The 114,143-nt window shown below is 66.8% G+C and carries 100 protein-coding genes and 1 tRNA gene (2 of these 101 running past the window's edge); 43 read left to right on the forward strand and 58 right to left on the reverse strand.

What is annotated here, in order from left to right:
- The 12 genes from EV678_RS14335 to EV678_RS14390 all read left to right on the forward strand — a co-directional run.
- Positions 1-175, forward strand: the final stretch of a protein-coding gene (locus tag EV678_RS14335) for an RNA polymerase sigma factor (RefSeq protein ID WP_130460006.1). It extends 332 nt beyond the left edge of the window; 175 of the gene's 507 nt are visible here — the last part of the coding sequence; its start codon lies beyond the left edge, outside the window; the stop codon is at positions 173-175.
- On the forward strand, positions 175-1,107 hold the full coding sequence (locus EV678_RS14340; RefSeq protein ID WP_165397537.1) for a FecR family protein: 933 nt from the start codon (positions 175-177) through the stop codon (positions 1,105-1,107). The genes EV678_RS14335 and EV678_RS14340 overlap by 1 nt, the downstream gene beginning before the upstream one ends.
- A gap of 78 nt (positions 1,108-1,185) precedes the next feature.
- On the forward strand, positions 1,186-4,017 hold the full coding sequence (locus EV678_RS14345; RefSeq protein ID WP_130460008.1) for a TonB-dependent receptor: 2,832 nt from the start codon (positions 1,186-1,188) through the stop codon (positions 4,015-4,017).
- A gap of 8 nt (positions 4,018-4,025) precedes the next feature.
- Positions 4,026-5,135 carry a cytochrome-c peroxidase gene (locus EV678_RS14350; protein WP_130460009.1) on the forward strand — a complete coding sequence of 370 codons (1,110 nt, stop codon included), beginning with the start codon at positions 4,026-4,028 and terminating at the stop codon, positions 5,133-5,135.
- Positions 5,136-5,163: 28 nt separating this feature from the next.
- Positions 5,164-6,582 (forward strand): trypsin-like peptidase domain-containing protein, encoded by a 1,419-nt coding sequence (locus EV678_RS14355; protein ID WP_130460010.1) that lies wholly within the window; start codon positions 5,164-5,166, stop codon positions 6,580-6,582.
- A 102-nt stretch (positions 6,583-6,684) separates the two neighbouring features.
- Complete coding sequence (locus EV678_RS14360) at positions 6,685-7,809, forward strand: alpha-hydroxy acid oxidase (RefSeq protein ID WP_130460011.1); 1,125 nt, start codon at positions 6,685-6,687, stop codon at positions 7,807-7,809.
- 249 nt (positions 7,810-8,058) lie between these two features.
- On the forward strand, positions 8,059-10,362 hold the full coding sequence (locus EV678_RS14365; protein WP_130460012.1) for a TonB-dependent receptor: 2,304 nt from the start codon (positions 8,059-8,061) through the stop codon (positions 10,360-10,362).
- A 79-nt stretch (positions 10,363-10,441) separates the two neighbouring features.
- Complete coding sequence (locus tag EV678_RS14370; protein WP_014236752.1) at positions 10,442-11,122, forward strand: Fe2+-dependent dioxygenase; 681 nt, start codon at positions 10,442-10,444, stop codon at positions 11,120-11,122.
- An 8-nt stretch (positions 11,123-11,130) separates the two neighbouring features.
- Positions 11,131-11,766, forward strand: coding sequence for a PepSY-associated TM helix domain-containing protein (locus EV678_RS14375; protein WP_130460013.1), 636 nt, complete (start codon positions 11,131-11,133; stop codon positions 11,764-11,766).
- A 34-nt stretch (positions 11,767-11,800) separates the two neighbouring features.
- Entirely contained in the window at positions 11,801-12,325 is a 525-nt protein-coding gene (locus EV678_RS14380; RefSeq protein WP_130460014.1) for a DUF2271 domain-containing protein, read from the forward strand.
- 101 nt (positions 12,326-12,426) lie between these two features.
- Entirely contained in the window at positions 12,427-13,230 is an 804-nt protein-coding gene (locus EV678_RS14385; RefSeq protein ID WP_130460015.1) for a DUF4198 domain-containing protein, read from the forward strand.
- Positions 13,231-13,375: 145 nt separating this feature from the next.
- Positions 13,376-14,728 (forward strand): sulfite reductase subunit alpha, encoded by a 1,353-nt coding sequence (locus tag EV678_RS14390; RefSeq protein ID WP_130460016.1) that lies wholly within the window; start codon positions 13,376-13,378, stop codon positions 14,726-14,728.
- 119 nt (positions 14,729-14,847) lie between these two features.
- Here the strand turns inward: EV678_RS14390 and EV678_RS14395 are convergent, their stop codons facing one another.
- The 3 genes from EV678_RS14395 to EV678_RS14405 all read right to left on the reverse strand — a co-directional run bounded on the left by EV678_RS14395 (position 14,848) and on the right by EV678_RS14405 (position 18,882).
- On the reverse strand, positions 14,848-15,324 hold the full coding sequence (locus EV678_RS14395; protein ID WP_130460017.1) for a hypothetical protein: 477 nt from the start codon (positions 15,322-15,324) through the stop codon (positions 14,848-14,850).
- Positions 15,324-17,402, reverse strand: coding sequence for a TonB-dependent receptor (locus EV678_RS14400; protein ID WP_130460018.1), 2,079 nt, complete (start codon positions 17,400-17,402; stop codon positions 15,324-15,326). The genes EV678_RS14395 and EV678_RS14400 overlap by 1 nt, the downstream gene beginning before the upstream one ends.
- Positions 17,403-17,562: 160 nt before the next feature.
- Positions 17,563-18,882 carry a DUF2325 domain-containing protein gene (locus tag EV678_RS14405; protein ID WP_130460019.1) on the reverse strand — a complete coding sequence of 440 codons (1,320 nt, stop codon included), beginning with the start codon at positions 18,880-18,882 and terminating at the stop codon, positions 17,563-17,565.
- A gap of 350 nt (positions 18,883-19,232) precedes the next feature.
- Between EV678_RS14405 and EV678_RS14410 the strand changes: the two genes are divergently transcribed.
- The 7 genes from EV678_RS14410 (at position 19,233) to EV678_RS14440 (ending at position 26,563) form a co-directional block, all read left to right on the forward strand.
- Complete coding sequence (locus EV678_RS14410) at positions 19,233-19,784, forward strand: iron transporter (RefSeq protein WP_130460020.1); 552 nt, start codon at positions 19,233-19,235, stop codon at positions 19,782-19,784.
- A 3-nt stretch (positions 19,785-19,787) separates the two neighbouring features.
- A complete protein-coding gene (locus EV678_RS14415; protein WP_130460021.1) occupies positions 19,788-21,338 on the forward strand; it encodes a carbohydrate porin in 1,551 nt (516 codons plus the stop codon).
- 9 nt (positions 21,339-21,347) lie between these two features.
- Positions 21,348-21,695, forward strand: a complete 348-nt coding sequence (locus tag EV678_RS14420) for a cupredoxin domain-containing protein (RefSeq protein ID WP_130460022.1) — start codon at positions 21,348-21,350, stop codon at positions 21,693-21,695.
- 10 nt (positions 21,696-21,705) lie between these two features.
- Complete coding sequence (locus tag EV678_RS14425; protein ID WP_014236741.1) at positions 21,706-22,563, forward strand: FTR1 family iron permease; 858 nt, start codon at positions 21,706-21,708, stop codon at positions 22,561-22,563.
- On the forward strand, positions 22,539-23,966 hold the full coding sequence (locus EV678_RS14430; protein ID WP_130460023.1) for a 4Fe-4S binding protein: 1,428 nt from the start codon (positions 22,539-22,541) through the stop codon (positions 23,964-23,966). Before EV678_RS14425 ends, EV678_RS14430 begins: the two co-directional genes overlap by 25 nt.
- 348 nt (positions 23,967-24,314) lie before the next feature.
- Entirely contained in the window at positions 24,315-26,315 is a 2,001-nt protein-coding gene (gene feoB / locus EV678_RS14435) for a ferrous iron transport protein B (protein ID WP_014236739.1), read from the forward strand.
- Positions 26,312-26,563, forward strand: coding sequence for a ferrous iron transport protein A (locus EV678_RS14440; RefSeq protein WP_014236738.1), 252 nt, complete (start codon positions 26,312-26,314; stop codon positions 26,561-26,563). The genes feoB and EV678_RS14440 overlap by 4 nt, the downstream gene beginning before the upstream one ends.
- 77 nt (positions 26,564-26,640) lie before the next feature.
- Here EV678_RS14440 and EV678_RS14445 read toward each other — a convergent pair whose 3' ends face one another.
- The 5 genes from EV678_RS14445 to hemN form a co-directional block, all read right to left on the reverse strand.
- Positions 26,641-26,847 carry a heavy-metal-associated domain-containing protein gene (locus EV678_RS14445; RefSeq protein ID WP_130460024.1) on the reverse strand — a complete coding sequence of 69 codons (207 nt, stop codon included), beginning with the start codon at positions 26,845-26,847 and terminating at the stop codon, positions 26,641-26,643.
- A gap of 152 nt (positions 26,848-26,999) precedes the next feature.
- Positions 27,000-29,435 (reverse strand): heavy metal translocating P-type ATPase, encoded by a 2,436-nt coding sequence (locus tag EV678_RS14450; protein ID WP_130460025.1) that lies wholly within the window; start codon positions 29,433-29,435, stop codon positions 27,000-27,002.
- A 183-nt stretch (positions 29,436-29,618) separates the two neighbouring features.
- Positions 29,619-30,047, reverse strand: coding sequence for a universal stress protein (locus EV678_RS14455; protein ID WP_130460026.1), 429 nt, complete (start codon positions 30,045-30,047; stop codon positions 29,619-29,621).
- Between the two features lie 19 nt (positions 30,048-30,066).
- Positions 30,067-30,753 carry a sulfite exporter TauE/SafE family protein gene (locus EV678_RS14460; protein ID WP_014236734.1) on the reverse strand — a complete coding sequence of 229 codons (687 nt, stop codon included), beginning with the start codon at positions 30,751-30,753 and terminating at the stop codon, positions 30,067-30,069.
- Positions 30,754-30,882: 129 nt separating this feature from the next.
- Positions 30,883-32,280 (reverse strand): oxygen-independent coproporphyrinogen III oxidase, encoded by a 1,398-nt coding sequence (gene hemN, locus EV678_RS14465; protein WP_014236733.1) that lies wholly within the window; start codon positions 32,278-32,280, stop codon positions 30,883-30,885.
- Between the two features lie 151 nt (positions 32,281-32,431).
- Here hemN and fnr point away from each other — a divergent pair, with 151 nt between their 5' ends.
- Complete coding sequence (gene fnr, locus EV678_RS14470) at positions 32,432-33,178, forward strand: fumarate/nitrate reduction transcriptional regulator Fnr (RefSeq protein ID WP_014236732.1); 747 nt, start codon at positions 32,432-32,434, stop codon at positions 33,176-33,178.
- A gap of 95 nt (positions 33,179-33,273) precedes the next feature.
- On the opposite strand, the gene EV678_RS14475 is transcribed toward fnr, so the two are convergent.
- The 11 genes from EV678_RS14475 to EV678_RS14525 form a co-directional block, all read right to left on the reverse strand.
- Positions 33,274-33,852, reverse strand: a complete 579-nt coding sequence (locus tag EV678_RS14475; protein WP_130460027.1) for a hemerythrin domain-containing protein — start codon at positions 33,850-33,852, stop codon at positions 33,274-33,276.
- 10 nt (positions 33,853-33,862) lie between these two features.
- Entirely contained in the window at positions 33,863-34,249 is a 387-nt protein-coding gene (locus tag EV678_RS14480; RefSeq protein ID WP_014236730.1) for a SirB2 family protein, read from the reverse strand.
- A 19-nt stretch (positions 34,250-34,268) separates the two neighbouring features.
- Entirely contained in the window at positions 34,269-35,486 is a 1,218-nt protein-coding gene (locus EV678_RS14485) for an NnrS family protein (protein WP_130460028.1), read from the reverse strand.
- 15 nt (positions 35,487-35,501) lie between these two features.
- On the reverse strand, positions 35,502-36,800 hold the full coding sequence (locus EV678_RS14490; protein ID WP_130460029.1) for a hypothetical protein: 1,299 nt from the start codon (positions 36,798-36,800) through the stop codon (positions 35,502-35,504).
- 58 nt (positions 36,801-36,858) lie between these two features.
- The gene (locus EV678_RS14495; RefSeq protein ID WP_130460030.1) at positions 36,859-37,098 is read right to left on the reverse strand and encodes a DUF2249 domain-containing protein; all 240 of its coding nucleotides are present in this window, start codon (positions 37,096-37,098) and stop codon (positions 36,859-36,861) included.
- Positions 37,095-37,547: a hemerythrin domain-containing protein gene (locus tag EV678_RS14500; protein ID WP_130460031.1), complete on the reverse strand. Its 453-nt coding sequence runs from the start codon at positions 37,545-37,547 to the stop codon at positions 37,095-37,097. Before EV678_RS14500 ends, EV678_RS14495 begins: the two co-directional genes overlap by 4 nt.
- A gap of 122 nt (positions 37,548-37,669) precedes the next feature.
- The gene (locus EV678_RS14505) at positions 37,670-38,410 is read right to left on the reverse strand and encodes an oxygen-binding di-iron domain-containing protein (protein ID WP_014236725.1); all 741 of its coding nucleotides are present in this window, start codon (positions 38,408-38,410) and stop codon (positions 37,670-37,672) included.
- On the reverse strand, positions 38,410-39,075 hold the full coding sequence (locus EV678_RS14510) for a chemotaxis protein (RefSeq protein ID WP_130460032.1): 666 nt from the start codon (positions 39,073-39,075) through the stop codon (positions 38,410-38,412). The genes EV678_RS14505 and EV678_RS14510 overlap by 1 nt, the downstream gene beginning before the upstream one ends.
- A complete protein-coding gene (locus EV678_RS14515; protein WP_014236723.1) occupies positions 39,072-40,235 on the reverse strand; it encodes an NAD(P)H-dependent flavin oxidoreductase in 1,164 nt (387 codons plus the stop codon). Before EV678_RS14515 ends, EV678_RS14510 begins: the two co-directional genes overlap by 4 nt.
- A gap of 120 nt (positions 40,236-40,355) precedes the next feature.
- Positions 40,356-42,113, reverse strand: a complete 1,758-nt coding sequence (locus tag EV678_RS14520; RefSeq protein ID WP_014236722.1) for a PHA/PHB synthase family protein — start codon at positions 42,111-42,113, stop codon at positions 40,356-40,358.
- Between the two features lie 45 nt (positions 42,114-42,158).
- Entirely contained in the window at positions 42,159-43,583 is a 1,425-nt protein-coding gene (locus EV678_RS14525; RefSeq protein ID WP_232058813.1) for an MBL fold metallo-hydrolase RNA specificity domain-containing protein, read from the reverse strand.
- Positions 43,584-43,700: 117 nt separating this feature from the next.
- Here EV678_RS14525 and EV678_RS14530 point away from each other — a divergent pair, with 117 nt between their 5' ends.
- A complete protein-coding gene (locus EV678_RS14530; protein WP_130460033.1) occupies positions 43,701-44,144 on the forward strand; it encodes a universal stress protein in 444 nt (147 codons plus the stop codon).
- Positions 44,145-44,213: 69 nt separating this feature from the next.
- Here EV678_RS14530 and EV678_RS14535 read toward each other — a convergent pair whose 3' ends face one another.
- From EV678_RS14535 to EV678_RS14585, 11 genes are all read right to left on the reverse strand, one after another.
- Entirely contained in the window at positions 44,214-44,348 is a 135-nt protein-coding gene (locus EV678_RS14535) for a DUF3149 domain-containing protein (RefSeq protein ID WP_014236719.1), read from the reverse strand.
- A 17-nt stretch (positions 44,349-44,365) separates the two neighbouring features.
- Positions 44,366-44,890, reverse strand: coding sequence for a FixH family protein (locus EV678_RS14540; protein ID WP_130460034.1), 525 nt, complete (start codon positions 44,888-44,890; stop codon positions 44,366-44,368).
- Between the two features lie 18 nt (positions 44,891-44,908).
- A complete protein-coding gene (ccoG, locus tag EV678_RS14545; RefSeq protein WP_014236717.1) occupies positions 44,909-46,321 on the reverse strand; it encodes a cytochrome c oxidase accessory protein CcoG in 1,413 nt (470 codons plus the stop codon).
- Positions 46,322-46,460: 139 nt separating this feature from the next.
- Positions 46,461-47,360: a cytochrome-c oxidase, cbb3-type subunit III gene (ccoP, locus tag EV678_RS14550; protein ID WP_014236716.1), complete on the reverse strand. Its 900-nt coding sequence runs from the start codon at positions 47,358-47,360 to the stop codon at positions 46,461-46,463.
- A complete protein-coding gene (locus tag EV678_RS14555; RefSeq protein WP_014236715.1) occupies positions 47,357-47,545 on the reverse strand; it encodes a CcoQ/FixQ family Cbb3-type cytochrome c oxidase assembly chaperone in 189 nt (62 codons plus the stop codon). The genes ccoP and EV678_RS14555 overlap by 4 nt, the downstream gene beginning before the upstream one ends.
- Before the next feature lie 3 nt (positions 47,546-47,548).
- On the reverse strand, positions 47,549-48,169 hold the full coding sequence (gene ccoO, locus EV678_RS14560) for a cytochrome-c oxidase, cbb3-type subunit II (protein ID WP_014236714.1): 621 nt from the start codon (positions 48,167-48,169) through the stop codon (positions 47,549-47,551).
- A gap of 18 nt (positions 48,170-48,187) precedes the next feature.
- On the reverse strand, positions 48,188-49,615 hold the full coding sequence (gene ccoN / locus EV678_RS14565) for a cytochrome-c oxidase, cbb3-type subunit I (RefSeq protein ID WP_014236713.1): 1,428 nt from the start codon (positions 49,613-49,615) through the stop codon (positions 48,188-48,190).
- Positions 49,616-49,926: 311 nt separating this feature from the next.
- Positions 49,927-50,130: a cbb3-type cytochrome oxidase assembly protein CcoS gene (gene ccoS / locus EV678_RS14570; protein WP_014236712.1), complete on the reverse strand. Its 204-nt coding sequence runs from the start codon at positions 50,128-50,130 to the stop codon at positions 49,927-49,929.
- 13 nt (positions 50,131-50,143) lie between these two features.
- A complete protein-coding gene (locus EV678_RS14575) occupies positions 50,144-52,585 on the reverse strand; it encodes a heavy metal translocating P-type ATPase (RefSeq protein ID WP_130460035.1) in 2,442 nt (813 codons plus the stop codon).
- 70 nt (positions 52,586-52,655) lie between these two features.
- Positions 52,656-53,423 (reverse strand): 3-hydroxyacyl-CoA dehydrogenase, encoded by a 768-nt coding sequence (locus EV678_RS14580; RefSeq protein WP_014236710.1) that lies wholly within the window; start codon positions 53,421-53,423, stop codon positions 52,656-52,658.
- A 151-nt stretch (positions 53,424-53,574) separates the two neighbouring features.
- Positions 53,575-53,650: transfer RNA gene (locus tag EV678_RS14585), tRNA-Thr, on the reverse strand.
- Between the two features lie 220 nt (positions 53,651-53,870).
- On the opposite strand from EV678_RS14585, the gene uvrA reads away from it, so the two are divergent.
- A complete protein-coding gene (gene uvrA, locus EV678_RS14590; RefSeq protein ID WP_130460036.1) occupies positions 53,871-56,690 on the forward strand; it encodes an excinuclease ABC subunit UvrA in 2,820 nt (939 codons plus the stop codon).
- A 64-nt stretch (positions 56,691-56,754) separates the two neighbouring features.
- Complete coding sequence (locus tag EV678_RS14595; protein ID WP_050804357.1) at positions 56,755-57,072, forward strand: diacylglycerol kinase; 318 nt, start codon at positions 56,755-56,757, stop codon at positions 57,070-57,072.
- A gap of 146 nt (positions 57,073-57,218) precedes the next feature.
- Here EV678_RS14595 and EV678_RS14600 read toward each other — a convergent pair whose 3' ends face one another.
- From EV678_RS14600 to EV678_RS14615, 4 genes are all read right to left on the reverse strand, one after another.
- Complete coding sequence (locus EV678_RS14600; protein ID WP_130460037.1) at positions 57,219-57,986, reverse strand: phosphatase PAP2 family protein; 768 nt, start codon at positions 57,984-57,986, stop codon at positions 57,219-57,221.
- A gap of 2 nt (positions 57,987-57,988) precedes the next feature.
- On the reverse strand, positions 57,989-59,740 hold the full coding sequence (locus EV678_RS14605) for a phosphoethanolamine transferase (RefSeq protein ID WP_130460038.1): 1,752 nt from the start codon (positions 59,738-59,740) through the stop codon (positions 57,989-57,991).
- Between the two features lie 158 nt (positions 59,741-59,898).
- A complete protein-coding gene (locus EV678_RS14610) occupies positions 59,899-61,224 on the reverse strand; it encodes a sensor histidine kinase (RefSeq protein ID WP_235832479.1) in 1,326 nt (441 codons plus the stop codon).
- Entirely contained in the window at positions 61,211-61,879 is a 669-nt protein-coding gene (locus EV678_RS14615; RefSeq protein WP_014236704.1) for a response regulator transcription factor, read from the reverse strand. The genes EV678_RS14610 and EV678_RS14615 overlap by 14 nt, the downstream gene beginning before the upstream one ends.
- Positions 61,880-62,080: 201 nt before the next feature.
- Here EV678_RS14615 and EV678_RS14620 point away from each other — a divergent pair, with 201 nt between their 5' ends.
- From EV678_RS14620 to EV678_RS14630, 4 genes are all read left to right on the forward strand, one after another.
- Positions 62,081-62,671, forward strand: a complete 591-nt coding sequence (locus EV678_RS14620) for a malonic semialdehyde reductase (RefSeq protein ID WP_130460039.1) — start codon at positions 62,081-62,083, stop codon at positions 62,669-62,671.
- Positions 62,672-62,729: 58 nt separating this feature from the next.
- Entirely contained in the window at positions 62,730-62,912 is a 183-nt protein-coding gene (locus tag EV678_RS14625; RefSeq protein ID WP_130460040.1) for a hypothetical protein, read from the forward strand.
- Between the two features lie 41 nt (positions 62,913-62,953).
- Positions 62,954-63,118, forward strand: a complete 165-nt coding sequence (locus EV678_RS16105; RefSeq protein WP_014236701.1) for a hypothetical protein — start codon at positions 62,954-62,956, stop codon at positions 63,116-63,118.
- Between the two features lie 112 nt (positions 63,119-63,230).
- A complete protein-coding gene (locus EV678_RS14630; protein WP_014236700.1) occupies positions 63,231-63,917 on the forward strand; it encodes a c-type cytochrome in 687 nt (228 codons plus the stop codon).
- Positions 63,918-64,333: 416 nt separating this feature from the next.
- Here EV678_RS14630 and EV678_RS14635 read toward each other — a convergent pair whose 3' ends face one another.
- From EV678_RS14635 to ppc, 10 genes are all read right to left on the reverse strand, one after another.
- Positions 64,334-64,693, reverse strand: a complete 360-nt coding sequence (locus tag EV678_RS14635; RefSeq protein WP_130460041.1) for a hypothetical protein — start codon at positions 64,691-64,693, stop codon at positions 64,334-64,336.
- Positions 64,694-64,822: 129 nt separating this feature from the next.
- A complete protein-coding gene (locus tag EV678_RS14640) occupies positions 64,823-65,617 on the reverse strand; it encodes a hypothetical protein (protein WP_130460042.1) in 795 nt (264 codons plus the stop codon).
- Between the two features lie 961 nt (positions 65,618-66,578).
- Positions 66,579-66,803, reverse strand: coding sequence for a DUF3079 domain-containing protein (locus EV678_RS14645; RefSeq protein WP_130460043.1), 225 nt, complete (start codon positions 66,801-66,803; stop codon positions 66,579-66,581).
- Between the two features lie 130 nt (positions 66,804-66,933).
- The gene (locus EV678_RS14650; RefSeq protein ID WP_130460044.1) at positions 66,934-67,551 is read right to left on the reverse strand and encodes a methyltransferase domain-containing protein; all 618 of its coding nucleotides are present in this window, start codon (positions 67,549-67,551) and stop codon (positions 66,934-66,936) included.
- A 49-nt stretch (positions 67,552-67,600) separates the two neighbouring features.
- Positions 67,601-67,909: a hypothetical protein gene (locus EV678_RS14655; RefSeq protein WP_014236696.1), complete on the reverse strand. Its 309-nt coding sequence runs from the start codon at positions 67,907-67,909 to the stop codon at positions 67,601-67,603.
- A gap of 63 nt (positions 67,910-67,972) precedes the next feature.
- Positions 67,973-68,950, reverse strand: a complete 978-nt coding sequence (locus tag EV678_RS14660) for a VTT domain-containing protein (RefSeq protein ID WP_130460045.1) — start codon at positions 68,948-68,950, stop codon at positions 67,973-67,975.
- A 102-nt stretch (positions 68,951-69,052) separates the two neighbouring features.
- Positions 69,053-70,546 carry a DegQ family serine endoprotease gene (locus EV678_RS14665; RefSeq protein WP_172974782.1) on the reverse strand — a complete coding sequence of 498 codons (1,494 nt, stop codon included), beginning with the start codon at positions 70,544-70,546 and terminating at the stop codon, positions 69,053-69,055.
- A gap of 254 nt (positions 70,547-70,800) precedes the next feature.
- A complete protein-coding gene (locus EV678_RS14670) occupies positions 70,801-72,390 on the reverse strand; it encodes a class I adenylate-forming enzyme family protein (protein ID WP_130460046.1) in 1,590 nt (529 codons plus the stop codon).
- 188 nt (positions 72,391-72,578) lie between these two features.
- Positions 72,579-73,211 carry an acetate uptake transporter gene (locus tag EV678_RS14675; RefSeq protein ID WP_014236692.1) on the reverse strand — a complete coding sequence of 211 codons (633 nt, stop codon included), beginning with the start codon at positions 73,209-73,211 and terminating at the stop codon, positions 72,579-72,581.
- Positions 73,212-73,486: 275 nt separating this feature from the next.
- Complete coding sequence (gene ppc, locus EV678_RS14680) at positions 73,487-76,294, reverse strand: phosphoenolpyruvate carboxylase (RefSeq protein WP_130460047.1); 2,808 nt, start codon at positions 76,292-76,294, stop codon at positions 73,487-73,489.
- Between the two features lie 198 nt (positions 76,295-76,492).
- Between ppc and hemC the strand changes: the two genes are divergently transcribed.
- The 5 genes from hemC (at position 76,493) to EV678_RS14705 (ending at position 81,024) form a co-directional block, all read left to right on the forward strand.
- Positions 76,493-77,452, forward strand: coding sequence for a hydroxymethylbilane synthase (gene hemC, locus EV678_RS14685; RefSeq protein ID WP_130460048.1), 960 nt, complete (start codon positions 76,493-76,495; stop codon positions 77,450-77,452).
- A 142-nt stretch (positions 77,453-77,594) separates the two neighbouring features.
- Complete coding sequence (locus tag EV678_RS14690; protein ID WP_130460049.1) at positions 77,595-78,362, forward strand: uroporphyrinogen-III synthase; 768 nt, start codon at positions 77,595-77,597, stop codon at positions 78,360-78,362.
- Positions 78,363-78,389: 27 nt separating this feature from the next.
- A complete protein-coding gene (locus EV678_RS14695; protein ID WP_130460050.1) occupies positions 78,390-79,475 on the forward strand; it encodes a uroporphyrinogen-III C-methyltransferase in 1,086 nt (361 codons plus the stop codon).
- Positions 79,472-80,674, forward strand: a complete 1,203-nt coding sequence (locus EV678_RS14700; protein WP_130460051.1) for a heme biosynthesis HemY N-terminal domain-containing protein — start codon at positions 79,472-79,474, stop codon at positions 80,672-80,674. The genes EV678_RS14695 and EV678_RS14700 overlap by 4 nt, the downstream gene beginning before the upstream one ends.
- 110 nt (positions 80,675-80,784) lie before the next feature.
- Positions 80,785-81,024, forward strand: coding sequence for a hypothetical protein (locus EV678_RS14705; RefSeq protein ID WP_014236686.1), 240 nt, complete (start codon positions 80,785-80,787; stop codon positions 81,022-81,024).
- A gap of 174 nt (positions 81,025-81,198) precedes the next feature.
- Here the strand turns inward: EV678_RS14705 and hemF are convergent, their stop codons facing one another.
- The 7 genes from hemF to pepP all read right to left on the reverse strand — a co-directional run bounded on the left by hemF (position 81,199) and on the right by pepP (position 89,320).
- The gene (gene hemF / locus EV678_RS14710; protein WP_130460052.1) at positions 81,199-82,107 is read right to left on the reverse strand and encodes an oxygen-dependent coproporphyrinogen oxidase; all 909 of its coding nucleotides are present in this window, start codon (positions 82,105-82,107) and stop codon (positions 81,199-81,201) included.
- A 77-nt stretch (positions 82,108-82,184) separates the two neighbouring features.
- The gene (gene purD / locus EV678_RS14715) at positions 82,185-83,468 is read right to left on the reverse strand and encodes a phosphoribosylamine--glycine ligase (protein ID WP_130460053.1); all 1,284 of its coding nucleotides are present in this window, start codon (positions 83,466-83,468) and stop codon (positions 82,185-82,187) included.
- Between the two features lie 85 nt (positions 83,469-83,553).
- Positions 83,554-85,119: a bifunctional phosphoribosylaminoimidazolecarboxamide formyltransferase/IMP cyclohydrolase gene (gene purH / locus EV678_RS14720; protein WP_130460054.1), complete on the reverse strand. Its 1,566-nt coding sequence runs from the start codon at positions 85,117-85,119 to the stop codon at positions 83,554-83,556.
- A 59-nt stretch (positions 85,120-85,178) separates the two neighbouring features.
- Positions 85,179-85,418, reverse strand: coding sequence for a helix-turn-helix domain-containing protein (locus EV678_RS14725; RefSeq protein ID WP_014236682.1), 240 nt, complete (start codon positions 85,416-85,418; stop codon positions 85,179-85,181).
- An 84-nt stretch (positions 85,419-85,502) separates the two neighbouring features.
- Positions 85,503-86,534 carry a tRNA dihydrouridine synthase DusB gene (dusB, locus tag EV678_RS14730; RefSeq protein ID WP_014236681.1) on the reverse strand — a complete coding sequence of 344 codons (1,032 nt, stop codon included), beginning with the start codon at positions 86,532-86,534 and terminating at the stop codon, positions 85,503-85,505.
- 333 nt (positions 86,535-86,867) lie between these two features.
- On the reverse strand, positions 86,868-88,022 hold the full coding sequence (locus tag EV678_RS14735; protein WP_130460055.1) for an FAD-dependent monooxygenase: 1,155 nt from the start codon (positions 88,020-88,022) through the stop codon (positions 86,868-86,870).
- Positions 88,019-89,320: a Xaa-Pro aminopeptidase gene (gene pepP / locus EV678_RS14740; RefSeq protein WP_130460056.1), complete on the reverse strand. Its 1,302-nt coding sequence runs from the start codon at positions 89,318-89,320 to the stop codon at positions 88,019-88,021. Before pepP ends, EV678_RS14735 begins: the two co-directional genes overlap by 4 nt.
- A gap of 111 nt (positions 89,321-89,431) precedes the next feature.
- On the opposite strand from pepP, the gene EV678_RS14745 reads away from it, so the two are divergent.
- The gene (locus EV678_RS14745; RefSeq protein ID WP_014236678.1) at positions 89,432-89,704 is read left to right on the forward strand and encodes a hypothetical protein; all 273 of its coding nucleotides are present in this window, start codon (positions 89,432-89,434) and stop codon (positions 89,702-89,704) included.
- 13 nt (positions 89,705-89,717) lie between these two features.
- On the opposite strand, the gene murU is transcribed toward EV678_RS14745, so the two are convergent.
- Both murU and EV678_RS14755 read right to left on the reverse strand, forming a co-directional pair.
- Positions 89,718-90,401: an N-acetylmuramate alpha-1-phosphate uridylyltransferase MurU gene (gene murU, locus EV678_RS14750; RefSeq protein ID WP_130460057.1), complete on the reverse strand. Its 684-nt coding sequence runs from the start codon at positions 90,399-90,401 to the stop codon at positions 89,718-89,720.
- Positions 90,401-91,402: an aminoglycoside phosphotransferase family protein gene (locus EV678_RS14755; RefSeq protein ID WP_130460058.1), complete on the reverse strand. Its 1,002-nt coding sequence runs from the start codon at positions 91,400-91,402 to the stop codon at positions 90,401-90,403. Before EV678_RS14755 ends, murU begins: the two co-directional genes overlap by 1 nt.
- A gap of 208 nt (positions 91,403-91,610) precedes the next feature.
- Here EV678_RS14755 and EV678_RS14760 point away from each other — a divergent pair, with 208 nt between their 5' ends.
- The 3 genes from EV678_RS14760 to pdxA all read left to right on the forward strand — a co-directional run bounded on the left by EV678_RS14760 (position 91,611) and on the right by pdxA (position 97,212).
- Positions 91,611-94,811, forward strand: a complete 3,201-nt coding sequence (locus EV678_RS14760) for an LPS-assembly protein LptD (RefSeq protein ID WP_235832480.1) — start codon at positions 91,611-91,613, stop codon at positions 94,809-94,811.
- Entirely contained in the window at positions 94,811-96,124 is a 1,314-nt protein-coding gene (locus EV678_RS14765) for a peptidylprolyl isomerase (RefSeq protein ID WP_014236674.1), read from the forward strand. The genes EV678_RS14760 and EV678_RS14765 overlap by 1 nt, the downstream gene beginning before the upstream one ends.
- A gap of 65 nt (positions 96,125-96,189) precedes the next feature.
- Entirely contained in the window at positions 96,190-97,212 is a 1,023-nt protein-coding gene (gene pdxA / locus EV678_RS14770) for a 4-hydroxythreonine-4-phosphate dehydrogenase PdxA (protein ID WP_130460059.1), read from the forward strand.
- A gap of 121 nt (positions 97,213-97,333) precedes the next feature.
- On the opposite strand, the gene EV678_RS14775 is transcribed toward pdxA, so the two are convergent.
- From EV678_RS14775 to EV678_RS14795, 5 genes are all read right to left on the reverse strand, one after another.
- Positions 97,334-97,987, reverse strand: coding sequence for a LutC/YkgG family protein (locus EV678_RS14775; RefSeq protein ID WP_014236672.1), 654 nt, complete (start codon positions 97,985-97,987; stop codon positions 97,334-97,336).
- 14 nt (positions 97,988-98,001) lie between these two features.
- On the reverse strand, positions 98,002-99,414 hold the full coding sequence (locus EV678_RS14780) for a LutB/LldF family L-lactate oxidation iron-sulfur protein (protein WP_130460060.1): 1,413 nt from the start codon (positions 99,412-99,414) through the stop codon (positions 98,002-98,004).
- 65 nt (positions 99,415-99,479) lie between these two features.
- Positions 99,480-100,208 (reverse strand): (Fe-S)-binding protein, encoded by a 729-nt coding sequence (locus EV678_RS14785; RefSeq protein ID WP_014236670.1) that lies wholly within the window; start codon positions 100,206-100,208, stop codon positions 99,480-99,482.
- A 186-nt stretch (positions 100,209-100,394) separates the two neighbouring features.
- A complete protein-coding gene (locus tag EV678_RS14790) occupies positions 100,395-101,045 on the reverse strand; it encodes a response regulator transcription factor (protein ID WP_014236669.1) in 651 nt (216 codons plus the stop codon).
- Positions 101,046-101,049: 4 nt separating this feature from the next.
- Positions 101,050-103,755 carry a PAS domain-containing sensor histidine kinase gene (locus tag EV678_RS14795; protein ID WP_130460061.1) on the reverse strand — a complete coding sequence of 902 codons (2,706 nt, stop codon included), beginning with the start codon at positions 103,753-103,755 and terminating at the stop codon, positions 101,050-101,052.
- A gap of 174 nt (positions 103,756-103,929) precedes the next feature.
- On the opposite strand from EV678_RS14795, the gene EV678_RS14800 reads away from it, so the two are divergent.
- The 7 genes from EV678_RS14800 to phoU form a co-directional block, all read left to right on the forward strand.
- The gene (locus EV678_RS14800; protein ID WP_014236667.1) at positions 103,930-105,138 is read left to right on the forward strand and encodes an ABC transporter substrate-binding protein; all 1,209 of its coding nucleotides are present in this window, start codon (positions 103,930-103,932) and stop codon (positions 105,136-105,138) included.
- A 214-nt stretch (positions 105,139-105,352) separates the two neighbouring features.
- Positions 105,353-108,025 carry a pyruvate dehydrogenase (acetyl-transferring), homodimeric type gene (aceE, locus tag EV678_RS14805; protein WP_130460062.1) on the forward strand — a complete coding sequence of 891 codons (2,673 nt, stop codon included), beginning with the start codon at positions 105,353-105,355 and terminating at the stop codon, positions 108,023-108,025.
- A 20-nt stretch (positions 108,026-108,045) separates the two neighbouring features.
- Positions 108,046-109,713, forward strand: coding sequence for a dihydrolipoyllysine-residue acetyltransferase (aceF, locus tag EV678_RS14810; RefSeq protein ID WP_130460063.1), 1,668 nt, complete (start codon positions 108,046-108,048; stop codon positions 109,711-109,713).
- A gap of 12 nt (positions 109,714-109,725) precedes the next feature.
- Positions 109,726-111,471 carry a dihydrolipoyl dehydrogenase gene (gene lpdA / locus EV678_RS14815; RefSeq protein ID WP_130460064.1) on the forward strand — a complete coding sequence of 582 codons (1,746 nt, stop codon included), beginning with the start codon at positions 109,726-109,728 and terminating at the stop codon, positions 111,469-111,471.
- 160 nt (positions 111,472-111,631) lie between these two features.
- Positions 111,632-113,320, forward strand: coding sequence for a hypothetical protein (locus tag EV678_RS14820; protein ID WP_014236663.1), 1,689 nt, complete (start codon positions 111,632-111,634; stop codon positions 113,318-113,320).
- Positions 113,321-113,382: 62 nt separating this feature from the next.
- Positions 113,383-114,054, forward strand: coding sequence for a ribose-5-phosphate isomerase RpiA (rpiA, locus tag EV678_RS14825; RefSeq protein ID WP_130460065.1), 672 nt, complete (start codon positions 113,383-113,385; stop codon positions 114,052-114,054).
- An 82-nt stretch (positions 114,055-114,136) separates the two neighbouring features.
- A protein-coding gene (gene phoU, locus EV678_RS14830) for a phosphate signaling complex protein PhoU (protein ID WP_014236661.1) crosses the window boundary here: on the forward strand, positions 114,137-114,143 show its beginning. Its footprint extends 704 nt past the window's final position; the window shows 7 of its 711 coding nt (coding positions 1-7); its start codon is at positions 114,137-114,139; the stop codon falls past the right edge of the window.

Raw genomic sequence — 114,143 nt, forward strand, 5'->3', positions numbered from 1 at the left:
GGAAGCCATCATCCGGGCCCTGCCGCCGCGCACCGTGGAGGTCTTCGTGCTCAACCGGCTGGAGGGCCTCACCTACACGGAAACGGCAAAGCGTCTGGGTATTTCAGCTTCCGCCGTGGAAAAGCACATCGCCCGGGTGCTGCTGCAATGTCTGCCCATCCTGGAGGAGATGTGATGCCGCGCCTGCCGCCCCCCCGCGCCCTGGAACAGGCCTCCCGCTGGATCGCCCGCCAGGGGGCCGACGACTACGATGCCGCGGCGGAGGCGGATTTCGCCGCCTGGTATGGCGCCGCGGCGGAAAACGCCCGGGCCTACGAGCAGATCCGCCGCCTCTGGGGCACCCTCGGCCAGGTGCAGCGGCAACGCCTGCAGCCGCCCCGGGGGCGCCGCCACGCGGCGGCCGGCGCCGTCAGCCTGGCCCTGCTCCTGGGCAGCCTGCCCTGGCTGCCGGAATGGTGGCTCGCCGCCCGGGCCGACCACCTGGCGGAGCTGGGCGGCAACCGCCACATCGAGCTGGCCGACGGCTCCCGGGTGGTCCTGGAATCGGGCAGCGCCCTGCGCGTGCGCCTGGGCCAGGCAGGGCGGGAGGTGGAGCTGCTGCGGGGCCGGGCCCTCTTCGAAGTGGCGCGCCAGCCCCAGGGCGAAGGCTTCGCCCCCTTCTCCGTCGCCGTCGGCGAAACCCGGGCCACCGCCCTGGGCACCCGCTACCAGGTGGAAAAGCTGGCGGGGGAAACCGTGGTGACGGTGCTCGAAAGCCGGGTCGCCGTGCATTGCGGCGATTGCCAGGAAGGCCCGCGGGAAGCGGTACTGGGGCCGGGGGACATGGCCCGGGTGGGCCCCGGCGGCCTGGAAACGGCCCGGGCTCCGGCCGGCGCCGATGCCTGGAGCGACGGCATGCTGGCCTTCGACCGCCAGCCCTTTGCCGTGGCCGCCGACCAGCTGCAGCGCTACCTGCCCCAGAAGGTGCTGCTGCTGAGCCAGGCGGCGCAGCAGCAGCTGGTCTCGGGCACGGTGGACCCGGCCCGGCCCGAGGCCGCCCTCGGCCTGCTGGCCAGGGGCGCCGGCCTGCAGGTGACCCGCCTGCCGGGGCTGTTGCTGGTGCGATGAAAAAAAATCCGACCCGGGGGTGGGGTGTACCGGGCCGGCAGACGTCCTACGGAAAAGAACCATTTTTCCGGAGTCATCATGCGCCCCCAGAATCCCCTCTCCTCCCCGGTGCCCCTGCCCCGCCTGCGGCCCCTGGCCCTGGCCGTGGCCCTGCTCTCGCCCCTGGCGGCCCTGCCGCTGCAGGCGGCGGAGGCGCCGGCCGCCGGCATTGCCGTGCGCCTCGACATTCCGGCCCAGGCTCTGGGGCCGGCCCTGATCGAGCTGGGCCGCCAGACCCGCCTGCAGATCAGCTTCCCGCCGGCCCTGGTGGAAGGCCGCCGTTCCGCTGCCGTCAGCGGCAGCCTGCCACCCCTGCAGGCCCTGGAACGCCTGCTGGCCGGCACCCGCATCGGCTACCGCAGCACCGGCAGCAACACGGTGCTGCTGGAGGCCCTGCCGACACTGGCGCGGCCGGCGACGCCCATCCTCCCCGCCGCCCCTGCGGACCGTCATTTGCCTGAAGTGAAGGTGGTGGACCAGCGGGACCCCTTTCTCGGCGGCCGCACCATCGACGAGGAACTGATCCGCAGCTTCCCCGCCGGCAACGGCGACGCCACCAGCCTGCTGAAGATGCACCCGGGGGTGCAGTTCAGCGAGACCCGCATGCAGAGCAAGCGCCAGGGGGAAATCGCGCCCCAGGACATCTCCATCAACGGCGCCAAGTACTACCAGAACCTGTTCCAGGTGGACGGGGCCCGCATCAACAACGACATCGACCCCACCTCCAACAACCCCAACCACTACGCCAACCCGCCCAGCGCCGCCCAGGGCATCGCCCTGGACACCAGCCTCATCTGCAAGCTGCAGATCGCCGACAGCAACGTCTCGGCCCGCTACGGCGGCTTCAACGGCGGCGTGGTCAATGTGGATACCTGCGACCCCACGGCCGAGCTGAGCGGGGCCATGAGCGTGCAGTACACCAGCAGCAACTGGACCAAGCTGATCGTGGACGAGCAGGACTACCAGTCCTTCCAGGAATCCAGCGATTACACGGCCCAACCCAAATTCCGCAAGATCTTCTACAAGGGCAACGTCAGCGGCCACCTCACGGAAAACTGGGGCGTCACCGCCGCCTTCAGCCGCCGTACCTCCGACATTCCCCTGCACGCCTACGGCAGCGCCGGCAACACAACGGACGCCTCGGCCAAGACCCAGACCCGGCAGATCGACAACCTGTGGCTGAAGAACGTCATCAACATCTCGCCGGACACCCGGCTGCGGGTGACGGTGGTGGATGCGCCGGGAGAGGACCATTACTTCATCAAGAACCAGAAGGATTCCGGCTTCACCCTGACCTCCGGCGGCCAGCAGTTGCAGGCGGCCCTGGAGCACCGCATGACGACCGGCAAATGGTTCGTCCAGGCTGGCTACACCACGGCCGACAGCTCCCGCCGCAGCGAAACCAATTACCAGAAGTCCTGGCGCCCCTCCACCGACAAGAACTGGAATCCCTCCCCCACCGCCACCACCGAAGTGGAAGGCTCCTGGGGCAATGTGGACCAGACCTCCGAGGCCGCCTCCCTGCAGGCCCGCTTCGAATCCATCGCCCTGGCCCTGGGGCCCACGGCCCACCGCTTCATGGCCGGTGCCGAATTCGAGGCGGAGGAGGCCCGCTATGCCCGCCTCAACGACCACTATGTCTACCTGCCGGCCAATGCCAAGGCCACCACCACCTGCGCCCTGGCCAGCGGCGGCAGCGACAGCGACGCCTGCTCCCTGGGGGCGGTGAACTACACCGGCTTTGCCGGCAAGGGCCAGTACTTCAACAAGCGGGACGTATACCGGACCGGCGAGATCGCCCTGTCCACCAACAAGTTCGGCTACTTCCTGGAGGACGACGTCAGCTGGGCCCGCCTGCGTACCCGCTTCGGCCTGCGCGGCGACTGGGACGACTACATGGACAAGGCCACCCTGGCGCCCCGCTTCTCCCTCAACCTGGACGTGCTGGGGGACAACCGCACCAACGTCGTCCTGGGCCAGAACCGCTACTACGGCCGCTCCTTCTTCGGCTACCGCCTGCGGGAAGGCCGGGAGGCCCTGAAGATCACCGAGTCCCGCACCATCACCGCCGGCAAGATCACCGACTGGGTGTACAGCGCGCCCAGCAGCGCCATCGTCAACCGCTTCAACGAAATCGACATTCCCTTCGACGACGAAAAAATGCTGGGCCTTTCCCAGCGCTTCGACGGCTGGCTGGCGGAGCTGAAGTTCATCAACCGGGAAGGCAAGGACCAGGTCACCCTGCGCACCCTGAAGAACAGCAGCACCAACAAGAACTACTACGCCTACACCAACGACGGCCGCAACGAGACCGACATCACCACCCTGCTGCTGCGCTCCACCACCCCGTGGAAGCTGGCGGGTACCACCCACCAGTGGGAATTCGGCCTCGACATCACGGAGATCAAGAAGTCCCACACCGACATCGACACCTCCATCAGCCTCACCGACATGGACAAGTACATCCTCTACAACGGCCAGCTGGTGCGCTACGTGGACCGTCCCGCCGACAACTACAACCGGCCCAAGACCCTGCGCCTGACCACCCTGTCCAGCCTGCCGGCGTGGAACCTGACCATCACCAACTTCTTCCGCCTCAAGAGCGGCTACAAGGCGGTGGTGAATACGGGCACCACCCAGACCATCAACGGCGAGAGCTATGCGGTGTGGCAGTCCCGCCAGTACCCGGGCACCCTCAGCTGGGACATGAACATCGGCTGGAGCAAGAAGGTCACCGGCACCCAGAGCATCTTCGCCAACCTGCGCATCGACAACGTGCTCAACCGCTCCATGCAGCTGGAGCCGGTCAACAACATCCCCCAGTACGAAACCGGCCGCCAGTTCTGGCTGGAACTCGGCTACCGCTTCTGAGGCCCGCCATGAACATCACACCGCTTTCCAAGCCCCTCCTCCTCACTCTGCTGCTGGCGGCCGGCCCGGCCCTGGCCGCCGCCCCCGACATCGCCTGCCGCAGCAATGGCAGCTGGGACAACGCCTGCCTGCGCCGGCTCTACCAGGGCGCCCCCGGCACCTGGCCCAAGCCCCAGGTGGATGCGGGCGTGGCCTGGCAGGAAATGGCGCCGGTGCCCGCCGTGGCACCCACCGAAAGCCCCCGCCAGGCCGCCCGGGTGGCCCTGGGCCGGGCCCTCTTCTTCGACCCCCGCCTCTCCGCCAAGGGCCAGGTTTCCTGCGCCTCCTGCCACCAGCCGGAAAAATCCTTCACCGACGGCAAGCCCCTGGCCGTGGGCGAGGACCAGCTCATGGGCCGCCGCCGCACCCCGCCCCTCTTCGCCGCTCCCTTTGCCGCCAAGCTGTTCTGGGACGGCCGGGTGGACAGCCTGGAAGCCCAGGTGGTCGGCCCCATCGCCAACCCGGTGGAAATGAACCACCCCATCGCCGCCGCCGTGGCAAGGGTCAACGGCCTGGAGGAGCACCGCAGCCTGATCCGGGCCGCCTTCGCCGCCCCCACCCTGGATGAGGCCCAGCTGGCCTGGGCCCTGGCCGACTTCGTGCGCAGCCTGCGCCCGCCCGCCACGGCCTTCGACCGTTTCCTGGCCGGGCGCCAGGACGCCTTTTCCGACAAGGAGCTGCAGGGCCTGCACCTGTTCCGCACCCAGGCCCGCTGCATGAACTGCCACAACGGCCCCCTGCTCACCGACCACGGCTTCCACCACATCGGCCTCTCCTACTACGGCCGCCGCAACCAGGACCTGGGCCGCTTCGAGGTGACCCGGGAGAAGGCCGACCTGGGCGCCTTCCGCACCCCCAGCCTGCGGGGCGTGGCCCAGGCCGGGCCGTGGATGCACAACGGCGTTTTCCCCGACCTGAAGGGTCTGCTGCGCATGTACGGCAACGCCATGGGCAACCCCACGGCCAAGGCCGTGGCCGCCGGCGACCCCTACGCCCCGCCCCTGTCGCCCCTGATCCGCAAGCTGGAACTGAACGAGGCCGACGTAGAGGCCCTGGCCGCCTTCCTGCAGACCCTTTAAGCTGCCCTACCCCGCCAGGAACACCGTCATGACCCATACCGCCCCCCTCCGCCACGCCCTCTGGCTGGCCTTCTTCGCCATGGCATCCGCCGCCGCCAACGGGGACGCCGTCCTTACGCCGGGCCAGCCCCAGAGCGCCGCCCCGAGCCTATCCCTGGGCACGACCGGCCAGGGCAGCCTGGCCATGCGGGTTGCCGAGCGGCTGCCCTCCGTGGTGCAGATCCGCGTCCGCCGCAGCGAGGGCGTTGCCGCCGTCGCCGCCGCCAACACCGCGCCGGGCCTGCCGGTGCCGGACGGCACCGGCTCCGGTTTCGTCTTCGACGCCCAGGGCCATCTCCTGACCAACGCCCATGTGGTGCGCCGCGCCCGGCAGATACTGGTGATCGCCCCCAACGGCCAGGAGGTGGAAGCCAAGGTGGTGGGCAGCGACGACACCACCGACATCGCCGTGCTCAAGACCGCCGCCCCCCTGGCGCCGCCGGTGCCCCTGGGCAGCAGCAAGGAGCTGCGCCCCGGCGACCCGGTCTTCGCCGTCGGCTCGCCCTTCGGCCTGGCCCACAGCGTCAGCGCCGGCATCGTCAGCGCCAGCGGGCGCTTCCTGCCGAGCAATCCCCACGTGGCCTTCCTGCAGACCGATGCGGCCATCAACCCGGGCAATTCAGGCGGTCCCCTGTTCGACGCCGAGGGCCGGCTGGTGGGCATCAATTCCATGTCCTTCTCCCGCTCGGGCGGCTATACCAACATCGGCTTCGCCATCCCGGTGGAAGAGGCCCGGCGGGTGGCCGCCATCCTCATCCGGGACGGCCAGGTGAAGCGGGGCTGGCTCGGCGCCGAGCTGCAGGCGACGGAAACGGCGGCCCGGGCCCTGGGCCGGCAGCGGGGCGTGCTGGTGACCCGGGTCCATGCCGACACCCCGGCGGAAAAGGCCGGGCTGCAGGCCGGCGACCTGGTGATCGGCATCGCCGGCCGGCCCCTGGCCGACGGCGGCGACCTGCACCGCTTCCTCGCCGCCGCCGCCCCGGGCGACCGGCTGGAGCTGGAACTGTGGCGCCAGCAGCAGTCCCGCAGCGTGCGGGTGGTCCTGGGGGAAAAGCGGGAAGTGCCGCGCCCCGCCACCAACCTGGCCGCCTACGACCCGGCCCGCAGCCTGGGTCTGGTGCTGCAGGAACTGCCGGGCAAGGGCGGCCTGCGCATCCTCGCCGTCCAGGGCATCGCCGAGCAGAACGGGCTGGACCCGGGAGACGAAATCGACAGCCTGGACGGCCAGCCGGTGAAGGATATCCACGATCTCAACCTGGCCCTGGGCCGCATCCCCAACCGGGAGATGGGCCTGCTCGGCATCCGCCGCCAGGGCCGGGCCTTGGTGCTGCCCCTGGGGCCCCGGCCCCAGGTGGGCACCACCAGCACGACCGCCCCCGGCCAGCCCCGCAGCACCACCGACGACTGAGCCGGCGCCACCGCTGCCTCCGCCCCGACCCGGGCGCGGTGGCAGCGGCAGCGCCGATTTGCCGGTAAAGTTTGTCCTATCGCCTCTCGCCCCCATTCCGCCATGGCCTTCAACGCCCCCCTGCTGGAACGCATCCCCCGGGAAATCGCCGCCGTCAGCGATTACGAGCCCTATGCCCGCCGCCGCCTCGACGACAACGCCTGGACCTACCTGCACAGCGGTTCCGCCGACGAGCTGACCTTCCGCTGGAACAAGGAGGCCTTCGACCGCCTGCGCCTCAACGGCCGGGTCCTGGCCGACGTGCGGGGCGGCCACACCCGGCTGGAACTGTTCGGCCAGCGTTACGAGCATCCCCTCTTTCTCGCCCCGGTGGCGCACCAGAAGCTGTTCCATCCCGAGGGGGAACTGGCCACCGTGCTCGGCGCCGGCGCCCTGCAGGCGGGCATGGTGGTGTCCACCCTGGCCAGCACGCCCCTGGAGGACATTGCCGCCCAGGCCGAAGCGCCCCTGTGGTTCCAGCTCTACTTCCAGCCGGACCGGGATTTCACCCGCCAATTGGTGCAGCGGGCCGAGGCCGCCGGCTACCAGGCCCTGGTGGTGACGGTGGACGTGCCCATCTTCGGCCTGCGCAACCGGGAGCAGCGCATCGGCTTCCACCTGCCCGCCGGCATCGACCCGGCTAATCTGCGGGGCATGGCGGCGCCGGCCCAGCCCGCCCTGCATCCGGGCCAGAGCATCGTCTTCGACGGCATCATGGCCGCAGCCCCCACCTGGGAGGACATCGCCTGGGTCCGCTCCCTGACCCGCCTGCCGCTGATCCTCAAAGGCATCACCCACCCGGGAGACGCCCGCCGGGCGGCCGACCTGGGGGTGGATGGCCTGATCGTCTCCAACCACGGGGGCCGCAGCCTGGACACCCTGCCGGCCAGCATCGAGGCTTTGCCGGCGGTGGTGCAGGCCGTCGAAGGCCGCCTGCCGGTGCTCCTGGACGGGGGCATCCGCCGCGGCAGCGACGTGGTCAAGGCCCTGGCCCTGGGCGCCGCGGCCGTGCTCCTGGGCCGGCCCTGGGTCTACGGCCTGGCGGCGGCCGGCCCCCTGGGCGTGGCCCACACCCTGAAGCTGCTGCGGGAGGAGCTGGAGGTGACCATGGCCATGGCCGGCTGCGCCACCCTGGCCGACATCAACGCCGACCTGTTGTTTTCACACCACACCCGGACGCAACCTTGATCCAGGTTGAAATCCATTGAAAATCAAGGCGTCGCCGCCTGCTATCCGTGCGAAACCCCTGATCTGGCAAGCCTTTCCGGCCTGCCTACGGTTTGACCATTACAAATGAAAACAATTATCATTGGCTTCATTACGAGATTTAACGATCCCGGATAGCCAGCCACCTGCAGACGCCGCCCGCCGGCACGTCATCGGTCAGGAAGCCAGCCTCAACGACTTCCCACAAAAATCCCCACGGAGATTTGACCGATGGCCTACATCCAGAGCCACAAGCACGCCCCCGACCAGCAGCCCCGTTTCAAGCGCAGCGCCGCCTTCACCGCCCTGGCCCTCGCCGTTCCCGGCGTCGCCCTGGCCCAGCAGGAACAGACCCTGTCCACAGTCAGCGTCACCGCCGAGACGGAGACCTTCAAGGCGGATACGGCCGCGTCCACCAAGTACACGGCCCCCCTGGTGGATACGCCCAAGACCCTGACGGTCATCACCAAGGAAGTGTTGCAGCAGACCAACGCCACCACCCTGCAGGATGCCCTGCGCACCACCCCCGGCATCACTTTCGGCATGGGCGAAGGCGGCACGCCGGCCGGCGACATCCCCATCATCCGCGGCTTCAAGTCCGAAGCCAATTTCTTCATCGACGGCCTGCGCGACCCCAGCTCCCAGTCCCGGGACATGTTCGCCGTGGAGCAGGTGGACGTCACCAAGGGCCCCGATTCCGCCTACAGCGGCGGCGGCGCCGTCGGCGGCAGCATCAACCTGAGCACCAAGAATGCCCGCCTGGGCAACTTCGGCGATGCCAGCATCGGCGTCGGCACCGCCAACTACAAGCGGGCCACCGCCGACATCAACCGGCAGATCGGCGACCACATGGCCGCCCGCCTCTCCCTGATGAAGGAAGACAGCGACGTGGCCGGCCGCGACGCCGTGTGGAACAAGAAGGATGGCGTCGCCGCCTCCCTCGCCGCCGGCCTGGGCACCCCCACCCGCGCCAGCCTCAGCGTCTACCACTACCAGACCGAGGGCCTGCCGGATTACGGCATCCCCTACAACAATCCCATCGCCAAGTACGCCACCGTGGCCCAGGGCACCGGCGGCTCCACCGCCACCACCCCGCCCACCGTGGCCCCGACCCTGAACCCCACGGCCGTGGCCAAGAACGGCGACGGCGGTCCCCTCGGTGTAAACCGCAACAACTTCTACGGCCTGGTGAATCGGGACTTCAGCCGCACCGAGGTCAACAGCCAGACCCTGAAGCTGGAACATGACATCAACGACAAGTGGACGGTGCGCAACTCCACCCGCTTCACCCAGACCAAGAACGACTACGTGGTGACCAACCCGGGGGATTCCAACGCCTCCATCGTCACCGGCACTACCCTGCCGCGCAGCTCCAAGAACCGCAACTCCACCAGCGACAGCGTCATCAACGCCACCGAGCTGGTGGGCGAGTTCTTCACCGGCGACATCAAGCACAACATCGCCACCGGCATCGAGTTCATGCACAACGAAGTGGACAGCCGCGGCTACACCGTGACCGGCGCATCCAACGCCAACATCCAGAATCCGAACCCCAACGATCCCTGGACCGGCACCGTCACCCGCAATACCGCCGGCACCTACACCCGCACCGCCTCCCGCGGCATCTACGTCTTCGACACCCTGACCCTGAACAAGCAGTGGCTGCTCAACCTGGGCCTGCGCGACGACGAGTTCCGCACCTCCCTCGACGGCTACACCACCAACGGCACCAAATCCACCACCGTGCCGCTGCAGAGCCGCTCCAGCTTCACCAGCTACCAGGCCGGCGTGGTCTTCAAGCCGAAGGACAACGGCAGCATCTACGCCAACTACGCCACCGCCGCCAACCCCTCCGGCATCACCGCCAGCGACGGTTCGGACAACCTGTCCCTGACCAACAAGGACCTGGAGCCGGAAGAGGTGCGCAGCGTCGAGCTGGGCACCAAGTGGAACCTGTTCAACAACAAGCTGGCTCTCACCGGCGCCGTCTTCAACATCGAGAAGAGCAACGCCAAGATCAGCCTGGACGCCAACACCATGGCCACCGTCGGCAAGCAGCGCATCAACGGCTACGAGCTGGGCTTTGCCGGCAACCTCACCGACAAGTGGCAGGTCACCGGCGGCTACACCTACATGGATTCCGAACTGGTGGAACCGGGCCCCTCCTACTGGAGCAAGAGCGGCACCAACTGGCGCTACAACGCCAACGCCGAGAACAAGGGCAACAAGGTGCCCAACACGCCCGAGCACAGCTTCAGCGTGTGGACCAGCTACCGCATCCTGCCCCAGCTGACCATCGGCGGCGGCGCCTACTACGTCTCCAAGGTGTACGGCGATGCCGCCAACACCAAGTGGGTCCCCTCCTACTGGCGTGCCGATGCCATGGCCACCTACCAGGTGGACAAGAACCTGTCCCTGCGCCTCAACGTGCAGAACCTGTTCGACGAGGTGTACTACGACAAGGCCTACGCCAGCCACATGGTCAGCGTCGCCCCGGGTCGCCAGGCCATCCTCACGGCCAACTACAAGTTCTAAGCGTTACCTCCCCGCCCGGTCCGCCGGGCGGGTTTTCCGTTTCACCCGGGCCTAGCCCATCGCCAAGGAGCCCTGCATCATGATGCTGCATATTCCGGAATTGCTGACCCGGGACCAGGTGGCCGAGTGCCGCCACATTCTGGCCAACGCCCAATGGCAGGACGGCCTCGCCACCGCCGGCATCCAGGCGGCCCAGCGCAAGCAGAACCTGCAACTGCCCGAAGGCACGCCGGCCATCGCCCGCCTGCGGGAAATCGTCACCGGCGCCCTGCTCAATAATCCCCTTTTCTTCTCCGCCGCCCTGCCCCAGCGCATCCTGCCGCCCTTCTTCAACCACTACGAAGGCGGCGGCTTCTACGGCAACCACGTGGACAACGCCATCCGCTATCCCCACGGCAGCCAAGCTGGCATCCGCACCGACGTCTCCACCACCATCTTCTTCACCGACCCAGACGAATACGAGGGCGGCGACCTGTTCGTGGACGACACCTACGGCAGCCACCAGGCCAAGCTGCCGGCCGGCGACGCCATCGTCTACCCCTCCACCAGCCTGCACCGGGTCGAGCCCGTGACCAAGGGCGCCCGCATCTGCTCCTTCCTGTGGACCCAGAGCATGATCCGGGACGACTGGAAGCGCACCATGATGTTCGACCTGGACTGCACCATCCAGAAGCTGCGCCAGCAGGTGGGCGACAGCGAGGAGGTGGTGGCCCTCACCGCCCACTATCACAACCTGTTGCGCCAATGGGCGGAGATGTAAGCCGTCCCATGAACACCGCAGCAAGCATCGCCCCCGCCCGCCGCCCCGGCTGGCTGAAGACCCTGCACCAGTGGCACTGGATCAGCTCCGCCATCTGCCTGCTGGGCATGGTCCTCTTTGCCGTCACCGGCATCACCCTCAACCACGCCGCCGACATCGGCAGCAAACCGACGGTGCTGCGCCAGCAGCTGCAACTGCCCGAAGCCCTGCAAGCCCAGCTGGCACCGACTGCCGCCGAGGCCCGGCAGGCGCCCCTGCCGCCGGCCCTGGCGGCCTGGGCCGCCGCGACTCTGGACATCGAGGCGGCCGGCCAGGAGGCCGAATGGTTGCCGGAGGAAATCTACCTGGCCCTGCCCCGGCCCGGCGGCGACGCCTGGCTGCGCATCGACCGGGAAAGCGGCGAGGCGGAATACGAAGTGACCGACCGGGGCTGGATCTCCTACCTCAACGACCTGCACAAGGGCCGCCACACCGGCGGCGCCTGGCGCTGGTTCATCGACATCTTCTCCGCCGCCTGCCTGGTGTTTTCCCTCTCGGGCCTGCTCATCCTCAAGTACCACGCCGGCAACCGGCCCGGCACCTGGCCCCTGGTGGGCCTGGGCGCCCTGGTGCCCCTGCTGCTGGCCCTGCTGCTGATGCACTGATCTTTCCCCCAACTATTACCGAAAGCCTCCGACCATGACGTTCGCCAAGAAACGCCTGCTTTCCCTGCTCCTCGGCTGCGGCCTCGCCCTGCCGACCCTGGCCGCCGACCTGGCGGTGGAAGTGGAAATCCCCCGCCTCAACGTGGCCGAATACCACCGCCCCTATGTGGCCGTGTGGGTGGAACGGGCCGACAACAGCATTGCTGCTCACCTGGCGGTGCTCTACGACGCCAAGATGAAAAACGGCGAAGGCACCAAGTGGCTGAAGGACCTGCGCCAGTGGTGGCGCCGCGGCGGCCGGGACCTGGCCATGCCGGTGGACGGCATCACCGGCGCCACCCCCACCGTGGGCAAGCAGAAGCTGCGCTTCGCCCAGGGCAAGGCCCCCCTCGGCGACCTGCCTCCCGGCGACTACAAGCTGGGCATCGAAGCCGCCCGGGAAGTGGGCGGCCGCGAGCTGCTCTACATCCCCTTCCAGTGGCCCCCCAAGCAGGCCCAGCAGGCCACCGCCCAGGGCCAGAGCGAACTGGGCCACATCACCCTGGACCTGAAGCCCTGAACGGCACGGGCGGTTCATTCCGCCCCGCCCCTCGGTGACCTCTGTGCCCTCTGTGGCCAGCTTTTAAAACTCCTCCCCATCCCCACCGCAAAGGATTCCCCATGAAACTGCTGCGCCCCCTGACCATCGCCGCCCTCCTGGCCGCCGCCCTGGTGCCGGCCGCCCAGGCCCACAACGCCTGGCTGCTGCCCTCTTCCACCGTGCTCTCCAAGGCCCAGTGGATCACCGTGGATGCGGCCGTGGCCAACGACCTCTTCTTCTTCAACCACAACGCCCTCAACCTGGACAACCTGAGCGTCACCGCCCCCGACGGCAGCAAGGTGGCGCCGGAAAACCTGGCCAAGGGCAAGCTGCGCAGCGTCTTCGACCTCAACCTGACCCAGGCCGGTACCTACCGGGTGGCGGTGGTCAACGCCGGCATCATGGCCAGCTTCAAGCTGAAGGGCGAACCCAAGCGCTGGCGCGGCAGCGCCGAGGCCTTCGCCCGGGAGATCCCGGCCGAGGCGGAAGAGCTGAACGTCAATGAAATGGCCGGCCGCAACGAGACCTTCGTCACCGTCGGCAAGCCCTCCGCCCTGGCTCCCATCGGCAAGGGCCTGGAACTGGTGCCGGTGACCCATCCCAACGACCTGGTGAACGGCGAGGCCGCCACCTTCCAGATGCTGCTGGACGGCAAGCCCGCCGCCGGCCTGGAAGTCACCGTCACCAAGGGCGCCACCCGCTATCGCAACCAACTGGGCGAAATGAAGCAGAAGACCGGCGCCGACGGCAAGTTCAGCGTCACCTTCCCCGAAGCCGGCATGTACTGGCTCGACGCCGAACTGAAGGACAGCAAGACCAGCGTCAAGGCCGCCAAGGAACGCCGCGTCACCTATGCCGCCACCCTGGAAGTGCTGCCCCAGTAAGAGCGCGACAAGCGTTTAGCCACAGAGGGCACGGAGATCACCGAGGTTTCTGTGCCCCGGGCTTCCCGGGTCGGGTAGCCGGCCTCCTGTGCGCTTCCGTCACCGTTCCCGCCAGCAACCCTTCTCCCCGTTTCCGTTCCATTTCATGCCCGACACCGTGCGACTCCTCACCGCCTGGGGCGTCACCCTGGCCTACGGCGGCCTTTGCGCTGCCGTCTATCTGCGCCACCGGCGGCGGCAGCGCATCGCCGTGGCACCCCTCGGCGACGGCGGTCGCCCCGTGCTGGTGGCCTATGCCAGCCAGAGCGGCAGCGCCGAGGCTTTGGCGCAACACACCGCCCGCAGTCTGGGGGCTGCCGGCCTCAACACCACCCTGGTACCCCTCAACCGGGTCACCCCGGCCCTGCTGGCCACCCACGAACAGGCCCTGTTCCTCGTCAGCACCTGCGGCGAGGGGGACGCGCCGGACAACGGCGCCCTCTTCGAGCGCCACTGCATGGCCGACGCGGATCCGGACCTTTCCCGCCTGCACGTCGGCGTGCTGGCCCTGGGGGACCGGGAATACGCCCACTTCTGCGCCTTCGGCCGGCGCCTGGCCGCCTGGCTGGAGGCCCGGGGCGCCGTGCCGCTGTTTGCCCCCCTGGAGATGGACAACCAGGATGCCAACGCCCTGGCGGCCTGGCAGCAGCAGGTGGCCCACATCGCCGGCAGCGGCGAGACGCCGGACTGGCGCGCCCCGGCCTTCACCCCCTGGCGCCTGCTGGAGCGGCGCCACCTCAATCCGGGCAGCAGCGGCGCCCCCGTGTTCCACCTGGCCCTGGCGCCGGAACACGGCCCCCTGCCCGAGTGGCAGGCCGGCGACCTGGTGCAGGTGCAGCCACCAGAGGCCGGGGAACATCCCCGGGACTATTCCATCGCCTCCCTGCCCGCCGACGGCGCCCTGCACCTGCTGGTGCGCCTGCAGGCCCGCCCCGACGGCACCCCCGGCCTGGCTTCCGGCCACCTCTGCAAGGACCTGGAAGTGGGCCGCAGCGTGGCCCTGCGCCTCAAGCCCCACGCCAATTTCCGTCTCGGCGACAACGCCGGCCGGCCCCTCATCCTGATCGGCAACGGCACCGGCATCGCCGGCCTGCGGGCCCTGCTCAAGGCCCGGGAAGCCCGGGGAGATAAGCGCAACTGGCTGATCTTCGGCGAACGCCACGCCGGTCCGGACCGACACTACCGGGAAGACCTGGCCCGCTGGCGCAACAATGGCCTGCTGCCCCGGCTGGATCTGGTCTTTTCCCGGGAACAGGCGGCCAAGGATTACGTGCAGCATCGCCTGGCCCAGCGCGGCGACGTGCTGCAGGACTGGCTCGACGAGGGCGCCGCCGTCTACGTCTGCGGCAGCGCCGCCACCATGGGCGCCGCGGTAGATGAGACCCTGGCCCAGCTGCTGGGCCGGGAAGCCCTGGACCGGCTGCTGGCGGAAGGCCGCTACCGGCGGGACGTTTACTAGAGCCCGGGCACTCCCGGCCACGGATTCCCCAGACCACCACGCCAGAAACAACAAGGGACGCTCCTCTCAGCCATGGTACGGCTGAGAGTGGCGTCCCTTCTGCCTTCCAGGGCAGGCGTCTAGTGGGCTTCTTCCACCCGGTAAGCGCTGTGGCAGGCGATGCAGTTGTTGAGGTTGTCGGCCAGGGTGTTGAGCACCACGTCCCGGTCCTTCAGTTCGGTGGCCAGTTCGGCGATGCGGTCGAAGTTGATGTGGGTCTCCCGGCCCAGGGGGAAGAAGGCCTGGGGCGCTTTCTTGCGGATGCCGTGCACCAGGCTGTCCGGGTTGGCGAAGTCCTTCTGGTGCGCCTTGAGACCGCCCACCCGGGCGGCCTCGGCCACCGCCGCCATGTCGTTGGCGGTGGCGGCGCTGATGATCTTCTGGGTGATGGCGACGAAGCCCCGCATTTCCGAGAGCAGGAAATGTTTTTCCGCCGGCGTCAGCCGGATCACCTGGCGCTGGTCGCTGCCGCTGCCAGCGTCGTGGTCGTGGGCCGCGGCCGGGCCGCCGGCCAGGGCGGCCAGCAGCAGGACCAGGGCGGAGGGGCGTAATTGCATCAGAAGTCTCCTTTCCAGGTGAGAACGAGGGAACGGCCGGGGGCCAGGATTTCGTTGCCGCTGACGCCTTCGGCCAGGTGTTCGTGGTAGCGCTTGTCGGCCAGGTTCTTCAGGGCGACGCGGAAGCTCTGCCGGGACCAGCGGTAGGTGGCGCCCAGGTCGGCGGTGGCGAAGCCGGCGGTGGCGTTTTCGCTGCCGCGGCTGAAGAGGGTGGCGATGCGATCCTGGCGGGCCACCAGGCGCAGGGTGGCGTCGGCGCGCCAGCCCTGGGCAACGGCGCCGTCCCAGCCGAGGGAGAGTTCGTCCGCCGGCATCTGGAAGAGGGGCTCGTCCAGGTCCTTGTTCTCGCCCCGCAGGCGGGAATAGCCGGCGTTCAGCCATTGCCCCGGCCGCACCTGCCAGCGGGCAGAGGCCTCGACCCCGGCGATGACGGCCCGGCCCAGGTTCACCGTGGCCTTCACCGGCAGGCCGCTGATGAAGGCGCCGGTGGGCTGGCCGGTGATGTAGTTGTCGATGCTGTTGCGGTAGGCCGCCAGGTGGTAGTTGAAGTCGGCGCTGGCGCCCTTCAGGCCCAGCTCGAACTGGGTGGCCTCTTCCGGCTTGATCTGGGGATTGCCGACGTAATAGTAGCCGTCGCCCCGGGGCGAGGACTCGTAGCGTTCCCGCATCTCGCCGGCGCGGAAGGCGCGGGAGAGGTTGGCATAGGGCCGCAGCAGGGGCGCCGCTTCATAGACCGCGCCGAGGCTGCCGGAGGTGGCGCTGTCGCTGCGGGAAAGACCGTTCTTGACGGCGCCGTTGTTCATGGAGGCGGCGCTGCCCTTGACCGTGTCGTGGCGCAGGCCGGCCAGCACGTTGAGCTTGCCGAAGCGCATGTCGTCCTGCAGGTAGGCCCCCAGGGATTCGATGCGGCCGTCGGCAAAGGGGTTGTTGGCCACCATGTTGCCGGCCTGGTACAGGCGCCGGTTGGGGGAGGCCTCCATCTCCCAGGCGTTGAGGCCGAAGGAAAGCAGGTGCTGGGGATGGACCAGCCAGTCGGCCTTGGCATCCCAGCCCTCGGTGACGAAGGAGACCTTGGTCTCGGCGTTGTTGCGCTTGATGCCGCTGGCCCAGGAATAGATCTGCCGCTCCATCTCCTGGCGGTAGACGCGGAAGTCCAGGTTCAGCGGCGCCTCGCCTGAGCCCTGGCGGGAATAGCCCGCTTCCATGAGGCGGCGGCTCTGCTTGGGCGAATAGATGGTGGTGGATTTGATGGGGTTGGCGGCCGCCTTGGTGGAGCCGGGGTACCACACGTCCTCGTCCGTATGCTCCTGGAAGGAGAGGCGCAGCTGCTGGGCGCCGTCGATGCGGAAGCGGTACTGGCCGATGAGGCTGTCGGAATCGTAGCCGGTCTTGGCCACCTTGCCGTCGGGGGAGCGGTAGTCGCCGATGCGGGCGCTGGAGGTGCCGAGCATCAGGGCATGGTCGCCGGCGGAGAAATTGACCACACCGGTGGCCCTCAGGCCGTTGCTGGCGCTGTCCCAGGAAGCCATGGCCGAACCGCTGGTGCCGGCCTTGAACTGGGCCTGGGGCAGGCGCACATTGACCACGCCGCCCAGGGCGCCGCTGCCGTAGAGCACGGAGGACGGGCCCTTCACCACCTCCACCCGTTCCGCCAGGCCAAGGGACATGAAGGAGGCGATGGCCCCCTGGGGCTGTGCCGAGTTGAGGCGGATGCCGTCCACCAGCAGCACCACGCTTTCCTTCTTCAGGCCGCGCAGCACCGGGTTCTGGCCCTGGGCGCCGTCGCTGGCGACAGCGATGCCGGGTTCGCCGCGCAGCAGTTCCCCCGGATTGTTGGCGCCGCGGCGGACGATTTCCTCCCGATCGAGAGAGACGGTGCTGAGGGGCGTTTCCAGCTCGTCGGCGGCATAGCCCTTGGCGGTGACGCTGACGGTGGACAGGGCGGATTCGGATGAAGCGGGGTTATCGGCGCCCCAGGCAAAGCCAGAAGCCAGGCTCAGGGCCAGCAGATGCAGGGCGAAAGGTGGGCGCTGACGCGACGGGGAAGAAACAGCGACAAGGGATGACAGCGTTGACATGGACGGGCTCCGGAAGGAATCCCCGCGCCTGGCTGGCATTGCTGTCGCTGGCTGGATCGCGGCGGGTTGATCGAAGTCCGCACTGTACTTTATTGAGAATTGATCTCAATATGATGCAGGTCAAAAAACGTAAATCCCTGCCGCTCAGGCAGCAGGGGAACTACTCCACTGCTCCTTCCGCCACCTCGGAAATACCGCGCACGAAGCTGGAAACGCCGGCCCCCTTGAGATAGACGCAGGGCTTGCCGGTGCGCTTGCAGTGGTCCTTCAGCTTCCAGTAGGCGCCATGGCTGATGCAGCCGGCCTGGCAGATGACCGCATCGGCGGCGGACAGCACCCCGTCGAGGAAGCGGGGATTGTCCTCCAGGCCGCCGTCGTGGTGGGCGAAGCGGCCGCCCAGCCGCTCCACCAGCCGACGGTAGGTTTCCACCAGGCCGGGCCGGCCGCCGACGCAAAGCACGCTGCGCCCTTCCAGGCGCGGCATGGCAGCCTCGGCACCATCCTTGCCGCTGGCGCATTCCCGGCCGCAGGCAGCGGAGAGGGCGCAGGCATCGCCTTCCGGCGCGCCGTCCAGCAGCAGCCAGGATTCCATGGCCTGCTCGGCCGCCACCAGATCGCGGCGGGATTCCTCCAGCTGGCGGGTCAGGTCCCGCACCCGGGCCTCGGCGGCATTGGTGCGATCCTCCGCCGACACCAGGCGCAGGGCCAGGGCGTCCGCCCGGGCCTTCTGGCCGCCGTCGGCCCCTTCCAGTTCGCGGCAGCGGGCCTCCAGTTCCACCACCCGCACCGCCAGGGCCTCCCGCTCGCAGGCAAAGACTTCCATCTCCGCCAGCTGGCGCTTCAGTAGCTCTGCCTCCTGGATCTTCTCCGCCAGACGCTGGCCGCCCTTCTCCCGCTGGGCTTGCAGTTCGGCCTTGAGGGCGGCATTTTCCGCCTCCAGCTGCTTCAGCCGGTTCACATCCGCCTGGTGGGCGGCGCCGGCCTGGTGGGACAGCATGTGGATGTCGCCGTAGATGCGCTGGGCCGTCTCCGTATCGCAACGGGGATGGGTCCAAGCAGCCCACAGGGCATCCGCCACCTGGCCCGAGGCCACCGCCTCCCGCCACAAGCGGTAGATGGCATCGCCATCCCGGGCCGGGCGGAAGCGCTGGATGGTGAGGTTGTAGCGCCGCTCCAGTTCCTGCTGCATCAGCTCGGCAAAGGGGTTGCGCTGCTCGGCAAAGCCCACGGCCTGGGTATGCAGGGAGAAGTCGGACATGTTGGGACCGAGAATCTTGGCCCGGGCTGCCAGGCGCCGCAGCAGGTCCAGGGGCAGGCAGGTGCCGATCACCGGGCAGTGGTGCTGGTGCTTCAGTTCCCACAGGCGCTTGCGACGGGAGCCGGCGCTGGGGACGGGAGCCGCCGCAGCCGGTTCCGGCAGGGCGGCCTCGCCCAGCTCCGGCAAATTGACGGGTTCATGCTTCTGCTTGAAGGGAATCATGGTGGCACCTCCTCGCCCCTCGGAAGAATGGAGCGGAATGACGGGATTCGGGACAGGCCGGAGTCGTTTTCGCCCTCACGGCCTGAACGGCATATCGCAAATAATAACAACTCTCATTTGCATTGCAATAGCACCAAAGAACTAGTTGCCTCCCCGGGGCATCTCCCGGCATGGCCTGATCCGACGCCGGAGCCCGCCAGTTCTTGCATTGCAGCATCCGTCAGAAACCTGTCGCAAAACTGACGTACGCGAACAATTGACACGAGAATCATTCTTACTTAGATTGTTATTAAGCCGCGCCAAAGCGGTATCCCAAAAACATCCGCCTATTACCGCTCAGGAGCCTAGTCATGCCTTCCATCCGCCTTCCCTTCGCCCGTACCCTGGTAGCCCTCGCTGCTGCCTGGTCCTTCTCCGCCAACGCCGTGGAATACCCCATCGGCACGCCCCAGCAGCGCTACGGCATGGAGATTTCCGCCGTCTATCTGCAGGCGGTGAACATGGAGCCGGACGGCATGATGCGCAAGGCCGAGGAATCCGACATCCACATCGAGGCCGACATCCGGGCCCTGGCCAACAACCCCAACGGCTTCGAGGAAGGCCACTGGATTCCCTACCTGGTGGTGAAGTACGAAGTCTCCAAGATCGGCTCCGACCAGAAGACCTCCGGCGAATTCATGGCCATGGTGGCCAACGACGGCCCCCACTACGGCGACAACATCAAGCTCTTCGGCCCGGGCAAGTACAAGGTGAAGTACACCATCCTGCCGCCCACCGAAAACAAGCACGCCCATTTCGGCCGCCATACCGACCGTCTCACCGGTGTGCGCCCCTGGTTCAAGCCCTTCGAAGTGGAAAACGAATTCACCTTCGTCGGCATCGGCAAAAAAGGCGGGTACTAAGCCATGGCTGCCACCACCAACCTCCTTCGGCCGCGCCCCCTGGCGCTGCTGACGGCGGCCCTGATTGCCGGCAGCGCGCCGGCCTTCGCCGCCCCCCAGGCCGCCGGCAACCAGGCTGAACTGCTGAAGCTGCTGGAAAGGATGAACGAGCGCCTGGAGAAGCTGGAAAAGCGCAACGCGGAACTGGAAAAGCAGGCCCAGGCCGCCCCGGCGACGAAAGCCTCCCCGGCCCTGGAACAGCGCATCAAGACCCTGGAAGAGCAGAACGCCCGCATCACCAAGGGTCTGGACAGCGACGACATCAGCCAGTACGAGCCGGAAATCACCGCCCGCCTGAAGGCCGTGGAATTCCAGTCCCTCGACATGCTAAAGGCGGCCCGCACGGTGGAATCCCTGGACGGCATCACCGCCGGCATCAGCCTCACCACCATGGCCCAGCGCCCCTCGGGCCTGCCCAGCGGCGACAGCAACGGCAACAGCCAACTCAACTACCGGGGCGACGTCTTCGTCACCCTGCCCCTAGCCAATATCGGCGATACCGAGAGTCACATCTTTGCCCAGTTCCGCCTCGGCCAGGGCCAGGGCCTCAACGGCATGAGTTCCTACGCCAAGCCCAACGCCAGCGCCTTCCGCGTGCAAAGCGGCAATCCGGACGACTCCGTGGCCGTGTTGGGCCAGGCCTGGTACCAGGCCACCATTCCCCTGCCTTTCGGCGGCTACAAGCCCCGCTCCCGGGAAAAGCTGGAGATCAACTTCGGCAAGATGGACCCCTTCGTCTTCTTCGACCAGAACGCGGCCGCCAACGACGAAACCCGTCAGTTCCTCAACACCGTCTTCGTGCATAACCCGCTGCTGGATGCGGGCGGCGACATCGGGGTGGACGCCAACGGCTTCTCCCCCGGCTTCCGCGTCTCCTACTACAACGAGACCCAGAAGCCCGAAACCTGGCGCTTCTCCCTCGGCGTCTTCGGTGCCGGCGCCAACGGCTCCACCTACACCCGCTCCTTCAGCTCGCCCATGGTCATCGCCCAGATGGAGACCCAGCGCAAGTTCTTCGGCGGCCTCACCGGCAACTACCGGGCCTACTACTGGCGCAACGGACAGGCAGTGTCCTTCGCCGGCATCCAGGAATCCCATTCCGGCCTGGGCGTTTCCGCCGACCAGCGCGTCGGCGATGCGGTCACCGTGTTCGGCCGCTACGGCCAGCAGATCTCCGGCAACGTGCGTTTCGACAAGGCCCTCACCCTGGGCGCCGAACTGGGCGGTTCCTACTGGGATCGGGGCGGCGACTCCCTCGGCCTGGCCTTCGGCCTGCTGCGCACCAGCAAGGAGTTCTCCGGCGAATCGTCCTTCGTGGACGCGGACGGCGACGGCATTCCGGACTACAACTTCAACGCCAACGGCGCCGAACGCGTAGCCGAAGTCTATTACCGCTACCGCATCAACAAGCAGTTCGAGCTTTCCCCCGACCTGCAGTACCTGGGACGGCCCGGCGGCGACGCCACGGCCAAGGCCATCAAGGTGCTCGGCATGCGTGCCCAGCTGACCTTCTAAGGAGCCGCCATGCGCCTGTCTTCCCTCGTGGTACCCGCCCTGCTGCTGTGCGCCGCCCTGTTCGTCGGGCCGGCGCCGGCCGCGGCGGCGGAGCTGCCCGCCTTCCAGATCGTGGCCAAGGACGGAAAGCTCATCCCGAACCGCCTGGAAGTGCCGGCCGGGACCAAGTTCAAGATCATCTTCCGCAACGAGGGCCCCGGCCCGGAGGAGTTCGAGAGCACCCAGCCCCGCATGGAGAAGGTGCTGGCCCCCGGGGCCAGTTCCTTCGTCGTGGTGCAGCCGCTGCAACCGGGCACCTACCGCATCTTCGGCGAGTTCCATCCGGACACCGCCGAATGCCTGCTGATCGCCAAGTAAGAGGACAACCATGCTCAATGCCCTGATTGTCGTCTGGCGCGAAAGCCTGGAAGCAATGCTGGTGGTCGGCGTGCTGCTGGCCTGGATCGCCCGCCAGGAGGACGCCTCCCGCCTGCGCCGCACCCTGTGGAGCGGCGTCGGCGGCGGCACCCTGCTGGCCCTGGCCTTGGCCTTTCTCGCCTACGGCGCCCAGACCTGGCTCGACGGCGAGTCCCTGGAACTGTTCCAGATCGGCATGCTGCTGCTGGCCTGTGTGCTGATGACCCAGATGGTGATGTGGATGCGCCGCCACGGCGCCTCCATGAAACGGGAGCTGGAAGCCGGCGCCAGCCGCGCCGCGGAAACCGGCGGCCGCCTCGGCGTGGCCCTGGTGGCGGCCCTGGCCATCGGCCGGGAGGGCATGGAGACCGTGGTCTTCCTCTACGGCATGGCGGCGGAGCGCCAGGGCAGCGAGCTGCTCGGCCTCTACGGCATGGCCGCCCTGGGCTTTGTCATCGCCGGCCTCACCGCCTGGGCCGTGGCCCGGGGCGCCCGCTTCTTCTCCTATCGCACCGTCTTCCGCGTCAGCGAGGTGGTGCTGCTGGTGACGGCCGGCTCCCTCCTCGGCGCCGCCGTGGATCGCCTGATCGGCATGGACTGGCTGCCCACCCTGATGGACCTGGTGTGGGACACCTCCGCCGTCCTCGACGACGGCAGCGGTCTCGGCCAGGTGCTGTCCACCTTCGCCGGCTATCGGGCCCAGCCCACCGCCATGCTGCTGCTGGCCTATGCCCTGTACTGGGGCTACGTCGCCCTGCGGCTGCGCTCCTTCACTCCCAACCCATCATCCGTGCGAGCCGATTCATGCCAGCCCACAGCAGCACCTTGAAGCGTCCCCTGCCCGCCGCTGCCGCAACGCAGCGGCGGGGTCCCATCGCCGGCCTGCTGCAGGCCTGCGGCCGGGGCATGCAGAAACATGGAGCCACCATCCGCGCCATCCAGTGGGCGGTGGTGGTTTTCTATTTCGGACTGGTCATCACCCCCGCCTTCCTGCCCCTGCCGCCGGAAGGCTCCAGCATCCTGGACAACCTCACCCTCTTCGCCCAGTTCCTCTTCTGGGGCATCTGGTGGCCCTTCGTCATGGTTTCTATGCTGTTCATGGGCCGCCTCTGGTGCGGCGTCTTCTGCCCCGAGGGCACCCTCACCGAATGGGTCAGCTGGCGCGGCCTCAACCTGCCCATCCCGCGCTGGCTCAAGTGGGGCGGCTGGCCCTTCGTCGCCTTCGTGTGCACCACCGTCTTCGGCCAGCTGGTCAGCGTCTATGAATACCCCAAGGCCGCCCTGCTGGTGCTGGGCGGCTCTTCCGTCGCCGCCGTGGCGGTGGGCCTGCTCTACGGCAAGGGCAAGCGGGTGTGGTGCCGCCACCTGTGCCCCGCCTCCGGCGTCTTTTCCCTCCTGGCCAAGGTCGCCCCGGTGCACTTCCGGGTGGACCGGGCCGCCTGGGATACGGCCGCAGCGCCGGCCCAGCCAGTCAATTGCGCCCCCCTGGTGGACATCCGGCGCATGACCGGAGCCTCCGACTGCCATGCCTGCGGCCGCTGCGCCGGCCACCGGGAGGCGGTGCAGCTGTCGCCCCGCCGCCCCGACGCGGAAATCCTCGCCAGCAAGGCGGAACAGATCCACACCGGCGAGGCCATGACCCTGCTCTTCGGCGTCCTCGGCATCGCCACCGCGGCCTTCCAGTGGACCGTCAGCCCCTGGTTCGTGGCCCTGAAGACCGCCGCCGCCAACTGGCTCATCGACCACGACTCCTTCCTCCTGCTGCAGGACAATGCCCCCTGGTGGCTGCTCACCCACTACCCGGAGGTAGGCGACGTCTTCACCTGGCTCGACGGTCTGTGCATCCTGGCCTACATCCTGGGCGGCGGCTGCGCCATTGCCCTGGCCCTGCTCGGCGTCGTCGCCCTGGCCAGCCGCATCGTCGCCAGCCCCCAGCTGCCCTGGCGGCGCCTGGCCCTGGGCCTGGTGCCCCTTGCCGGGGCCAACGTCTTCCTCGGTCTTTCCATGCTCACCCTGAGCCAGCTCAAGGGCGAACGGGTGATCCTGCCCTGGGTGCCGGATGCCCGCATCGCCATCCTCGCCCTGGGCATCGGCTTCGCCCTGTGGCTGGGGCTGCGCCTGGTGCTGCAGACCACCCCGGCCTGGGGTCGGCGCGTGGCGGCCTTCTCCATCTATACCCTGGCCCCGGCCTTGATCGGCGCGATCTGGTACGTGGTCTTCTTCGTCTGGTAGGCGCCCCGGACCCGACCGCCCTGACCGCCTGAAAAGGCGCGCCCCGACTGGCTCCCAGCCCTCCTCCCGGACGGCTGGGATTTCGTGCTGGTGGCCTCGCCTGCAATCTCAACTGTCAAACTCAAATGAGATAAGTTATCATTAGCGCCATTGCCGCTCCGCTTCCTCACATTCCGGCGGCCACCTTTCGGGGTCTTCCATGCTGCGTTCCGTCCTTGCCGCCTCCCTGGTACTCCTTCTCGGGCTGACCCTGGGGCCCCTGGAGCGCAGCCCTGCCCAGACCGCCGCAGCGCACCCCGCTCCCCGGCACTGAAGCCCCGCCTCCCAGCCACCCACCCCAGGCAGCCGATGGAAACCTCCGCAGAAAGCACCCGTCCTTCCCCCCTGGCCGACAACGAAGCAGCGGCCGCCGCTCCCGCCGGCCTGGTGGTGGCCCTGGTAGGCCACCCCAACGTCGGCAAGTCCGTCCTCTTCCACCGCCTCACCGGCACCTACGTCAATGTGTCCAACTATCCGGGCACTACCGTGGAAGTCTCCCGGGCCACCCTGAAAATCCACAAGGAACAGCAGGTGCTGGACACCCCGGGGGTGCTCTCCCTGCCCTCCCGCAGCGACGACGAGCGGGCCACCCTCCGGGCCCTGCTGCAGGAAAACCTGAACTGCCTGGTGCAGGTGGGCGACGCCAAGAATCTGCGCCGCACCCTGACCCTCACCGCCCTGCTGGCGGACCTGGGGGTGCCCATGGTGCTGATGCTGAACATGGCCGACGAGGCCGAACAGCGGGGCATCGGCGTCGATGACAAGCTGCTGGCCGAAGCCCTGGGCATTCCCGTCATCAGCGGCGTCGCCACCCGCAACGAAGGCGTCGGCGCCCTGGAGGCCGCCCTCGCCAAGGCGGCCCGGCCCGAGCCCCTGCTCTGCTACGACGACGCCGTGGAAAGCGCCATCGGCCGCCTCGCCGCCCAGTTCGCCAGCGACGTGCCCCATGCCCACCTCTCGGCCCGGGGCCTGGCCATCCTCTACCTGGGCCACGACCCGGAACTGGAAGCCTGGCTCGACCAGCACTTCCCCAAGACCGCCGCCCTCCTCGCCGCCCTGCGCCTGAACCTGGAAGGGGAATTCACCGGCCAGCCCCTGGCCGCCCTCCTCTCCGGCGAACGGGGCCGGGCCGCCGAGGCCCTCACCCGCACCGTGGCCCGGGAAGGAAAGAAGCCGGCCAGCGGCAAACCCCTCACCGCCGGCCAGCTGGCGGTGCATCCGGTGTGGGGCTGGCCCATCCTGCTGGGCGTGCTGTTCCTGCTCTATGAGTTCGTCGGCGTCTTCGGCGCCAGCACCCTGGTGGGCCTGTTCGAGGAGGACTTCTTCGGCGGCGTCCTCAATCCGGCCTTCACCGAGCTGGTGCAGAACCACGTCTCCATCCCCTGGATCGTCGAGCTGCTGGTGGGCGAGTACGGCCTGTGGACCATGGGCATGACCTACGCCCTGGCCCTCATCCTGCCCATCGTCACCACCTTCTTCTTCGCCTTCGGCATCCTCGAGGATTCGGGCTACCTGCCGCGCCTGACGGTCATCGCCAACCGCACCTTCGCCGCCATCGGCCTCAACGGCAAGGCCGTGCTGCCCATGGTGCTGGGCCTGGGCTGCGTTACCATGGCCACCCTCACCACCCGCATCCTGGCCACGCCGCGGGAGCGTCTCATCACCACCTTCCTGCTGGCCCTGGCCATCCCCTGTTCAGCCCAGCTGGGCGTGGTGCTGGGCCTCCTCGGCGGCGTTTCCTTCGGCGCCCTGCTGACCTGGGCCGTGTGCATCCTGGTGGTGCTGCTCAGTTCCGGCTGGCTCGCCTCCCGCCTCATCCCGGGCAAGCGCATTCCCCTTATGACCGAGCTACCGCCCCTGCGCTGGCCGGTGCTGGGCAATGTGCTGAAGAAGACCGGCGGCCGCCTGAAGTGGTATCTGGTGGAGGTGATTCCCCTCTTCCTCATCGGCACCTTCCTCATGTTCGCCCTGGACAAGATCGGCGCCCTGCCGGCCATCATCGAGGCCGGCGAGCCCCTGGTCTCCGGCTGGCTGGGCCTGCCCAAGGAGGCCAGCGCCGCCTTCGTCATGGGCTTCCTGCGGCGGGACTTCGGCGCCACCGGCCTGTTCGCCATGACCGAGCACCTCTCGGCCATCCAGGCCGTGGTCGGCATGGTCACCATCACCCTGTTCGTGCCCTGCATCGCCAGCGTCATGATGATCGTCAAGGAACAGGGCCTGAAGGTGGCCGTGGTGCTGCTGGCCCTGATCATTCCCACCGCCTTCCTCATCGGCGGCATCCTCAACCACCTGCTGAGACTGTTCGCATGAGCCCCGCCACCCACGAAGCCCTGCGCCTCACCGGCATCCCCGAAGGCACCCGGGCCAACCTGGCCCACTTCGATGCGGACATCCCCGCAGTGTTGGCCGAACAGCTCCACGCCTACGGCCTGGTGCCGCCCCACGCCATCCAGGTACTGCGCCAGCAGCCCCTCACCGTGGTCCTCTGCGAACAGGTGGAACTGGCCCTGGAACACGAGATCGCCCATCGCATCTGGGTGGAGGCGACGCCGGCCTGAGCGCTCGGCCGCCCCACAAAACAAAAGCCGCCGCCCGGCAATGGGCAGGCGGCTTTTTCATGCCGGGACCGGGAGAGTTACAGGGCGTCGAAGCCCGCATCCTCCACCGCTTCCCGCAAGCGGGCCTCGTCCACCTGGGCCGGATCGTAAGTGACGGTGGCCTGGCCCGGCTCCAGCACCACTTCGGTCTTTTCCACGCCGGGCAGCTTGGACAGCACGCCGGTAAGGGAGGCCACACATTTCTGGCAGCTCATGCCGCCGACGGGGATGGTTGTTGTTGCCATTGAATCCTCACTTAAAAACTTGGCCACAGAGGGCACAGAGAACACAGAGTTTAAAACCGTCGGATGCTTCAAGGCCGACTATCGACGAAGAACAGACATTAGCCACGACAAAGAACCCTCTGTGAACTCTGTGTCCTCTGTGGCTAACGCCCCTATTTCGGCAACCAGCGCCGCAGCAGCAGGGAATTGCTCACCACCGACACCGAACTCAAGGCCATGGCGGCGCCGGCCACCACCGGGTTGAGCAGGCCGAAGGCGGCCAGGGGAATGCCCAGCACGTTGTAGATGAAGGCGAAGAAAAGGTTCTGCCGGATCTTCGACAGGGTGGCCCGGGAAAGCGCAATGGCGTGGGCCACGCCCATGAGGTCGCTCTTCACCAGAGTCAGGTCGGCGGCCTCCACCGCGGCGTCGGAACCGGCGCCCATGGCGAAGCTGACATCCGCCGCGGCCAGGGCCGGGGCGTCGTTGATGCCGTCGCCGGCCATGGCCACCAGACGGCCGCCCTGTTTCAGTTTCTGCACCGCTGCTGCCTTGTCGCCGGGCAGCACTTCCGCCTCGAAGTGGGTAATGCCGGCCTGGGCGGCAATGGCCGCCGCCGTGGCCCGGTTGTCACCGGTGAGCATCACCACTTCCACACCCAGGGCCTGCAAGCGCGCCACCGCGGCCTTGGAACTCTCCCGCAGGGGATCGGCGATGGCGATCAGGCCCAGGGCCACGCTGCCACCGGCCTGCTGTTCAGCCAGCACCACCACCGTCTTGCCCTGCCCCTGCAAGGCCGCAAGGACGCCATTCTCCACCGTGGCACCCCGCTCCGCCGCCCAGAACGGGCTGCCCAGCAGCAGGGCCCGGGAGGACACCGTCCCTTCGACCCCGTGGCCGGCCACGGCGGCAAAGCCGCTCACCGCCTGCATCGCCAGGCCCCGGGCCTTCTGCTCAGCCAGCACGGCCCGTGCCAGGGGATGTTCCGAGCCCTGCTCCAGAGCGGCCGCCAGGGCCAGCACCTCGTCTTCGCCGGTGCCCAGGGCGACGATGTCGGTCACCGCCGGTTCGCCCCGGGTCAGGGTGCCGGTCTTGTCCACCGCCAGCACCTTCAGCTTTTCTGCCCGCTCCAGGGCTTCCGCATTCTTCACCAGGATGCCGGCGGCGGCGCCCCGGCCGGTGCCCACCATGATGGCGGTGGGCGTAGCCAGTCCCAGGGCGCAGGGGCAGGCGATGACCAGCACCGCCACCGCATTGACCAGGGCGGTGGTGAAATCGCCCCCCAGCCACCACCACAGGCCGAAGGTGACCAGGGCGATGGCGCAGACCACCGGCACGAAAATGGCAGAGATTTTGTCGGCCAGCCGCTGTACCGGCGCCTTGGAGCCCTGGGCCTCGGCCACCAGGCGGATGATACCGGCCAGCAAAGTGTGTTCGCCGACGCCGGTGGCGCGGCAGCGCAGCATGCCCTGACCGTTGCTGGTGGCGGCGAAGACGGCGTCGCCCGCCTGCTTGCCGGCAGGCATGGACTCGCCGGTGAGCATGGCTTCATTGACGCTGGAAGCGCCCTCGATCACCTCCCCATCCACCGGCACCGCTTCGCCGGGGCGGACGATGAAGACGTCGCCGGGAATGAGCAGGGCCACGTCCAGCTCCACCAGTTCACCATTGCGTTCGACCCGGGCGGTCTTGGGCTGCAGGCGCACCAGCGCTTCCAGGGCGGCAGTGGTCTTGGCCTTGGCCCGGGCCTCCAGCAGCTTGCCCAGCAGCACCAGGGTGATGACGGCGGCGGAGGCTTCGAAATAGACGTGCTGGTGCTCCAGCCCGAAGAGGGTCACCACCAGGGAAAAGACGTAGGCCATGGTAGTGCCCAGGGCCACCAGCACGTCCATGTTGGCACCGCCACCACGCAGGGCCTTGTAGGCGCCGTCGTAGAAGCGCCAGCCGATCCAGAACTGCACCGGAGTGGCCAGCAGCAGTTGCAGCCAACGGGGCAGCAGGTCGCTGTGGCCATTTTCCGGCGCCGGACCGAACATGGTGACCATCTGTGCCACCAGGGGCAGGGTGAGCAGGGCGGCGATGAAGAAGCGCCGCTTCTCGGCGGCGTAGAGGGCGGCCTTGCGGGCCTTTTCCTCTTCCCGGGTGGTATCGCTGGCCACCCGGGCGCCGAAGCCGGCCTTTTCCACGGCGCTGATCAGCCGGGCCGTATCCGCCAGACCCGGCACGTAGCGGATGCGGGCCCGCTCGGCGGCCAGGTTCACCGCCCCTTCGACGCCGGGCAGGCGGTTCAGCACCTTCTCGATGCGGGCCGCGCAGGCGGCGCAGGTCATGCCCGTGAGTTCCAGTTCCACCGTGGCCGGCGGCACGGAAAAGCCGGCCTTCTCGATGGCTTCCACCACCCGCTGGGGCGTGGTTTCCCCGCCGCTCAAGGCGACGCTGGCCCGCTCCGCCGCCAGATTGACGCTGGCCTCCACGCCAGGCAGGCGGTTGAGCACTTTCTCGATGCGGGCCGAACAGGCGGCGCAGGTCATGCCGGCGATGGGCAGGTCGAGGCGGGAGGAAGAAGGAGCGGCAGGGGACTGGGACACGGGCAACTCGGCAAGAAACATTAGCAATGGCTAATTATGGGCGCAGGCGCCCTTAGCCGCCAGTAACAGAGGGGCTCAAACCCCATGGTTACAGACCGCCGGCACGGCCAGGGGTTTCTTCGTTGCGCGGGGATGAACGCAGCCCTCCTCCCCGCCCGCTCATGCCGGGGATCAGGCCGGCTGCGCTGGCAGACGGCCTGCCGCCTATTTCACCAGCAGAACGGGAACGCTCGTTTCATGCACCACCCGGGTGGCCACCGAGCCCATGACGGCCCCGGCGATGGCGCTCCAGCCGTGGCTGCCGAGCAGCACCAGGTCGGCCCCCAGTTCGGCGGCCTGATGGGCGATGACGGCCCCCGGCTGGCCCACGTGGATGTGCCGCTGGTAGGCCACCCCGGCGGCCTTGAGCTTGGCCTCGGCCGCCTCCAGGCGTTCCACGCTGTCCTCCCGGTAGTAGCGCTCCAGGGTTTCGTGGCCCAGGTGGCGCTGCACCCGGCCGTCGGGAATGGGCGGATGCACGTAGAGCAGGTGCACCGTCGGCACTTCCCGGTACCAGGAGAGGCGGGAGATCAGGTGATCCACGGCCCGCAGGGAACAAGCGGAACCATCGACCGCCAGCAGGAAATTCAGCATCGTCTGCTCCTCAGTATTTCTAGATGTTATGGGCCAGGCGCCAGGCGCCCAGCAGGCCCCACAGGCCGAAGCCGAGCACGCTCAGCCCGGCGATGCCGCGCACCCAGGGGCGCCGCACGAAATCCTTCAGCCGCGCCGCCAGAAGGCCGGCCAGCAGCAGATTGGGCAGGGTGCCCAGGCCGAAGGCCAGCATCACCGCGCCGCCCCGGGCGGCGCTGCCGCTCACCAGGGCGGTGGTCAGCACACTGTATACCAGACCGCAGGGCAGCCAGCCCCACAGCAAGCCCAGGGGAAAGGCCTGAGCCGGGCTACGGGCGGGCAGAAAACGTTTGGAAAAGGGCTGCAGACGGCGCCACAGGCCCTGGCCTGCCCGCTCGGTCCACGCCAGGGCCTGGGTGGCACCGAGCAGATAGAGGCCCAGGGCCACCAGCATCAGGTTGGCCAGCACGTAGAGCACCAGACGCAGGGACCATTGCTCTCCCAGGTGGGCGCCGGCCGCGCCGACGGCCCCCGCCAGGAGGCCGGCCAGGCCGTAGCTGGCGATGCGCCCCAGGTTGTAGGCCAGATGCAGGGACCAGCGGCTGCCTCCGGCCTGCCCCAGGGACAGGGCACCGACGATGCCGCCGCACATGCCGATGCAGTGGGTGCCGCCGAGAAAGCCGACGAGGAGGACGGAAAGCAGGGTGGGCAGGAAAGAGTCAGCCACGTGGGAGCGCCGTGCGGAAAGTGAAAAAGGCCATGGCCAAAATTATACCGGGCACTGGGGTTTCCCCCAGCGCCCGGCTTTTCCCCCCTGAGGCTTGCCTCAAGTTAAACGCGGTATCCCGTAGCCCGGTCAGATGACCTTGCTGTAACGGGTGCGCTGCCGATCGGCGCGCAGATATTTGTCGAACACCATGGAGATGGCCCGCACCAGGAGACGTCCCGGGGGCAGCACGGTGATCCATTTGTCGTCCACCTTCACCAGACCGCCCCGCTCCAGTTCCTTCAGGTCCTCCAGCTCGGCGGCGAAGTACTTCTTGAAGTCGATCAGGTGGGCGATTTCGATGGACTCGGTGGAAATTTCAAAATGGCACATCAGGGCCTGGATGATGGAACGACGCAGCAGGTCGTCGGCGGTCAGCTCGATGCCCCGCAGCACCGGCAGCACGCCGGCGTCCAGGCGGTCGTAGTACTCGTCCAGGGTGCGGTAGTTCTGGCTGTAGGTGGGCCCCACCTTGGCGATGGAGGAAATGCCGAAGGACAGCATGTCGCAGTCCGCATGGGTGGAGTAGCCCTGGAAATTGCGGTGCAGCCGGCCCTGGCGCTGGGCCACGGCCAGCTCGTCGTCCGGCTTGGCGAAGTGGTCCATGCCGATGAAGACGTAGCCAGCATCGGTCAGCTTCTTGATGGCCAGGGAGAGCAGCTGCAGGCGCGTGTCGGCGTTGGGCAGGTCGCTCTCGTTGATGCGCCGCTGGGGCTTGAAGAGGCCCGGCAGGTGGGCATAGTTGTAGATGGAGAGACGCTCCGGGTCCATGGCCAGGACCCGCTCCAGGGTGCGGTTGAAGCCCATCACCGTCTGGTGGGGCAGGCCGTAGATGAGGTCCACGCTGATGGACTTGAAGCCGCTCTTGCGCGCCTGGTCCATCACCGTGAAGGTTTCTTCCTCGGTCTGGATGCGATTGATGGCCTGCTGCACCCGCTCGTCGAAATCCTGGACGCCCAGGCTCATGCGGTTGAAGCCCAGCTCGCCGAGCAGGGCCACGGTGGGCCGGTCCACCTTGCGCGGATCCACTTCGATGGAAATCTCGGCCCCATCCACCAGCTTGAAATGGCGGTGGGTGAGGTCCATCAGCTGGTGCATTTCCTCATGGGAGAGGAAGGTGGGCGTGCCGCCGCCCCAGTGCAGCTGGGAGACTTCCCGATCCCCGTCCAGCAGGTACTCGGCCTGCAGGGCCATCTCCTTGCCCAGGTACTTGATGTACTTGGCGCTACGGCCGTGATCCTTGGTGATGATCTTGTTACAGGCGCAGTAGTAGCAGATGGTGTTACAGAAGGGGATGTGGAAGTATAATGACAGCGGTCGGCTGATACCGCCGATGTTGCGTTTGCCCAACCACAGCTTCAGGGCCTCGGCATCGAAGGCTTCGACAAAACGGTCAGCCGTCGGATAGGACGTGTAGCGCGGTCCATTGACGTCGAAGCGGCGGATGATCTGGGGATCGAAAACCAGGTTGTTGGCGGTAAATGTCATTGAAAAACAGTCGTTGCAGAACCACACATTAGGTGCGGCTTATTATCGTGGTGCAGGAACTGGGGCACGTTGACCTGGATCAAAGGCTTCCAAAGGGCCTTCCGGCGCAGGTTACCACCATCCGAACGCCCTTGGCCCAGCGAGGAACAGCATGCCGTTGAAGAAGACCAGCGCCCAAGAAATTACCCTGTCGGTCATCAAGACCGCCTGCTCGAACTGTAACCTGCAAGAACTGTGTCTTCCCTACGGTCTCAACGAGACCGAGATGTCCAAGCTGGACGAACTGGTCAGTACCCGCCGCAAGATCAAGCGCGGCGACCACCTGTACCGGGCCGGGGAGGCCTTCGAATCCATCTACGCCATCCGCGCCGGTTTCTTCAAGACCGACGTGCTGCTGGAAGACGGCCGCGACCAGGTCACCGGCTTCCAGATGGCCGGCGAGCTGCTGGGCCTGGACGGCATCAGCACCGAACACCATTCCTGTAACGCGGTGGCCCTGGAAGACAGCGAAGTCTGCATCATCCCCTTCCCCCGCCTGGAAGGTCTGTCCCGGGAGATCGTGGCCCTGCAGCACCACTTCCACAAGGTGATGAGCCGGGAGATCGTGCGCGACCACGGGGTCATGATGCTGCTCGGCACCATGCGGGCGGAAGAGCGGCTGGCTGCCTTCCTCCTCAATCTCTCCCAGCGCTTCACCGCCCGCGGCTATTCCCACGCCGAGTTCTACCTGCGCATGACCCGGGAAGAAATCGGCAGCTACCTGGGCCTCAAGCTGGAAACCGTTTCCCGCGCCTTCTCCCGCTTCCAGGAAGAAGGTCTGATCGCCGTGCAGCAGAAGCACATCCGCATCCTGGACATCCCGGGCCTGAAAAAGCTGATGACCCACCAGTCAGCCTGATCCCGGGCAAGCATCGAACAAAAAGCGGCTCCACGGAGCCGCTTTTTTTATTGCCCGGATTATTGCCCGGGCTTAGTCCAGGAGTGCCGGCAGTCCTACTGCTCCCCTTCCGGAAACACCGCCCCCCGCCGTGCCGCCATGCTGCGGCCGACGGCGGCCGCCTGCACGGGGGACAGCAGGCGCCGCCCCAGGGGTAGCAGCTCCCGGGTTTCCAGATCGATGTGTCCCAGATAAAGCTCGGCCAGCCCTTCCACCATGGCCGCCGGCAGGGCCTCGCTGCATTCCCCCGGCTGGGCCGCGACGATGGCCTGCAGGCGGGCCAGCACCTCGTCCCGGGCCCGGTCCATGCGCCGGTGGTCGGCCAGGATGCGCTCGATGAGGGCCTCCACCTGGGCCGCCACCGCCGCTTCCCGGGCCACCGCCTGGCTCGCCCGCAGGGCGGGAAAGAGGTCATCCTCCTCGTCCGCATGGTGATGGGGAGCGGCCACGGAGAAATAGCGCAGCACGCCCTGGGCCGCCTCCCGGGCAGCCTGGTCGGCACCGTGCCGGGGCAGGTGCTGCACCAGGCGGCGCAGGGTCTCGATCTGGGCCTGGATGCGACCGTGACAGGCATCCAGCATTTCCAGGGGTTCGTCGAAACTGGGGGCGGCGGCGCCCAACAGGCTGTGGCTCATGCAATTCCTTTCACAGACCGGCGAAGAAGCCGGCGGGATGACGCGTCAGGGCAACGGAAACGATATAGGCGAAACACGACAGGGCCATGACGAAAAAGATGCCCCGTACCGCCTTGCTGCGCCCCCGCTTGAGGGCCACGCTGCCGCAGCCGATGTAGGCCAGCAGGGCCAGCACCTTGGCCGTCAGCCAGCCCTGGACGAAGGGATACTGGCCGGAGAGAAAGGCCAGGGCCAGGGCGCTGCCGAGCAGCAGGGTGTCCACCACATGGGGCGCCACCCGCGGCAGGCGCCCCTGCAGGCGGGGCGACTCCTGCAGCATCCAAAATCCGCGCAGGAGGAATCCGAGGCCGGAGAGGACGACGCAGGTGATGTGCAGATGCTTGAGGGCCAGGTACATGGGATGGCTCCGCGATCCGTCAGCCGGGCTGGCCGTCGGGCCGGGGCCGCAGGTACATGGCGCCGTGGCGCCGCACCCACAGGGCGAACACCAGCAGCCAGGCCAGGCTGGCCAGCCACTGCAGGTTGAAGGGGCCGGACAGGGGCAGGAACTCGCCGGCGATGCGCAGCAGGGGCACGCTCTGGAACAGCCAGAACAGGGGCCAGGTGGTCTGATCCCCGGCGTTGATGGGCCGGCCCGAATGCCCCAGGGTGACCCGGGTGACCATGCCCAGCAGCATGGAAACGAAATAGCCGATGCTGATGGCGTGCAGGGGCGCCAGGCCGCCGAAGCTGCCGCCCAGCGCCAGGGCCAGCCCCTGGCAGGCATAGAGCACCAGCCCCAGGCCCAGCCAGACGGTGGCGCCATGGATCATGGCCAGCATGGGCACCGCCAGGCTGCGCCGAAGCTGCCACTTCCAGGAGAAATGAATGACCACAGCGGCGGCAACGGCGTCCGGCAGCCACAGGGCTCCGTGCCAGCCGACCAGGGCCAGCAGGGCGTGGCCGAGGAAGCAGGTCAGCACCAGCCACAGCAGGGGCATGGGGCGGTAGATGGTGTAGTTCTTCAGCACCGCTGCAGTGAAGAAGGGCAGCATGCGATGGCTGACGATGAAGAACACCGGCAGCAGGCAGCCCCACAGCCCCAGCTCGATGCCGGCCCGCACCCCATCGCCGGCCATGGCCGCCAGGCCCCAGGCATAGGCCCAGAGGGCGACCAGGCCCAGACCCAGGGCGGCCAGCAGCGCGTAGGCGTGGGAACGGTCCGGGGCGAAGCCCCGGGGTTGGGGCCAGGTCACGGCCCGGGCCAGGGCGACCAAGCCCCACAGCCAGCCGAGGGACGCCACCACCAGGCCGGACACGGCCAGGGGCGCCGCCAGCAGGCCGCCCCAGAAGAGCAGCCAGCCGCCGGCCAGCAGAGCGAAGGCCGGCAGGTACTGGCCCCGCGTCAGGGCCGGGGCGCTCACCCACTTGGGCAGGGCCGTCATGAGAAAGCCGAAGATGAAGGGCGGGAACAGGCCGAATAGCATCAGGGCCCCATGCAGCCAGATGCCGGGCAGGGCCCAGGCCGGAGCCCCATAGAGGCCGGCATAGCGGCCGCCCAGGTCCGCCGCCCAGAACAGCACCGCCAGCAGGCTCTGCAGGGCGCCGAGGGCGAACATGACCCGGTGGGGGGCGCTGAAAAAGGCCTTGAACATGGAATCTCCGAAAAATCAGGCAGCCGCGGCGAGCTGCTCGCCGATATGCCGCAGGTGCCGCCGATAGACCTGCAGGCAGCGCCAGAGGTTCACCAGCAGCCACAGGTTGGACAGCAGCAGGGCCAGTCCGGCCGGCCAGGCGAACCAGGCGGGGCGGACCACGGCGGCCAGCAGCAGGGCCAGGGAAGCGGCATGGGCCGCCATCTGCCGCGCCATGGCGCTCTCGGCCAGGATGCGCTTCATGTTCGGCGCCAGCACCCGCCCCTGACCTGCGTTCTGCAGATGCAGCCAGATGAGGAAGGGCACGATCTTGTACAGCATGCCGGTGATCACCGACATGAACCCGCCCACCAGCAGGAGCATGCCCAGCAGCAGGGGCAGCCCGGGCCACAGGCCCAGGGCCGGCCACAGCTGCCCCACCGCCCACAGGGCCGCCCCGCCGACGGCGCAGGCCAGCCCCAGCCGCCAGTAGCGCTGGGTGGCATCGAGCCGGGCCCGCTTGCTGCGCACCAGCAACCACAGGGTCGCCAGGGCAAAGGTGCCGCAACCGGCCGCCACCAGGGCCGCCAGGAGGGGGGCACCGCCCCAGCCGGCCGCCTCGGCGCCGCTCCACAGGGCCAGCAGCAGGAACAGCAGGGGCGCCAGGAGCCGGGTCAGCCAGCCGGGAAAAGCCGGCGTCAGGAGGAACATGGGCACCACCACGTAGGCGACGCCGGACAGCAGCAGCACGCCCCAGCCCACCAGGCCCCAGGCCAGGTGGATGCCGGTGATTTCCAGCAGGGGCCAGGACAGCCCCCAGGCCAGGTTGACCAGCATGGACAGGCCCAGCAGCACCGTCACGCCGAGGCCGGCCACGGCCAGCTTGAGGGCCCACTGGATGGTGCTGCCCATGGGAATCTGGGCCAGGGCCCGGCCGACGGCAACGAGGAAGATGAGGACGCCGCCGCCGAGACACAACAGGGCGCCCTGGAACAGTTCGCTGCGGTAGGTGAGGAAGCCCCCCACCAGGAACAGCAGCCCCAGGGTAAGCAGGCCGTGCACCGCCCGGGCCACGCCCAGGGGCCGGGCCACGCCGGCGCCGGTGGCCACCGGCAGGATCTGCAGCAGGGCGCCGACCATGGTCTGCAACATGAAGCCGGCCGTCAGCAGATGGGTGAAGGCCAGGGCCCCGGCGGTCCAGCGGGAGGCCAGCAGCTCCGGCCCGAGGATCAGCAGGAGCAGGCCGGCGGCCGCCGCGAACAGGGGGGCGGTGAGAAAGAAGCGCAGGGGCGCCGCCAGGGGCGGGGCCTGGTCGAAGGACAGCATGGCTTGCATGGGAAGCGTCCTGGGCGGCGGCGTGACGATCAGCGGCGACGGGCCGGCGCCAGGGACCTCAGGCCGCCACCTTCCAGATGAGAATCTCCACCGTGCCGTCTTCTGCGGTCTGGGAACGGTAGGTATAGCCGTTGTTCACCAGGGTGCGGTACAGGGGATGGGGCTCCCGGTAGAGCAGGAGCAGCATCTTTTCCCCGTCCTTCAGCTCATCCAGGCCCTCCATGGTGCGCACGAAGGGTTCGGGCGGCTCCATCATGCGGGCATCCACCACCAGGGAGGCTTCGTCGCGGGCACTCATGACTGGGCACTCCCGGTGGTCTTCTGCAGCAGGGGCAGCAGCTCGCCGGCATGCCCGGCCAGGTGTTCGTCGCACATGGGATACAAGACGTTTTCTTCCTTCAGGTTGTGCTGCTGCATGAGGATCAGCAGGGTCTCGGCCGCCCCAAGGTAGTCGTCCTGGTCGCCGGCGGCCAGGGCCTGGCGCGCTTCGTCCATGAGACTGCGCATCTGCACATGTTCCAGCCGCATCATCTGGGTGGGCCCCATGCGGATGCCGGTGGCCTGCTCGAAGGCGGGAAAGAGGGCTTCCTCTTCCGCCTGGAAATGGGCCAGGGTGGCTTGGCAGAAATCGGCGAAGAGCTGGGCCGGCAAGGCCGGGTCGGGTTGGGAGAGGGACTGCTCCACGGCCGCGAACAGGTCGTCGCAGCGGCGGTGGTCGCCACTCATGTAGTCTCGGATGGGGGTCATGCCTGCTTCCTCTCTGGGGTTCAGGCGGATTCTGCCCAGCCCGGCAGGAGGACTCCTTGACTGGAATCAAAAGCGCCGGACAGGTGTCCGGCGCCGGGCGAAACAGGAGGGCGGGAGGCCGTTCAGCCGCGCAGGATGCCGACCTGCAGCTCGTCGAACCAGTTGATGAAGCGCTGCACGTCGGCTCCCTGGTAGATGGCGCCGTGCTGGGGGCAGAGCATGTCGATTTCCATCTGGGCCACCCGTTCGCACCAGCGGCGCTTGGCTTCGTTGGAGCCCATCCAGCGGCGGTGGAAGCCTTCGGCGTGCTTGATGTGGCGATCGAAATCCTCGACGAACAGACCTGCCTCCTCGGGCGGCAACAGGGCTGCGCCGACGTCGCCGGAGAAGTACATGCGGGCCTGGCGGTCGTAGAGGTGGAAATTGCCGGAGGAATGCAGGTAGTGGGCCGGCACCGCAGTCAGGGTGAGGCCGTTGAGGCCGATCTCCATACCCTCGTCGGGAATGGGCACGAAGGTGTCGCTGGTGCCGCCGAAATGGGGAATGAAGCTCTCCCAGAGCCAGCTGGTGTAGCAGTGCATCTTGGGATTGAATTCCAGCCACATGGCCAGGGAGGAAATGATGTCCGGGTCCTGGTGGGAAGCGAACAGGCCGACCACTGCGGACGGATCGAACTCGGCCGCCAGGGCGGAGAACACCGCCGGGAAAATCTCGGCGCCGCCCGGGTCCAGGATCAGCCCCTGGACGCCGTTGGCCACCAGGTACTCATTGGTGTCGATGAGGGAGTCGGGACGTTCCGGATCGCGCACGATGGCCACCCATTTGTGGGTGCCGTCCTGAAAGATGGTCTGGGTCTTTTTCATTATCTCCCCCCGAAGAAGCTGGATTTTTTCAGGGTCTCCAGGGAACCGCGGATCTCTTCGACAATCCCGTCGAACTCGCCGGAAACCTGGGCCAGGGCCCCGGCGAAGCTTTGCCCGTAGGCGGCTTCGATCTTAGCCGACTTGGCCAGCACGCCGCCCAGCTCCACCAGCTGGAACGCATCTTCCAGGGCCAGCTTCAGCTCACGCCGCAGGCGGGAAAGGGTCTCGCGCCGCGCCTGGGCCTCCCGGTCGCGCCGGCGCAGCACCTCTTCCAGGCGGGCGTTGCCGCCGGAAAGCTGGACACCGGCCGCCAGCAGGCGGGAATAGCGGGAATGCTGCAGCAGGCGGGACACTTCCACCACGGAGGCGTGGATCAGCTGGCGCAGGGACTCCATCTGGGTCCGCAGGTCCCGGGAAAAGACGCGCAATTCGTTGGAGAGAACGCCGAAGCCGAGGGCGGCACTGCCGGCCCGCTTGGCCAGGAAGATGGCGTTCAGGGCCATGATGTTGATCTTGAAGGCGACGGCCACCACCGCCTTGATCTGTTCGTTGATGCGCACGATGCGCAGCAGGTCCAGGGACGCCCCGGCAGTTCCTTCCGCGGCACGAATGCCGGAAGGGGATGCCGGGTAGGTGTCGGAAACCTGCAGCGCCGTGGAGGTCATGTGAAGACGGGTTTTTCGCCAGTCAGCAGATAATGCATCAATTCTCGCACGGGGCGAATGGCGGAACCAAACGGCAGGCTGGAGGCGCCGCGGAAGAACAGGCCCTTCTGCACGTCGCCGGTGACGGCGGCAGCCAGCTGGTTGTCGATGCAGAACTGGCCGTGCTTGGGGTTGCTGTCCCGCAGGCCGCACTGCAGCAGGCAGTCCCAGGCCAGGGTGCATTTGTGCTCCTTGCCTGCGGCGGCAGCCATGAGTTTTTCTTCCCGGTTCAGGTACTTTTCCAGCCAGGGGGTCTTCACTGCCCGGGCCGGCAGGCCGGCACAGCTCATGAAGTCCACCACGTCCTTGTCCTTGGCGCCGGCCAGGACCTTCTTGAATTCGATGTCGGCGTCGCCCTCTTCGGCCACGGCGAAGGCACTGCCCAGCTGCACGGCGGCAGCGCCCATGTCGATCAGCTCCCGCACCCGTTCGTGGCTGTTGATGCCGCCAGCCGGAATCAGGGGAATCTTCTCGGAAGCAATGCCCATTTCCTCGAAGGCTTCCAGCACGCCGGGGATGACCACCTCGAAGTTGAAGCGGGGATCGTTCACATCCTCCTTCTTGGCGGCACCCAGGTGGCCGCCGGCGTAGCGGGGATGTTCGATGACGATGGCGTCGGGGAGGCGGTTCTTGCGCATCCATTTCTTCAGCAGCAGCACGATGCCGCGCACGTCGGAAAGAATGGGCACCAGGGCCACGTCCGGGTAGCCCTCGGTCAATTCGGGCAGATCCAGGGGCAGACCGGCACCCATGACGATGGCCTCGGCGCCGGACTGACAGGACTGACGCACGTAATCCTGGTACTGGGTCACCGCCCGCATGACGTTCACGGCGATGACGCCGCGGCCCTGGGCGATGTCCTGGGCCATCTTGATTTCCCGGTCGAGGGCGATCAGGTTGGCCTTTTCGATGGCTTCCCGGTTGCGGGAACGGCCGGTCTCGGCCATCAGGTCCGGGTGGTGGCGGCGCAGATCGACGCTGGCGATGGTCCCCACCCCGTTGAGGGAGGCGACGGTACCGGCCAGGCGGTGGGCGGAAATACCGACCCCCATTCCCCCCTGGACGATGGGCACCAGGGTCTTACCTTTGATTTTGAGAGGGGGGAAAGCGGTGGAGCTCATCGAGTCTGCGGCCTAAAAACAAAGCCGCTCACGATATCACAATCCGGGATGCTTGGCTTGATCTGGATTAAGCCTTTTGTCGTAGCTCCCCCGCCGGGCTTTCCCCTTCCCATGCCTGCCTCAGGGTTCCAGCACGTAGGTGCCCGGCGCCGGCGCCAGGGCCGGAAAGTCCTTGTGGGGCTTGGGCGGGGCCACCAGGGCGCCACTCTTGGGCACCAGCCACTGCACCCAGTCCTCCCACCAGCTGCCAGGACGCTTCTCGGCCGCCGCTTCCCAACGCTCGATATTCTCGCCCCGCTCCGGCTCTCCCACCCAGTAGCTGCGCTTGGGCGGATTCACCGGCGGATTGACGATGCCGAGGATGTGGCCGGAAGTGGACAGCACGAACCGGGTCGGCGCGCTGACGTACTTGCGGATGCGATAGCACTGGCGCCAGGGGGCGATGTGGTCGTCCTCCGCCGTCACTGCATAGAGAGGCTGGGTGATGCGTTCCAGGTCGATGGCCTCACCGCCGATGGTAAGGGCATCCTTCTTCACCAGATTGTTGTTGAGGTACATCTCCCGCAGGTAGTAGGAATGCATGGCGTAAGGCATGCGGGTGCTGTCCACGTTCCAGAACAGCACGTCGAAAGGCGCCAGGGGCTCGCCGTAGAGGTAGCTGTGCACGTAGTAGTGCCAGATCAGGCTGTTGGAACGCAGCATGCGGAAGGAGGACATCATTTCCTTGCCGTCGAGGTAGCCCTTCTTGGCCATGGAATCCTCGATCCACTTGACGCTGGCCGGATCCACGAAGACCTCGATGTCGCCGGGACGGGAGAAATCCGTCAGGGTGGTGAACAGGGTCCAGGAGGACACCGGCACCTTGTCGGCACTGCCGAACTTGCGGTTGGCCCAGGCCATGTAAGCCGTCAGGGTGGTGCCGCCGATGCAGTAGCCCACCGCATTGACCTGAGGCACCTTGCAGATGGTGCGGGCGGCTTCCATGACCTCATGCACGCCCTCAGTCACATAGTCTTCGTAGGTGACCTGGGACATGTCCTCGGTCGGATTCTTCCAGCTGGTGATGAAAACCGTGAAGCCCTTCTCCACCAGATAGCGCACCAGGCTCTTCTTGGCGGTCAGGTCCAGAATGTAGAACTTGTTGATCCAGGGCGTGACGATGACGATGGGCTGCTTGTAGACCTGGGCCGTGGTCGGGGTGTACTGAATCAGTTCCACCAGACGGTTGCGGAACACCACCTGGCCGGGCGTGGTCGCCAGATCGACGCCGACCTTGAAGGCATCCTCATCCACCATGCGCACGGTGCCGGACTGGCTGTCCTTGAGATAGTTCTCCATGCCCCGGGCCAGGGACTCTCCCTTGCTCTCGACGAACTTGCGCAGGGCCACCGGGTTGGTCCAGAAGAAATTGGTGGGCGCCACGGCATTGAGCCACTTGCGCAGCCAGAAGGCGGCGCGGCGGCGCTCCTTGTCCGACAGGCCGGGGGTCTCGAAGTACATGTCCTCCAGCCGGTGGGTCATGGCCAGATACCACTCCTTCATGATGTCCCAGGTCGGGGACTGCTCCCATACCGGATCGGAAAAGCGGCTGTCATCCTCATGCGGGCGCACCACATCCTCGGAAGGCAGGCCCAGGGCCCGGCGCATAACGTGGGCCTGGAGGGCCAGCAGGTCGCCGGAAAGCCCCGTCATGACGCGGCTCAGCTCCTGGGGATGCATCAGCCAGGCGGCCTGGGCATTGAGCATGGAAGTGGTGATGCCAAAAGGATCGACCTGCTTCTCCAGTTTCTCCCCCATGTCTTCCAGGGGACTGGCTCCCGAGAGGTTGATGCTCTTGTGGTGCTTGGAGGAGGAAGCTGAATTGGGGTTGGCCGCCATGGTTTTCTGCCTTTTTAGGACTGACGCTGGAAGAGGAATTTTATATCAAACTATGACAGGGTCGTTGCAACGGGCTACGGCCACGTTGGCCCAGCCGTAGCGCTGTTCGATGGCATCGCGCAGGGCCTGGGCGGCCTCCGGCTCGCCATGGACGACCCGCACCTGGCCCGGTGCCCGGGAAAAGTGCCCGACCCAGTCCAGCAGCGCCTGCTGGTCCGCATGGGCGGAGAGGCCGCCGATGGTATGCACGTCCGCCCGCACCGGCACGATCTGGCCGAACAGGCGCACGGTCCGGGCCCCATCCACCAACCGACGCCCCAGAGTGCCCGCCGCCTGGAAGCCGGTGATCAGCACCGTGCTCTCGGGACGGGGCAGGTTGTAGGCCAGGTGGTGCTTGATGCGTCCCGCATCGCACATGCCGCTGGCGGAGATGATCACGGCGCCTTCCCGGATGTCGTTGAGGGCCATGGACTCTTCCACGTCGGCGGTGAAATGCACCCGCACCGCCTGGGGATTGGCTTCCTGCCAGGCCATCAGGTCCCGGGTTTCGTCGTCCCACAGATGGCGGTACTTGAGGGTGATGCGGGTGGCCGCATCGGCCATGGGGGAATCCACGTAAATCTTCAGGTGGGGCAGCCGCCCCTGCCGCACCAGGCCGCCCAGGACATAGAGGATTTCCTGGGTCCGCCCCACGGCGAAGGCGGGAATGATGATGTTGCCGCGCTTCTCGCCGAACGTGTGCTCAAAGGCCCGGATCAACTCCGCCTCGGTATCCTCCAGGGGCCGGTGCACCCGGTTGCCGTAGGTCGATTCGATGCACAGCAGGTCGGCCTCGGCGATGAACTCGGGGTCCCGCAGCACGGGGCGCCCCGGCTGCCCCAGGTCGCCCGAGAACACCAGCTTGCGCGGACCGTCGGCCGTGTCGATCTGCACTTCCAGAATGGCCGAACCCAAAATGTGGCCCGCATCCCGGAAACGTACGCTGACACCGGATGCCGGATGCAGGGGCGTGTCGTAATCGACGGCACGCAGCAGCTTCAGGCACTCCTGGGCCTGGGTCACCGTATAGAGCGGCGGCTGCAGACCCCGCCCGCCGCGGCCGGAGCGGTGGCTGCGACGCAACTGCCACTCCGACTCCTTCTCCTGGATATGGGCCGAATCGAGCAGCAGCACCTGCAGCAGGTCGGTCGTGGCGGCGGTGGCGTAGATGGGGCCGCGATAGCCCAGCATGGCCAGGCGCGGCAGCAGTCCGGAATGGTCGATATGGGCGTGGGTCAGCAGGACGAAGTCCAGATGGCGCACGTCAAAAGCCAGCGCGCGCTGGTTCTTGCCGTAGGCATCGCCGCCCCCCTGGAACATGCCGCAATCCACCAGGAAGCGCAGCCCTTCCATTTCCACCAGGGTGCACGACCCGGTGACCTCACCGGCCGCACCATGCATGCTGACCTGAATCTTGCCCTGCAGCGACATCGATACACTCCTTGCGTTTATGCCATTCTCGCCCCAAGAGTGGCTAGGGTTTTGACTTCCGTCAAAACTGACTTAGGATGGGGCCTAGAGATTTTTTCCCATAGAGGAGCCCCTCACATGTTCAAGCACATCCTACTCCCTACCGACGGTTCCGAACTCTCCCGCGAGACGGCCAAGAAGGCGGTCTCCTTCGCCAAGGAATGCGGCGCCCGCATTACCGCCTTCTACGCCAAGCCCGAGTACCCCGTCACCTACTACGGTGAAGGTGCTCTGATCGATCCGACCACGCCGGAGAAATTTGCCGAACTGGCCGACAACCAGGCCAACGAATTCCTGGGTCAGGTGGAGCAACTCTGCCAGGCCAATGCCGTGCCCTGCACCAAGGTCGCCGTCACCAGCGACATTCCCTATGAGGCCATCATCGAGACGGCCGAAAAGTCCGCCTGCGACCTCATCTTCATGGCTTCCCATGGCCGCAAGGGCATCACCGGCCTGTTACTGGGCAGCGAGACCAACAAGGTCCTGACCCACTCCAAGGTGCCGGTGCTGGTGTACCGCTGATCCCGGATCAGTTGCCGCAAATGAAAAAGGCCTGGAAATTCCAGGCCTTTTGCTTTGACGGAGACCGGATTACTTCTGACCGGGCTTCTCGTTCATTTTCTTGCTGAAATAGACGCCGAAGTAGGCGCCCATCACCACCACAAAGCCGATGGTGAAGAGACTCAGCAGACCGATATCAGTGGAAAACAATTCCTTCCAAGCCATGGTGTTACCTCCCGTTATTAACGATTAGAAGAAGAAACCGGTGCGGTCACTTTCATAGACAGCGACTCTTGCTTTTCCATTGCCCACTCGGCGGACAGACGCCAGTTGCCGGATTCGTCCTCAAGACGCACCAGCCAGCGATTGCCTACGATGGGATTATTCAATTTGCCACTATAGGCGCCCTGACCATCGGATGCCAGGGTAATTTCCTGATCGAATCCGGCCTTGGCCGGGTGGGCCAGTTTCAGGCGCACTTTCTCCGGCAGGGCCGCACCCTGGGTGCTCGTGAGCAGGACGCGGAAGCTGCCGTTGTTACCGGCGAAGACTTCCGCCTGGAGCCCCAATTCCTCGGCCCTGCGATCCCGCTGAATGACCTGGTTCACCTCCAGGCCCTGCTTGTAGTAATCGTCAGCCACCAGGCCGTCGTTGCTCTTGATGGCAAGCCAGACGGTGACGATGCCTGCCAGGATGACAGCGACAGGGCCGGCAGCCAGAATCCAGGGCCAGGGCTCGCGGTACCAGGGTTGTGCAGCAGTTCTCATAGGGGCTCGCTTGAAAAATCAGGGAAGCATGAAACTGGCCTTTTCACTGACGCGCACCTTGTCGTGATTCTGGGCCTGGATTTCAAAGAAAATATGGTTGGCACCTTTGGTACCGGACTCGGGCGGCACACGCACGGACACCAGGACCGACTCGGTGGTGGCGGCAGGCACCTCGACGATGCGCTCGCCGATGATCTCGGCCCCCGGCAGCCCGCTGACGCTGAGGGCATAGCGCCGCGGCGCTTCTTCGGTGTTCATGATGCGCAGGGTGTAGATGTTCTCGATGCGCCCGTCGTCGGCTTCCCGGGCCAGGGTCGCGCGGTCGCGGATGACGTCCACCTTGAGCGGAATGCGGGTACCGAGCCCCCAGGCTGTCGCCAGGATGATCATGCCGAGAATGGCGGAATAGAGCAGCACCCGGGGCCGCATCACATGGGCCACCATTTCCTTGGGCGTGTAGTGCTTGGCCAGGGCATTCTCCGTGGAGTAGCGGATCAGGCCCCGCGGATAGGACATCTTGTCCATCACCTCGTCGCAGGCGTCAATACAGGCGGAACAGCCGATGCACTCGTACTGCAGTCCGTTACGGATATCGATACCGGTCGGACAGACCTGAACGCAGATGCCACAATCGACGCAGTCGCCCTTGCCCTCGCTACGGGGGTCAATCCCTTTCTTGCGCGCGCCCCGCGGCTCACCCCGCTCCGGGTCATAGGTGATGATCAGGGTATCCGGATCGAACATGACCCCCTGGAAACGGGCATAGGGGCACATGTACTTGCACACCTGCTCCCGCAGGAAGCCGGCCTGCATGTAGGTGAAACCGGCGTAGAACAGGATCCAGAAGATTTCCCAGGGGCCGAAGCCGAAGGAAGGAATGGAGGCCACCAGTTCCTTGACGGGGGTGAAATAGCCCACCAGGGTAAAACCGGTCCACAGCGAAAGGATCAGCCACAGGGCATGCTTGGTGGTTTTCAGGCGCAGTTTGCGCCCATCCAGCGGCCCCTTGTCCAGCTTCATGCGGGCGGGCCGGTCACCTTCGACCTTGGCTTCTATCCAGAGAAACAGTTCGGTGTAGACGGTCTGGGGGCAGGCATAGCCGCAAAAGAGCCGCCCGGCCACCGCAGTAAACAGGAACAGGGCATAGGCGGAAATGATCAGCAGCAGCGCCAGGTAAAAGACATCCTGGGGCCAGAACACCATGCCGAAAATGTAGAACTTGCGCTCGACCAGATGGAACAGGACCGCCTGGCGGCCATTCCAGTCGACCCAGCAGAGCCCGTAGAACAGGGCCTGGGTGAGGAACACCATCCCCCAACGCCAATTGTTGAAGAGGCCGGAGGCGGCCCGCACGTAGATCTTCTTGTGCTTTTCGTAGAGAGACCCGTTCGCTTCCGGTACAGCTGAATTGCCGTTCTCGATCTGGCTCATTGCTTGCTCTTAACGTTTATCAGAATCGCAGTACCGGGTCATGCCCGCACTGCGATTTTGATACAGGTCACAGCTCATGCACGGTGAAAAAAAAGCGCGGCACAGAATCTCTGCACCGCGCTTCCTTTTAACTACAGCATTACTTCTTCTCGGCGCCGGACAGGCTCAGCACGTAGGCGGCCAGGATGTGCACCTTGCCTTCACCCAGGAAGTCCTTCCAAGCCGGCATGCGGTTGTTGCGGCCGTTCTTGATGGTCTCGGTGATGGTGGCCTCGGAGGAGCCGTACAGCCAGACCTTGTCGGTCAGGTTGGGGGCGCCCAGAGCCGGGGTGCCGGTAGCTTCCGGACCATGGCAGCCGGTGCAACCGACGGTACCGAAGGCTTCCTTGCCCTTGGCGGCCAGCACGGCATCGTGCGGCAGACCGGACAGGGAGCGGACGAAGTTGGCCAGGTTCTTGATGGTCTCGTCGCCCAGTTGAGCGTGAGGAGGCATCACACCGTTACGACCTTCCAGGATGGTGGTCTTGACGGTATCGGCCTCACCGCCCCACTGCCAGTCGGCATCGGCCAGGTTCGGGAAGCCCTTGGAACCGCGGGCATCAGAACCGTGACACTGGGAGCAGTAGGTCAGGAACAGGCGCTTGCCCATTTCGTTGGCTTCCTTGTCGGCAGCAACAGCCTTCAGATCCATCTTCAGGTACTTGTCGTAGATGGGACCGTAGGTGTCGTCGGCCTTCTTCACTTCAGCCTTGTACTGGCCAACGGAAGACCAACCCAGCACGCCCTGGAACTTGCCCAGGCCGGGATACAGGGCCAGATACACCAGAGCGAAGACGATGGTGATGTAGAACATCCACTTCCACCAGGCAGGCAGAGGGTTGTTGTACTCAGCCAGAGTCTCGTCCCACACGTGCCCGGTGGTATCCGTGGAGCCCTTGTGGACGCTCTGAAATTTCAAGAAAATGCCGCAGCCGATGATAGACACCAGCGAGATTACGACGACGTACAAGTTCCAAAACTCGCTAACGAAATCGCTCATGATGTTTTCCTCTCTTCTTTGCGGGAGAGATCGGTGATCACTTCCGCATCGTCATCTGCGAAGGGCAAGTTGGCCGCTTCGTCAAAGCCCTTGCGGGCCCCCTTGCCATAAGCCCACCAGACGATGCCGACGAACGACATAAATGCCAGCACCGTCACGATGGAACGCAGATCGTTGATGTCCATACCTTACTTGGTGTTCTTCAGGGCAGTGCCCATGCCTTGGAGGTAGGCGATCAGAACGTCGAGCTCGGTCTTGTCGCCAATCTCGGCCTTGGCACCGGCAATCTCCGCGTCGGTGTAAGGAACACCGACCTTGCGCAGAGCCCGCATCTTGGCCTCGATGTCGGCACCCACGCTGTCCTTGGCCTTGCTCTTGGCCAGGAAGGGGTAAGCCGGCATGTTGGACTCAGGAACGACATCGCGAGGATTGTTCAGGTGAGCAACGTGCCACTCGTTGGAGTAACGCTCGCCAACACGGGCCAGATCGGGACCGGTACGCTTGGAACCCCACTGGAACGGGTGGTCATAAACGAACTCACCAGCAACAGAGTAGTGACCATAGCGCTCGGTCTCGGCCCGGAACGGACGGACCATCTGGGAGTGGCAGTTGTAGCAGCCTTCCCGGATATACACATCGCGGCCAGCCAGGCGGACGGGATCGTAAGGCTTGACGCCTTCAACCGCCTGGGTCGTGGACTTCTGGAAGAAGAGCGGAACGATTTCCAGAGCGCCACCGAAACTGATCACGATGACGGTCAGAACGATCAGCCAACCAGCGTTCTTTTCGATTTGTTCATGCGTAAGCATTTGTAGCGTTCTCCCTGATTAAGCGTGATGAGCGGCAGGGGCCATGATGCGCTCGTCGGCGCCTTGGCTCTGACCGATGGTCTTCAGCACGTTGTAGAACATGATCAGCATACCGCCCAGGAACAGAACACCACCAACCAGACGGATGGTCCAGAACGGGTAGGAGCCCTTCACCGCTTCGACGAAGCTGTAGGTCAGGGTGCCATCAGGGTTGAAGGCGCGCCACATCAGGCCTTGCATCACACCGGCGATCCACATGGAGGCGATGTACAGCACGACGCCGATGGTAGCGATCCAGAAGTGCACGGTGACCAGCTTGACGCTGTACATCTGCTTGGCGCCGAACAGGCGGGGGATCAGGTAGTACAGGGAGCCAACGGAAACCATCGCCACCCAGCCCAGAGCACCAGCATGCACGTGACCAACGGTCCAGTCAGTGTAGTGGGACAGGGCATTCACGGACTTCACGGACATCATCGGACCTTCGAAGGTCGACATACCGTAGAAAGACAGGGAAGTGATCAGGAACTTCAGGATGGGATCGTCACGCAGCTTATGCCAGGCGCCGGACAGGGTCATGATGCCGTTGATCATACCGCCCCAGGAGGGAGCCAGCAGGATCAGGGAGAACAGCATGCCGATGGACTGGGTCCAGTCGGGCAGGGCGGTGTAGTGCAGATGGTGAGGACCTGCCCACATGTAGGTGAAGATCAGGGCCCAGAAGTGCACCACGGACAGGCGATAGGAGTAAACCGGACGCTCAGCCTGCTTCGGCACGAAGTAGTACATCATGCCCAGGAAGCCGGCGGTCAGGAAGAAGCCCACCGCATTGTGGCCGTACCACCACTGCACCATGGCATCCTGCACGCCGGCGTAGGCGGAGTAGGACTTCAGCATGGAGACCGGGATTTCGGCGCTGTTCACCAGGTGCAGCAGAGCCACAGCCAGGATCATGCCGCCGTAGAACCAGTTGGCAACGTAGATGTGGCTAACCTTGCGCTTGATCAGGGTACCGAAGAACACCAGGGCGTAGGCAACCCACACCAGGGTGATCAGGATATCGATCGGCCATTCCAGTTCGGCGTATTCCTTGCCGGTGGTGATACCCAGGGGCAGGCTAACAGCAGCCAGCAGGATGACGATCTGCCAGCCCCAGAACGTAAAGGCGGCCAGTCCGTCGGAGAACAGACGAGTGTGGCAGGTACGCTGCGCCACCCAGTAGGAGGTTGCAAACAGCGCACAACCGCCAAAAGCGAAAATCACTGCATTGGTATGCAGCGGACGAAGACGACCATAGGTCAACCAGGGCCCGAAATTGAGCTCCGGCCAGACCAGCTGGGCGGCAATGATGACACCGACAAGCATGCCAACAATGCCCCAGACTACGGTCATGATGGCAAATTGCCGTACTACCTTATAGTTGTATGTGGATTGCGTTTCCGACATGGACCCACCTCTCGACTAGGAAAAGATAATCTTCATGCCACCTCCCTATGAACCCTTGGGCAGCATCGCAGGGATGCTATTGTAGCGGAGCCCCGCGCCTTTTGACATAGATCAAGCCGTCTCGCACAAAGTCAAAAAGGCGGCGGACCACATCAAAAAAATGGACAAAAAAAAGGGTGCGTTACAAACGCACCCCAACCCCAACAGAGAAACAAACTTGGCGAAGCCCCCAACAAAATGAGGGACTTCCAAAACGAGAAGGATTCTCTCTGATGCCCCGTTTGGGATTGTTGACCCAGATCAAACCAGGGTTATTTCTCCCCTGCCCCCTCCTCCGCTCCCTTGGCAGTCGCAGCCCCATCCCGCTTCCCGGGCAGTTCGTCGTCCATCAGGATGCGGTAGGCAGGGCCCTCCAGATCGTCGAACTGGCCGTTGCGCACCGACCACCAGAAGGCGACGCCAATGGCGAAGACCAGGACGACCGAGAGGGGAATCAGCAGATACAGGCTTTCCATGGACGAAACTCCGCTAAAGGGGGCGTTGCAGCCGCAGGGAATTGAGCACCACCAGCAGGGAACTGCCGGACATGCCGATGCCGGCCATCCAGGGCGTGATGAAACCGAACATGGCCAGGGGCAGGGCGATGAAATTATAGGCGAAGGACCATACCAGGTTCTGCCGGATGATGCGTAGCGCCTTGCCGGAAAGGGCAATGCCGCGCCGCAGATGATCCAGGTTCTCCGACAGCAGGATCAGGTCGGCCTGGGTCCGCGCCAGCTGGGCGCCGCCGCCCATGGCCACGGACACCTGGGCCTGGGCCAGGACCGGGGCGTCGTTAACCCCATCCCCCACCATGGCCACCACGGCGCCGGCCTCCTGCAGGCGGGAGACAAAATCGTGCTTGCCTTGGGGCGAGACACCGCCATGGACGTCCTGGATGCCGAGCAGGGCGGCCACCCGGGCCGCCGCCTCCGGGGCATCGCCGGAAAGCAGCACCACCTGGCGCCCCGAGGCCAGCAGATCGGCCACCAGGGCCGGCGCCTCGGCCCGGATCTCGTCCCCCAGGGCGAACAGGGCAATCCAGCCGCTCGCCGCCCCCAGGGCAATCACCGTATCGCCTCGGGCGGCAAAGCCCCGGGCAGAGTCAGGCAGGGCAGCCCCCACCAGCTCGGCGACGAAGTCGGGACGGCCGATACGGTATTCGACGCCGCCCAGCACCCCGGAAATGCCGCTCCCCGGAATACTGGTGACGACTTCGGTGCCATGGGGCCAGGCGGCCAGCTGCACCGCCTCGCTGCGGAATACCTGGGCGATGGGATGCTCGGAAGCCCCTTCCAGCGCTCCCGCCAGCCGCAAACCGTCTTCGGCGCCGACAGCCCCGAGCGGCAGGACCTCCAGCAGGCGCATGCGGCCCGAGGTCAGGGTACCGGTCTTGTCGAAGACGACATGGGTGGAGCGGGCCAGGGTCTCGATGGCATGACCCCGGGTCACCAGCAGCCCTTCCCGGGCCAGCACACCGCTGGCCACCGTAAGGGCGATCGGGGTGGCCAGGGACAGGGCGCAGGGGCAGGTCACCACCAGCACGGAAACGGTAATCCACAGGGCCCGGGCCGGATCGATGAACCACCAGGCCAGGGCGACGGCCGCCGCCACCAGCAGCAGGGCGGCGACAAAACGGCTGGCGATGCGATCAGCCATCTCGACGATCCGCGGCTTTTCCATGGCCGCCCGTTCCATGAGGCGCACGATGGCGGAGAGCCGGGTGCCCTCCCCCACCTGTTCGACCCGCACCACCAGGGGGCTTTCCACATTGATGGCGCCGCCGGTGACCGCATCTCCGACCCGCTTGGACACCGGCAGGCTCTCGCCGGTGAGGAGCGATTCATTGACCGAACTCGTCCCTTCCAGCACCCGCCCGTCGGAGGGAATGGTGCCGCCGGGACGCACCAGGACGACATCCCCCGCCTGCAGGTCGGCCACCACCACCTTGCCCGGCGTGCGGTCCTGGGGATAGGCGACGAGGCGCTCGGCAAAGGCCGGCAGCAGCTTGGCCAGGGTTTCGGTGACGCCGACGGCACGCTGGCGCGCATTCATTTCCAGGAATCGCCCGCCCAGCAGGAAAAACACGAACATGGTCACAGAGTCGAAATAGACCTCGCCGTCGGCGACGAAAGTGGCCCAGATGCTGGCGGCGAAGGCCGAACCGACACCCAGGGCCACCGGCACATCCATGCCAACCCGGCGGAACTTGAGGTCGCGCCAGGCATTGCGGAAGAAGGGGGCCGCCGAGTAGAAGACCACCGGCAGGGTCAGCAGCAGACTGGCCCAGCGCATCAGGGATTCGATGTCCGCCGTCATGTCCCCTTCCGCCATATAGACGGGGATGGCGTACATCATCACCTGCATCATGCCGAAACCGGCCACCCAGACGCGCCACAGGGCGTCCCGACGTTCCTTGCGGGCCAGCTCCTCGGTCCGGGCCGGATCATAGGGGTAGGCCCGGTAGCCAATGGCCGAGATGGCCGCCAGGATGTCGGAAAGCTTGATCTTGCTCTCGTCCCAGCGCACCCGGGCGCGGCGCGTGGTGTAGTTGATATCCACCCCGGCGACCCCGGGCAGATGGGAGATATGCTGTTCGTTGAGCCAGATGCAGGCGGCGCAGGTGATGCCTTCCAGGATCAGGGAGGCTTCCCGCTCGTTCTCGCCCAGGGCGCGCACGAAACTTTTCTGGAAATCGGCGTGGTCAAAGAGGCGCAGGTTGTCCAGCACCTCGGGCAGGGCTTCCCGCTTCGATTCGGGCAGGGCATCCCGGTTGCGGTAGTAGTCGTCCAGGCCGTTGTCCACGATGGCCTGGGCCACCGCCTGGCAACCGATACAGCACATGGCACGGGGAGATTCGGAGACCCGGACCGTCAGATCGACGTCATCCGGAACGGGCTGACCACAGTGGTAACAGGCGCCTTTGCTCATGGCTCGCAAATAAGAAAGGCGCGAGCATTGCCCGCGCCTTTGGGTGGGACTGACAGGCCCGCAGTATAAGTTATTTCGCCGCCATGCGAATGGCGCCGTCCAGACGGATCACTTCGCCATTGAGGTAGGAGTTCTCCACGATGTGGCGCACCAGGGCAGCGTATTCGGCCGGCTTGCCCATGCGGGAGGGGAACGGCACCATCTTGCCCAGGGAGTCCTGCACTTCCTGGGGCATGCCCATGAGCATGGGGGTTTCCATGATGCCGGGGGCGATGGTCATGACGCGGATGCCGCTGCGGGCCAGTTCCCGGGCGATGGGCAGGGTCATGGCCACGACGCCGCCCTTGGAGGCGGCATAGGCAGCCTGGCCCAGCTGCCCGTCGAAGGCAGCCACGGAGGCGGTGCTGACGATGACGCCGCGCTCGCCCTGGGCATTGGGTTCGCCCTTGGCCATGACTTCGGTGGCCAGGCGGATCATGTTGAAGGAGCCCACCAGGTTGATGTTGATGACCTTGGCAAAGCTCTCCAGGCGATGGGGACCTTCCTTGCCCAGCACCTTCTCCGCCGGCGCCACGCCGGCGCAGTTCACCAGGCCATTGAGCTTGCCGAAGGTGGAGACGGCCAGTTCGACGGCCGCCTTGGCGCTGGCTTCATTGGTCACGTCGGTTTCGGCGAAGCGGGCATTGGCGCCCAGTTCCGCCGCCAGGGCCTCGCCGGCTGCCTTGTTCACGTCGGCCAGGACCACCTTGCCGCCGCCGGCCACGATCATGCGGGCCGTCGCGGCTCCCAGGCCGGAACCACCGCCGGTAACAACGAATACGCTCTCTTTGAGTTCCATATTGTGCTCTCCTCGTCCTCAAAATAATGACCGACGGATTCTATAGCATTTCCAGACGGTAGCGTATGGAAATGCCGACCCGCCCCGAGTCGCCAGGGCAGCCGGAAACAAAAAAAGGGCAGCTCCGGAGAGCTGCCCTTTTTCCTGGAATTGGTGCCGGAGATAGGAGTCGAACCTACGACCTTCGCATTACGAATGCGCTGCTCTACCAACTGAGCTACACCGGCAAAAAACCATCCGGATTGCACATCCGGGGCCGCGAAGTTTATCCGAGACCGCAGGGCAATACAACACCGCCAGCCGGCCCGCCGGACAAACCGTCGCCCCGCCTCCGTTCTCCGCCGCCGCAGCCGCCGCGGCAACAATTCCTGCTGCAACTCCCTTTCCCCTGGCCGCCTGACACCGGGTATAGTTACCGGTTGGCCCCAACCGAGCTCAGAACACCCCATGGACGAAATAAAAATCCGCGGCGCACGGACCCATAACCTGAAAAACATCAGTCTGGACCTGCCCCGCGACAAGCTGATCGTGATCACCGGACTTTCCGGCTCAGGCAAGTCCTCCCTCGCCTTCGACACCCTCTACGCCGAGGGCCAGCGCCGCTATGTGGAATCCCTCTCGGCCTACGCCCGCCAGTTCCTGCAGCTGATGGAAAAGCCGGATGTGGACCTGATCGAGGGCCTGTCCCCGGCCATTTCCATTGAGCAGAAGGCCACCAGCCACAACCCCCGTTCCACCGTGGGCACGGTCACCGAAATCCACGACTACCTGCGCCTGCTCTACGCCCGCGCCGGCACTCCCTATTGCCCGGAACACGGTGAGCCCCTGGAGGCCCAGACCGTGTCCCAGATGGTGGACCACGTGCTGGCCCTGCCGGAAGAGACCAAGCTGATGATCCTGGCGCCGGTGGTGGCCAACCGCAAGGGCGAGCAGCTGGATCTGTTCACCGAGCTGCGGGCCCAGGGCTTCGTCCGCCTGCGGGTGGACGGCACCATCTACGAGATCGACAACCTGCCCAAGCTGGCCAAGAGCCAGAAGCACAACATCGACGTGGTGGTGGACCGCCTCAAGGTGCGGGAAGACATGCGCCAGCGCCTGGCCGAGTCCTTCGAGACCGCCCTGCGCCACGCCGACGGCCGGGCCATCGCCCTGGAGATGGAGAGCAACCAGGAGCACCTCTTCTCCGCCAAGTTCGCCTGCCCCATCTGCTCCTATGCCCTGCAGGAGCTGGAGCCGCGCCTGTTCTCCTTCAACAACCCCATGGGTGCCTGTCCCAAGTGCGACGGCCTGGGGGTGATCCAGTTCTTCGACCCGAAGCGGGTGGTGGCCCATCCCGACCTGTCCCTGGCGGCCGGCGCCATCCGGGGCTGGGACAAGCGCAACCAGTTCTACTTCCAGATGATCGGCTCCCTCGCCGAGTACTACGGCTTCAGCGTGGACACGCCCTTCAGCGAGCTGACCGACGAAGTGAAACAGGTGCTGCTCTACGGCAGCGACAAGGACCTGGTACCCTTCCAGTACATGAACGAGCGGGGCAAGCTGGTGCTCAAGGAACATGCCTTCGAGGGCATCATTCCCAACCTGGAGCGGCGCTACAAGGAGACCGACTCCCTGGCGGTGCGCGAGGAACTGGCCAAGTACATCAGCAACACCACCTGCCCCACCTGCGAAGGCACCCGCCTGCGCCAGGAGGCGCGCCACGTCAAGGTCGGCAGCAAGACCCTGCACGAGATCAGCCATCTGCCCCTGGCCGAGGCCCGGGACTATTTCGAGAGCATCCAGCTCACCGGCCACAAGGCCCAGGTGGCGGAGAAGATCCTCAAGGAAATCACCTCCCGCCTGCAGTTCCTCATCAACGTGGGCCTGGACTACCTTTCCCTGGACCGCTCCGCCGAGACCCTTTCCGGCGGCGAAGCCCAGCGCATCCGCCTGGCCAGCCAGATCGGCTCCGGCCTCACCGGCGTCATGTACGTGCTGGACGAGCCTTCCATCGGCCTGCACCAGCGCGACAACGACCGTCTGCTGCAGACCCTGCGCCAGCTGCGGGACATCGGCAACACGGTGATCGTGGTGGAGCACGACGAGGACGCCATCCGCACCGCCGACTATGTGGTGGACATCGGCCCCGGCGCCGGGGTACACGGCGGCGCCATCGTCGCCGAGGGCACGCCCCAGCAGGTCACCGCCAATCCGGCCTCCATGACCGGCGACTACCTCTCCGGGCGCAAGAAAATCGAGGTGCCGAAAAAGCGCCGCCAGGCCGACCCGGAGAAGAAGCTCCAGGTCATCGGCGCCAAGGGCAACAACCTGAAGGATGTTTCCCTGGAACTGCCGGTGGGCCTGATGACCTGCATCACCGGCGTTTCCGGCTCGGGCAAGTCCACCCTCATCAACGACACCCTGTACACCGCCGCCGCCAAGCACCTCTACGGCTCCACGGCGGAACCGGCGGAGCACGAGGAAATCATCGGCCTGGATCACTTCGACAAGGTGATCAACGTAGACCAGAGCCCCATCGGTCGCACCCCCCGTTCCAACCCGGCCACCTACACGGGCCTCCTCACCCCCATCCGGGAGCTGTTCGCCGGGGTGCCGGAAGCCCGCTCCCGGGGCTACGGCCCGGGCCGCTTCTCCTTCAACGTCAAGGGCGGCCGCTGCGAGGCCTGTCAGGGCGACGGCGTGATCAAGGTGGAAATGCACTTCCTGCCGGACATCTACGTGCCCTGCGATGTCTGCCACGGCAAGCGCTACAACCGGGAAACCCTGGAAGTGCACTACAAGGGCAAGTCCATCTACGACGTGCTGCAGATGACCGTGGAGCAGGCCCGGGAATTCTTCGACCCGGTGCCGGTGGTGGCCCGCAAGCTGCAGACCCTGGTGGATGTGGGCCTCTCCTACATCACCCTGGGCCAGAGCGCCACCACCCTCTCCGGCGGCGAGGCCCAGCGCGTCAAGCTGGCCCTGGAACTGTCCAAGCGGGACACCGGCCGCACCCTCTACATCCTGGACGAACCCACCACGGGCCTGCACTTCGCCGACATCGAGATGCTGCTCAAGGTGCTGCATCGCCTGGCCGACCACGGCAACACCGTGGTGGTCATCGAGCATAACCTGGACGTGATCAAGACCGCCGACTGGCTGGTGGACCTGGGTCCCGAGGGCGGCGGCGGCGGCGGTCGCATCATCGCCGCCGGGGCGCCGGAAGCCGTGGTCAAGGTGGGCGAGAGCCACACCGGCCGTTTCCTCAAGCCCCTCCTGAGCCGCTGAGGAGAAGGCCGTGAGCACCTCTCCTTTCAAGGGCAAGACCGGCCTGGAACGGCTGTGGAACGCCATGGGCTATTCCCGGGACGGCTTCAAGGCGGCCTGGCAGCATGAGGCGGCCTTCCGCGAGGAAGTGCTGCTGGCCCTGGTGGCCATTCCCCTGGGCCTGTGGCTGGGCAAGAGCGGCCTGGAAAAGGCGGCCCTGGTGGCCAGCATCCTCATGGTGCTGCTGGTGGAACTGATCAACTCCGCCGTGGAAGCGGTGGTGGACCGGGTCTCGCCGGAACGCCACGACCTTTCCAAACGGGCCAAGGACCTGGGCAGCGCCGCCGTCCTTATCGCCCTGGCTACCGCCGCCGCCGTCTGGGCCCTGGTACTGTGGCCGTGAGGCTCTGACCAGCGCCGGCGGCTGCCGCCACAACGACAAAGGGCCGTTTCCGGCCCTTTGTGCTTTTCGGGGAACCATGGCCGGGAAGGCGCATGGACATTGCCGCCTGGCGATGCCAGGCCCGAAACCGGCGTCCTTTCTGCCCCTCAGGCCACCCGCTCCTGGCCACCCCGGCCCGGACGCAGCCCCAGATCGGCTCCCAGCACGGCAGCCAGGGCCAGGCTGAGGGCCCAGGCGAACCAGGCCGACCACAGCACGTGGGAAAGGAAGTGGGCGCCCTGGAACAGGCGCACCACGCCGAGGCCGGCGCCAAAGACCAGCCCCAGGGCCAGAGCCAGGCGGGACCAGGTGCGGCCTGCCGGACGCAGGGCCACGCCCCACACCAGCCAGAGAAAGCCGGCCGCCGCATGGCCGGCCGGGAAACAGGCACCGGCCTTGATGTCCGTCGGCCCCGGCACCAGCAGGCCCAGGTAGGGCGCGTAACCGCCGAATTCCAGCACGTCCCAGGGACAGTGGCGGTTGGTCAGGCTCTTCAGCAGGGAAACGCCGATGGGGATCAACACCATGCCCAGGGCCGCCAGCAGCGCATTGCGCCGGGGCAGCCAGTCCAGCTCGCCCTTCCAGCCCAGCCAGCAGGGCACCAGGGCGATGCACACCAGGGCGTAGGAGGCGTACTTCATGCCGTGGTGCAGCACCCGCTCGAACAGCCAGTGGTGGTGCATGGGGAAATCCCCCAGGGCCGGGTCGAACAGGGCCTGGCTCAGGGCCAGGTCCAGGCCCGTGTTCTCGAATACCGCCAGCAGCAGCACCGCCAGCAGGGCCAGCAGCAGGGCCTGGGCCAATAGCCAGCGGCGTCCGGCGTGGCGTTCCAGGACGCCGGCCAGGGGCAGGGGCAAGGAGGTGGCGTTGTCCATGGTCAGCTCCGGCAGCCGGCGGCCAGGTCCAGCTTGGCGTCGTAAATGCTGGTGCTGACGTCGAGCAGGCCGAGCACGGAATGGAAGATGTTGTCGTGGCTGGCCGGCTGGGCCGCCCGGGCCTTGAGGCAGGAGACATTGACCTTGAAGTCCTGGGCGAAGTTACGGGACAGCCACATCACCATGGGCACCCGGGTCTGTTCCTGGGGCGCGATGCTGTAAGGCATACCGTGCAGGAACAGATTGTTCTCGCCCAGGGACTCGCCGTGGTCGGAGAAGTACATCAGGCCCGTGTCGTAATCCTTGTCCTGGGACTTGAGGAAGTCGATGGTCTTGGCCAGCACGTGGTCCGTATACAGCAGGGCGTTGTCGTAGGAATTGACGATCTGTTCCCGGCTGCACTGGCGCAGGTCGCTGGAATCGCAGGTCGGCGCGTAGCGGCGGTAGGCCTCCGGATAGCGCTTGTGGTAGGCCGGGCCGTGGTTGCCCAGCTGGTGCAGCACCAGCACCCGGTTGCCCTTGTCGTCGGCCAGCACCTTATCCAGGTTGTGCAGCAGCACTTCATCGAGGCAGCGCTCGCCGTCGCACAGGCCGGGGATGGCGGCATTGGTCAGGCTGTCGTTGGGCAGGCCCTCGCAGACGCCCTTGCAGCCGGACTGGTTGTCCCGCCACAGCACCTTGAAGCCGGCCCGGTCCAGCACATGCAGCAGGGATTCGCTGCCGCGGATCTTCTCCTCGTCGTAATCCCGGCGCCCCACGGGGGCGAAGATGCAGGGCACGGAGACTTCGGTGTTGGTGCCGCAGCTGCTGACCTGGGGGAAATTGATGACGTCGAGCCGGGCCAGTTCCGGCGTGGTCTGCCGCTCGTAGCCGTTGAGCCCCCAGTTGGCGGCGCGGGCCGTCTCGCCGACGACGATGACGAACAGGGCCGGCTTGCTGCGGCCCTTCCAGGCTGCCGCCAGGGCGGCATCGGTGCCGATGGGCTGGCGCGGCCCCTGGGCCGCCTCGGCCTTGGCCACCCGGGACAGGGAATAGACTAGGTTGGCCGGGGTGATGAGGTAGCGGATTTCCTTGTGGTTGCGCATCAGGGAGGCGAAGTCCTGGAACACCAGGAACACCGCCCCGCCGCCCAGTACCAGGGCCAGCAGCAGGGAACCGGCGCGGATGGCCAGGGTACGGCCGAGACCGGCCTCCGGCAGACGCACCCGGGACAGCAGCAGCAGGGGCAGACCCACCACCAGGGCCAGGTGGGGCAGGAGGGACCAGGTAAACAATTCCCCCGCTTCCTTGACGTCGGTCTTGAGCACGTTGCGCAGCATGGAGGGATCGAGGTAGATGCCGTACTTCTCCATGTAGAAGCTGGCGCAGCCCACCACCAGCAACAGCAGGGCCAGCACCGGCTTGGCGGTGCGGCGGCCCATCAGGGGCGCCAGCAGGACGAAATGGATGGCACTGAGGAAGACGAACAGGGCGGCGGCAAAGCCCCAGGTGGACCACTGGCCGCCGTCCCGGCCGGCCATGGCCGCCTGCCAGAAGAGACGGTTGCCCGCCAGGCTTAAATAGACGCTGCCGAGCAGGGCCAGGGTGGTGCCGCCCACCGCCGGCTGCCAGTGCCGCCAGCGGCTCAGGCCCTGGCGCGAGCCCTGGTAGAGCCAGAAGGCGAAGGCCAGGAGCAGGTTGACCAGGGTCAGTCCGGCCAGGATCAGTCCGGAAGGATTGGCCACCAGAGCGGGGGCGGGAGCGAATACGGCCATGGAGCGGCAACCTGATGAGGGAAATTGGCCGCAACTTTAGGCGCCGCCCCGTGAGGGACTGGTGAGGGAAGTGTGAGGAAAGTGTGAGGAAAGGTCCGGCACGGCCCCTGGCCGGAGGCGCCGGGAGCGGCAGCGCGGCCCCCGGGCGGCAGAAAGACTCAGGCGGCGGCAGCCGGTGACGGCCCCTGCAGGGACGCCCCCAGATCCACGCTGAGGACGGCGCCGCCGTCGGGGCCGTTGGCGGCGGCCGGCACCCAGCCGCAGGCGCGGCAGACGTGGGCCACCAGGGCCAGGCCGAGGCCGTGGCCGGCACCGGGGCCGCGGCGGTAGAAACGGTCGAAGACCCGGGGCAGATCGTCCGGGGCAAAGCCCGGGCCCTGGTCCGCCACTTCCAGCACGCTGCCCCGCAGGCGGCAGGTGATGGTGCCCGACTCGGTGTGGCGCAGGGCATTTTCCAGCAGATTGCGCAGCACCAGCTGCAGCAGGGCCGGGTCGGCCCGCACCAGGGCCGGTTCCGGCACTTCCAGGGCCAGCTGCACCGGCTTGGCGTACTGGTTGCCCAGGGACTCCCACAGGGACTGGATTTCCAGGGACAGGCGCAGGTCGTCCTGCAGCTGGGGCCGGGTCTCCCGGGCCAGCATGAGCAGGCTCTCGGCCAGACGGGTGATGCGGTCCGCGCTGTCCACGATGCGCCGGGAGCGGCGGTAGGCCGCCTCCGGCAGGCCGCCGGCGGCGCTGAGCATTTCCGCATCGGTGCGGATGGCGGTGAGGGGAGTGCGCAGCTCGTGGGAAAGGTTGGCGGTGAATTCCCGCTCCCGCTGCAGCAGTTCCGCCTGGCGGGCCTCCAGGGCGTCCAGGGCCTGGGCTACGGCCAGCACTTCCCGCTCCATGCCGGCCTGGGCGTAGCTGCCCGCCTCCGGCACCTCGCCCCGGACCCGCCGGGCCAGCCACTCCAGGCGCCGGGTGAAGCGGCCGGAGAGGGCATAGACCATGGCCAGCACCACGCCGCCGATGATCAGGGCGCCGGTGACGATCACCGCCGTCACCGCATCGAGCCGCTCCTCGTGTTCCTCCACGTCGTAGCTGAGGATGAAGCGGGCGCCGCCGTCCTCCCGCACCGCCACGTGGAACTCCTTGTCGCCCTCGAACATCTCGTGGTTGCCGATGGGCAGCCGGGCCAGGTTGTCCGGCACGCTGCCCGGCGGCGAGTGGGGCTCGAGCCGGTACAGGGTCATGGACGGGGTGTTGGGGAAGGCCGTCTCGGGCGAGGTGTGCCACAACTCGATGCTGTGTTCCACCTGGGTGGTGAGGAGGTTGTCGATGAACTCCTCCTCCATCTCGTCGAACATCAGGAGCAGGGCCACCGACTGGGCCAGGATGATGACCAGGGCCAGGGCCGCCACCCACAGGGCGATGCGCAGGCGCATGCTGGGCGCCTGGCGGTCGGCGGCCAGCTCCTCGGCGGAATGATTAGCGAGCGACAAGTTTGTACCCCAGTCCGTGAATGTTCACCACTTCGACCCCGGCCCCCTCTCCCAGGGCCCGGCGCAGGGTGTGCAGGACGCTGCGCAGGTTGTCGCTGGCCTCCTGCTCGTGGCCCCAGATGGCGATCTCCAGCTCCCGCCGGGAAAAGACCCGGTTCGGCTGCTGCAGCAGCAGGGCCGCCAGGCGCAGGGCCTTGGGCGGCAGGCGCAGGGCTTGGCCGGCCAGGCGCAGCTCCTGGGAGGTAGCGTCGTATTCCAGGGGCCCCTGGCGCCACACGCCCGCATCCTTGCGCGGCGCCGCCCGGCGCACCAGGGCCGTCAGGCGCACTTCCACCTCCTGCAGGGCAAAGGGCTTGACCAGGTAGTCGTCGGCCCCGGCGTCGAAGCCGGCCAGCTTGTCCTCCAGGGTGTCCCGGGCCGTCAGCATCAGCACCGGCAGGCTGCTGCCCTCGGCGCGCAGGCGCCGGGCCAGGCTGAGGGCGTCGCCGTCGGGCAGGCTGCGGTCGAAGACGGCGCAGTCGAAGCTGCCGCCGGCCAGGAGGCGCCCAGCCGCCGCCAGGGAATCGGCGTAGTCGCACTGGTGCCCCCGGGATTCCAGGAACTCGTAGAGGTTCTCGGCGATGGACCGGTCGTCTTCGACGATGAGGATGTGCATGGCGCTGTCCGTGGCGGAAGGGCCCCATTATAGGGCGCCCGGACCGCCGTACGGCTGACGTGGCGATCGTTCAATTAAATTGAACGGTTCCGCCAATTCTTATCGCTTTTCAGCCCTGGCCCGGGGCCCTAGGATGGTCGGCATTCAGGCTGGGCCCTGGCCGGCCCTCCTGCCACGATAAAACATGAAAGGAAATCAACGATGAAATCTCCCGCCGCCCCCGAAATCCTGGCCCAGGCCTTTCTCGACGCCCGCAGCTTCAACCGCTTTGCCGACCGTCCGGTGAGCGCGGAAACCCTGCAACAGCTTTACGACCTGGCCAAGTGGGGGCCCACCGCCATGAACTCCCAGCCGGCCCGCTTCGTCTTCATCACCAGCCCCGAGGCCAAGGCCCGCCTGGCCCGGTCCCTCTCCCCGGGCAATGTGGAAAAGACCCTGGCGGCGCCGGTGACCGTCATCGTTGCCCAGGACACGGCCTTCTACGAGCACCTGCCGACCCAGTTCCCGGCCTACGACGCCAAGCCCATGTTCGAGGCCAACCCGGCCATGGCGGCCAGCACCGCCTTCCGCAATTCCAGCCTGCAGGGCGCCTACCTCATCGTCGCCGCCCGCCTGCTGGGCCTGGACGCGGGCCCCATGTCCGGCTTCGACGCCGCCAAGCTGGACGCCGAGTTCTTCCCCGACGGCCGCTGGCAGAGCAATTTCATCATCAACCTGGGCTACGGCGACGCCGCCGGCAACCACCCCCGGGGACCGCGCCTGCCTTTTGCCGAAGCAGCCCGTATTCTTTAGTCATTTTTTCGATCTAGATCAAACCCGGACGCCGCCGGCACGCGTAGGGTAGCTCCCCATGGAGACCAAGCCCCACACGTCCGGCCACGCCCACTCATGCGGCACCTGTGGCCAGGCCATTCCCCTCAAGGACTGGCCCGGCACCATCGTCTGTGCGGCCTGTCTCGACCTGCGTCCCGCCGACAGCCCGGCCCACTGCCAGCACTTTTGCGGCGGCGAGGAACGGGAAGCGGGCGTCTGATCCCCGGTTTTCAGGCAACCTTCCACCAAGAGGTCCGCACCATGGAATACCAAGTTCAACTCCGCCATTCCGCCGCCCCCGCCCTGGACAAGGCCAACCAGCTCCTGCTGCAGGCCCGGGAATACCTCTGTGCCGGCTGCAAGCGCGACTGCGAGCGCCGCCTGACCCAGTTCGGCCAGGTGCCCCAGTCCTGTCGCCGCTCCTGAGCCGGACCTCCCCCGCCCGCGCCGGCCCTGCTGCGGCCGGCTTTTGACCCGCATCATTTTCAGCCCCGGAGACGGCGCCTAGAATGGCCCTGCTCATTTCTCCGGGTGCCCCATGATCGCCAAGCTTCTCCCTTCCCTGCGCACTTCCCTCCTCCTCGCCGCCGGCCTTGGCGCACTGCTCTCGCCCCTGGCCGGCCACGCCGACGAACGGGGCAAGGAAATCTACGGCCCCTGCGCCGCCTGCCACGGCGAATTCGGCCAGGGCGGCAAGAAAGGCGAATACCCCCGCATCGCCGGCCAGCAGGCCAAGTACATGGAATCCCAGCTGAAGGCCTTCCAGAAGCGCATCCGGGTGAACATCCCCATGGTGCCCTACACCGAAGAGCGGGAACTGTCCCACGAGGACATGAAGATCGTCTCCGAATACGTTGCCGGCATCGAACTGCCCACCGCCATCCCCACCTTCAAGGACACGGACGACGCCCTGACCCGCCTGCAGGCCATGGAAAAGGTCATGATCGTGCCCCGGGAACCGGGCGACGTGGAGGCCGGCAAGGCTATCTACCAGAAGCAGTGCGCCGCCTGCCACGGCAAGACCGCCAAGGGCCGGGGCATGTTCCCCCGCCTGGTGGGCCAGTATTCCCAATACCTGAAGCGCCAGGTGGACCTCTACCTGAAGGGCGACCGCCCCCACGACGAGGAAACCACCCAGGGCGTGCTAAACACCCTCAAGCCCGAGGAAATCCAGAACATCATGGCCTATGTGACGGCGCTGCAGGAAGAGGTGAACAAGCAGTAGGAACGACCCATTGCCTCCGGCACCATGCCGGAGAGGCAGCAAGGACGGCTCTTTCGGCCATGGGGTGGCTGGGAGGGCCGTTTTTGTTGGGGTGTGGCCGAGGTGGGTTTGAGGCCTTGTCGGCGCCTCAAGCGTGGCGGGGTGTTTGGCCGCTGTGTTCCGCGCCTGACGCGCGGGTTACTTTCTTTTGCTTCGCCAAAAGAAGAGTAACCAAAGAAAAGGCGAGCCCGGTTTGGCGCCCCTGCGGGGTCCCCTGCGCTACTCGCTTCCGGCGGGGGCTGCGCAACTCGGCCTACGGCCTCAGACAGTGCTCGCCCTTTCCCCGCCAGAAGCTCCGTTGCTCGGCGCCGCACAGGGCCAATGGTGGCCACCTCGAACGTTCAGGACAAGCCAGCCGCCTTACTGTTGCGGAAGGTTCAGGGGCGATCCGATTCGTCGTTGGCGGGCAAGAACTTTCGATACCGGAAAGGCACGGCCCAGCCGCCCAACAACACTTCGAGCACGCCTCGCAAGCGGTCCCGCACACCCAGCTTTGCGCAGACAAAACTCTCCTGGTGGCCCTCACGGAATACGCCGAAGAGTTCTATGGACGCCTCCGCATATGCCGCCGGCACCATGACCCGCTGGACGTTGTAGAGCGACACCTGCATTCCCGGATACAAACCGCCAAAGCCGCGGTTGTGCACATAGAAGGGAATCCGGTGTGCGATCAGCATGCTTTCCATGACAGCAAGCTCTGATGCCGATCGGGGGGCGGCCAGGAGGAAGAATTCCATAGCTCAGTTTTTGTGCGGGCTAAATCGAGAGCTAGATGGGCCTAACGTTGGAGGTAAGGGGCGGCCCGCTTGCGTGACGCCCCAGCGGCCGAAGCCCGCGCCTTGACCTAGATGTTAGGCTTCTGGCCGTTACTTTTTTGCCTTTTTAGGGGTAAGTGGGCCCACGCTTCCCATCCCAAGTTCAATGTCTTTTCCATCGCCCAGCCTTGCGATTTTGATATAACCAGTAAGCACTTTCGACTCGGGGTCAAACGATTGGGTAACAAATACGCTGTCGTATTGGCAGAGCAGAACTGTGTTTGGCTCTCCTTTGACTAAAAGGAAGTCTGTCTTTGCCTTTGCGGTCTGCCCACCTAGAACGCTAGCAAACGATGACACCACTAGCAGAAGAAACAGAAACAGCACAGGGGCTCTACCAAAGCGACCAACGGCTGTACCAATGAGAGAAAATGAACTTGCGTTCCGTTCGATCTTGTCTTGTTCTACAAGCTTCTGCTCAAAGGTTGGAATCTTTCGCTGAGCAATTAACGGGAAGACCAGCTCAAAAAAGGCAGTAAAAGCGATAACTCCTCCAAAAAGGTACCAGCCTTCGCCGTGAAGCAATAACGGACTAAACAAAAAAACAAGAAATAGAGTCTGTTTGACGAGCAAGCGTACTGCCTTAGCTAGGGCGGTTTCAGATCGAGGTAATAGTGGCCAAATCGCATTTGCTATCGCGTACATCGGTATGGCTGCGGCCAGCAGTGAGCCACCCGCATTAAGAAGTAATGTGGGGGAAATCGTTATCAGGCTAACCGGAATATTGAAGTACTTCGCAAATCCTGATTCGTAAGAAAAGGCAACGGCGTAACTAGCTGCTGTTAAAGCAATAACCCATATTGCATCTGAAATTGCCGGTGAACCAGTTCTTGGGGAATCAGACATATAGGAAGCCTAACGTGTAATTGAGGCGCCTGCGCGGCTTTTCGCGCAGGTCGCCTCGAACACAGGGTTAGGGCTTATCGCGCCATCCATGCGTGAGGCCCGGAAGGTTGCGGAGAAAGAAGTGGTTCTTTGTAGTCCGGGTCTCTGTAGAACTTGCCGCATTCTTTAAATGGACAACGCCTGCCTGTCTTTTCATACCTCAGTGGCGATAGTGGTTTTTTGTCACGGCACGTCGGACAGTAGTAAAGACCATTAACTCGATGCTGGTAGAACTGATACTTCGGCAGATATTTGAAAGATGGAAGGAGATAAAAGACCCATGCAAGGAGCGCAAGAATTACTGCTACTGATAACGCTAAAAGTATCGCTATTGTTTGTGGTGTTAGGTCTCTTGCTACTTGGATTGCAGTCTCCCTTCCCCAAATGGCTGCGGCTAATGCCATTGGTGATAGCCCCGCTAATACTTTGGATATGGTTGGAGCTACCAAATGTTCTCTTAGGAACTTCAGCATATAAAAGCCCTAACTAGTAGTAGACGACAAAAGTCGTCCAATAAAATGTGACTGTTCAATATCCTGGAACACCGGACAGCCTTTAACTTACCGTCAGGACGCCCGCATCGCAACAACAAGTTGCAAATCGCATATCCAAATCAACTAATTCACCAACTCCCAACCGGTGCGACCGCACTCGCCACACCACCGGTTTCCCATCCCCTTCCACCCCCGCCGAGCAGCGCAAGGCGGGCGGGGGGCTTTCGGCGAGGACTGTCTGAGGCCCGCAGGGCCGAGTTCCGCAGCCGCCCCGCGCGACTGAGCAGCGCAGGGAAGCCCGCAGGGCCGGGGGTGAGGGTCCGCCTTCTTTTGGCTACTTTTCTTAGCGGTTAAGAAAAGTACGCCCGCCGGGCAACGGCGGAACCCAGCCGCAAATCAACAAACCACGCCCAACCAATCCCCAAACCTCAAACCGCAGAACCAGAACCCGAAGCGGAAGGATCATCCTCCCCCTTGTCCACCTCAATCCCCCAATCCCCATGCTCATACCAATCTTCCCCCAGCAACTCCATCGGATGCTGGGTGCGGCTGGAGCCGTTGCCGCATTGCAGGTTGTCCGTGGAGCAATACTTGTCGCAGCCCCAGCAGATGCGCTCGGGGTGCTTGGGATGGAGGGGGAATTTCTTGGCCATGGGGATTCACCGGAAACGACGGGACCGGCCCGTTCATAACCAAGTAGATTACTCGGGTATACAGCAGCCACCCTGATCCTGGTCAAAAAAGGGGCGCCGGCGATCCGGCGGCAAAGAGTGGTAGCGAAGACTAGCGGCGGCGCCACACCTGCCAGCGCTCGCCGCCGGCGAAGACCGGGATGGGGGCCTGGGCGGGCGCGTCGACCATGCGCTCGAACCAGGGGGAAAGCAGTGCTTCCTGCTCCGCCGCACCGATGCCGAAGGGCGGGCCCTTGGGCTCGTCGCTGAAAAAGAAGAAGCCGGCCAGATAGCCGCCGGGGCGCACCAGTTCGGCCGCCCGGGGGCCGTAGCCGGGCCACAGCTTGCGCGGCAGGGCGCAGAGGAAGGCCCGTTCGTACACCACGTCGTAGGGCGCGGCCACGGGGAAATCGAAGAAGTCGGCGCAGCGCAGTTCGCCGCCCCACTCGCCGAGGACTTCCCGGGCGGCGGCGATGGCGGCGGGGGCAAAGTCCAGGGCCGTCACCGCCCAGCCGCGCTGGTCGAGCCAGGCGGCCTCCCGGGCGTGGCCGCAGCCGGGCACCAGAATGCGCGGCGGCGTGGCGCTGGCGGGGGGCGGCAGCAGGGCCTCCAGTTCCGCCGGGGCGCTGCCGTGGTCCCAGGGCGTGGCGCCGGCGGCAAAGCGCTTGTCCCAGAAATCGGGCAGTTCCGGGCGCTGGTGGTCGGGCTTGGCGGACGGGGCTTGGGTCATGGGCGTCTCCTGATTCTTGTGTGCGCCATTCTACCGGCCCCGCCCCCTCTCAATGGCAGTGGCCGCCCACCTGGAAGGGATCGAGCAGGTTGCTGCAGATCCAGCGGGCCAGACGGCCGCGCCAGCTTTGGTCGGGCTTGTAGCGTTCCAGGCGCTGGGTGAAGGTCCATTCCCGGGGCAGGTCGAGAAAGAGGATGGTGGCGATGAAGATGTTGAAGAAGACGTCGAGGAACAGGGCCACCAGGGCGGCGGGGGCGATCAGCACCCGGGGCACCGTGGTCAGTTTGGGCCAGGCGGCCTTGCCGGCCATGGTGACGATGAAGAGCAACCAGAAAACGTAGATGTAGACGAGCAGCATGATGTTCTCCCTGAATCGTTATGGACGACCGCGACAGCAACCCGCCGTCATGGCCTGCGACGATTATGGGCGGGAGAGGCCGCCGCTGGAAGCCTCATCGGCGACGGCCGCCATGGCGCCACCTCCGGCCTGCTGGGCCAGCCAGGCCTCGTAGCCGCCCCGCACCGGGCGCACGTTGCGGTAGCCCAGGGCCATCAGGCGACGGGCGGCCTGCACGGCGCTGGCATCGGCAGGGCAGTTGCACAGGGTCGCCACCAGGGCCTCCCGGGGCCAGTGGGCGGCCCGCTCCGCCAGGTCGTCCAGGGTGGCGGCGGTGGCGCCGGGGAGAAGGCCCGTCTCCCGGATCATGGCCTCGCCGCGCAGGTCGAGGAACAGGGGCGGCGCGGCGGACTGCAGGGCATCGGCCAACTCCGCCGGGGTGAGGTGGGGAATGGCGGACAGCTTCTCGAAACGGTATTTCTGCCAGAACTTCCAGCCCAGCCACAGGCCCAGCAGGGCCAGCAGCAGCGTCAGGGCCAGGTCGCCGTTGCCCTGCAGGCGGGCCAGCACCTGCTGCAGTTCGCCCCGCAGCCACCAGCCGGCCAGGATGGCGCCGCCGGCCCACAGGGCCGCCCCCAGGGCGACGGCGGCGAGGAAGGACGGCAGGGCCAGGCGCAGGGAGCCGGCGATGGGCGGGGCCACGGTGGAAAAGCCGGGGATGAACTTGGCCAGCACCAGGGACCAGGCGCCCCAGCGGGTGAAGCGGGCTTCCGTGGCGCTGACGCAGGAGCCCGGGTTGATGGAGAGGCGGCAGAGGCCGGCCAGGACCCGGTAGCCGAAGCTGCGTCCGGCCAGATACCACACCCAGTCCGCCAGGACCGAGGCCAGCACGGCGGCGGCCAGCAGTTGCAAACCGTGCAGGGGCGAGGCGGCCAGGCTGCCGGCCAGCAGCAGGGTCGGCACCGCCGGCACCGGCAGCCCCAGTTGCTGCAGCAGCACGTTGAGGAAGACCACCCAGGCGGCGTCCCGTTGCAGGGCATCGGTCAGCTGGGCAAGGTCCATGGGCGGCTCCGGAGGCGGCAGGGAATAAGGGTTGGGGCCAAGAAAAAGGGCCCGGGCTTGTCACTATAGCCCGGGCCCCGCGGGGAGTAGAAGCCGGCGGCCTCAGTCGGTGCGCACCGGCACGTAGAGGCGGGCGTCCTCCCGCTGGATGAGCAGGGCGAAGCGCTTGCCGGCCTGGTCCAGCAGTTCCTTGAGCTGGGCCGGGGAGGAGACCCGGGCGTTGTTCACCGCCAGCACCACGTCCCCTTCCTGCAGGCCGGCCCGGGCGGCGGGACCGTTCACTCCCACCACCACCACGCCGCTGCTGCCCAGGGCCGCCGCCTCTTCCCGGGAGAGGGAACGCACGGCGAGTCCGACGCGGCCGCCGCCGGCGCTCTCGCCCCGGGCCTGGGGCGCCGTCTCGCTGGGCATGGCGGCCAGCACGGCCTGCTTCTCCAGGCGCTTGCCGTCCCGCAGCACGGTGAGGCCGAGCTTGGTGCCGGGAGCGCTGTCGCCCACCTTGCGCGGCAGGTCGGTGGCCTCCTCGATGGGCACGCCGTCCAGGGCGATGATGACGTCGCCCGGCTGCAGGCCGGCCTTGTCCGCCGGGCTGCTGCGGTCCACCCCGGTCACCAGGGCGCCCACGGGCTTGGCCAGGCCGAAGGACTCGGCCAGCTCCTTGGTCACCGGCTGCATGGTGACGCCGAGGCGGCCGCGCTGCACCTTGCCGGTCTTCTGCAGCTGCTCCTTGACCTTCATGGCGACGTCGATGGGGATGGCGAAGGAGATGCCCTGGTAGCCGCCGGAACGGCTGTAGATCTGGGAGTTGATGCCCACCACCTCGCCCTTGAGATTGAACAGGGGGCCACCGGAATTGCCCGGGTTGATGGCCACGTCGGTCTGGATAAAGGGCACGTAGGTCTCGTCAGGCAGGGCCCGGGACTTGGCGCTGACGATGCCCGCGGTGACGGAATTCTCGAAGCCGAAGGGGGCGCCGATGGCGGCCACCCACTCACCCACCTTGAGGCGGTCCGGGCTGCCGATGCGCACCGTGGGCAGGTTGCTGGCGGCGATCTTGATCAGGGCCACGTCGCTGCGGCGGTCGATGCCCACCACCTTGGCTTTGAATTCCCGCTTGTCGGTGAGCTTCACCGCCACCTCGTCGGCATCGGCCACCACGTGGGCGTTGGTCAGCACGTAGCCGTCGGCGCTGACGATGAAGCCGGAGCCGATGCCGCGGCTTTCCTGGGGCTGCTGGGAGCCCATGCCGGGGGCGATGCCGAAGCGGCGCAGGAAGTCGTAGAAGGGGTCGTTGGGATTGATGCCGCTGACGTTGCTGTTCTTGGCCAGGGTCACGGTGGAGATGTTCACCACCGCCGACCCCACCTGCTCCACCAGGGCGGAAAAGTCCGGCAGGGCGGCCAGGGGCGCGCCGGCGGCGGGCCCTGGGACGGCCGCGGCGGAGGCGGCGGCAACCGTGGCGGGGGCGGCGTTGGAGCGGGAGATCAGGGACAGGTCGGCCTGGGCGGCGACGAAGGCCAGCAGGCCGCCGGCGGCAAAGGCGGCGACGCTGCGGGAAAAACGGAACGGCAGGGGGCGGAAGGGGATTTTGGTCATGGTCTTATATCCTCCAAAAGTTGGGGCACGGCAGAAGACTACCGAAAATCCGCCGCCATGCGCCTGACCTTACAAGGTGTTACAACGACGACACAGAACGTCATCAAGCAATGCGGGAGGAAATGGGGGCACCGGCCGCCGAACACAAGCCCTGCCACGAGGCAGAAGGGACGGCCATCTCCGCCATGCCATGCCGGAGGTGGCCGTCCCTTCTAGGTTTGCAGCCACCAACCCTGGTGGATCCGCGCCTGTCCCTAGATCTGCCGCTCCCGCCCGGCCCACCAGGGGTCCCGCAGGGTGCGCTTCAAGGTCTTGCCGGCGGCGTTGCGCGGAAAGTCGGGGACGATCTCCACCGAATGCAGGCGCTGGTACTTGGCCGCCACCCGCTCGTTCACCCAGTCCCGCAGTTCCGTCGGGCTCGCCGCCGCCGGCTGCCGCAGGACGATGGCGGCGTGGGGCGTCTCGCCCCATTTGTCGTGGGGAATGCCGAACACCGCCACCTCCCGCACCGCCGGGTGGCGGGCGGCCACCTCCTCGATGTCCTTGGGGTACACCTTGACCCCGCCGGAATCGATCATGTCCTTCTTGCGGTCCACCAGGTGCAGGTAGCCCTCCTCGTCCCGGTAGCCCAGGTCGCCGGTATGCAGCCAGCCGTCCTTCAGGGTCTGGGCCGTCAGCTCGGGCCGGTTGTAGTAGCCGCTCATGAGGATGGGCCCCTTGCCCACCACCTCCCCCACTGCGCCGGGGGGCAGGTCGCGGCCGTCCTCGCCGACGATGCGCAGCTCGTAGAACTGGGGTGGGGTACCCACCGAGAGGGGCTTGCGCAGGGACTGGCTGCGGTCGAGCACGGTGATGAAGCCTTCGGTGAGGCCGTACAGCTCGTAGAAGCGGTTGGGCAGGAGCCGGTTCAAAGCCTGCTTGCGCTCCTGCAGCAGGGGGGCGCCGACGGAGAGGAAGGTCTCGATGCTGGCCAGCTTCTCCGCGGCGAAATCCGGGTGGTCCAGGATGGCGACGATCTGGGAGGGCACCACCACCGTGTGAGTCACCTTTTCCTGCGCAATCAGGTCGATGGCCAGGGCCGCATCGAAGGCCCCGGCCAGGACATAGGTGGCCCCCAGGTAGAAGGCGGGGAACATGGTCAGCAGGGCGCCGTTGAAGACGATGCCGCCGCTGTGCAGCACCACCGACTCCGGCGTCATGCGCCAGGTGGAGGCCAGCAGGGTGCAATAGGCGGCGCGGCAGGCGTGGGACTGCAGGATGCCCTTGGGCTGGCCCGTGGTGCCGCTGGAATACATGATGGCGAAGATGTCGTCGCCGGCGGGGTGGGGCACGGCCGGCTCGTCCTCGCAAGCCGCTGCGGTGAGGGCTGCATAGGCGGGATGGTCGCCCGGGAAAGTCCCGGAATCCTGGGGCGCGGCAGATGAGGGATCGCCCTCCCCCACCACCACGATACGTTCCCGGGCCAGGGCGGGCAGGGCCTGGCCCAGGCCGTCCACTTCCGCCACCGCAGCGGGGTGGATGAAGAGCGCCGCCGCTCCCGCATCCGCCAGCAGGCTGCCGAGGCCGGCGGCGTTGAGCAGGGGCGAGAGGGGCACCAGCACGGCGCCGATGCGCGGCACCGCCCAGTAGATTTCCAGCAGCTCCAGGCTGTTGGGCAGCACCGTCGCCACCCGGTCCCCTTGCTTGATGCCCAGGGCCAGCAGGGCATTGGCCAGGCGATTGACCCGGCGGTGGAACAGGCGCCAGGTGAGGCGCCGGGTCTGCCGGCCGTCGGCGAAGACCACGGCCGGGTGTTCGGGCCGGTAGCGGGCGTGGTGGGCGATGAGGGTGGTGGGTTGCTGCATGGGGCCTCCGGAGACGGGAGGCGGCAAAGGGCCGCCGGACAGCAGCCAGTCTAGGAAGGCGCCGGCTCCGGACCCAACGATTGTTTTGGAATATTTTTATGGCAAAAGAACGGGGCCGGGGAGGTTGCCCTCGCCGGCCCCGCTGGCAGGCGCTCCCGCCGCCCGGGCGGAAGCTGCCATGGTGGCGCCTACTTGGCCGGGCCCTTGCGGATCAGGCCCAGGGGCTTGCCCAGGGGCAGCAGGGTGCGGCCGAAGTAGCTGTTGATGAAGATGGAACCGGCGGCATAGAACCCCAGCAGGGCGATGGCCAGTTCGGACCAGGCGGCGGCACCGCTGAAGAAGGCGGGGGCCACGCCCAGCATGGAGAGGGCCAGGGAAGGCAGCAGCACGTTGATCAGCACCAGGATGGCGGCGAACACCTTGTTGGCCTCGAAAGCCGCCACCATGATGAAGATGGAGAAGATGAAGTAGGCGATACAGGCAAAGGCGAACTGGCGCGGGTCGGCCTTGGCCGCATCGATCTCGCCGAACCAGCCCAGGCTGATGGCCCAGTGCATGGCCACGGCGATCCAGAACAGGCCGTAGGCGCCGAGAACGATGGCGCCGAAGTAGTTGTTCTTCTTGAAGTCGATGGTGGAGGCCCAGATCTGGGCGATGGAACCCAGGAACAGGGCCCAGGGGATCAGGTAGGTGACGCCGCTGGTCCAGCCCAGTTTGGCGGAGGCGGCGACGAAAGTGACGGTGGCCAGGCCGAACACCCCCAGGGCGGTGGGGTCGGACATGACAATCTTGGTCTCCATGACCTGTGCTTGCTGCTGCATAAAAACTCCCTCGCGTTGTGTTTGATTGGATCGAGGTCGGTTTTTGCTGCCCTGGCCATGGCACAGAAAAGGGGGAAAGGCCTGGCGGCCCGCCCCCCTATTTCCAGCGACTGTCACCTGGCACCACCGCCAGGCGCAACAAATTACGAATTATGAAATCGTATTTACCGTATCTCGCCCGACACTATAGAGAGCCTTTATTTGCAGTCAATCCGCAGTGCACAATAGGTTACGATTAGTAAAAACAATTACTTATAAAACACCCTGACGGGATATCAGCCGCTGTTGCGCAGACCGGCGGCCACCCCGTTGATGGTGAGGTGGATGCCGCGGCGGATGCGCTCGTCCGTCTCCCCGGCCCGGTGGCGGTGCAGCAGTTCCACCTGCAGGTGATTCAGCGGGTCCATGTAGGGGAAGCGGTTGCGGATGGAGCGCTTCAGGAGCGGGTTGTCCGCCAGCAGTTCGGCCTGTTCCTCGATGGCCAGCAGCAGTTCCCGGGTGCGCTCCCACTCGGCCTTGATGCGGCCGAAGATGGCGGCGCGCAGCTCGGCATCGGTCACCAGTTCGGCGTAGCGGGAAGCGATGGCGATGTCGCTCTTGGCCAGCACCATGTCCATGTTGGAGAGCAGGGTGCGGAAGAAGGGCCAGTTGCGGTACATCTTGCGCAGGGTGGCCAGACCCGCCTCCCGCCCTTCCGGGTGCTCGCCCAGCCAGGCCTCAACGGCGCTGCCGAAGCCGTACCAGCCGGGCAGCATGAGGCGGCACTGGGCCCAACTGAAGACCCAGGGAATGGCCCGCAGGTCCTCGATGGCCTCCGACTTCTTGCGCGAGGCCGGGCGGCTGCCGATGTTGAGGTTGGCGATCTCGGAAACCGGCGTCGATTCGCGGAAATAGGTGGTGAAGCCCGGGGTCTCGTACACCAGGCCCCGGTAGGCGGAAAAGGCCAGCTGCGAAAGGCGGTCGAGCACGGCGTGGTAGGGCCTGGCCGGCTCCACCCGGTTTTCGTGGTCGGTGAGGGTGGCTTCCAGGGTGGCGGCGGCGAGAATCTCCAGGTTGCGCCGGCCCACTTCCGGGTTGGCGTACTTGGAGGCGATGACCTCGCCCTGCTCGGTGATGCGGATCTGGCCGGAGACAGCGCCGGCGGGCTGGGCCAGGATGGCCTGATAGCTGGGGCCGCCGCCCCGGCCGACGGAACCGCCGCGGCCGTGGAAGAGGCGCAGGCGCACGCCTGCTGCGGCAAAAACCCGGGTCAGGTCGATCTCGGCCTTGTACAGCTCCCAGCCGGAAGTGAGGAAGCCGCCGTCCTTGTTGCTGTCCGAATAGCCCAGCATCACCTCCTGCTCCTCGCCCCGGGCGGCCACCAGGGCCCGGTAGGCCGGCAGGGCAAAGAGGCTGGCCATGACCGGGGCGGAGCGGCGCAGGTCGTCGATGGTCTCGAACAGGGGAATGATGTTTACCGCCAGCTTCGGTTGGGCACCCGGAATCAGCAGCCCGGCCTCCTTGGCCAGCAGGGCCACTTCCAGCAGGTCGGAAGCGCCGTCGGTCTTGGAGATGATGCAGTTGGGCAGGGCGGCGTCGCCGTAGCGGGCCTTCAGTTCCCGGGCGGCGAAGAAGATGGCCAGTTCGCCGGCCGTTTCTTCCGAGTACGCCAGGTAGGGCGAGTAGAGGGGCCGGGGGCTGGCGATTTCCTCCGCCAGCAGGGCGATGCGTGCGGCTTCGTCGAGGGCGGAATAGGCTGCGACGGAAGGCAGGCGGCCGGCCAAGGCCAGCAGTTCGGCGACGCTGCGTTCGTGCACGTCCGAGTTCTGGCGCAGGTCGATGGGGGCCAGGTGGAAGCCGAACACCTGCACCGCCCGGATCAGGCGGCGCAGGCGGCCCCGGGCCAGCAGGCCGGCGCCGTGGGCGGCGAGGGAGGCGGCCAGCACCTGGAGATCGGCCACCAGGGCGGCGGACGAGTCATAGGGCGCGCTCTCGGCCACGGCGTGGCGCAGCGGCGGGTGCCGGTCCAGGGATTCGGAGGTGGCGGCCAGGCGGGCGTAGATGCCGGTGAGGGCGCGCCGGTAGGCTTCGTCCGCCCGGTGGGGGGAACGGTCCGGGGAGCGGTCGGCCAGGGCCGCCAGTTCCGCCGACACGGGCAGCAGCATCTGGGACAGGGGCAGGTCGGCGCCGAGGGCGTGGATTTCGTCGAGATAGAAATCCAGGGCGGCGGACGACTGCAGGCGCAGGGCCTCCTTGAGGATGTCGGCGGTGACGAAGGGGTTGCCGTCCCGGTCGCCGCCGATCCAGCTGCCGATGCGGAAGAAATTGGGCAGGTCCCAGGACTGCTCCGGGAAGCGGGATTTCAGCTGATCCTCGAACTGGCAGTAGAGCCGGGGCAGTTCGGCGAAGAAGGTGTCGTCGTAGTAGCTGATGCCGTTCTTCACCTCGTCCACCACCGCCAGCCGGTTGGGCCGCAGCATGCGGGTGCGCCACAGGGTGAGCACGGCGGCGCGCAGGGCGGCGTCGTTGTCGGCTGCCTCTTCCGGGGTCATGGCCACCCGGTCCCGGGTATCCAGCAGGCGGGCCACCTCCCGCTGGCAGTGCAGGATGCTCTTGCGGCTGACTTCGGTGGGATGGGCCGTCAGCACCGGGGAGACCAGGGCATGACCCAGAGCCTCGGCCAGGGCCTCGCCGCCGACGCCGGCTTCGGCCAGGCGCTCCAGGGCGTAGGCCAGACTGCCTTCCCGCGCCTCGGAGCCGGCGATTTCATGGGTGCGGCGGCGGCGGATGTGGTGCTGGTCCTCGGCGATGTTGGCGAAGTGCAGGAAATAGGTGAAGGCCCGCACCACGGAGAGCATGGTGTCCCGGGGCAGGCCGTTGAGGATGGCGGCCAGCTCGTCCCGGGCCGCCGGCTCCTGGTCCCGGGCGAAACGCACGGCGATCTGGCGGATGGTCTCGACGGCGGTGAAGGCCTCGCCGCCCTCCTGTTCGCGCACGGTGTCGCCGAGGAGACGGCCCAGGAGGCGGATGTCCTCCCGCAGGGGCTGGTCCTTGTCGGCGGCGGCAGAGAGGTCGGCAGAAGGGGCGGGAGCGTGCAGGGACACGGTTTTTCCTTGGATGCGAGTCATGACCCGGCCAGATTACTGCGCTGCAACAGAGGCGCCTATGGGGGTTTTCACCGATGCCGCGCCGGGGACGGCGCTTTTGTGCCGCATCAAAGTGGCGCCCCGCCCCCATGCTAGAATGGGCGCCACTTTTTTCCACCCGCCGCACGGCATTTTCACGCTTTTCCGGGGACCGCTTTGACCACTACGCCCGCTACTGTCACCACTCCTTCCCGCATCGTCATCGCCTCCCGGGAATCCCGCCTGGCCATGTGGCAGGCCGAGCATGTGCGCGACCGCCTGGCCGAGATTCACGCCGGCGCCGAAGTCTCCATCCTGGGCATGACCACCCAGGGCGACCAGATCCTCGACCGGCCCCTGTCCACCATCGGCGGCAAGGGCCTCTTCATCAAGGAGCTGGAAGTGGCCATGGAAGAAGGCCGGGCCGACCTGGCGGTGCACTCCCTGAAGGACGTGCCCATGGACATGCCCGAAGGCTTCGCCCTGGTGGCCATCTCCGCCCGGGAGAATCCCCGGGACGCCTTCGTCTCTAACAAATTCCGCGGCCTGGAAGACCTGCCGGAAGGCGCCGTGGTGGGCACCTCCAGCCTGCGCCGGGAAGCCATCCTGCGGGCCAAGTACCCCAAGCTGCAGATCCGCAGCCTGCGCGGCAACCTGGACACCCGCCTGCGCAAGCTCGACGAGGGCCAGTACGACGCCATCATCCTGGCCGCCGCCGGCCTCATTCGCCTGGGCCTCTCAGACCGCATCCGCTCCGTGCTCACCCCCGAGCAGTCCCTGCCGGCCCCCGGCCAGGGCGCCCTGGGCATCGAGGTGCGGGCCGACCGCCTGGATGCCGCCGCCTGGGTGGCGCCCCTCAACGACGCCACCACCGCCGCCTGCGTCATCGCCGAGCGGGCCTTCTCCCGGGCCCTGGGCGGCAGTTGCCAGATTCCCCTGGGCGGTTACGCCGAAATGAAAAACGGCCAGGTCTGGCTGCGGGGCTTCGTCGCCAGCGTGGACGGCCAGCAGATGGTGGAAGGCGAAGCCTGGGGCACCCCGGTGGAAGCCGCCGCCCTGGGCCGCCAGCTGGCCGAGGACCTGAAGGCCAAGGGCGCCGGCGAAATCCTCGCCGCCCTGGCTTGTGCCAAGCACTGATTGAAAACCCTTAGCCACAGAGGGCACAGAGAACGCAGAGAAAAACGAGGGCAAAGCAAAGGCACAGAGTTGCCGCTGACGTGGATTCCCTCCTCTCGGTTTTCCCCTCTGTGTTCTCTGTGCCCTCTGTGGCAAAAATGACATGCCCCTGACCGGCCGCACCATCGTCGTCACCCGGCCCCGGGCCCAGGCGGACAGCCTGGCCCAAGCCATTGCCGCTGCCGGCGGCACTCCCCTGCTCTACCCCCTGCTGGAAATCGAGGCCGCCGACCCGGCAGCGCTGCAGGCCGTGGCCCCCCGGCTGGCGGACTACGCCATCGTCTTCTGCGTCAGTCCCAATGCGGTGGAACACGCCCTGCCCACTCTCCTGGCGGCCGGCCCCTGGCCGGCCGGCACCCGCCCGGCCGGCGTCGGCACCGGCACGGAAAAGGCCTGGGCCCGCTTCGGCCTGGACCGGGTCATCGCCCCCAGGGAACGTTTCGACTCCGAGGCATTGCTGGAACTGCCGGAATTCCAGGCTGAGGCCGTGGCCGGCAAGAAGGTGCTGATCCTGCGCGGCGATGGCGGCCGGGAGCTGCTGCGGGAAACCCTGGAAGCCCGGGGCGCCACGGTGGACGTGCTCACCTGCTACCACCGCCGCCCGCCGAGCCAGGGCACGGCAGCCCTGGAGCAGGCCTGGACCGCCGGCCGCCTTGATGCCATCATCATCTCCTCCAGCGAAGCCCTGCGCTACCTGTGGCAGTTGCTGGACGAAGACGGCCGCCGCCGCCTGGCCCAAACGCCCCTGTTCGTCCCCCACGAGCGCATCGCCCAGGGGGCAAAGGACCTGGGACTGCAACGGGTCATCCTCACGCCCCCTGCCGACCAGGGCCTATTGGCCGGCTTATGCGCCTATAATTGGGCTCAATAATTCGCTTCAGACAACACGGCCCCAGCCATGAACGACTCCCTGCCCCCCAACGAGAGCCCTGCCCCTGCCGAGACGACGCCTGCGGCGTCCCCCACCCCGCCCCTGGCCAAGCCGCGTCAGGAAGCCTGGCGCAATCCCTGGATCGGCGTCGCCGTGGTGGCCCTGGGCCTGGCAGGCTGGCAGTGGGTGGAAACCCGCATCAAGCTCTCCGACACCCAGCAGGAACTGGCCAAGCGCTTGGCCGACGCAGACAGCCTGTCCAAGGAAACCCGAGGCGTGGCCAAGCAGTCCCAGGAGGAAGTGGGCCGTCTGCAGGCCAAGCTGGGGGCCCTGGAAGCCAAGCTGGCCGAATCCCAGAACCAGCAGGCGGCCCTGGAAAACCTCTACCAGGACCTGGCCCGCAACCGGGACGAAGCGGCCCTGGCCGAAATCGAGCAGAGCGTCACCCTGGCCGCCCAGCAGCTGCAGCTGGCCGGCAACGTGCAGGGCGCCATCCTGGCCCTGCAGGCCGCCGACGCCCGCCTCTCCCGCAGCGAACGGCCCCAGTTCACCGCCCTGCGCAAGACCATCAACCGGGATCTGGAAAAGCTGCGTGCCGCGCCCTATGTGGATGTTTCCGGCATGAACCTGCGCCTGGAAAACATCATCGTCGCCACCGACACCCTGGCCCTGGCCTTCGACGAGCGTCCCAAGCCCGAGAAGGAGGCCAAGGAAGCCGCCGCTGACGGTACGCCCGCTAGCGGCTTCTGGCAGCGCCTGGGCCTGGACCTGTGGAGCGAGGTGAAGGGTCTGGTGCGCATCCAGCGCTTCGACCGCCCCGAACCGGCCCTGCTCTCCCCCTCCCAGAGCTTCTTCCTGCGGGAGAACCTCAAGCTGCGCCTGCTCAATGCCCGCCTGGCCCTGCTTTCCCGGGACCAGTGGACCTTCCGCAGCGAGCTGAAGATGTCCCAGGCCTGGCTGGAGCGCTACTTCAACACCAACGACAAGTCGGTGCAGACCGCCATCGCCAGCGTCAAGCAGCTGGCCGGCACCGAAATCGTCATCGAGCTGCCCCTGCTCAACGACAGCCTCAACGCCCTGAAGACCCTGAAGCTGGCCAAGGAGCGCAAATGAGAGGCCTGTTCTGGATTCTCGCCCTGTTCGCCGCCGCCGTCGGCCTGGCCCTGGCGGCCCGGGTCAATGACGGCTACGTGCTGGTGGTGTTCCCGCCCTGGCGTCTGGAAGTCTCCCTCAACCTGCTGATCATCGGCCTCATCGCCGCCTTCGCCGTGCTGCACGGCCTGCTGCGCCTGGTCTCCCTGACCCTGGGCCTGCCCGCCCGGGTCAGCGAGTTCCGCGAACGGCGCAGCAAGGACAAGGCCGCCGCCGCCCTGCAGGACGCCCTGCGCCACTTCTTCGAGGGCCGCTACGGCCAGTCCATGAAGCGGGCCGAGGAATCCTTCAGCGCCGGTTACGTGCCCGGTCTCTCCGCCCTGGTGGCGGCCCGGGCCGCCCACGCCCTGCGCGAAAACGCCAAGGAAGGCCAGTGGCTGAAGGATGCTGAAGGGGACAACAACCTGAAGGTGGCCCGCCTCATGCTGACCGCCGAGATGCGCCTGGACTCCCGGGACTTCAGCGGCGCCCTCGATGCCCTGCGCCAGCTGCAGGAAACCGCCGGCCGCCACATCGCTGCCATGCGCCTGGAGCTGAAGGCCCAGCAGGGCCGCAAGGACTGGGAACAGGTGCTGCGCCTGGCCCGCCAGCTGCAGAAACGGGAGGCCATGGCGCCGGAACAGGCCCGGGAAATCATCCTCAAGGCCCACCGGGAAAACATCCGCCAGCGCCAGGAAGACGCCCCTTCCCTGCTCGCCTACCTGCGCACCATCCCCAGCCGGGAAGGCTCGCCCCGCCTGGCCGCCACCGTGGCCCGGGCCCTGCTCAGCCTGGATGCCAAGGCCGAGGCCCTGAAGGTGGTGGAAAGCACCCTGGAAAAGTGCAACGAGGACGACTGGAATTCGGACCTGGTGGAAATCTACGGCCAGGTGGCCGTGGCCGACGCCGACGGCGGCGAACTCACCGCCCGCATCGCCCGGGCCGAGGGCTGGCTCAAGCAGCGCCCCCGGGATGCCGGCCTGCTCCTGGCCCTGGGCCGGCTGTGCCTGCAGCAGAAGCTGTGGGGCAAGGCCCAGAACTACCTGGAAGCCTCCCTCTCGGTGGAGGAAAGCCGCGATGCCCACCTGGAACTGGCCCGGCTGCTGGACCAGCTGGAGCGCCCCGGCGAGGCCGACCGCCACTACCGCCAGGGCTCGCGCCCGGACCTCTACCGCAACTGACGGCCCGACGGCCCCTTACGGGGGCCTGTTGCGGCAGCCGGGAAGCGCGCTAGAATGGTCATCCCAACGAGGGAAACACAGACAACACAGAGGGTATACGGGGACTAGTCATGCTCAACATCGATCTGCGCAAAATCTACAACTTCTACCCGGTGGAGCCGGCCCCCGATGCGGCCAACCTGCCCACCGGCGGCGACATCTACTACGAGTGCCTGGACTGCACCACCGTCATCAACTCGGTGCCCCACATCAAGAGCGCCTGCCCCTGCGGCAACCTGACCGGCGGCGGCGGCAACCTGACGGTGAAGCACCCGGACCGGGTGAAGGTGGTCAAGGGCAAGCTGAAGTAAGCCAAGCCGCAACGAAAAAAAGGGAGCCCATGGCTCCCTTTTTTAATGGCCGCTGCCGGCGCCGGCGGACGGCTGCGGACGATTCACAACCTGCGCCAGCAGCCAGTATCCACGCCGTTCTCCGCAGACATGCCCGGGAGAATGGCTTCCCTCCTGCCTCCCGGGCCGGGTGCCCTAGACCCAGTCCCGCGGCGGCAGGAAGTCGGTATACAGGGCGGCCTCGGCGCTGCCCGCTTCCGGCTGCCAGTCGTAGCGCCACTTGACCACCGGCGGCATGGACATGAGGATGGATTCGCTGCGGCCGCCGGACTGCAGGCCGAACAGGGTACCCCGGTCCCACACCAGGTTGAATTCCACGTAGCGGCCCCGGCGGTAGGCCTGGAAGTCCCGCTCCCGCTCGCCGTAGGCCAGGTGGCGGCGCTGTTCCAGGATGGGCAGGTAGGCCGGCACGAAGGCGTCGCCGACGCTGCGAGTGAGATCGAAGCAGCGTTCGAAGCCGCCCTCGTTGACGTCGTCGTAGAAGATGCCGCCGACACCCCGGGGCTCGTTGCGGTGCTTGAGGAAGAAGTATTCGTCGCACCACTTCTTGTAGCGCGGGTGCACCGTCTCGCCGAAGGGCGCCAGGGCGTCCTTGCAGGTCTGGTGGAAGTGGCGGGCGTCCTCGGCGAAGCCGTAGTAGGGGGTCAGGTCCATGCCGCCGCCGAACCACCACACCGGCTCCTGGCCCTCTGCCGTGGCGATGAAGAAGCGCACGTTCATGTGGGCCGTGGGGCAGTAGGGATTGCGCGGATGCAGCACCAGGGAGACGCCCATGGCCTCGAAGCTGCGGCCGGCCAGTTCGGGCCGGTTGGCGGTGGCCGACGGCGGCAGGTTGCCGCCGGTGACATGGGAGAAATTGACGCCACCCCGTTCGAACAGGTGGCTCTCCTCGATCACCCGGGATTCGCCGCTGCCACCCTGGGGCCGCTGCCAGGCATCGCGGCGGAAGGTGCCGCCGTCCAGGGCCTCGAGGGCGGCGATGATGCGGTTCTGCAGGTCGGTGAGGTAGGCGCGGACGGGGGCGCTGCTGGGAAGCTGGCTCATGGGGAATTCTCGCAGGGGAAAAGAAACGGGGCGGTCATGGCCGCCCCGCTGTTTAGTGTGGTGTTGCGCGCAAAGGTTCAGCGGCTGACGGCCCGGTAGCCGATGTCCTTGCGGTACTGGACGCCGTCGAAGCGCACCTGGGCGGCCACCTCGTAGGCCCGCTTCTGGGCCAGCTTGACGTTGTCGCCCAAGGCGGTGACGCACAGCACACGGCCGCCGGAGGTCAGCACTTCGCCGTTGGGCCCGCTGCTGGTACCGGCGTGGAAGACCTGGGCATCGTCGCCGAAGGCGTTGCCGTGGGCCGGCAGGCCGGTGATGACGTCGCCCTTCTTCGGCGTGTCGGGATAGTTGGCGGCGGCCAGCACCACGCCGAGGGCGACGCGACGGTCCCACTCGGCTTCCACCTGGTCCAGGGTGCCGGCGATGGCGTGCTCCAGGACCTTGGTCAGGTCGGACTTGAGCCGCATCATGATGGGCTGGGTTTCCGGGTCGCCCATGCGGCAGTTGAATTCCAGGGTCTTCACGGAGCCGTCCTTGCCGATCATCAGACCGGCGTAGAGGAAGCCGGTGAAGGGGATGCCGTCGGCTTCCATGCCGCGCACCGTGGGCATGATGATTTCGCGCATGACCTTGGCGTGCACTTCCGGAGTCACCACGGGCGCCGGGGAATAGGCCCCCATGCCGCCGGTGTTGGGGCCGGTGTCGCCGTCGCCGATGCGCTTGTGGTCCTGGCTGGAGGCCAGGGGCAGCACGTTCTTGCCGTCCACCATGACGATGAAGCTGGCTTCCTCGCCGTCGAGGAAGTCCTCGATCACCACCCGGGCGCCGGCGTCGCCCAGGGCGTTGCCGGAGAGCATGTGGTCGATGGCGGCGTGGGCTTCCGCCAGATCCATGGCCACCACCACGCCCTTGCCGGCAGCCAGGCCGTCGGCCTTGATGACGATGGGGGCGCCCTGGCGATCCACGTAGGCGTGGGCCGCGGCGGCGTCGGAGAAGGTCTCGAAGCCGGCGGTGGGAATCTTGTGGCGGGCCATGAAGCGCTTGGCGAAATCCTTGGAGGATTCCAGCTGGGCCGCTTCCTTGGTGGGGCCGAAAATCTTCAGGCCCCGGGCGCGGAAGATGTTGACCACGCCGGCCGCCAGGGGCGCCTCGGGACCCACTAGGGTGAGGTGGATCTTTTCCTTCTCGGCGAAGTCGGCCAGGGCCACCGGATCGGTGATGTTGAGGTTTTCCAGTTCCGCTTCCCGGGCGGTGCCGGCGTTGCCGGGCGCCACGTAGACCTTCTGCAGGCTGGGGGACTGGGACAGCTTCCAGGCCAGGGCGTGCTCGCGGCCGCCGGAACCGATGACGAGGAGTTTCATTGTTTGTCCTTTGCGCTTCTCAGATATTGCACTGGGTACTGTACCAATGCGCTCGGCGGGGCAGCCCGGCTGCCCCGTCACGCAATCAATGGCGGAAGTGGCGGGCGCCGGTGACCACCATGGCCAGGCCGTGCTCGTCGGCGGCGGCGATCACTTCGGCGTCACGCATGGAGCCGCCGGGCTGGATCACGGCCTTGGCGCCGGCCTGGGCCAGCACGTCCACGCCGTCGCGGAAGGGGAAGAAGGCGTCGGATGCCACACAGGAGCCGTCCAGGGAGAGGCCGGCGGCCTGGGCCTTGATGGCGGCGATCTTGGTGGAATCGACGCGGCTCATCTGGCCGGCACCCACGCCCAGGGTCATGCCGCCGCCGCAGAAGACGATGGCGTTGGACTTGACGAACTTGGCGACGCGGTAGGCGAAGAGCAGGTCTTCCAGCTGGGCATCGGTGGGGGCCTTCTTGGTCACCACTTTCAGGTCGGAGGGCTGGACGTTGAACATGTCCGGGCTCTGGATCAGCAGGCCGCCGCCGACGCGCTTGTATTCGAAGGCGTGGTAGGCGCGCTGCAGGGGCACTTCCAGCACCCGCAGGTTGGTCTTGCCGGCCAGCAGTTCCTTGGCAGCGGCAGTGAAGGCCGGGGCGATCAGCACTTCGACGAAGTGCTTGCGCTCGTTCATGGCGTTCACCACATCCACGTCCACGGTGCCGTTGAAGGCGATGATGCCGCCGAAGGCGGAGGTGGAGTCGGTCTTGAAGGCCTTTTCATAGGCTTCCAGCAGCTTGCCGCCGATGGCCACGCCACAGGGGTTGGCGTGCTTGATGATGACGCAGGCCGGGGTGTCGAAGACCTTGACGCATTCCCAGGCGGCATCGGCGTCGGCGATGTTGTTGTAGGACAGTTCCTTGCCCTGCAGCTGGGTGTAGTTGGCGATGGCGCCGGGGGTGTGCACCGGGTCCTTGTAGAAGGCAGCCTGCTGGTGGGGGTTCTCGCCGTAGCGCAGCACTTCGACGCGGTCGAAGGCGGCGTGGTAGGCGGCGGGGAATTGCTGGGGCTGGTTCTGCTCGTCCAGGCTGGTGAGCCAGTTGGCGATGGCGGAATCGTAGCGGGCGGTGTGGGTGAAGGCCTTCTTGGCCAGACCGAAGCGGGTGTTGAGGGACAGCTCGCCGCCGTGGCCCTGCATTTCGTCCAGCAGGGGCTGATAGTCGGCCGGATCGGTGACGATGGCGACACCGGCGTAGTTCTTGGCGGAGGAGCGGACCATGGCGGGGCCGCCGATGTCGATGTTCTCGATGGCATCTTCCAGGGTGACGTTGGGCTTGGCCACGGTCTCGCGGAAGGGGTAGAGGTTCACGCACACCAGGTCGATGGTGGGGATGCCGTGCTGTTCGATGGTGGCCAGGTGCTCGGGCAGGTCGCGGCGGGCCAGGATACCGCCGTGCACCTTGGGATGCAGGGTCTTGACGCGGCCGTCGAGCATTTCCGGGAAGCCGGTGTAGTCGCCGATTTCGGTGACCGCCAGGCCGGCGTCGCGCAGCATCTTGGCGGTGCCGCCGGTGGACAGGAGCTTGACGCCTTGGGCGGCCAGGCCTTGGGCGAATTCGAGAACGCCGCGCTTATCGGAAACGGAAATGAGGGCTTGACGGATTTTCATGGTGGATGCGGTGAAAGATTGAAAACGGTGAATGGCGATGAAACGGGAACGGGTGGGGCTCAGATGAGCTTGTAGTCCACCAGTTTCTTGCGCAGGGTATTGCGGTTGATGCCCAGCATCTCGGCGGCCAGGGTCTGGTTGCCGCCGGCCTGCTGCAGGACGATCTGCAGCATGGGTTTTTCCACATTACGCATGACCATGTCGTAGATGGCTGCCGGACGCTCCCCGTCCAGGTCCCGGAAGTACTGCTCCAGTGCCCCGAACACGCAGGCGGAAATATCATTGTTATTGCGGCTCATGGCCGAGGTACCTCTCCAAAAGTGTGTTGCTGACGCCCTCTGTGAGGCGGCGTCCGGCCTGCCCGGGAAGCGCGCGGCTCCCGCTCAGGCGGCCAGATCGTGATCCTGCTCTTGTTGTGGTGCTTCGTACTTCAGGTGTTCGCCGGCCTGGGCCAGGCTGGCAAAGAATTCGTTGACGGCGGCCTGCTGGGCATCCAGTTCCATGAGCTGGTTCATGGTCTTGCGGAAGGCGGCGGAACCCACCAGGCCCTTGGTGTACCAGGAGATGTGCTTGCGGGCGATCTTCACCCCGGTCTCGATGCCGTAGAAGGCATAGAGGTCCTGCAGGTGCTCCTGCAGGATGCGGTGGATTTCCTCCACCCGAGGCGGGGGCAGGTGCTCGCCGGTCTTCAGGAAGTGTTCGATCTCGCGGAAAATCCAGGGCCGGCCCTGGGCGGCGCGACCGATCATGACGCCGTCGGCGCCGGTCACTTCCAGCACATGCCTGGCCTTTTCCGGGGTGGTGATGTCGCCGTTGGCGATCACCGGAATGCCGATCTGGCTTTTCACCAGGGCGATGGTCTCGTACTCGGCCTCGCCGGTGTACTGGTCGGCCCGGGTGCGGCCGTGGATGGCCACGGCGCGGATGCCGGATGCCTCGGCGATGCGGGCAATGGTGGGGGCGTTCTTGTTGAGGCGGTTCCAGCCGGTGCGGAACTTGAGGGTCACCGGGGTATCGGGCACGGCGCCGACCACCGCCTCCAGGATGCGACCCACCAGCACCTCGTCCTGCATCAGGGCCGAGCCGGCCATGACGTTGCACACCTTCTTGGCCGGGCAGCCCATGTTGATGTCGATGATCTGGGCGCCGTTGTCCACGTTGTACTTGGCCGCCTCGGCCATCATGGCCGGATCGGCGCCGGCGATCTGCACGGAAATGGGCGCCACTTCCCCTTCGTGGTTGGCCCGGCGCTGGGTTTTCTTGCTGCCGTAGAGCAGGGAATTGGAGGTGACCATCTCGGACACCGCCAGGCCCGCGCCCAGGGTCTTGCACAATTGCCGGAACGGCCGGTCCGTGACCCCCGCCATGGGAGCGACGAACAGATTGTTGCGCAAGGTAAAACCGCAAAATTCCATAGGTATTGCCGGGCAAGAAAGGGGTGAGGAAGGGGGCGGATTCTACCCCAAGCGCTGCCTAAAAAATAGTCACCAGACGGGGCGCGGCTTTGCGGGGCACAGGCGGAACCCGAAAAACCAATTTGTGAAATAAGTCACAGATAGCAAAGACTACCCCAACCCGGGTAAGCAACTGGCTTTTTCGCTGCCGGAAGTCGCCCGGGCCAGACAGAAACACGCCTCCATTCCACGGAAAGGGGCAGTGGCGCCGTCAGGGCAAGGCGCGCCGGCCCGCCGTTGGCTCACTGCCAACAAGGGCCGGCGCAACGCCGCCCTGGCGGTGTCAATGCCCCTTTACGGCCAGGCGCGGGCGCCCCAGATCATGCGCTTGGCAACGAAGTGGCGGGCCGGCGGGAACAGGTCCAGGGCCAGCAGGCCCAGGCCCCGGGCCAGGCGCAGGGGGGCGATGTCGTTGGAGAAGAGACGCACGATGCCATCGGTGAACAGGGCGCTGCCCTGCCGGTCCGTCCGCCGCCCCCGGGCGTAGGCCTGGAGCGTTGCCGCAACCCCGGGGTCCGGGCTGGAAGCCAGGAGGGACGCCAGTTCCCAGGCATCGCGCAGGCCCAGGTTGAAGCCCTGGCCGGAGACCGGATGCAGGGTCTGGGCGGTGTTGCCGACCCACACTTCCCGCTGGGCCACGGTCTCCTGGCGCAGGCGCAGGGCCAGGGGGAAGCGGGCCCGGGGGCCGGCGCCGGTGAAGGTGAGGCGGTTGCCGAACTGGGCCTGCAGGGCGGCGACGAAGGCCTCGTCGTCCAGCCCCATGAGCCAGTCGGCCTTGGCCGGCGGCACGGTGAAGACGATGGCGTAGCCGTCCTCCAGGGGCAGCAGGGCCAGGGGACCGTCGGCGGTGAAACGCTCCCAGGCCTGGCGGCCGTGGGGTTCCCGGGTGCGCACTTCGGCCAGCACCGCATGCTGGCGGTAATCCCGCACCGACACGGCCGGGTCGTCGTAGGGCGTGCCTTCGGCATGGACCAGCAGACGGGCGCCCAGGCGCAACACCTCGCCCTGCTGCTGCAGGGTGACGCCGACGCCGGCCCCATCGGCACGCCAATCCACGGCCCTACTCTGGCGCAGGACGCTGATGGCCGGCATCCGGGCCACCCGTTCGGCCAAGGCCGCGGCCAGGTCGCCGTAGCGCATGACGTAGCCGAGGGAGGGCAGCTGGTAGTCGGCCGCGGTCATGACGGCGCGGCCGAAGCCGTCCCGCTGGGAGATATGGATGTGGTCGATGGCGGTGGCGGCCCGGGCGTTCCAGGCCTCCAGGGTTTCCAGCAGCTGGCGGGCGCCGTGGGACAGGGCCAGGGCCCGGGGATCGCCGGCTGCGGCGTCGGCCGGGGCGGCATCCACCAGGGTCACCCGGTGCCGGCTGGCGGCCAGGGCCAGCGCCAGGGTCATGCCCACCGGGCCGGCGCCCAGGACCAGAATGTCGGTATCGGGGGCGGCGCTCACGACAGATGCTCCATGACCGCCTCGATCTCCGCCACGGTGCGGGGCGCCGTGGTGTAGACGCGGCAGCCGTCGGCAGTGACCACCACGTCGTCCTCGATGCGGATGCCGATGCCGTGCAGGTGGGCCGGCACGTCGTCGCCGGGGCGGATGTAGAGGCCGGGTTCGACGGTGAGGGTCATGCCCGGCTGCAGGGTCACCCAGTTGTCCCCTTCCTTGTATTCGCCGGCATCGTGCACGTCCAGCCCCAGCCAGTGGCCGGTGCGGTGCATGTAGAAACGGGTGTAGGCCTTGCCTTCGACGAGGGTGTCCACGTCGCCCTTGAGCAGGCCCAGATCCACCATGCCACGGGTCAGGACCCGCACCGCCGCATCGTGGGGGGCCATGAAGGCGACGCCGGGACGGGTGGCGTCGATGGCTGCCGCCTGGGCCGCCAGGACGATTTCGTAGACATCCCGCTGGGCCGCGGAAAAGCGGCCATTGACGGGGAAGGTGCGGGTGATGTCGGAGGCGTAGCCCTCCACCTCGCAGCCGGCGTCGATCAGCACCAGGGCTCCGTCGGCCAGCAGCTTGTCGTTTTCCACATAGTGCAGGACGCAGGCATTGGCACCGCCGGCGACGATGGGCGGATAGGCGTGGGAGGAGGCGCCGCGGCGGCGGAATTCATAGGTCAGCTCGGCCTCCAGCTCGTACTCGGCGAGGCCGGGACGGCAGCGGGCCATGGCCCGGGCATGGCCGGCGGCGGCGATGTCGGCGGCGCGCTGCATGCAGTCCAGCTCGTGGGAATCCTTCACCAGGCGCTGCCGGTCCAGGGCGGCGCGCAGGTCGCGGATTTCCGCCGGGACCCGCTTGCCGGCCCGGCTCTGGGCCCGCACCGCATTGAGGGCGCCGGCGATGCGGGCATCCCAGTCGCTGTCATGGCCGAGGGAATGCCAAAGGGAGTCCCGGTCCGCCAGCAGTTCGGCCAGGCGGCCGTCCAGTTCGCCGATGGGATAGGCGGCGTCGACACCGAAGGCTTCCCGGGCGGCCTCGGGACCATAGCGGAAGCCGTCCCAGATTTCCCGCTCCTCGTTTTTCTCGCGGCAGAAGAGCAGGGACTGGGGCTCGGCCCCGCCCACCAGCACCAGCACCGCATCGGGCTCGGGAAAACCGGTGAGATACCAGAAGTAGGAATCGAAGCGGTAGGGATGGTGGGTATCCCGGTTGCGCACCCGCTCGGGCGCGGTGGGGACGACGGCGACGCCGTTGCCGAGGGCCTGCAGCAGGCGTTGGCGACGGGCGCGGAAAGGATCTTGGGTCATGGCGGAGAGCCTCGTATTACCTTGTTTCTAGGACGTTCGACGTAATGCTTTTGCGGACGGGTTTGGCTATAGTGCGCACGTCTTTGTCATGCCCCGCCGTCGGATATCAACATGATCAACACCTTGAAGCAGCTCGAAAGCCATCGGGAGCAGATCATCGCTCGCCTGCCCAGTTATTGCCAGAGCCGCATCAACGACCGCTTCGGCCGTTACCAGAACGAGTGCCAGGAATGCCGCCGTCTGCTGCGCAATTTCGCCAGCGACCACAACGAACACCCGGACCAGGCGGCGGGCCGCCTGCGTCAGCACATCATCAACTGCGACTGCCTCGGCGGCGCCCATCTGCGGCGCAGCGCCGACCGGCAGCCGGCCACGGCGCGCTGAGGCCGCCGCCGGGCTAGACCCGGGCGGCACCGCCCAGTTCCGCATCCAGGGCCTGCAGGCGGGCCGGCGTGCCCACATCCTCCCAGCGACCCCGGTACAACTCGCCCCCCACCTGGCCCCGGGCCATGGCCTGGCGCAGCAGGGGCGCCAGCTTGGCCGGCTGGCCGGCCACGAGTCCGGCAAAGAGGGCGGGGCGATAGAGGCCGATGCCGGCGAAGGTGTGGCGCGGTGTGCCGGCATCCGTCACCCGCCCATCCGCCAGCGCAAAATCCCCTTCCGGGTGCTGGGGCGGATTGGGCACCAGCACCAGATGGGCCTGGTCCTCGCCCAGGGCCAATGCCGGCGCCCGGCCCACATCCCAGTCGCAATAAACGTCACCGTTGATCACCAGGAAAGGCTCCTCTCCCAGCAGGGACAGGGCCTGGACGATGCCGCCGGCGGTTTCCAGGGCCCCCGGCGGCTCGGGCGAATAGGCGAGATGCAGGCCCCAGGCGGAACCATTGCCGAGGGCGGCCTCGATCTGCGCCCCCAGGTGGGCATGGTTGATCACCACCTCGCGGAAGCCCGCGGCGGCCAGGCGCTCCAGGTGCCAGACGATGAGGGGCTTGCCGCCCACCGGCAGCAGGGGCTTGGGGCAGGTGTCGGTGAGGGGGCGCATGCGTTCGCCGCGCCCCGCCGCCAGGATCATGGCCCGCATCAGAAGGTGTAGCCCACCTGGACTTCGCCCTGGGGCTCCAGCTCGTCGAGGAGCCGGGCCAGGGCCCGCAGGTCGCCGTAGCGCTCGCAGGTGCGGCGCAGGTAGGACATGACCCGGGGCATGTCCTTCAGGTAGCCGTCCTTGCCGTCCCGATGGCAGAGGCGGGCAAAGATGCCCAGGACCTTGAGCTGGCGCTGGGCCCCCATCCACTCGTAGTCCTTGTAGAAATCGTCGAAATTGGCATGGACCGGCAGGCCGGCCTTGCGCGCCTTTTCCCAGTAGCGGATGACCCAGTCCAGTTCCTGGTCCTCTTCCCACTGGATGTAGGCATCGCGGAAGAGGGACACCAGGTCGTAGGTGATGGGGCCGTACACCGCGTCCTGGAAATCGATGATGCCCGGATTGGGAATGGTCACCATGAGGTTGCGGGAGTGGTAATCCCGGTGCACATACACCGAGGGCTGGGCCAGGTTGTTGGCCAGCAGCTTGGCAAAGACGTCGTCCAGCACATGCTGCTGCTTGTCGCTGAGGCTCTTGCCCAGGTGCTTGCCCACATACCATTCGGGGAACAGGTCCAGCTCCCGCTGCAGCAGGGCCGCATCGTAGGGAGGCAGTTCCCCGGGCCGGCTGGCCTGCTGGATGCGGACCAGGGCATCCACCGCCTCGCCGTAGAGGGCCCCGGCATTTTCCCCGTCCAGCACCGACAGGTAGGTAGTGCTGCCCAGGTCGGAAAGGAGCAGGAACCCCTGGGCCAGGTCGGCAGCGAAAACCTCCGGCACATGCACCCCGGCGCCCCGCAGCAGCTGCTCCACATGCAGCCAGGGGGCGCAGTCTTCGTGGCTCGGCGGCGCATCCATGACGATGCGGGAAGGGCTGCCGTCGGCAAAGCTGACGCGGAAATAGCGCCGGAAGCTGGCATCGGCGGAAGCCGGGGTCAGGCTGAAGGTTGCACCGGAAAACTGACTCTCTAGCCAGGCCTGAAGCTGGGCGGTACGCGGCATGCCGCTTCTCCTCGTTCGAAGATGCTAAAATGCGGCGATTTTAGCATCCACGCTGCACGCCTCACGGGGCTTCGCCGCGGCATGCCCACCGATTTCCCTGAATTCCCTGTCCATGCCATTTGCCCGTCGCCCTCTGGCGCTCCTTCTCTGCTGCGGCTTTGCCGGTGCCGTTCTCGGCTCCCTACCCGAGGAAGCGCTCGCCCAGGGAATGACGCCGCTGAGTGTGGATCCGACCCTGCTCGGCCTGCCGCCGGCCCAACCCAAACCCAAGCCTGCCCCCCGTCCCGCCGACGCGGAAAGCGCCCCCCGGGCCACGGCCACCCCGGTGACCGCTCCGGAGCCGATCCCGAGCAAGGAACTGAACAACGACGGCCCCGCGCCGGCAGCTGCCAAGCCGGCACCGGCCACCAAAGCCGTGGCGGCTCCCGCTCCCCAGCCCGCGCCGGCACCGGCCGCCCCCGCCCGCAAGGCAGCAGCACCTGCCGCACCGATCGTCGCCGCCCCACCCGTGACCCAGCCGGCCCCGGTGGTGCCCGTGACGACTCCGGCGGCGGAATCCTCCCGCCCGGCCGCCGTCGCCCCGGCGGCCGTGACCTATCCCACCCCTGCCCGTCCGGCCCCCCAGGCCGCCCAGGCCAGCGGCGGTCTGGCACCGCTGCGGGTGGACCCGGCCCTGCTCGGCCTGCCACCGGCTCCGGCGACCACCCAGGTGGCCCGTCCCGCGGCGCCTGCAGCCACGCCCATCACCAGCACCGGCGCGGCTCCGGTGGCAACCCAGGCAACAACGACTGCCGCGACCGCCACCAGCCCGGCTGGCGCCACGACAACCAGTGCCATCGCTCCGGGCCGGCGCGCTGTCCGGGCACCCCTGGTGGCCCCGGCGGAAGTCCTGGCCCGGGAACCGGCAGCAACGCCAGCTCCGGCCCGCACCGTGGCAGCGGCGGCAGCGCCCGCTCCCATCGCCCACAAGGGTGAGGCGGCGGGTGGCACGGCCCTCGGTCCCCTCAAAGTGGATCCGGCCCTGCTGGGTCTGCCCCCCCTGCCGGCGCCGGCGGCACCGCCCCAGATTGTGAACGCAGTCTCCGATCCCCAGGCCGAAGCCGAAGCCATGGCCCCGGCCCTACCGCCCCGCCGCCGTCGCGGCGAGGAGACCGAGAACGCCGTCCCCCTGCCCTACGCCGAGCGGGATCCGGGACCGGCCCTGGCACTGCGTCGTTCCCGCAACATGACGCCGCTGCCGAAGAACGACGACGCCCGCCCCACCTTCCTCACCGCCCGCCGCCTGTACGGCGTCGCCGACCGGGAAGCCGTGCTGGAAGGCGATGCCGAAATGCGCCGCTCCGACACCGTTCTCACCTCGGACCGGCTGGTCTACTGGCAGAACGAAGACGAAGTGGAGGCTACCGGCAACGTGGTCTATGAACAGGAAGGCACCAAGGTATCCGGTCCCAGCCTGTTGATGCGTCTTTCCGACAGCACCGGCGTCTTCGACCAGGCCGCCTACTCCATCCGCCAGGAGCGCAAGGTGCCGGTGTGGGGCGTGCGGGAAAACAGCCAGGCCATGGGCACCACCCTGACCACCGGCCGCGGCCAGTCGGAAAAGATGGAATTCCTCGGTGAAAACCATATTCGCCTAGCCAATGCCACCTACACCACCTGCGCCCCGGGCAACAACGACTGGTACGCCAAGGCCGACTCCCTCGACCTCAATTACGACAGCGAGGAAGGCGAAGGCAAGAACGGCACCCTGTACTTCAAGGATGTGCCCATCTTCTACATGCCGAGCATGAGCTTCGCCCTCAACAACCGGCGCAAGTCAGGCTTCCTCGCTCCCACCTTCGGCACCAACAGCCTCAGCGGCGCCACGCTGACCACGCCCTACTACTGGAACATCGCGCCCAACATGGACGCCACCATCGCCCCCCGGGTGATGACCAAGCGGGGCCTGCAGCTGGGCGGCGAGTTGCGCTACCTGAATTACGACTACAGCGGCTACGCCCGGGGCGAGTATGTGCCGACCGACAACGTGCGTAACCTGGACAACCGCTACGCCGTCAATATCTGGCACAACCACAATTTCGGCAACGGCTTCACCGGCCTGCTGAACCTGAACAAGGTTTCGGACGACTACTTCTACACCGACCTTTCCAGCCGCATCGGTGTCAGTGCCCAGACCCTGCTGCCCCGCCAGGGCAAGCTCTCCTACAGTTCCACCTGGTGGGGAGCCACGGTCAACGTAAACCGCTACCAGACCCTGCAGCCGGACGCCGCCAACCCCATCATTGCACCGTACGACACGGTGCCCCAGGTGACCGTCAGCGCCCGCCGTCCGGACTACTTCGGCACCGATGTCTCGGTGCTGGGCCAGTTCACCTCCTTCAGCCACCAAACCAAGGTCGAAGGCGACCGTACCGTGGTCTATCCCCAGGTGTCCCTGCCCCTGATCTTCCCGGCGTTCTATGTGACGCCGAAGGTCGGCATGCACGTCACCAGCTACAGCCTGTCCCGCCAGGCAGCGACGGTACCGGATCGCATCAGCCGCAGCCTGCCCATCTTCAGCGTGGACAGCGGCCTCACCTTCGAGCGCGACACCACCCTGCTGGGCACGGCCTTCACCCAGACCCTGGAGCCCCGGCTGTACTACGTCTATGTGCCGAACAAGGACCAGAGCAACATTCCGATTTTCGACACGGGCATCGCCGACTTCAATTTCGGCCAGATCTTCTCGGAAAACCGCTACGTCGGCCAGGACCGCATCGGCGACGCCAACCAGCTCACCGCTGCCGTCACCACCCGCTTCATCGGCCCCAATACCGGTCGGGAATACTTCCGCGCCCTGGTGGGCCAGCGTTACTACTTCGACGACCAGATGGTCACCGTGCCCGGCGAGAAGCCCCGCCAGCACAAGAACACCAACTGGCTGGCCGCCGTCTCCGGCCAGATCATGCCCAAGACCTATCTCGACGGCGCCGTCGAATACAACCCCTTCGATGCCCGTACCGACCGTCTGACGGTGGCCGGCCGCTACCAGCCGGAACTGGGCAAGGTGCTCAACGCCGGCTACCGTTACACCCGGGACGTGCTGGGCAACCTGGACGTTTCCGGCCAATGGCCCCTGGGCCGCGGCTGGTACGGCGTGGGCCGCTACAACTACTCCCTGAAGGAAAAGCGGGTGGTGGAAAACATTGCCGGCCTGGAATACAACGGCGGCTGCTGGGTCGTGCGCGGGGTCATCCAGCGCTACGCCCTGACGGCCAATACGTCGTCCACCGCCTTCTTCGTGCAGCTCGAACTCAACGACTTCTCCCGCATCGGTTCCAATCCGCTGGACCTGCTGCGCCGGACCATCCCCGGTTACGGCCGCATCAACCAGCCCATGGCCGACCCGGTGTTCGGAGGTGAGGAATAATGCAGACCATGATGAAATACTGGCTCTCCCTGCTGCTCTGCCTGGCGGCCTGCCAGGCCAACGCCCAGACCTACCGCGGCCAGCGTACCGACCCGGTGGAGGCGGACCGCATCATCGCCGTAGTCAACAGCGAGGTCATCACCCTCAACGAACTGCGCCAGCGCCTCGACTCCGTGGTCAGCCAGCTGCGCCGCCAGGGCACGCCCCTGCCCCCGGCCGACGTGCTGGAGAAGCAGATGCTGGAGCGCATGGTGGTGGACAAGGTGCAGGTCCAGTTCGCCAAGGAGAACGGTATCCGCATCGAGGACGCCCAGCTGGACATGGCCCTCAACCGTATCGCCGCCAACAACAAGATGACCCTGGCCCAGTTCCGCCAGGCCCTGGAAAAGGACGGCATCGCCTTCGCCAAGTTCCGCGAGGAAATCCGCCAGGAAATCACCGTGTCCCGCCTGCGGGAGCGGGAAGTGGATGCCAAGCTGCTCGTCTCCGAAGGCGAAATCGACAACTACCTGGCCGGCGCCAGTGCCGGCGGCAGTGCCGAGGAATACCAGGTGGCCCACATCCTGGTGCGCTCCCCCGAGTCTGCCAGCCCCGAGCAGTTGCAGAAGCTCAAGGCCAAGGCCGAGCAGATTCTCGACCGCCTCAAGCGGGGCGAGGATTTCGCCCAGGTGGCCGCCGCCTACTCCGACGCCCCCGACGCCCTGCAGGGCGGCAACCTGGGTTTCCGCCCCCTGGACCGCATGCCCAACATCTTCGCTGAGACCGTGCAGAAGATGCAGCCCAGCCAGCTGTCCCCCGTGATCCGCAGCCCCAACGGCTTCCACATCGTCAAGCTGGTGGCCAAGAAGGGCGGCGCCTCCATTCCCGCCGTGCAGCAGACCCACGCCCGCCACATCCTGATCAAGGTGAACGAGGTGGTGTCCGAGGCCGAAGCCAAGCGCAAGCTGCAGGCCGTGAAGGAACGCCTGGACCACGGCGGCGACTTTGCCGAGCTGGCCCGCCTCTACTCCCAGGACGGCTCCGCCCCCAAGGGCGGCGACCTGGACTGGCTCTATCCCGGCGACACCGTGCCCGAATTCGAGCGGGCCATGGATGCCCTGAAGGTGGGCGAAGTCAGTCAGCCGGTGCAGTCCATGTTCGGCTGGCACCTGATCCAGGTGCTGGAGCGCCGCGTCCAGGACGTTTCCCAGGACCGGCAGCGGGCCATCGCCCGCAACGCCCTGCGCGAACGCAAGTCCGACGAGGCCTACCAGGACTGGCTGCGCCAGTTGCGCGACCGGGCCTACGTGGAGTATCGCTGGGAAGAGCAGTAAGCACCCGGCAATCACCAGGGGGCCTGCGGGCCCCTTTTGCATTTCAGTCCAGCGGAGTCTGCCCCATGCGCCCCACCCTAGCCGTCACTTCCGGCGAACCGGCCGGCATCGGTCCCGAACTGTGCCTGGCCCTATCCCGCTACCCGGCACAAGCCCGTCTGGTGGTGCTGGCGGACAAGGAACTGCTGCGCCAGCGCGCCGCCCAGCTGGGAATGGACGTTCCCCTGCACGACTACGCCCCGGCCCGCCCGGCCCCGGCCGGCAGCCTGGAAGTGCTGCACCTGCCCCTGGCCGCTCCCTCCGCCCCGGGCCGCCTGGATGCCGCCAACGGCCCCTACGTCCTCCAACTGCTGGACCGGGCCCTGGCCGGCTGCCTCCAGGGTGAGTTCGCCGCCATGGTCACCGCCCCCCTGCACAAGGGCGTCATCAACGACGCCGGCATCCGCGGCTTCACCGGCCACACCGAGTACCTGGCGGAAAAGACCGGCACCCCCCTGGTGGTGATGATGCTGGCCGGCACCTCGCCCATTGGCGGCCACGGCCCCCTGGGCCAGCCCGGCCCCTTGAGGGTGGCCCTGGCCACCACCCACCTGCCCCTGAAGGAAGTGCCGACAGCCATCACCCCGGCGGTGCTGGAGGACGTGCTGCGCATCCTGCACGCCGACATGGCGCGCAAATACGGCATCTCCCGGCCCCGCATCCTGGTGGCCGGCCTCAACCCCCATGCCGGCGAAGGAGGCTACCTGGGCCGGGAAGAGATCGAGATCATCACCCCGGTGCTGGAAAAATTGCGGAGCGAAGGCATGGAACTGCTCGGCCCCCTGCCCGCCGACACCCTGTTCACCCCGCCCCAGCTGGCCCGGGGCGACTGCGTCCTGGCCATGTACCACGACCAGGGCCTGGCGCCCCTGAAGTTCGCCACCTTCGGCCAGGGCATCAACGTCACCCTGGGCCTGCCCATCATCCGCACCTCGGTGGATCACGGCACCGCCCTGGATCTGGCCGGCACCGGCCAGGCCGATCCGGGCAGCCTGTTCACCGCCGTGGAGCAGGCCGTCGAGATGGCCCGGCGCTCCCGGCCGGCTTGAGCGGCGACCGATCGGAGGCCCGTATCTGCCAACATGGGCCAACATCGGCCGACGCAAAAAAGCCCGGCGCCGAAAAGGCGGCCGGGCTTTTTTTATCCCCAGGATGACGGGAGCGGCGGACTCAGCCCACCAGGATCAGATGCACCCGGTAAGGCCCGTGGGCGCCGAGGGTCACGGTCTGCTCGATGTCGGCGGTGCGGGAGGGGCCGGAGACGAAATTGACGGCCCGGGGCGCCTCGCCCTTTTCCGCCCGCAGCAGGGCGAAACCGTCTTCCATGAGGGGCACCACCCGTTCCACCGGCACCACGGCGATGTGGGTTTCCGGCAGCAGACTGGTGGCCGCATGGGTGTCGGCACCGGAGAGCAGCATCAGGGTGCCGGTGTCGGCCACGGCGCAGAAGGTGGAAGTGATGCCCACCAGATCGTCGCCCCGGGAGGGACGGGCCTCCACCTGCAGGCCGGCGCCGGCCCAGGCCTGGTCGGCCAGGGAGGGCCAGCACACGGCCCGGGTCGGCAGTTCCCGGGCAATAAGATAGGCAGCGGCCGCCGCCGGCACTTCGGCCCAGGACGGCACCCGTTCCACCGTGGAGGCTAGGGCCGTGGCCCGTTCGGTGAAGCGCTGCAGCAGGCCTTCCCGGCTGTCGCGCCAGGCGCCGCCGGGGGCGGGGCCCCGGGTGCGGGCCGCCAGATGGGGCGCCAGCACGGCACCGTCGGCCGGGGCACCGCGGCCGATGGAGGCGCGGATGCGGGAGAGGATCAGGTCGCGGGAACTCATCGGTGCGGCTCCTATCAGTGCAGGTTTTTGCGGGCGCGGTAGAGCTCGCGGAAGGTCTTGCCCGCCGGCGCCGGGAAGTCCCGGCCGTCGGTCCAGCCACCGCCCAAGGGCAGGCGGTGGATCAGCTTGTCGGCGCCGCCCAGGCGCTTGAGGAAGCGGGCGGCGATGGCCGTGCCGATGCCGTAGAGCCAGGACTGGCTGGCGCTCCAGCCCCACAGCTTGAGGGAGAGGCGCTCCTGCCAGGGCCGCAGGCCGGCCTCCACCTGCATTTCCCGCTCCTTGCGCATCAGCTCGGGCAGGGGAATGCGCACCGGGCAGACGGCGCTGCACTGGCCGCAGCCGGTGGCGGTGTGGGGCAGCTCGTGGGCGTGCTCCATGCCGGCGTAGGAGGGGGTCAGCACCGAGCCCATGGGGCCGGGATAGACCCAGCCGTAGGCGTGGCCGCCGACGGCCTGGTACACCGGGCAGTGGTTCATGCAGGCGCCGCAGCGGATGCAGCGCAGCATCTCCTTCAGCTCGGAGCCCAGGACCCGGGAGCGGCCGTTGTCGAGCAGGACGATGTGGAACTGCTCCGGGCCGTCGCTATCGCCGCTGCCGGCGACGCCGGTGTTCATGGAAACGTAGTTGGTGATGGGCTGGCCGGTGGCGGAACGGGGCAGCAGGCGCAGCAGTACCGACAGGTCCTCCAGGGTCGGCACCACTTTTTCGATGCCGGTGAGGGCCACGTGGATGCGGGGTACGGTGGTGCACAGGCGGCCGTTGCCCTCGTTGGTAACGATCACCGTGGAGCCGGTTTCGGCCACCAGGAAGTTGGCGCCGGAAATGCCCATGTCGGCGGAAAGGAAGTGGGGCCGCAGGATTTCCCGGGCCTCCCGGCACAGGGCGCCGATGTCCTCGGTACGGGGCTTGCCGTGCTTGGCGTGGAACAGGTCGGAGACCTCGTCCCGGGTCTTGTGGATCACCGGGGCGACGATGTGGGAGGGCGGCTCGTGGTCGTTGATCTGCAGGATGTACTCGCCCAGGTCGGTTTCGACGGGCGTCACGCCGGCCGCCTCCAGGGCGTCGTTGAGGCCGCACTCCTCGCTCACCATGGACTTGGACTTGACCACCTTCTTCACGCCGTTGGCCTGGGCGATGCCGACGATGATGGCATTGGCCTCGGCCGCGTCCCTGGCCCAGTGCACCCGGGCGCCGCGGCGGATGGCCTCCTGCTCGAAGCGTTCCAGCCACAGGTCCAGGTTTTCCAAGGCCCGGTTACGGATGTCGCGGCCGGCATCGCGCAGGGCCTCGAAGTCGCCGAACTCGGCGGCAGCGGCGGCCCGGCCGGGGACGAACTTCACCTGCACCAGCTTGAGGGCCTTCTGCAGGTTGGGATTGGCCAGGGCCTCCCGGGCCCGGGCCTTGAAGTCGTTGGAATGGATTTCCATGGCGGATCCTGATGAAGGCGGAAGAAGGGCGCCCGGCGGCAGCCGGGGCCAGGGTGAAACGGAATCTAGTCGAGCTTGCCGGCCAGCACTTCGGCCACGTGCAGCACCTGGGTCTTGCGGTCGCCCTTGCGGCGCAGGCGGCCTTCGATATTGAGCAGGCAGCCCAGGTCGCCGCCGACGATGGCGTCGGCTCCGGTGGCGCAGGCGTTCTCGCACTTGTTGTCGGCCAGCTTGGTGGAGATGTCGCCGAACTTGAGGGAGAAGGTGCCACCGAAACCGCAGCAGGTCTCGGCCTCGCTCATTTCCTTGATTTCCACCTGGCCCATCTTGCCCAGGAGCTGGCGGGGCTGCTGCTTGATGCCCAGTTCCCGCAGGCCGGAACAGGAGTCGTGGTAGGTGATGCTGCCGGCGAAATCGCCGGGCACGCTTTCCAGCTTGGCCACGTTCACCAGGAAGTCGGTCAGTTCATAGGTGCAGGCCGCCAGCTTCTTGGCCCGGGCCAGCAGGGCTGGATCGTCCTTGCACAGTTCTTCGTAGTGGGCGCGGATCATGCCGGCGCAGGAGCCGGAGGGCAGCACCACGTATTCGTAGCCTTCGAACTCGTCGATGACCTTGCGCGCCAGGGTCAGGGCGGTGGCCCGGTCGCCGGAGTTGTAGGCGGGCTGGCCGCAGCAGGTCTGGGTCTCGGGGACTTCGACGGTGCAGCCGGCGAGCTTGAGCAGTTTCAGGGCGGCAAAAGCCACATTGGGCCGCATCAGGTCGGCCAGACAGGTGACGAAGAGGGCAACGCGCATGACGGTTCTTTCCCGGGCAGTGTTGGCGCCACGATAGCGCGCCGGCCCGCAAGATGAAATTGGGGAAATCCCCGTTTCCGGGGCAGGGGGCGATTGGACTCCCAAGCCAGGGCCCAGTCAACACGGCCCTGTCGGGGCAGGCACCGCCGGCAGGGCCGTCCCGCCTGCCTCCCCGGCCATGCCCCGTCAGCGTTCGGCCTGGCTCGACTCCAGGGCGCACTGCACCAGTTCGGCCAGGGAGCGCACTCCCATCTTTTCCATGACCCGGGCCCGGTGGGCCTCCACGGTCTTCATGCTGATGCTGAGCTCGTCGGCGATCTGCTTGTTGAGCTTGCCTTCCACCACCCGGTCCATCACCTCCCGCTCCCGGGCGGTGAGCTGGGCCAGGCGGCTGGCCACGGAATTTTCCCGGGCCCGGCGGGCGCGGCGTTCCGTATCCAGGTCCATGCACTGGCGGATCAGGCGCAGCATGTCCGTATCGTTGAAGGGCTTCTCGATGAAGTCGGCGGCCCCCTTCTTCAGGGCCGCCACGGCCATGGGCACGTCGCCGTGGCCGGTGATGAAAATCACCGGCAGGGTGGAACGCTGGGCCGCCAGCCGCTCGTACAGCTCCAGGCCGCTCATGCCGGGCATGCGCACGTCCAGCACCAGGCAGCCGGCCAGGCCGTCGGTGTAGGCGGCAAGGAAGTCCTCGGCACTGGGAAAGGCGCGTACCGGATAGCCTTCGGACTCGATCAGCCAGACCATGGAGTCGCGCATGGCCTCGTCGTCGTCCACCACGTAGACACACTGGGTTGAGGCGACGGCAGCGCTCTCCTGGCTGTTGTGTTGCGTCATGGCCTCATTCCTCCAAAGGCAGGGTGAATCGGAAAACGGTGCCGCCGCCCGGATTGGCGTCGGCCCACAGGCGGCCCTTGTGGTACTCGATGATGGAACGGCAGATGGGCAGGCCCATGCCCATGCCCTCGGGCTTGGTGGTGTAGAAGGGGGCGAACAGTTCCTCGGCGGTGGTGCTGCCGAGGCCGTGACCCCGGTCGGCCACCGCCACCTCCAGGCTGTGATTGTCCGGGAGGGTCGCGGACACCGTCAATCGGCGTTCCGCCGGCAGGGTGTCGCGCATGGCCTCGATGCCGTTCTTCACTAGGTTGAGCAGCACCTGCTCGATCATGATGCGGTCGGCAAACAGGGGCGGCAGTTCCGGCGGCAGGTCCACGCAGATGTTCACCCCCTGCTTGCGCGCCTCGATCTCGGCGAAGCCCAGGGCTTCCTCGACGATGTCGCCGAGCAGCACCTGGCCCCGGTTGGGCTCGCTCTTTTTCACGAACTCCCGCATGCGGCGGATGATCTTGCCGGCCCGCTCCGCCTGGAAGCTGGCCTTTTCCATGGCCCCCAGCAGCTCCTCCGGCTTGGCGGCGCCGCCCTTCATGCGCTTGACGCAGCCCATGCAGTAGTTGGCGATGGCGGCCAGGGGCTGGTTCAGCTCGTGAGCCAGGGAGGAGGCCATTTCGCCCATGGTGATGAGGCGGGAGGTCTGCTCCAGGCGCTTCTGCTGCTGCAGGTTCACTTCCTCGATCTGCTTGCGCTCGGTGATGTCGGTGCCGATCTGCACCCGCACCACCCGGCCGTCCACCCAGCGGATGGCCCGGTCGTGCAGGTGGTACCAGCGGCCGGAGAGGCTGTTCTGCACCTCGCCGTCGAACAGCTGGCGCGGCAGCACTTCCGGCGAGAGCAGGCGCAGGTCGCAGTCGAAGGCGCCCACCGGCGGCCGGCAGGCTTCGGTCACTTCCCAGCAGTTGCGGCCGACGGCGTCGAAACCGAAGATACTCTTGAAGGCCCGGTTGCCGAAGAGGATTTCGTCGCTCTTGGCGTCGGCCACGTACACCGCCGAATCCAGGCCGTCCAGCACCGCCATGAAGCGCTCCTGGGAGCGTTCCAGTTCGCCCCGCACCCGCTTCGGCTCGGTGATGTCGGTCATGGCCCCCATCCAGCCCGTCTGCTTGCCGTTGGCGTCGATCAGGGGGGAAATGTAGAAGCGCACGTCCATGCGCTCGCCGTTCTTGCGCATCACCCGCTGCTCGAAGCCCTTGGCGGGAGCCTGGCCGGCCAGGGTCAGCTCGATGTTGGTGGCCAGCTGGCGGGCGTGTTCCGGCGGCCAGTAGGGGAAGGGGGGCTTGAGACCCAGCAGTTCCGCCTCGCTCCAGCCCAGCATGCGGCAGAAGGCCGGGTTCACGTAGATGATGCGGCCTTCCATGTCGATGGCCCGCAGACCGGTGGACACGGATTCCTCCATGGCTTTGCGGAAGGCGTATTCGTCGGTGAGGGCCTGCTCGGCGGTCTTGCGGTCGGTGATGTCGTGGGCCACGGCGTAGAGCAGCTTTTCCTCCGGCACCGGGTTGATGCTCCACAGCAGCCACTTGTCCTGGCCATTGGCGCTGTGGAAGCGGCATTCGAATTCCTGGGCCGCCCCTTCCGCCAGATGGCGCAGCATGTCCACCACCAGGGCCATGTCGTCCGGGTGCACGAAGTCCAGCAGGGACTTGTCCTGCAGTTCCCCCAGGGGATAGCCCAGCACCCGCTCGAAGGCCGGATTGACCCGGCGCAGCTTGCCTTCCAGGGTGGCGATGCACTGCAGGCCGAGGGACAGGGAAAACAGCCGGTCCCGCTCCTTCTCCGCCTGCAGGCGGCGCTGCACGTCGCGCCGCAGCAGGGCCAGGCTCCAGATCAGGGCCAGGGTCAGGGCGCCGATCACCAGGGGCGGCAGGGTGCGGGACCAGGCGTCGTCGGTGGCGTAGGCAATGGCCCGCAGGGAAAGGCCGTTGGCCGGCGGTTCCAGGGAGAGGCGGTAGGCCAGTTCCTTGCTGGTGGGGCGCACCGCCGTATTGGCCGCCACTTCCTTGCCCTCCCCGTCCTCCAGGGTGAGGCGGTATTTTTCGGTGAACCAGGTGGGCACCGGATGGCGCAGCAGGCCGTCGGTGCTGTAGATGCCGACGATGGCGCCCATGTCCTCGCGCCAGCGCTGCACCGGGATGGTCAGATCGAAGTAGGCGGCGCCCTGGCGGTTGCGGTAGGTGCTGCCGTAGAGGGGCCGGCCGCCGCGCAGGGCTTCGGCCAGACGGTCCTGCTGGGTCGGGTCCAGGCTTTCCCCGGCCACCCATTCGGTGGCCTCGAAGGGCGCCACCCACTGCACCTTGCCCTTGGGGTCCACCCACAGCACCACCGACAGTTCCGGATTGTTGGCCAGGTGCTGGGCGGCGCGGATCTGGAAATCCTCGTAGTCGAGCACGCCGTCGGCCAGGTTGCGGCCCAATTGGACGAGGAAATCCTGATTGGCGGTGAGGTGCAGGCGCAGGGTCTGGTCGGCCCACTGCATGTCCCGCTCCACCATGGCGCGGCGCTCGTCCGCATCCCGCTTGTCGATGTAGCCCACCAGGGCAAACATGGTGAGGGCGAAAAGAACGATGGCCAGATAGGGGACGAGCCAGTACCACCCGCCCCGGGCAACGGCGGCTTTATACGGCAGGGAGGCAGGTTCGGCGCGGTCCGGCATGGCGCTGGGAGGCAATTCGGGTCTCAATCTTCGCTGCCCGTACAAGCGCCGGGCCATTGGTGTTTACCCTGAGTATCGCATGGGCAGTGGCTCGGCGGCCCGGCGAGGGGATAATGGCGGCTTGCGGGATAACCCGAATTGGCGCCCTCCCGACCCATCCCGTAGGCTCGACCCATGCTGCCCGCCCTCCCCTCTCGACTGTCGCTCTTCCTCGCCGCGGCCATCGCGCTGCTGGCCCCCGCCTGGGCCCAGGCCGCCCCCCAGGCGCCCCTGCCGATCCGCATCGGCGTGTACGGCCCCTTCACCGGCGGCTCCAGCCCCATGGGCCTGTCCATGCGCGACGGCATCCGCCTGGCGACGGCGGAGATCAACGCCGGCGGCGGCCTCCTGGGGCGCCCCCTGCAACTGGTGGAGCGGGACGACGAGGCCAACAACCAGCGGGGCAGCCGGATCGCCCAGGAGCTGGTGCAGATGAAGGTGACCGCCGCCGTGGGCATCGTCAATACCGGAGTGGCCCTGGCCAGCCAGCATTACTTCCAGGATGCCCGCATTCCGGTACTCACCGCCGTGGCCACCGGCTCCATCATCACCAAGCAGTTCCTGCAGCCCCACTACGCCGAGAACTATGTCTTCCGCGTCTCCAACAGCGACGCCATCCAGGCGGCCATGATCGTCGAGGAGGCGGTGGAGCGGCGCCGCTTCAAGCGCCTGGCCATCATCCACGACACCACCAACTACGGCCAGCTGGGCCGGGAGGACCTGGAGAAGGCCCTTACCGCCAAGGGCCTGAAGCCGGTCAGCATCGAGCATTTCAACCTGGGCGAGATCGATCTGACCCGCCAGCTGCAGCGGGCCCGGGACGCGGGCGCCGAAGCCATCCTGGCCTACGGCATCGGTCCGGAACTGGCGGCCCTGGCCAACGGCCGCGCCAAGCTGCACTGGGAGGCGCCCCTCATCGGCGGCTGGACCCTTTCCATGTCCTCCTTCATCGACAACGCCGGCCCCAATGCGGAAGGGGCGCGCATGCCCCTCACCTTCATCGACGAGGGCACCTCCCTGAAGCGACGCCAGTTCCTCGACGCCTACCTGAAAGCCAGCGGCGCCCCCCGCATCCCGGTGCCTTCGGCCGCGGCCCAGGGCTACGACGCCATGCTGCTGCTGGCTGCCGCCATCCGCCAGGCCGGCAGCACCGACGGCCCGCGCCTGAAGGCGGCCCTGGAGAATCTGCGGGACAAGGTGGAAGGGGTGGTACAGATCTACGAGCGCCCTTTCAGTCCCAACGACCACGAAGCCATCGACCGGCTCGACACCCCGGTCATGGGCGAGGTCCGCGGCGGCCGGGTGGTCCATGCCTACGGCGTACGCCTGCGCCACGTGCCCTGAGCCGCCCTCACCGGGGCCACCGGCCCGCCGAGGAGACTGCCAGGCACCCCGGGCCCAGTCCTGCTCTATGTTGCAGTGCAATGTTGCACAATACGAACTGTGTTTTTACAATGTGGAAATTCGCTAGGCGAAGCTATCGTTTCGGTCTAAGCTAGGTGTTGCCGCCCCACCCGGTGCGCAACAAAAAAACGTCCTTCCAAATAGGAGACAAACCATGGCAGCACTGCCCGAAGTTCCCCAATCGGTTGATGCCGATCCCCAGGAAACCAAGGAATGGGTCGACGCCCTCGAAGGCGTGATCGAGAAGGAAGGCCCGGACCGGGCCCACTACCTGATCGAGAAGCTCATCGGACAGGCCCGTGAGGAAGGCGTGGACATTCCCTACAGCGCCACCACCGAATACATCAACACCATCCCCGCCGAGAAGCAGCCCAACTACCCGGGCAACCCGGACCTGGAAGAGCGCATCCGCTCCTACATCCGCTGGAACGCCATGGCCATGGTGGTGCGGGCCAACAAGCACACCAACGTGGGCGGCCACATCGCCTCCTTCGCTTCCTCCGCCGTGCTCTACGACGTGGGCTTCAACTGGTTCTGGAACGCCGCCTCCGACAACCACGGCGGCGACCTGATCTTCTTCCAGGGCCACTCCGTGCCCGGCGTCTACGCCCGCGCCTTCATGCTCGGCCGCCTGACCGAGGACCAGATGGACAACTTCCGCCAGGAAGTGGACGGCAAGGGCATCTCCTCCTACCCCCACCCCTGGCTGATGCCGGATTTCTGGCAGTTCCCCACCGTCTCCATGGGCCTGGGCCCCCTGCAGGCCATCTACCAGGCCCGCTTCATGAAGTACCTGCAGTGCCGCAACCTGGTGCAGACCGAAGGCCGCAAGGTGTGGGCCTTCCTCGGCGACGGCGAGGTGGACGAGGTGGAATCCCTCGGCGCCATCGGCATGGCCGCCCGGGAAAAGCTGGACAACCTGATTTTCGTCATCAACTGCAACCTGCAGCGCCTGGACGGCCCGGTGCGCGGCAACGGCAAGATCATCCAGGAACTGGAAGGCGACTTCCGCGGCGCCGGCTGGAACGTCATCAAGCTGATCTGGGGCACCCACTGGGACGCCCTCTTCGCCCGCGACAAGAAGGGCATCCTGAAGAAGCGCATGATGGAATGCGTGGACGGCGAGTACCAGACCTTCAAGGCCAAGGACGGCGCCTACGTGCGCGAGTACTTCTTCAACACGCCGGAACTGAAGGAACTGGTGGCCGACTGGACCGACGACGAAGTGTGGGCCCTGAACCGTGGTGGCCACGACATGTTCAAGATCTTCACCGCCTTCAAGGCCGCCACCGAACACAAGGGCAAGCCCACCCTGATCCTGGCCAAGACCATCAAGGGTTTCGGCATGGGCGAGGCCGGCGAGGCCCAGAACACCACCCACCAGACCAAGAAGATGGGCCACGAGGCCCTGCGTCGCATGCGCGACCGCTTCAACCTGCCGGTGCCGGACGACAAGATCGACGAGGTGCCCTACCTGAAGTTCGAGGAAGGCTCTCCCGAACTGACCTACATGCGGGAACGCCGCCTGGCCCTGGGTGGCTACCTGCCCCAGCGCCGCGAAAAGGCCGCCCCCCTGGCGGTGCCCGAGCTGGCCGCCTTCGAGGGCCTGCTCAAGGCCACCGGCGAAGGTCGGGAAATATCCACCACCATGGCCATCGTGCGGGTCCTGTCCACCCTGCTCAAGGACAAGAACATCGGCCGCCACATCGTGCCCATCGTGCCGGACGAGTCCCGCACCTTCGGCATGGAAGGCATGTTCCGCCAGGTCGGCATCTGGAACCAGGAGGGCCAGAAGTACGTACCCCAGGACCACGACCAGCTGATGTTCTACAAGGAATCCCAGGACGGCCAGATCCTGCAGGAAGGCATCAACGAGGCCGGCGCCATGGCCGACTGGATCGCCGCCGCCACCGCCTACAGCACCCACGGCGTACAGATGGTGCCCTTCTACATCTGCTACTCCATGTTCGGTCTGCAGCGCACCATGGATCTGTGCTGGGCTGCCGGCGACCAGCGCGCCCGGGGCTTCCTGGTGGGCGGCACCGCCGGCCGCACCACCCTGAACGGCGAAGGCCTGCAGCACGAGGACGGCCATTCCCTGATCCTCTCCGGCCTGATCCCCAACTGCGTCTCCTACGACCCCACCTTCGCCTACGAAGTGGCCGTGATCATGCAGGATGGCCTGCGCCGCATGTTCAAGGAGCAGGAGGACGTCTATTACTACCTGACGGTGATGAACGAGAACTACGAGCACCCCGAAATGCCGGCCGGTGCCGAAGCCAACATCGTCAAGGGCATGTACCAGTTCAAGAAGGGCGCCGCTTCCGACGCTCCCCGCGTGCAGCTGCTGGGCTCCGGCACCATCTTCCGCGAAGTGATGGCCGCCGCCGAGCTGCTGAAGAACGACTGGGGCGTGGAAGCCGACCTGTGGTCCTGCCCCAGCTTCAACGAACTGGCCCGCAACGGCCAGGACACGGCCCGCTGGAACCTGCTGCACCCCCTGGAAAAGCCGAAGAAGAGCCACGTGGAAGAATGCCTGGACGATACCCGCGGTCCGGTCATCGCCTCTACCGACTACGTGCGTCTCTACTCCGAGCAGATCCGTCCCTTCATCAACCGCCGCTACGTCACCCTGGGCACCGACGGCTTCGGCCGCTCCGACACCCGGGAGAAGCTGCGCCACTTCTTCGAGGTGGATCGCCACTGGGTCGTCCTGGCCTCCCTCAAGGCCCTGGCCGACGATGGCCAGATCGAGCGCGAGAAGGTGGCTGCGGCCCTGGTCAAGTACGGCCTGGACCCCGAAAAGCTGAATCCCCAGACCTGCTAATCGCCTGACGGAGAAGAACAATGAGCCAAACCATTGAAGTGAAGGTCCCGGACATCGGCGATTTCAAAGATGTGCCGGTCATCGAAATTTTCGTCAAGCCGGGCGACACCGTGAAGGTGGAAGATCCCCTGTGCTCCCTGGAGTCCGACAAGGCCACCATGGACGTGCCCTCTTCCGCCGCCGGCGTGGTCAAGGAAGTGAAGATCAAGGTCGGTGACAAGGTTGCCGAAGGCAGCGTGGTGGTGATCCTGGAAAGTGCCGCAAGCGGCGCCGCTGCGGCGGTCCCCGCGCCCCAGGCCGCTGCGCCGGCTCCGGTGGCAGCAGCCCCCGCGACCCCTGCGCCTGTTGCTGCCGCCCCGGCCCCGGCCGCCTCCGGCCCGGTGGAAGTGAAGGTGCCGGACATCGGCGACTTCAAGGACGTGCCGGTCATCGAAGTGTTCGTCAAGGTCGGCGACACGGTGAAACAGGAAGATGCCCTGTGCTCCCTGGAGTCCGACAAGGCCACCATGGACGTACCCTCTTCCGCCGCCGGCGTGGTCAAGGAAGTTAGGGTCAAGGTCGGCGACAAGGTTTCCGAAGGCAGTGTGGTGGTGGTGCTGGAAGGCGCCTCCGGTGCCGTGGCCGCCGTGGCTGCAGCCCCTGCGGCTGCCGCACCGGCACCGGCCGCCCCCGCGGTCATCCCGCCGGAACTGGACGGCCCCGCGCCCACCAAGCCCTTCACCCCGGCCCCCGCTGCCGCGCCCTACGGCCTGGCCCTGGGCGGCAAGGTGCACGCCTCCCCCTCGGTGCGCGCCTTTGCCCGGGAACTGGGCGTGGATCTCTCCAAGGTCACCGCCACCGGCCCCAAGAGCCGCATCCAGGCCGAAGACGTGAAGGCCTACATCAAAGGCGTCATGTCCGGCCAGACCGTGGCCCCCACCCAGGTGGGCGGCGGCGGCATCACCGGCGGCGGCTCCCTGGACCTGCTGCCCTGGCCCAAGGTGGACTTCGCCAAGTTCGGCCCCATCGAAGCCAAGCCCCTCTCCCGCATCAAGAAGATTTCCGGCGCCAACCTGGCGCGCAACTGGGTGATGATCCCCGCCGTGACCTACCACGAGGACGCGGACATCACCGACCTGGAAGCCTTCCGGGTGCAGTTGAACAAGGAAAACGAAAAGAGCGGCCAGAAGCTGACCATGCTGGCCTTCATCATCAAGGCCTGCGTCAAGGTGCTGCAGCAGTTCCCCGAACTGAACACCTCCCTGGATGGCGACAACCTGGTGTACAAGAAGTACTACCACATCGGTTTCGCCGCCGACACGCCCAACGGCCTGGTGGTGCCGGTACTGAAGGACGCCGACAAGAAGGGCGTGCTGGAGATCGCCAAGGAAACCGGCGAACTGGCCAAGCTGGCCCGGGACGGCAAGCTGAAGCCCGCCGACATGCAGGGCGCCACCTTCACCATTTCTTCCGTCGGCGGCATCGGCGGCACGGCTTTCAGCCCCATCGTCAATGCGCCGGAAGTGGCCATCCTGGGCGTTTCCAAGTCCAGCATGAAGCCGGTGTGGAACGGCAAGGAATTCGTGCCGCGCCTGATCGTGCCCCTGTCCCTCTCCGCCGACCACCGCGTCATCGACGGCGCCCTGGCGACCCGCTTCAACGCCGAACTGGCCAAGCTGCTGGCGGATTTCCGCCGGGTCATGCTGTAAGGGAGAGAGAACATGAGCCAACTGGTTGAAGTGAAAGTCCCGGATATCGGCGACTTCAAGGACGTGCCCGTCATTGAAGTGTTCGTCAAGGTCGGCGACACGGTGAAGGTGGAAGACCCCCTGGTCTCCCTGGAGTCGGACAAGGCCACCATGGACGTACCCTCGTCGGCCGCCGGCGTGGTCAAGGAAATCAAGGTCAAGCTGGGCGACAAGGTGGCCGAAGGCACGGTGATCGTGGTGGTGGAAGCAGGTGCCAGCGCCGCTGCCCCGGCGCCCCAGCCCGCCGCCCCGGCGGCAAAGCCCGCTCCTGCAGCAGCTCCGGCCCCCGTGGCTGGAAGCCACAGCGGCGGTGCTGACGTCGAATGCGACATGCTGGTGCTGGGCGCCGGCCCCGGCGGCTATTCCGCCGCCTTCCGCTCCGCCGACCTGGGTCTCAAGACCGTGCTGGTGGAACGCTACCCGACCCTGGGCGGCGTCTGCCTCAACGTCGGCTGCATTCCCTCCAAGGCCCTGCTGCATGTAGCCGCGGTACTGGAAGAAGCCCAGCACCTGGCCGACTGCGGCGTCACCTTCGCCGCCCCCCAGGTGGATGTGGACAAGCTGCGGGCCCACAAGGAAAAGGTGGTCGGCAAGCTCACCGGCGGTCTCGCCGGCATGGCCAAGGGCCGCAAGGTGCAGCACGTGCAGGGCGTGGGCCAGTTCATCGACCCGCACCACATCGAAGTCACAGCGGCCGACGGCAAGAAGCAGGTGGTGAAGTTCAAGAACGCCATCATCGCCGCCGGCTCCCAGCCCGTGGCCCTGCCCTTCATGCCCGAGGACGATCCCCGGGTCATCGACTCCACCGGCGCCCTGGAACTGCGCTCGGTGCCGAAGAAGATGCTGGTCATCGGCGGCGGCATCATCGGCCTGGAAATGGCCACGGTGTACAGCGCCCTGGGCGCCCGCATCACCGTGGTGGAACTGGGCCCGGGCCTGATGCCCGGCGCCGACCGGGATCTGGTCAAGGTCTGGGAGAAGAAGAACGCCCAGCGCTTCGACCGCATCCTGCTGGCCACCGGCGTCACCGCCGCCGAAGCCAAGGCCGAAGGTATCGAGGTCACCTACTCCACCGGCGAGAAGGAGGCCTTCGACCTGGTGCTGGTGGCTGTCGGCCGTACTCCCAACGGCAAGAAGATCGCCGCCGACAAGGCCGGCGTCGCCGTCACCGACCGGGGCTTCATCAATGTGGATGCCCAGATGCGCACCAACGTGCCCCACATCTTTGCCATCGGCGACATCGTCGGCCAGCCCATGCTGGCCCACAAGGCGGTGCATGAAGCCCACGTCGCCGCCGAAGTCGCCGCCGGCGAGAAGGCTGCCTTCGACGCCCTGCAGATTCCCAGCGTGGCCTACACCCATCCGGAAATCGCCTGGGCCGGCAAGACCGAAGACCAGCTCAAGAACGATGGCATAAAGTTTGAAAAAGCCGTGTTCCCCTGGGCGGCCAGCGGCCGGGCCATCGCCAACGGCGCCGAGGAAGGCTTCACCAAGCTCTTGTTCGACGCCGAAAGCCATCGCCTGCTGGGCGGCGGCATCGTCGGCATGAACGCCGGCGACCTCATCGGCGAAGTCTGCCTGGCCGTGGAAATGGGCTGCGATGCAGTGGATATCGGCAAGACCATCCACCCCCATCCGACCCTCTGCGAATCCATCGGCATGGCGGCGGAAGTGGCCCACGGCAGCTGCACCGACCTGCCGCCGATTAAAAAGAAATAAGCCGGCCGCCACCTGCCGGCAAGCACCACCCCGCAAGGCCGCCCACCCCGGGCGGCCTTTTACTTTTTGCGCAAAACCGGGGGGAACCCCGAGACTCCTTAATTTTCAAAGAAAAAAGGAATAGACTCCTCCCCTTATTGCACCTGCGTGACAGACCATCATGCTTAACTGGATCACTTCCCGCCTGAAGAATTCTGGCAGCGATCACCCCCTGGGCAGCGACAAGGGGATTGACGCCTATCTGGCCCAGATTCCGCGGGTCAATCCGCAAACCACCCTGCAGGATGTGGATCAGTGGCTGGAACACCCGGAACAGCTTTCCGCCGACATGCCGCCGGAAAGTGTCGCCCGGGCAGTGGAACGCCTGGACGAGAACATCCAGCCGGCCCTGGCTGAAGCCTGGATCAATTATTTCAACGACAACCGCCAGGACTACCTGGCCGATCGCCTGCTGAAAACCCTGGAGCACCACTACCGGAGCGCCTACCAGGCCTATCGCCACGTGCTCGAAGCTCTGGCCCAGCAGGCAATCCAGTCGGGCAAGGAGCCCGATCGCACCCGTCTCACCAAGTTGGCGGTACGCACCATGCAGGCCCTGGTGTGGGGCAAGAAGATCGCCCAGTTCAACTATGTGGGACCGGATGCCCTGTGGTGGAGGACCTGCCACGAAGTCCTGTTCCTGGCCCGTAACCTGGGGCTGTTGCACGGCAAGGTCAGTGCCTACCCGGACCTGCCGGAAACCACCAGCGTCTGGCGTGAATACCTGGTCGGAGTCCTGTTCGAGTCCGTGCCCCTGTCCAACCTGACACCGCCCCAGATGGAAGCGCTGGACCGCACCATCCGCAAGGTGGAATCCCACTGCCTGTTCATCGACAGCTTTACCTCCCAGACGCCTTTCCGCATCAATCTGGAAGCCACCGACGGCCCCAGCCGTTGCAGCCCCGGCCAAGAAATGGGTCCTTCCTGGCGCTATTTCGGCCCCGGCCCGGCCCAGGCACAACTCATCAAGCTGCGCGCCACTCTGCAAACCAGCGGCAAGCTGCCGGATTGGCTGGACAACTGCCAGTGCGACACCCGCACGGCCATGGATCTCCTCCATCTGCTGATCCAGCATTGGTCCCTCACCCCACCGACGCGCCAGCAGGAACGTACGCCCCTGGCGGCCAATCTGCTGGTGGTGGCCGGCCTCTCCATGGCCCGGCGCGCCATCGCCGCCGCCGAATTCGCCCGCTCCGGCCGCACCCTGGACTACAAGGGCCACGTCCGCATCCTGGACCTGCATCGGGTCGAGGGTGGTGCCCGTCCCGAGGAAGAAAAGCAGGCGCCGCCCAAGACCCCCCTGGAAGTGCTCCAGGCCCTGGAAAGCACGGGCATCCAGCAGATCACCGACACCTGGGAAGGCCTGGACCTGAGCGCCGCCGGCCTGGGCGCGCGCCTGCCCTTCCGCCGCCCCTGGCACAGCATCGGCGCCCTGGTGGGGTACCGCCTCGAACATGAGATCGACTGGCGGGTCGGCATCATCCGCCGCCTCGGCCGCAGCCACGGCAAGCCCAATGCCGGCCTGACCGTCTTCCCCGGCATCCCGGCCTGCGCCCAGGTGCAGCTGGCAGACAAGAATGCCGATTGCCCCTGGAACGAGCAGATTCCCGAAGCCATGGGCCTGGGCCTGCTCGATGCCATCCTCATCTCCCGGGAGGAACGCCTGCTGGCCGTACCGCCGGACACCTACACCCCGGACCGCCGGGCCGACCTCATCATCGGCGGCAAGCGCCAGCCCATCCGCCTGGCCGGCATCCAGGAGAGCGGCCCCGACTACCAGCTCATCCTCTACCGGGAAAATGAGGCCTGAGTCCGCCGGCGGCCAATCCCTCCGGTAAAATAGGGCTTTTCCAGCCCCCACCGGATTCCCCCATGACCCAGGACGAACTCAAGCAGGCAGTGGCCCGTGCCGCTGCCGATTACGTGGCCAGCCGCGTCGCCGAAGATGCCATCATCGGCGTCGGCACCGGCTCCACCGCCAACTGTTTCATCGACGCCCTGGCCGCCATGAAGGGCCGCTTCCGCGGCGCCGTGGCCAGCTCCGAAGCCACGGCCGCCCGCCTCAAGGGCCACGGCATCCCGGTGCTGGACCTCAACGACGTCAGTACCATGCCCGTGTATGTGGATGGTGCCGACGAGGTGACGCCCAAGCTGCACATGATCAAGGGCGGCGGCGGCGCCCTGACCCGGGAGAAGATCGTGGCCGCCGTGGCCGAGACCTTCATCTGCATCGCCGACGGCTCCAAGCTGGTCCAGGCCCTGGGCAAGTTCCCCCTGCCGGTGGAAGTGATCCCCATGGCCCGGGCCCAGGTGGCGCGGGAGCTGGCCAAGCTGGGAGGCACGCCGAAGCTGCGCGAGGGCTTCCTTACCGACAACGGCAACATCATTCTCGATGTACACGGCCTCTCCATCGCCGATCCGGTGGATCTGGAAAGCCGCATCAACCAGGTCGTCGGCGTTGTGACCAACGGCCTCTTCGCCCGCCGCGGTGCCGACATCCTGCTGCTGGGCACCCCGGAAGGGGTCAAGACACTTAGCGCTTGACCGGAACGGCGGGGGCGCTGAAACTTCCCTGTCACATTAGCCTGCTAACGTTGCCGGTTCTGACCCCAACAGGACCGCGACCATGGAAG

This window comes from Azospira oryzae (assembly GCF_004217225.1).
GTDB lineage: Bacteria > Pseudomonadota > Gammaproteobacteria > Burkholderiales > Rhodocyclaceae > Azospira > Azospira oryzae.

Bases quoted from the DNA above. Each gene is read 5' to 3' on its own strand.
- EV678_RS14340 (WP_165397537.1), top strand. From the start codon at position 175: ATGCCGCGCCTGCCGCCCCCCCGCGCCCTGGAACAGGCCTCCCGCTGG.
- EV678_RS14345 (WP_130460008.1), top strand. From the start codon at position 1,186: ATGCGCCCCCAGAATCCCCTCTCCTCCCCGGTGCCCCTGCCCCGCCTG.
- EV678_RS14350 (WP_130460009.1), top strand. From the start codon at position 4,026: ATGAACATCACACCGCTTTCCAAGCCCCTCCTCCTCACTCTGCTGCTG.
- EV678_RS14355 (WP_130460010.1), top strand. From the start codon at position 5,164: ATGACCCATACCGCCCCCCTCCGCCACGCCCTCTGGCTGGCCTTCTTC.
- EV678_RS14360 (WP_130460011.1), top strand. From the start codon at position 6,685: ATGGCCTTCAACGCCCCCCTGCTGGAACGCATCCCCCGGGAAATCGCC.
- EV678_RS14365 (WP_130460012.1), top strand. From the start codon at position 8,059: ATGGCCTACATCCAGAGCCACAAGCACGCCCCCGACCAGCAGCCCCGT.
- EV678_RS14370 (WP_014236752.1), top strand. From the start codon at position 10,442: ATGATGCTGCATATTCCGGAATTGCTGACCCGGGACCAGGTGGCCGAG.
- EV678_RS14375 (WP_130460013.1), top strand. From the start codon at position 11,131: ATGAACACCGCAGCAAGCATCGCCCCCGCCCGCCGCCCCGGCTGGCTG.
- EV678_RS14380 (WP_130460014.1), top strand. From the start codon at position 11,801: ATGACGTTCGCCAAGAAACGCCTGCTTTCCCTGCTCCTCGGCTGCGGC.
- EV678_RS14385 (WP_130460015.1), top strand. From the start codon at position 12,427: ATGAAACTGCTGCGCCCCCTGACCATCGCCGCCCTCCTGGCCGCCGCC.
- EV678_RS14390 (WP_130460016.1), top strand. From the start codon at position 13,376: ATGCCCGACACCGTGCGACTCCTCACCGCCTGGGGCGTCACCCTGGCC.
- EV678_RS14395 (WP_130460017.1), bottom strand. From the start codon at position 15,324: ATGCAATTACGCCCCTCCGCCCTGGTCCTGCTGCTGGCCGCCCTGGCC.
- EV678_RS14400 (WP_130460018.1), bottom strand. From the start codon at position 17,402: ATGTCAACGCTGTCATCCCTTGTCGCTGTTTCTTCCCCGTCGCGTCAG.
- EV678_RS14405 (WP_130460019.1), bottom strand. From the start codon at position 18,882: ATGATTCCCTTCAAGCAGAAGCATGAACCCGTCAATTTGCCGGAGCTG.
- EV678_RS14410 (WP_130460020.1), top strand. From the start codon at position 19,233: ATGCCTTCCATCCGCCTTCCCTTCGCCCGTACCCTGGTAGCCCTCGCT.
- EV678_RS14415 (WP_130460021.1), top strand. From the start codon at position 19,788: ATGGCTGCCACCACCAACCTCCTTCGGCCGCGCCCCCTGGCGCTGCTG.
- EV678_RS14420 (WP_130460022.1), top strand. From the start codon at position 21,348: ATGCGCCTGTCTTCCCTCGTGGTACCCGCCCTGCTGCTGTGCGCCGCC.
- EV678_RS14425 (WP_014236741.1), top strand. From the start codon at position 21,706: ATGCTCAATGCCCTGATTGTCGTCTGGCGCGAAAGCCTGGAAGCAATG.
- EV678_RS14430 (WP_130460023.1), top strand. From the start codon at position 22,539: ATGCCAGCCCACAGCAGCACCTTGAAGCGTCCCCTGCCCGCCGCTGCC.
- feoB (WP_014236739.1), top strand. From the start codon at position 24,315: ATGGAAACCTCCGCAGAAAGCACCCGTCCTTCCCCCCTGGCCGACAAC.
- EV678_RS14440 (WP_014236738.1), top strand. From the start codon at position 26,312: ATGAGCCCCGCCACCCACGAAGCCCTGCGCCTCACCGGCATCCCCGAA.
- EV678_RS14445 (WP_130460024.1), bottom strand. From the start codon at position 26,847: ATGGCAACAACAACCATCCCCGTCGGCGGCATGAGCTGCCAGAAATGT.
- EV678_RS14450 (WP_130460025.1), bottom strand. From the start codon at position 29,435: ATGTTTCTTGCCGAGTTGCCCGTGTCCCAGTCCCCTGCCGCTCCTTCT.
- EV678_RS14455 (WP_130460026.1), bottom strand. From the start codon at position 30,047: ATGCTGAATTTCCTGCTGGCGGTCGATGGTTCCGCTTGTTCCCTGCGG.
- hemN (WP_014236733.1), bottom strand. From the start codon at position 32,280: ATGACATTTACCGCCAACAACCTGGTTTTCGATCCCCAGATCATCCGC.
- fnr (WP_014236732.1), top strand. From the start codon at position 32,432: ATGCCGTTGAAGAAGACCAGCGCCCAAGAAATTACCCTGTCGGTCATC.
- EV678_RS14475 (WP_130460027.1), bottom strand. From the start codon at position 33,852: ATGAGCCACAGCCTGTTGGGCGCCGCCGCCCCCAGTTTCGACGAACCC.
- EV678_RS14480 (WP_014236730.1), bottom strand. From the start codon at position 34,249: ATGTACCTGGCCCTCAAGCATCTGCACATCACCTGCGTCGTCCTCTCC.
- EV678_RS14485 (WP_130460028.1), bottom strand. From the start codon at position 35,486: ATGTTCAAGGCCTTTTTCAGCGCCCCCCACCGGGTCATGTTCGCCCTC.
- EV678_RS14490 (WP_130460029.1), bottom strand. From the start codon at position 36,800: ATGCAAGCCATGCTGTCCTTCGACCAGGCCCCGCCCCTGGCGGCGCCC.
- EV678_RS14495 (WP_130460030.1), bottom strand. From the start codon at position 37,098: ATGAGTGCCCGCGACGAAGCCTCCCTGGTGGTGGATGCCCGCATGATG.
- EV678_RS14500 (WP_130460031.1), bottom strand. From the start codon at position 37,547: ATGACCCCCATCCGAGACTACATGAGTGGCGACCACCGCCGCTGCGAC.
- EV678_RS14505 (WP_014236725.1), bottom strand. From the start codon at position 38,410: ATGAAAAAGACCCAGACCATCTTTCAGGACGGCACCCACAAATGGGTG.
- EV678_RS14510 (WP_130460032.1), bottom strand. From the start codon at position 39,075: ATGACCTCCACGGCGCTGCAGGTTTCCGACACCTACCCGGCATCCCCT.
- EV678_RS14515 (WP_014236723.1), bottom strand. From the start codon at position 40,235: ATGAGCTCCACCGCTTTCCCCCCTCTCAAAATCAAAGGTAAGACCCTG.
- EV678_RS14520 (WP_014236722.1), bottom strand. From the start codon at position 42,113: ATGGCGGCCAACCCCAATTCAGCTTCCTCCTCCAAGCACCACAAGAGC.
- EV678_RS14525 (WP_232058813.1), bottom strand. From the start codon at position 43,583: ATGTCGCTGCAGGGCAAGATTCAGGTCAGCATGCATGGTGCGGCCGGT.
- EV678_RS14530 (WP_130460033.1), top strand. From the start codon at position 43,701: ATGTTCAAGCACATCCTACTCCCTACCGACGGTTCCGAACTCTCCCGC.
- EV678_RS14535 (WP_014236719.1), bottom strand. From the start codon at position 44,348: ATGGCTTGGAAGGAATTGTTTTCCACTGATATCGGTCTGCTGAGTCTC.
- EV678_RS14540 (WP_130460034.1), bottom strand. From the start codon at position 44,890: ATGAGAACTGCTGCACAACCCTGGTACCGCGAGCCCTGGCCCTGGATT.
- ccoG (WP_014236717.1), bottom strand. From the start codon at position 46,321: ATGAGCCAGATCGAGAACGGCAATTCAGCTGTACCGGAAGCGAACGGG.
- ccoP (WP_014236716.1), bottom strand. From the start codon at position 47,360: ATGAGCGATTTCGTTAGCGAGTTTTGGAACTTGTACGTCGTCGTAATC.
- EV678_RS14555 (WP_014236715.1), bottom strand. From the start codon at position 47,545: ATGGACATCAACGATCTGCGTTCCATCGTGACGGTGCTGGCATTTATG.
- ccoO (WP_014236714.1), bottom strand. From the start codon at position 48,169: ATGCTTACGCATGAACAAATCGAAAAGAACGCTGGTTGGCTGATCGTT.
- ccoN (WP_014236713.1), bottom strand. From the start codon at position 49,615: ATGTCGGAAACGCAATCCACATACAACTATAAGGTAGTACGGCAATTT.
- ccoS (WP_014236712.1), bottom strand. From the start codon at position 50,130: ATGGAAAGCCTGTATCTGCTGATTCCCCTCTCGGTCGTCCTGGTCTTC.
- EV678_RS14575 (WP_130460035.1), bottom strand. From the start codon at position 52,585: ATGAGCAAAGGCGCCTGTTACCACTGTGGTCAGCCCGTTCCGGATGAC.
- EV678_RS14580 (WP_014236710.1), bottom strand. From the start codon at position 53,423: ATGGAACTCAAAGAGAGCGTATTCGTTGTTACCGGCGGTGGTTCCGGC.
- uvrA (WP_130460036.1), top strand. From the start codon at position 53,871: ATGGACGAAATAAAAATCCGCGGCGCACGGACCCATAACCTGAAAAAC.
- EV678_RS14595 (WP_050804357.1), top strand. From the start codon at position 56,755: ATGGGCTATTCCCGGGACGGCTTCAAGGCGGCCTGGCAGCATGAGGCG.
- EV678_RS14600 (WP_130460037.1), bottom strand. From the start codon at position 57,986: ATGGACAACGCCACCTCCTTGCCCCTGCCCCTGGCCGGCGTCCTGGAA.
- EV678_RS14605 (WP_130460038.1), bottom strand. From the start codon at position 59,740: ATGGCCGTATTCGCTCCCGCCCCCGCTCTGGTGGCCAATCCTTCCGGA.
- EV678_RS14615 (WP_014236704.1), bottom strand. From the start codon at position 61,879: ATGCACATCCTCATCGTCGAAGACGACCGGTCCATCGCCGAGAACCTC.
- EV678_RS14620 (WP_130460039.1), top strand. From the start codon at position 62,081: ATGAAATCTCCCGCCGCCCCCGAAATCCTGGCCCAGGCCTTTCTCGAC.
- EV678_RS14625 (WP_130460040.1), top strand. From the start codon at position 62,730: ATGGAGACCAAGCCCCACACGTCCGGCCACGCCCACTCATGCGGCACC.
- EV678_RS16105 (WP_014236701.1), top strand. From the start codon at position 62,954: ATGGAATACCAAGTTCAACTCCGCCATTCCGCCGCCCCCGCCCTGGAC.
- EV678_RS14630 (WP_014236700.1), top strand. From the start codon at position 63,231: ATGATCGCCAAGCTTCTCCCTTCCCTGCGCACTTCCCTCCTCCTCGCC.
- EV678_RS14635 (WP_130460041.1), bottom strand. From the start codon at position 64,693: ATGGAATTCTTCCTCCTGGCCGCCCCCCGATCGGCATCAGAGCTTGCT.
- EV678_RS14640 (WP_130460042.1), bottom strand. From the start codon at position 65,617: ATGTCTGATTCCCCAAGAACTGGTTCACCGGCAATTTCAGATGCAATA.
- EV678_RS14645 (WP_130460043.1), bottom strand. From the start codon at position 66,803: ATGGCCAAGAAATTCCCCCTCCATCCCAAGCACCCCGAGCGCATCTGC.
- EV678_RS14650 (WP_130460044.1), bottom strand. From the start codon at position 67,551: ATGACCCAAGCCCCGTCCGCCAAGCCCGACCACCAGCGCCCGGAACTG.
- EV678_RS14655 (WP_014236696.1), bottom strand. From the start codon at position 67,909: ATGCTGCTCGTCTACATCTACGTTTTCTGGTTGCTCTTCATCGTCACC.
- EV678_RS14660 (WP_130460045.1), bottom strand. From the start codon at position 68,950: ATGGACCTTGCCCAGCTGACCGATGCCCTGCAACGGGACGCCGCCTGG.
- EV678_RS14665 (WP_172974782.1), bottom strand. From the start codon at position 70,546: ATGACCAAAATCCCCTTCCGCCCCCTGCCGTTCCGTTTTTCCCGCAGC.
- EV678_RS14670 (WP_130460046.1), bottom strand. From the start codon at position 72,390: ATGCAGCAACCCACCACCCTCATCGCCCACCACGCCCGCTACCGGCCC.
- EV678_RS14675 (WP_014236692.1), bottom strand. From the start codon at position 73,211: ATGCAGCAGCAAGCACAGGTCATGGAGACCAAGATTGTCATGTCCGAC.
- EV678_RS14690 (WP_130460049.1), top strand. From the start codon at position 77,595: ATGCCCCTGACCGGCCGCACCATCGTCGTCACCCGGCCCCGGGCCCAG.
- EV678_RS14695 (WP_130460050.1), top strand. From the start codon at position 78,390: ATGAACGACTCCCTGCCCCCCAACGAGAGCCCTGCCCCTGCCGAGACG.
- EV678_RS14700 (WP_130460051.1), top strand. From the start codon at position 79,472: ATGAGAGGCCTGTTCTGGATTCTCGCCCTGTTCGCCGCCGCCGTCGGC.
- EV678_RS14705 (WP_014236686.1), top strand. From the start codon at position 80,785: ATGCTCAACATCGATCTGCGCAAAATCTACAACTTCTACCCGGTGGAG.
- hemF (WP_130460052.1), bottom strand. From the start codon at position 82,107: ATGAGCCAGCTTCCCAGCAGCGCCCCCGTCCGCGCCTACCTCACCGAC.
- purD (WP_130460053.1), bottom strand. From the start codon at position 83,468: ATGAAACTCCTCGTCATCGGTTCCGGCGGCCGCGAGCACGCCCTGGCC.
- purH (WP_130460054.1), bottom strand. From the start codon at position 85,119: ATGAAAATCCGTCAAGCCCTCATTTCCGTTTCCGATAAGCGCGGCGTT.
- EV678_RS14725 (WP_014236682.1), bottom strand. From the start codon at position 85,418: ATGAGCCGCAATAACAATGATATTTCCGCCTGCGTGTTCGGGGCACTG.
- dusB (WP_014236681.1), bottom strand. From the start codon at position 86,534: ATGGAATTTTGCGGTTTTACCTTGCGCAACAATCTGTTCGTCGCTCCC.
- pepP (WP_130460056.1), bottom strand. From the start codon at position 89,320: ATGACCCAAGATCCTTTCCGCGCCCGTCGCCAACGCCTGCTGCAGGCC.
- EV678_RS14745 (WP_014236678.1), top strand. From the start codon at position 89,432: ATGATCAACACCTTGAAGCAGCTCGAAAGCCATCGGGAGCAGATCATC.
- murU (WP_130460057.1), bottom strand. From the start codon at position 90,401: ATGCGGGCCATGATCCTGGCGGCGGGGCGCGGCGAACGCATGCGCCCC.
- EV678_RS14755 (WP_130460058.1), bottom strand. From the start codon at position 91,402: ATGCCGCGTACCGCCCAGCTTCAGGCCTGGCTAGAGAGTCAGTTTTCC.
- EV678_RS14760 (WP_235832480.1), top strand. From the start codon at position 91,611: ATGACGCCGCTGAGTGTGGATCCGACCCTGCTCGGCCTGCCGCCGGCC.
- EV678_RS14765 (WP_014236674.1), top strand. From the start codon at position 94,811: ATGCAGACCATGATGAAATACTGGCTCTCCCTGCTGCTCTGCCTGGCG.
- pdxA (WP_130460059.1), top strand. From the start codon at position 96,190: ATGCGCCCCACCCTAGCCGTCACTTCCGGCGAACCGGCCGGCATCGGT.
- EV678_RS14775 (WP_014236672.1), bottom strand. From the start codon at position 97,987: ATGAGTTCCCGCGACCTGATCCTCTCCCGCATCCGCGCCTCCATCGGC.
- EV678_RS14780 (WP_130460060.1), bottom strand. From the start codon at position 99,414: ATGGAAATCCATTCCAACGACTTCAAGGCCCGGGCCCGGGAGGCCCTG.
- EV678_RS14785 (WP_014236670.1), bottom strand. From the start codon at position 100,208: ATGCGCGTTGCCCTCTTCGTCACCTGTCTGGCCGACCTGATGCGGCCC.
- EV678_RS14790 (WP_014236669.1), bottom strand. From the start codon at position 101,045: ATGACGCAACACAACAGCCAGGAGAGCGCTGCCGTCGCCTCAACCCAG.
- EV678_RS14795 (WP_130460061.1), bottom strand. From the start codon at position 103,755: ATGCCGGACCGCGCCGAACCTGCCTCCCTGCCGTATAAAGCCGCCGTT.
- EV678_RS14800 (WP_014236667.1), top strand. From the start codon at position 103,930: ATGCTGCCCGCCCTCCCCTCTCGACTGTCGCTCTTCCTCGCCGCGGCC.
- aceE (WP_130460062.1), top strand. From the start codon at position 105,353: ATGGCAGCACTGCCCGAAGTTCCCCAATCGGTTGATGCCGATCCCCAG.
- aceF (WP_130460063.1), top strand. From the start codon at position 108,046: ATGAGCCAAACCATTGAAGTGAAGGTCCCGGACATCGGCGATTTCAAA.
- lpdA (WP_130460064.1), top strand. From the start codon at position 109,726: ATGAGCCAACTGGTTGAAGTGAAAGTCCCGGATATCGGCGACTTCAAG.
- EV678_RS14820 (WP_014236663.1), top strand. From the start codon at position 111,632: ATGCTTAACTGGATCACTTCCCGCCTGAAGAATTCTGGCAGCGATCAC.
- rpiA (WP_130460065.1), top strand. From the start codon at position 113,383: ATGACCCAGGACGAACTCAAGCAGGCAGTGGCCCGTGCCGCTGCCGAT.